Below are 115,343 nucleotides of genomic sequence, written 5' to 3' on the forward strand. Positions count from 1 at the left end.
CTTCTGTACAGCTAAATATTCAAGTACACGCTCTTTCACTTTTTCAAGACCGTAATGATCGTTATTTAAAATCTCTTCCGAATGAGCAAGATCAATTATATCTTCTGTTGCCTCTGTCCACGGAAGCGCTAATAACCAATCAATATAATTGCGAATAACACCACTCTCCGCAGAACTTGCTGGTAACTTTTCATAACGATCTAATTCTTTCAGCGCAGCCTTCATTGTTTCTTCCGGCATTCCTGACTGTTCAATTTTCTCACGAAGTTCTTCTACTTCTCCGCCCTTGCCTTCTTTGTCGCCAAGTTCAGTTTGAATCGCCTTCATTTGCTCACGTAAGAAATATTCTTTTTGCGTGCGCTCCATGGAACGTTTCACTTTTTGCCCAATTTTCTTTTCTAGGCTAAGTAACTCTTGTTCATCTTGAATAATTGAAATAAGTGTTTGTAATCGTTCTTTTACAGATACAATCTCTAGAATCTCTTGTTTCTGCTTCGTTTTAATCGGCAAGTGAGAAGCAATTAGATCAGCTAATCTCCCTGGTTCTTCCACATCAGCTACCGTTGCAAATGTTTCATTTGAAACTTTTTTCGAAACTTTAATATATTGTTCGAAATGCTCCAGTAACGTACGCATAAGAGCTTTCTCTTCTAAATCATTTTCTACTTCTTCAGTTACCGTTTTAATCGACACTTGTACTACATTTTCTTCTTCGATAAACTCTATTACTTCTGCTCTATGTAAACCTTCCACAAGGACACGAAGCGTACCGTTCGGCAATTTTAACATTTGCTTCACTTTCGCCACCGTACCTACACTATATATGTCATCTTCTTTCGGATCATCGATATTCATTTCTTTTTGCATTGCTAAAAAGATGATATTTTCATCCATTGCCGCCTGCTCTAGTGCTTGTATCGATTTATCACGTCCTACATCAAGATGCAAAACCATCGTTGGATATACGAGAACGCCTCTTAATGGTAGGAGGGGCACGATTCTTTCGTTCGTATTCATACTAGACATAGCACCTCCATAATAAATTAAACTCCTGTTCAACTATTTTATATTACAATACACCTAGATGCAATTGCTGAGATTCCGCGCAATTGTAAATAGCTTGTTTTTCTACCTCACGAAAAGAAAAAAGACTCCGATTAAGCATACAAACTTAAACGAAGTCTGGCAAATTTTATTATTGTTTATTTTTACATAGATTGTGCATCAGTTTCGTCTACCTTAGTATGTACATCTAGCTCTCTATGCATATTTTCTTGCATAAACGTTAACTCAAATACTTCTTTTAACTTACGGACAGGAATAATTTCAATTCCCTTGATCGTATACAAAAATGGTTGCATATTTTCAGCAGGAATAATGACTTTCTTAGCTCCCGCTTTTTTCGCAGCTTTTATTTTTGCGTATACGCCACCAATAGGCTTTACTTCTCCGTGTATACTTATTTCCCCTGTCATCGCTACTTCATTATTTACATATGTGCGGTGTACCGCAGAATATACACCTGTTGCCATAGCGATTCCTGCAGAAGGGCCATCAATCGGGATACCACCTGGAAAATTAATATGTATATCATATCCTTCTGGCAACACATCTAAAGAACGAAGTACTGTTAATACATTATCAACAGAGCCTTTCGCCATACTTTTACGACGAATCGATTTCGTTTGACTACCAATACTTTCTTCTTCCACAATTCCGGTAACATTTACCGATCCTTTATCTTTCGCCTTGATTGCTGTTACTTCAATTTCTAATAACGCACCTGTATTTGGTCCGTATACAGCAAGACCATTTACAAGACCAATCCTTGGAATCGGATAAATGCGCTTTTCATATTTCGGTGTAAGCTGACTTGAGTGAACAACCCACTCTATATCTTCATCCTTAATGAAAGAACGTTCTTCATTTATCGCCATACCAGCAGAGATTTGCACGAGATTAATCGCTTCTCGTCCATTCCTTGCATACATCCCGATCATTTCAATACCATTTTCACCTATTTGCATTTCCACTTTTTCCGCGGCATTTTTCGCTACTTTTTGAATTTCTTCCGTATCTAATTCACGGAAAAATACTTCTAAGCAACGTGACCGAATAGCAGGAGGAATTTCCTCTGGCGAACGTGTCGTTGCTCCAACTAAGCGAAAATCTGCCGGTAAGCCTTTTTGGAAAATATCATGTATATATGTTGGGATCATCGTATTTTCTTCACTATAGTACGCACTTTCTAAAAATACTTTTCGATCTTCTAACACCTTTAACATTTTGTTCATTTGAATCGGATGGAGCTCGCCAATCTCATCAATAAACAAAATACCACCATGTGCATCTGTTACAGCACCTTTTTTCGGTTGCGGAATACCTGCTTGCCCCATCGCCCCAGCACCTTGATAAATCGGATCATGCACCGAACCTATTAAAGGGTCTGCGATACCACGTTCATCAAACCGAGCTGTTGTCGCATCAAGTTCAATAAATGTTGCATTCGTACGAAATGGAGATTTAGGATTTCGTTTCGCTTCTTCTAATACAAGACGTGCTGCCGCTGTTTTCCCAACACCTGGCGGGCCATATATGATTACATGTTGCGGATTCGGACCACAAAGAGCCGCTTTTAACGACTTAATTCCGTCCTCTTGCCCTACAATATCTAAAAAGGTTGTAGGACGCACCTTTTCTGCTAGCGGCTCTGTTAAAGAAATCTCACGCATTTTACGAAGCTGTTCTAATTCTTTTTTCGATTCTCGATCAATTGAAACTTTTTGTGTTCGTTGATTTCGAAGTAAATGCCAGAAATACAATCCGACAATTACACCAAAAACAAGTTGAACAACTAAAAATATATTTGTCCAGCTCATTATTTATTTCCTCCCGCAATATTTTATCTCTTAGTATTTCCGCGGAGGAACGTAGCTAAACATAAAGAAAAACAGCAATTATAAAAATTGCTGTTTCCCTTTCGCATTATGCAGATGTTTTTGTATCAAGTACAGTACCGTCTTGTAACACCAATTTTGGCGGCTCATTATCAGCTACTGTTTCTTTTGTAAGAATACACTTCTCGATATCTTTACGAGATGGAAGTTCGAACATTACATCAAGCATTAAGCCTTCAATAATAGAACGAAGTCCACGAGCACCCGTTTTACGTTCAATTGCTTTTTTCGCAATTTCGATTAGTGCACCTTCTTCAAACTCTAACTCAACATCGTCAAGCTCCAATAATTTTTGGAATTGCTTAACAAGTGCATTTTTCGGTTTCGTTAAAATATCAACAAGAGCATCTTCATCAAGTGGCTCTAGGTTCGCAATAACTGGAAGACGACCGATAAACTCTGGAATTAAACCAAATCTTAAAAGATCCTCTGGTAATACGTGAGATAAAACATGCTTCTCATTCACATCAGCATTTTTCTTCTCAGAACCAAATCCAATTACTTTTTCACCAAGGCGACGTTTAATAATCGGCTCAATGCCATCAAACGCTCCACCACAAATGAATAAGATGTTCGTTGTATCAATTTGAATAAACTCTTGGTGCGGATGCTTACGACCACCTTGAGGTGGAACGCTTGCTACAGTACCTTCTAAAATTTTCAGAAGTGCCTGCTGCACACCTTCACCAGATACATCACGTGTAATTGATGGATTTTCGGACTTACGTGCCACTTTATCAATCTCATCAATATAAATAATTCCTTTTTCCGCTTTCTCTACATCATAATCAGCTGCTTGAATTAATTTTAGTAAGATATTTTCTACATCTTCCCCAACATATCCAGCTTCTGTTAAAGATGTTGCGTCCGCGATTGCAAATGGAACATTTAAAATACGCGCTAAAGTTTGTGCCAGTAATGTTTTACCACTACCTGTTGGCCCGATAAGTGCGATATTACTCTTCGCTAATTCTACATCATCAATTTTGCTGTTAGAATTAATGCGTTTGTAATGGTTATATACCGCTACCGCTAGTGCTTTTTTCGCGCTATCTTGCCCGATGACATACTCATCTAAGATTTCACGAATTTCTACCGGTTTCGGTACATCTTTGAATTCTACTTCTTCGTCCTTCGCAAGCTCCTCTTGTACAATTTCAGTACAAAGTTCGATACACTCGTCACAAATGTAAACACCTGGACCTGCCACTAACTTTCGAACTTGCGTTTGTGTTTTACCACAGAAAGAACATTTTAATTGCCCTTTTTCATCATTAAATTTAAACATATTTTCACACCCCTTACAAAGTGCTAACCTCTTGCCTTCGTATGTACACGATAAATGTATCGTATGTAAATACATATTATGTCACTACGTGGCGAGAAATACAAATAATATGACTAGTTATGTACAAATAAAAAATTTTTAAAACTTTTGAAATATGTATATTCGACTTGTAAAGGAACTTTTCCTTCTCCATCGAAAAGTTTTATAAATATATTTCTATATTTATAAAACAAGGCACGATTTTAATCGTGCCTTGTTATTTTATTATGCAGCGTTTTCTACTAAGAAGTCTACAGCTTTACGCACTTTAAGATCTTCAGCTAAAGCGTCTACGCTTCCAAGAGCTTGCTTGATAGCGTCTACTGGCATACCGTACATTTCAGCCATTTTTTCAACTTCTGCAGTTACTTCTTCTTCAGTAACTTCGATGTTTTCAGCTTCAATGATAGCTTCAAGAACAAGATTGATTCTTACACGTTTTTGTGCATCTTCTTTCATTTGCTCTTTTAATTTGTCAGCATCAGTACCTGTGAATTGGTAGTAAAGCTCAAGGTTCATACCTTGTTGGCTTAAACGTTGCTCGAATTCACGAACCATACGATCTAACTCAGTGTTGATCATAGCTTCTGGAATTTCGATTTCAGCGTTAGCAGCAGCTAATTCTACTACTTCGTCACGTACTTTGTGCTCAGCTTCGTGCTTTTTGCCTTCTTCTAAGTTTGTGCGAAGTTTTGCTTTTAATTCATCAAGAGTTGCAACCGCTTCGTCTGCTTCTTTAGCGAACTCGTCGTTTAACTCAGGAAGTTCTTTTGTTTTGATTTCGTGAATTGTTACTTTGAATGTTGCTGGTTTGCCAGCTAATTCAGCAGCATGGTACTCTTCTGGGAATGATACTTCAACGTCTTTAGACTCACCAGATTTAAGACCGATTACTTGCTCTTCGAAACCTGGGATGAATGTACCAGAACCGATTGCTAGAGAGTAGTTTTCGCCTTTTCCGCCTTCAAATGCTTCGCCATCAACGAAACCTTCGAAGTCGATTACAGCTGTATCACCGTTTTCAACAGTTCCTTCTTCTTTAACAACTAGTTCAGCTTGACGTTCTTGTAAAGATTTTAATTCGTTCTCTACATCTTCGTCAGTTACAGTTGTTTCAACTTTTTCTACTGCTAAACCTTTGTACTCACCTAATTTAACTTCAGGTTTCACTGTAACTTTTGCAGTGAAGATAAGGTTAGCATTTTTTTCGAACTTCTCGATGTCGATTTCAGGATGATCAACTGGGAAGATACCAGCTTCTTCAATCGCTTCACCGTATGCTTTTGGTAAAATGATATCTAAAGCATCTTGGTATAAAGATTCAATACCAAAGCGTTGTTCGAATAATGGACGAGGCATTTTTCCTTTACGGAAACCTGGTACGTTAATTGTTTTTACTACTTTTTTGAACGCAGCGTCGATAGAGTTGTTTACTTCTTTAGCATCAACTTCGATTGTTAAAACGCCAACGTTACCTTCTAATTTTTCCCATTTTGTAGACATTTATTCTTTCCCTCCAACTATAATAATGTATGCACATACCTCTATAGATTAAGATCTTCATTATCTCTTTTTTGAAATAACAAATACACAAATAATCCTCTAGCAAAAGCTTTCAGATATAATGTTCCAATCTACTAATTGCCCAGAAGACAACTACGGTATATTTTGTTCGAGAATAATATGAAACATATTAAGTAAGAGAATTACACTTCTCTTCTCTTACAAACAGGCAGTTTTCTGCCTTTTGCAACCCTTACATTATAACATAGAATATGCTCGTTTCAAGAACTGAACGATTCTTTTTCATAATTATACGGGCAAATATCCTTCTCTTTCAACACGTAATAACCATTGATAGGCAATATGAAACTCTTCCAATTCGATATTGTATGCTGCCATAAGCTCTTCTTCATCAATAGCCAATCCGAAACGCTTTCTTCCAATTCTCTCTAAAACAGCTGACCAAATCTCTTCTTTATCCATTAATAGAGCAAATGGGAAAACGCTAATTTGCAATTCTTTCCAATATGTAACCATTGCTTCAAATATATCGGGATAATTTTGCTCTAATCGACTTGATAATTTATGTATAATGTTATTGGATTGCTCCTCATTATGACCTGTAAATGCTGGAATTACCTTAATCGTATTCCCAAACTTTTCTACCTCTATTTCCTCTTCTACCTGACTTTCTATCATTTTATACAAAATAGAAGTTTTCAAATAGGGGTGTTGCTCTTCTTCTATTAAAAATTTCTTTAAAACAGGTAATGCAAGATCTAAGTCTTTTAACGAAAGTCGCTGAATCGCTCTTAGCTTCTGTCCAAAGTTTTCTCCAAAAATTTCATTAGTAAACTCATCCAACTCAAAATTTGAATCGACTAGCGATGCATCTCCCTCATTGAGCATACCTTCTGCAAATAAAGCAAGTTGCGCTAATTTTTCCTTTTGATCAGGCATTATATCTTTCGTTTGTAAAACCTTTTCAACAGTTTCAATAACACCTTCATAATCATTTGTTTGAACTAAAATAGTCACGTACGTTTCAAGAATATCACCAAATAAGACAACTCCTGTTTTAAGCAACTGTTCACATTTGTCTTTCGCTTCTTCCATACGTTTTAATTCGAGTAAACAAATAACTGAAGCTAATTCCGTTTGTTCCGTTTCCGCATTATACTGACGTAATATTTCAAAGCAGCGCAATGCATCTTCGAACTTCCGCTCTTTCAGCGCTAAAAAACCTTCATCAATATAGCGCTCTGATAGTTGTGGAAACAATACGACCGTATTTTCTTTTTTATCCATACGTCCGCCTCTTTTTCTTGATTTTAATTATGTTCAAAGTAAATATATCAAATGCGTAATGAGAACACAACATCCCAAAACTATTTGTTTGAAATATAAAAATATTTAATTTTTACATTCCAATACGAATAAATCTCTACTAAAAATTAAAATTGTACAAATAAAAATCCCCAGCAACAAGCGCAGAGGATTCATCATTAATGGAAAGCTTTTATAATTGTGGGGTATATTACAAGGGTAATAATTTGGAGAACAATAATTGCCATAACAATCATGCTAAAATAGAAGATTGGTTTACTTCGCTTCATTAAAAACATAATAATAAGCATCGTACAAGCAAACAAACTTAAGAAGAACAAACTTGTTGTCGAACTAAGTATACCACTTGGGACAAAGAACAATAACACTACACTACAAGTACCTATAATTCCAAATAACCATTCCATTCATTCACTCATTCCCTTTCCCTCTCATGGCTGTTTTCTCTAAGCAATCAAATGTTTCACAACATCAACTACATACGTTAATTTCTCATATGCTACAAATCCAAAAGCAACCGTTAAGCCCGTTACAACTAATCCTTTCATCATTTCTGCCTCCTCGTTTTATCGTTGTTATCTTCATTATAAAAGATTAGCAATTTGTTACCATCGAACTACCTTACAGTTACCTTACAGAATTGTAAGATTTCAAAAGAGGATAGAAAAACACCTCACATAGCTTGAGGTGCTTTCACGGAATTTCTCTATAATCACTTGCAAAATTAACTTTTTTCTCTTGGTTATTTTTCGGAGAATCTAATCTTAAACTAATAGATTTACTAAATAATTTAGGATCAAAATAATTATTCATTACTTTTCTTAACTTACCTTCAGATATTTTCGTATTACAAGAAAACAAAGGATGAAAATCATGTTAATATATTTTTATACAATTAAGAATTTAATTTACAAGGGGGATTATATATGTTTAAAAAAATGGCCGCAGATGTATTAGGACTAAGCGATGTAGGTTCTGTTATTACACCTAAAGACTATGATAAGGTCGATGCCGATGATTATGTAATGCATGAAGATGGAGAGAAAATTTACTTTCTAATTAAATCGAAATCCGATGAATATTGCTTCACAAACAAAGGGTTAATTCACTTAGACGGTACAAGCGCAACAAGTAAAAAACGTACACTACGCCGCTTTCGTTATAGTAAATATCAAATTAAAAACGTAGCACTCGAAACTGCAGGAACGATTGATTTAGATGTAGAAATTAAGTTTCAAATGGGCGATGAACATTACTCAATTGATGTTCATAAAAAACATATTGAAGAATTAAAAGATTTATATAAGGCTTTACTTAAAATCGAAGAAATTTCATACGACAACGATATTACATTACAATATGCACATAAAAGTTTAGATATGGCATCTAATGCCTTTAGCCGCATTTCAAACGCACAAGTAAATTTAGCAGAGCAATTTAAAGAAATGAACGAGATTGCCTTTAACTGGCTTGTTGATACGAAGAAACAATATAATGTGAAAGATTATGGTTTTGTATTTGAGAAGTTTATTAACAACTAATTTCAAATACACAAAAAACCTTGTTATCAAAAGATAACAAGGTTTTCTTAGCGTCCCAGGAGAGATTCGAACTCCCGCTCCGCCCATTTCCGTACTATTTTATATATTTTGATCGCAGTCTTAATATATCTTCTCCTTCGCGAATGCCTGCCGATCCCTTCCTCACATTTTTTACGACAGTCCAATTCGGGTTAGTTTCATCACCGATGTTCTGTACTGTAAAATTGCCATCACCATATTTTCGGTGGCCTTCTGCCAATTTCTCCGTTAAATCATTCTCATTTGATCTCGCCATCTTTGCGCCATCTCCCTTTTTTATACGACCTTCTTAAACCATCTAACCAATCACAGGTCCAGTCAATTGGAGATTCTCATTTTCCGCTTCTATTAATTGTAACACACTGCCGGGGATAAGTTCCGATAACTGCTGCTCAACCGTACTAGAATGGTAAAGAATTTTATAATATTGCAAGTAAACAATTAAGAGAATCTGGATATGGATTTGAGTTCCATCATAAACCTATTAATTCTTTAAATTAAATAAGATGAATAGGGCGCATAAATGGCGCTCTTTTTATTTAAGAAAAAAAGTACATATGCAACTGCTTAATATCAAAGGAAAGGTCGCAAATATTAAGCATGAACTACACTTATAACCCAAACATCAAATTTTAGACAAACAAAAAACCTTGTTATCTTTTGATAACAAGGTTTTTTTAGCGTCCCAGGAGAGATTCGAACTCCCGACCGTACGCTTAGAAGGCGTATGCTCTATCCGGCTGAGCTACTGGGACATGGAGCGGGTGAAGAGAATCGAACTCTCGACCAGAGCTTGGAAGGCTCTTGTTTTACCACTAAACTACACCCGCATATGTTACTTTCTTTTCTTCGTTAGCGCCGTTGCCCTATCGACAATATTTATTATATGTATAACCACACATAAAGTCAACACCTTTTTTAAAAGAGGATAAATTTTCTTATCCTCTTTTAAAAACTGCCTGTTCAACTAGTTGTCCGTCTAACGTTTCAAAACGAACTTCCATTTGATTTTCATCCATTTCTAATAAAGCAAATGTCTTTTCTACACGCTGACGTGGTAATAAAATACTGCCTGGATTAATAAATAAAACGCCCTCGATTAATTCCGCACCTAATACGTGAGAATGTCCGAAGCATGCAACTTGCGCTCCCACTTCTTCAGCATGGTACGCTAGCGTTTGTAATGTCATTTTTACATTATGTCGATGCCCATGTACAACTAAGAAGCGAATTCCATCTACATCAGTTACAATTTCATCTTGAAAGTTAGCATAATCACAATTTCCTTTTACAACATGGAAACCTTGCAGCTCTTCATGAGCAGGCGTTAGCTCTGAATCACCGCAATGAATCATGATATCTACTTTCCCTTCATACTTCTCTTTTAACTGCTGTAATTCCTTCACAGAGCTATGACTATCGCTTACGATTAAAGCTTTCATCAATCTCTCTCCCTTATTCTCCTAAAAACCATTCAGGGATTTTTTCTTCTAGCTTACGAAGAGCACGTCCGCGGTGACTAATAGCATTTTTTTCATCTGAACTTAATTCCGCCATTGCTTTTTTGTATTCTTCCACATAAAAGATCGGATCGTATCCAAAGCCATTTTCTCCGCGGCGTTGTTCTAAAATAAATCCTTCACATGTCCCGTTTACAATGACAGGCTTTTTATCACCTTCAGGGAAAGCTACTGCTAATGCACAGTAGAAGCGAGCTTTACGCTTATCAAACGGTATTTCATTTAATTCTTGTAAAACTTTATCAATATTCGCTTGATCATCTTTTGGCTCTCCAGCAAAACGAGCTGAATACACGCCTGGTTTCCCGTTTAACGCATCTACAATAAGACCTGAATCATCCGCAATTACAATTGCATTCAACTGTCTACTCAAACTATCCGCTTTTAAGATCGCATTTTCTTCAAATGTTTCACCAGTTTCTTCGACTTCTTCAATATGAGGAAAATCGTGTAATGATTTCACTTCTAAATCAAATCGCTCAAATAACTCAGCAAATTCACGTACTTTCCCCATATTTTTTGTCGCTACAACAACTTGTTTCATACTTTCCACCTCTACTCTATATGAGATACGATGTCACCTAACGCTTCTTTTTGCATATCAATCAGTTGGAAAATGCCTTGTTCTGCTGCATCAAGTAATTCATTTAACTGCGCTCTACTAAACGTCGCTTCTTCTCCAGTTCCTTGCACTTCAACAAACTGACCTTTTCCAGTCATAATTACATTCATATCAACGTCTGCTTTAGAATCTTCTGCATAGTTTAAATCTAAAACAACACCTTGCTCTTCAACAATTCCTACTGACGTTGCTGCTAAATAATCTTTTACTGGAATTTTAGATACTTTTTCTGCTTGTAATAAATTCTCAAACGCTAATACCATCGCTACGTATGCACCTGTAATAGAAGCTGTTCTCGTTCCACCATCTGCTTGGATGACATCACAGTCAATCCAAACTGTTCTCTCGCCAAGCGCTTCTAAATCAACTACCGCACGTAATGCTCGTCCAATTAAGCGCTGGATTTCCATTGTACGCCCTGTTACTTTCCCTTTGCTTGACTCCCTAATCGTACGTTGTTCTGTTGCACGCGGAATCATCGCGTATTCAGCTGTTACCCATCCTTTTCCTTCTCCACGCATAAACGGTGGTACACGCTCTTCAATTGTTGCTGAGCAAATCACCTTTGTATCCCCAACTTCAATTAATACAGATCCCTCTGGATGTTTTAAATAATTCGTATGAATATGTATATGGCGTAATTCTGTTTTCTCTCTACCATCTACTCGCATAAAAATAACCTCCTCTTAATTACTACTCATTAGTATAGCCAAATTTAAATGTATGATATGTATACAATAAAAGAAGGAGAACCCAAAAAGCAATTCTCCTTTCTTACTTAAGTATATCAAATTATTCAAGATTAAAAACTACCTGTATTCACGTTTTCTGGACGATCTACAGGTTTTATTAACTTTCCGCCCTTTTCATCTATAAGATTTGCTTTTCCATTCACTTCAATAGAAATATTTTTCACACCTTTCTTTTCTGTTAAAGATAAAACTAACGACTTCAATACGTAATTTGAGATCATATTTTTATCTGGGTTTACAAATATATTTTCATTAAAGTTTAATGTAAGATTTCCGTCTTGTAATTTCGGATTCGTAATAAGCTTAACGCCTGGATTAAAATCATTCAGGAGCGATTGATGGATCGGACCTTTTACAAGTTCATCTATAATTGCTGCATAGTCATTTTCTTTACCTTCCGCAACGCGGCGTGTGACTGGTACGTAGTATTGCTGTTTATTATTATTTTGCGCCATAAAATACAGTGTGACTGGTTTTGTATTTGTTACATCTGCTACTTGTTCATCATCGAAGTTAATACCATTTGCACGGCTCACTCCTTCACCAAGCGGTGTACCACCAACCGGCATCTTTGCCAATTTCTCACCATTTATTTGGAACTGCACTTGTTTTATCTCTGTAAATTGCGTCAACGTCCAAGCTATAGATTCAACGATTTGACGCTCTTCTTCTTTCGCATAGTTTTTCATTTCTTTAGAGAAATCAATAACTGCCGTTCCGTCCTTTTTCAAATCTAAAGTCATCGTTGTATTCGCCGGAATGACTGCACGAAACCCATTCGGTAATAAATTCGTTACCGGTCCATCTTTCACAAGGTATTCTAACGTTTGCTTCACAGTCTCATTTGCTTTCGGAGTAGGTATAGCTAACGTTTGTGGTACAACATAACCATTTTTATCAACAAGGTATAGTTCTCTGTTTACCATTTGCCCTTGCTTATCTTTTTTAGCTACTTCTTTCTTCCCACCCTCTGTATACGTAACTTGTTTTGGCGGATCAATTTGTTCAGTTGCTTTCTCTTGATTTATAAAGCCACACCCTGTTAGTAAAACAGCGCTCACAGTAGCACCAACAACCCATTTAAAAGTGGATTTAGGCATGCCATTCCCCCCTAAAATCTAAGTTTGTACTATTATGTATACGAGCTGTTTCACGTTTTAGAACAAGCTGCGCCTCTTATAAATTGAAACTTTAATCAGTAGGGGTCTTACTCCCCAGCAAATAGCAAGATAAAACAAAAACTCCTGATTTCTCAGGAGCTCACTTATATAAATTCTACTATTATTCTTTTTCTAAATGAATATGCTTCACATTTTCAATCGGTTGACCGAACCATTTTGATGCAATTTCTTTAAACAAGCCTATTTTTCCTGTTGTTAAGAAGAGATGATCGCTTTGTTCTTCTCCTTCATTCAACATTTTACTATGATATAAGATTGTACTTACTTCACGTGCTGTTTCATCACCAGAACTAATTAGTTGCACTTTATCTCCCATTACTTTTTTAATAACAGGTCCTAAAATCGGATAATGTGTACACCCTAATATAAGTGTATCAATATCGGTACTTTTCAGTGGTTGCAGCGTTTCTCTTACAACTTCATACGCCATTTCACTTTCGAAATTCCCACTCTCTACAAGTTCAACGAAAGGTGGACAAGCTAAACTTTCTACCATAACACGGTTATTAATAGACTTTAACGCCTCTTCGTATGCACCACTTTTCACCGTTCCAATCGTTCCAATAATCCCAACGTGATACGTGTTTGTCACTTTTAAAGCTGTACGTGATCCTGGGTGAATAACTCCTACTACTGGAATTGGTAATTGTTTTTGCATCTCTTCTAATACAACTGCAGTTGCTGTATTACACGCAATAACTAACATTTTAATATTTAAGTCTAGTAAATGCTCTGTCATTTCCCACGTAAATTGACGTACTTCTTCTCGAGAACGTGGACCATAAGGACAACGTGCTGTATCTCCTAAATATATGATACGCTCTTTCGGCAACTGACGAATTAATTCCTTCGCTACTGTTAAACCGCCAACTCCTGAATCGATAACACCGATTGCTCTATTCAACTTCATCACCCGTTTTCTCATTCATCATCTTTTATGTTTATCATTATATTTTACACACTTTAAGTTCGCTCACTTCAAATGCTTCTGTATGAAAATTTTCATTTTCCCATGTATAGACTAGGACCTTTTTTATTTTGCTCCTTTTTTTCGTAATTTGCAAGATAGAAAAAAAACCGACCTTCTATAAGAAAGTCGGTTTCTTCTATATAAAGTGCATATTCATTGCTCCATCTTTTTTTGAAAAGAAGACATTCCCATCAATAAGAAGAAATGAGCAGCAATTAAAATGACGATCAAAATAAAATTTAATCGATAACTATTTGTAGATTCCATAATTTTGCTCGCTACAGCTGGTCCAAATGCCATACCGAAAAAGTTAATTAAATTATATAAACCAAGACCGACTCCAACTTTAGCTGGATTTAATGTTTTCGGGATAAATGTGTTTAATGATACTTGAATTGCCGAATAACTCATAAATGTTAAAATAACCGCAAATAAAATAAAGAGTAAGTTCCCGTCCGGAATAATCCCTAAAATTAAAAAGCCAATGATCATAACTACAGAAGCTACATACATCATCTTCACATTCCCAAACGAAGGAATAATCTTTCCGGTAATAAAACTAGATACAATACCAAAGAGAGATGCAATAAACAATACAATTCCAATAACGAATGGAGACAATCCATGTCCTCTTCCTAACAGTAATGGTAATAATAATAAACTAGCACATAACGCCACATTAATGATAAATCCGACCGCTATTAAACGAAGTAATGGTTTATTTGTAAATAACTCAATATCAATAAACGGCGACTCCGTTCTCTTCATATGAGCCTTAAATAAAAATAGAAAAACAACAGATAACACAAAAAGCCAACTATTAATATTAACTCCTAATAAAATGGTCGTAATCAATACAAATAATAAAACTGCTCCAATGAAATCAAAGCGAAACACTTCATCTGTATGTCGCGCCTCTTCTGGCATAAATTTTACGAGTAAGAAAATACCAATCATTGAAATAACCATAAATAAAAATAAATACGGCCACCCTAACGTATTTGTAATTGCCCCACCTACTAAAGGTCCAATACCAACCGCTAATGCAATAGAAGAACTAATCATTGCTAACGCACCTGGTTTTTTAGCTGGAGCAACTAATTTCGCCACCGCAATCATACTAAGCGCAATAAACGCTGCTCCGCCGCTCGCCTGCACTAACCTTGCGAAAATGATAATTTCATAAGATTGCTTCACAAATCCAACAATAGAACCAGCTACAAATATGATAATAGAAATAATTAATAGTCTTTTTACACTGTAACGATCAGCCAGCTTTCCATATATTATCGAACCAATACCGACAACTAAGGAATACCCTACTACAACCCAGCTTACTTTCGATTGACTAATTGATAAATCATTGGCAATATCCTCTAGCGCTACATTAAATAACACAGCGTTCATCGGTCCTAACAAAACAATAAAACATAATGTAAAAACAAACCATTTCGAATGGTTTCTTATATCTTTCCCCATGTGTAACACTCTCCTGATTGCAATTTTAAAACTATCAAACTATAGATAAAAAAATGAACTTATTTAAATGTTGTATCACCACTAAACAACTTCATTAAATGTGTAAAAGTTGCTAATTTATCGCGCGATAAATTGAATTCGAAACGAAACACGTATGTTGTTCGATATTCATGGAACTATCATAGTTTCAGCATTACAGTTTGTCAACGGAAAATATACAAAGTAAACTAATTAAGTCTTTTTAGTTTACTTTGTTCAAAAGTTATTATACACTAATTTCGAAGCCGATATAAGGAGGACTGGCATGATTATTCAAATTTACATTTTTTAACTTAATAAAATGAAACGCATACTGAACTTTTATATAGAAGAGACATTATAGGAGGATTATGATGAAGAGAAAAATGTTAGTTGTATTAACAAGCGTAGAAAAATACCCAAATTTAAATAGGGCTACCGGACTTTGGCTTGGTGAAGCTGTACATTTCGTAAAAAAAGTTGAAGAAGCGGGTTACGAAGTTGATTACGTCAGTCCACAAGGCGGTTATACACCAATTGATCCACATAGTTTAGCAATGGCGGAGAGTATCGATTGGGAATGGTATCAAAAGAAAGAGTTTATGAATCGCCTCGGTTCTACAATGAAACCAAGTGAAGTGAATCCAGAAGACTACGCTGTTATTTATTACGCAGGTGGCCACGGGGTTATTTGGGACTTCCCAGAAAATAAAGAACTTCAAAATATTAGCCGCAATATTTATGAAAACGGCGGAATTGTTTCTTCGGTTTGTCATGGAGCTGCTGGTTTATTTCATATTACATTAAGCAATGGGGATCGTTTAATTAGCGGTAAGAAGGTAACAGGCTTTTCAAATGAAGAAGAAAAATTAGCTGAATTAGATCAATTCGTTCCATTTTTAACAGAAGATGAACTCATTAAAAATGGAGGACTTTACGAAAAAGCCGCGCAACCGTGGGAAGCTTATGCTCTAGAAGATAATCGTGTTATCACTGGTCAAAACCCAGCTTCAGGTGGTCTAGTAGCCGAATTAGTATTAAAACAGTTGCAAAAATAATATGTACTAAAAAAGCAGATTCTCCTCTATTAAGGGAGATCTGCTTTTTTACGAAATCATTTGCAAAATAGCAATAACTTCTTTTTCAATTTCAGAATCATCAATTGCTTCTATATACTCTGGTTTAAAAAGTTGATACTTCTTTAATTGATAAAAATCAAGTATCGCTTTCTTTAACGTAATATCGTACTGAATACAAAAAGAATGATCTATAATACGTCTTAACATCACATCATCTTGTACCATAAATAATTGTGCATTCATTTTATTAAAATAACCTTGTTCCATACCCGCTTCAAAAAACATTTGCAAATTATGGTTACGATTTTGTTGGGCAGCGACTAATTGATCCGACAAATGCGGATATGCTTCTTTCAAATCTTGCAAAAAAACATCCGAAATATATGTCACACATTTTAAAGAATGGATAAACGTCTTTTGGAAACGTTCTGTAAATGACATACTTTCATCTTGATTATCCGCATCACCTTCGAGTAGATAGTTCATGAAATCCTCTACTACCGCCTCAATAATTTCATCTTTCGAAGAAAAACGTTTATATAAAGTAGCTTTACTAATATCCATATATTTCGCAATTTCATCTATTTTCAATTGGCTAAAACTTGTCTTTCTAATAATGGGCTTTATTTTATTAATATAAGTATTTGCACATGCGACTTTTCTCATTTAAAAGAGCCTCCCCTTTTGTCCATACAAAATAGTATAGCAAATTCACGAATGATTATAAATGAAGTTATTATACTCACTATGCCTTTTTAGTTTATTACATTTTCATATACTATACATAAAAAACTATAATCAATTATTACCAACTGGACGGTTACAAACCAATTTCGAGGCGGGAATTTTAGAATACAGTGAAACTTTAATCAGTGGGGGGCTTTCATCCCCACTGATTATTAGCCCTCACCAATCGGGGGCCTACTGCCCGGCAAATAGAGGGATAAAAATACCCATTACCTTTATTAGTAGCGGGTACTTTTTCTATAATTTATTTACAGCCCTTTTTATAGCCTTACCTATTTCCACGCTAGACTGTGGATTTTGTCCTGTAATTAAATGACCATCTACTACTACATGCGGCGTAAAATTGGGGGCTACATAAAACAAAGCTCCTTCTTCTTTCAACTTACTTTCTAGCAAAAACGGAACGCGCTTTTCTAAATGTACAGCTCTTTCTTCATCGTTTGTATAACCTGTTATACGCTTACCCGCAACAAAAAACGAGCCATCCTTATTTTTCACACCGACTAAAGAGCTTACTCCGTGACAAACAGCCGCTACAATCCGGTTATTGTTATACATATTCTCAATCAAATTTGCTACATATGGATTACCTGGAAAATCTACAATCGCCCCGTGCCCACCACCAAATAAAACCGCATCATAATCCGAAAAATGAACATTTGAAATCGGCCTCGTATTTTGCAATAAAGAAGCTACATGCTTGAATTCGCGAGGTATACCATTCGGAATAGACACTCTATCTATAGGTACTCTCCCGCCTTTTATTGACACAATATCAACATCAAACTTAGCCTTTTTTAATACATGATAAGGAGCTGCGAGCTCTTCAAGCCACAAACCAGTCGGGTGTCCATTCATATCATGAGCACTTGTTGAAACTAACAGTATCCTTTTCAACATATCCCCTCCTTATTACCTATTTATGTATGAAACGTTTTTATCATTCATATAGCAAGTGAAGCAAACAAAAAAATAGCCGACTTTTATATAAAAGTCGGCTGCTTTCTTATAATTCGAGCTCTCCCATACGAAGAAGCTCCACAACTGCTTGTGAACGTCCTTTAACCCCTAGCTTTTGCATTGCGTTTGAGATGTGGTTGCGAACTGTCTTTTCACTTATAAAAAGTTCACCTGCAATTTCCTTCGTTGTTTTATCTTGAACCAGCAATTCAAATACTTCTCTCTCTCTCTTTGTGAGTAAAGGTTTAGATTGATACGCTTTTTCCTTCAACTGGTATAACCCTCCTTGCTTAAGCCAGAGCTGTGTATGTGTAAGTTGGGTGTTTATTTAGTCAAGATATTGTATGAACGAAATGTGCAGGTGGTGAATGAAAATGGGCTTTATTTCCTATGTTATTTTAGACTTTTATACAGTGCGTACACTCTTTTTATCCACTTACTTTCCAACGCGCCATATTTGTTCTAGCAATATACTTACAACCGTACCTACAAATAAGCCATTACCGAATATATATTGCATAACAGACGGCAAGGATTGGAGTGCTCCAGACGGTAAAAACATAACGCCGCTGCCAAATAATACTGCAACGCCTAAAATCGTTACATTCCTTTCACTCATCGGCACTTGTTTTATATTATTAAATCCAATTCCAATTAACTGTACGAACGAAGCCATTAAAACAGCCGATGCGACAGCTGATGGTAAAGATGCTAAGTAACGAATAATACTTGGAAAAAGAGACATTACGACTAGTAACGCACATGCCATTAAGAACGATCGGATATATTTTTGTTTTGTTAAACGTATAAATCCTGCCGTTGCTGGTAACGGAACGACACCTACAGTTGAAAATACAGAAGAGATGATATGCGAAATCCCCCCAACCCATGTTCCATCTTTCAACTGTTTTTGTTCAATAGTCGCTTTATGAATAGTTGCTTGATTAATTGCTATAATAGCTGCCACCGTATTCGAAACTAAAATACATACCATAACAAAACTTGATACAGCCATACCTGTATTCCATTTTGGAAGTCCCCAAGCAAATATATGTGGAAGTTGCACAAAATGAGTTACTTGAGATGGGATTGTCACTTTTCCTGCAATGAGAAAAATAATCCACCCACTAATTAATCCTATTAAAACTGCATAACTTTTGACAAAGCCTTTTCCAAAATTAGATAGTATAATAACGAACAGAAATATACTAAACGCGATCATTGCTGTAAATCCGTCGATTTGAGAAATAGTAGCTGTAATTCCTAACATTCCTTTTAAAAATACACCACTTAATTGTAAACATAATAAAAGTAAAAACGTCCCTGTCACAAGCGGCGTAAATAAAAATAAAATACGTAACTACTCAGCCACCTTTCGGTGTCTTTTTTAAATTTTACTAGTTTCATATGCCTCCCATTTGTAAATACTGAGTATATCAAACAGGGGAGGTGAATCTTATGGTCGATCGAAAAATTATTTTAGATACATATAAAAAAGGACCTGAAGCTGTTATTTCTTTATTTGAAGAAACATTTTCTAAGTTAGAAAAACGTATACAAGAACTAGAAAATGCTTCAAAAAAAAACTCCAAAAATAGTCATAAGCCACCTTCTACAGATGGTTTGGGTAAGCCCGTTACAAAAAGTTTGCGCAAACCGTCTCATCGTCAAACGGGTGGCCAGTTGGGCCACAAGGGACATACTCTTGGTTTGACAGCGACTCCAGATCATACGATTACACATTCTCCTACATATTGTACTTGTTGTCATACTTCCTTGAACCACGAGCCTGTAAAAGGGTATCGCATTCGCCAAGTGTATGACTTACCACCTATTCAGATCGAAGTGACAGAACATAAAGTAGAACAGAAAGAATGCCCACATTGCCATTCTATCCAAGAAGCCCAATTTCCTTCGACAGTATCTCGTCCTGTTCAATATGGTCCAAATATAAAAAGACTGATTCCCTATTTAACGCATTATCAATGCATTTCTTTGAAGCGAACAAAAGAATTCTTTCAGGATTGTTTTGGACATTCTATAAGCGAAGGAACCCTGGTAAATCATACACAGGCTTTCGCTTCTCAATTGCAGCCATTCATAAAAGAAGTAAAGGAAAAGATTCTGCAGTCTCCTGTTGTCCATTTTGATGAAACTGGTATGCGTGTAGAAAACAAAACACAATGGTTACATACTGCCAGTACACCGGAGGTGACATTGCAACATATTCATCAAAAACGTGGAAAAGAAGCAATGGATGCTGGAGAAATCTTGCCATCTTTTTCTGGAATTGCGATGCATGATGGTTGGAAATCGTATGATGCGTATACAGATTGTCGTCACGTTTTATGTAATGCCCATCTCTTACGAGATTTACAAGGAATTATAGATAGTACTGGAGAACAATGGGCACAACAGATGCAGAAATTTCTAACGCAAGCGTTGACGATGAAAAAGCAATCCGAAGGTACCATGCCAAAAGCGACGCAAAAGAATCTGTTTATTATGTATCAATCCATATTGAAAGAACAACAGATTCTTTCCACGAAACAAAAGAAGAAAGGAAAGCAGACGCCTTCTCAAAATTTATGGAATCGCTTCGTCAAGTATTCTGACAGAATTCTAGCGTTTTTAGAACATCCAGCCATTCCATTTGATAACAATCAAGCAGAACGGGATATTCGGATGACGAAAGTAAAACAGAAAGTGTCTGGGACTTTCCGAAGTAAGAAAGGCGCAGAATCTTTTTGTCAGATACGAAGCTTTATGAGTACCATGAAAAAACAAAAACAATCGGTCTTACAAGCGATAAACCAAGTCATAGAAACTAGAACGGTTCCTTGGAATAACACGACTTCATAAGAGAATTTCTCTATTTGGCATAGATTCTTTCTCTGATTGGAGTATTTTCTTTTCATGTTTTCGAATCGGAAACATGTATTTGGCCTGTTTTTTTATTTGAAGAAGCTGAGTAGTTACTAAAATACGTCCTATAAAACCAGTTACTCCTAATCCTATTAAAATAATACCGGAGATTATCATTCCTAATTCTAAAATTTGCAGTGTACTATGTAATTGATCTTGTCCGGCCGTTGCATAAGCAAGTACGGTAAATACACCAACCCAAGATCCAGCCGGCCCATCCGCAATTGGTAGTCTATGCCCAAGCCATCCTTGTAAAAAAGAAGATATACCAACTACAAAAAACGTACGCTGCATTAAATAAAATATTTCTTCCGTCGTAAGATGAAATAATCCGCCAACGACAATTGGTAGTGCGATTGAATTTGCTAATAAAAATATAAACCATTGCAAAGTTCCCATAATATGATTTTGGTTATGTTGATTGTCCAATTTTTTCATCCCTTCTAGCTTTCCTATAAAAATATATTGTAAGAATAAAAAAGAAGAGTTCTATACTCACCATTAGAACCCTCCTCAAAATATTTAAACGATTCTTCTACACAAGATTATTTAATTCCACCTCATTTAAACTTCCAACAACAATATTTCCTTTATACACGACTAAACGTTTTTCTGTTTGACGCGCTACTGCTTCAGCAGCGCATGTCGCATTCGTCAAAACAAAGCTCGCTTCATCCCCTACATTCGGCCATACTCGCTTCCCTTCCTTATTTAACGTTTCTTTTCCTCCTGTAATAAAGCGGAGTGCTTTTCCTAAAGACCTTTCGTCACTCCACCCAAAACGCTCTGCTAATCGATTCGCCTTTTGAAGCATATCACCTGTTCCAAACGGTGACCAATGATCTGTAATGCTATCATTGCCTAATGAAACCTTAACACCTTTTTTATCTAATAACGGAATTGGGATTACTTGTTTACCAATTGGCACTGTTGAAGTAATATCAATATTTACATTTGCGAGTCTTTCTGCCACTTCTTCAGCCTCTTTATCAGTAACACCACCAAGTCCAAGTGCATGACTAATCGTTACACGGCCTTGCCATCCTGCTTCTTCTGTTAAACTTGCCAATCTCTTCATCGTAAACGTTCCAAGATTATTCGCATCGTGCAAATGAATATCAACATCCGCATTAAATTCGACTGCGATATCCATAATTGTATGTAATGACTTTTCAATGTCATTATCCACTGTAGCTGGATCTACTCCTCCGACTAGATGGGCACCCATACGCATCGCATCTTTCACGAGTTGCACAGAATTACTGCGCAATAATCCATGTTGCGGAAACGCAACAATTCTACTAGATACTCGATTTTTATATGTTTCTAATGCCGCTAACGTCGCCTCCAAATTACCAAGCCCAATAATTGGATCAACATTACAATGCGTTCTAATATTCGTTGCACCATTTTGCAGTAGTAACTCTAGCATATTTTCCGCTCTATTTTGAGCAGTCGCTAATTGCTTCGGTAAAATTTTTTCTTCTTCATTAAAACGTGTAAAAATACTTTCTGCTGGCATACAAGCTTTCCATGGGCCACTATAATATGTTTTATCAATGTGAATGTGCATCTCTTTGAAAGCTGGCAACATTAATAAGTTCTTAGCATCAAAAGTTACTATATCTTCCTCTTGAACAATCCCTTTTATAATTTTTTTAATTCGACCATCTTCAATAAGTAAACTGCATAATTCTGTTTCTGTTTGTGAAATTCTCTCTTCTTCATATGTATACCCTGATTCAAGCATTACGTTAGTCAACCAATATACTGTCATCTCTATTTCCCCACCCTTTATTAAAAATCACCTCATAACTACAAGTTTAATATCCACTGAAAATTAAGACAATTAATACGATCGCTTCTCACAAAAAAAATGTAATACAACCCCATAGTCTTCTCATAAATTTCCATATAGAATAAAAGTATGCAGTTTGATATAAAAAGGAGGTGATTGGAATATGTCAAAAAAGTTATATAAATCCGAAACTGATAAAATGCTATTTGGTATATGTGGTGGTTTAGGAGAATATTTTGATATTAGCTCTACTCTTATTCGTATCATTTGGGTTATTGCTGTTTTATGTTTTGGGACAGGATTTTTAGTTTATTTCATTTGTTTATTACTTATGCCACGTTCGTACTAATGGCATCATTTCACATACTTAAGAAGAGCAAATCACCTATAGAATCCTATAGGTGATTTTTTCATGAAGAATATTTCATCGTTAAATGTAATACCGCCACTTCTTCTTCTTCATTTTTATAAATATGCTTCTTATTCGCTTCAAATTGAATGGAATCAAACTCATTTAATTCGTATACATCATTCTCCACTTGAATAGACACTTTCCCTTTCATTACCGTTACAAGCTCAATCGCACCTTCATGATGAGCTTCTGGCTCATATATACTATTTGATCGTAAACAAGCACGGTGCATTTCCATCCCTGTTTCTTTCGTATAACGGAACATCGTTTCTAAATGCCACGCTTGTCCTTCATCTACTGCAAATCCTTCTCCACAGCGCGCAACAGCTACAGGTTCTCCAGCAACCATTAATCTGGATAAAGGAATTGATAACCCTTTCGTTATTTTCCAAATGACAGCTAGTGTCGGATTTGTTTCCCCTCTTTCTATCTTTCCTAATGTTAATTTACTAACTCCTGTTTTATGGGCTAATTCTTCTAAACTTAATTTCTGTTCATTTCGAATTTGTCTCAATAACTGTCCAACTTGTTGAATGACTTCTTTCGTTTGCATATCTTCATTTTCTTTCATATATAAAACCACCTCAAAGTATAAAATAGTTTACTTTTAACAATTAAAAGTATATCATACTATACATAATTATTTATTTTCGAAAGGAGTGCTATACTTCATGCGCGCAATTTTATTAGGTCTTTTATCATCGGCCTTTTTTTCTGCAACCTTTATTATTAATAGAGCAATGAATGTATCTGGAACGAGCTGGGCTTGGACAGCTTCCTTCCGTTTTTTATTTGCTCTTCCTATTTTATTCCTTATCGTTTTATTTCGCAAAAACTTTAGGGGATTATGGGAAGAGTTAAAAAAACATCCATTGGCATGGATCGGATGGGGTTCTGTTGCCGGTATTGGTTTTTATTCTTTATTAAGTTTCTCAGCTGTCTTTTCTCCAGCTTGGCTCGTTGCTGGAACTTGGCAAGTTACGATTTTAGCTGGTTTACTACTATCACCACTATTTTTCGTAAAAATAGAAACAAAATCAGGTACGAAACTTGTACGCGGAAAAATTCCACTTCGTAGCTTATATGTTGCATTATTTATTTTACTTGGTGTAATTTGTATGCAAGCAACTGCCGCAGGCCATATTACAATGACTCAGTTCATTTCAGGTTTTTTACCTGTCGTATTAGCCGCTTTCTTATATCCGTTCGGTAACCGAAAAATGATGGAGCTTGTTGGTGGACGCCTTGATACGTTCCAACGTGTATTAGGAATGGCAATTGGAAGTCTTCCTATAACAATCTTGCTTGGTATATACGGATTTTCTACTACTGGCATTCCAACATCCAACCAAATGCTTCAAGGATTTTTGTTAGCATTATGTTCCGGCGTTATTGCAACGATGACATTTTTCTTTGCTACTGACTTAGCAAAAGATAACCTCGCTCTACTTGGAGCCGTTGAAGCAACACAAGCTGGAACGATGGTCTTTACCGTACTTGGAGAAATCATTTTCTTAAATGGTTCACTCCCTGGAGGACTTTCTCTCATCGGAATGATTATTATCATGTTAGGAATGGTTGCAAATAGTATTTTAAACCGTTCTGTTCCAGTCGTTAAACAGAAAAAATCGGCATAAAAAAAGGGTATGGTTCTATAGAGATGAACCATACTCTTTTTTATTGTCCCCCTATTTCGCCTTATCAGAATAGTATTTCATTGGCTGTTTATACTAAAACTTATGTTATAATACGTTTCATGCGCATTAATAGGAGGTAAATTATGTTAAAAAAAGCAATCGCTGAATTTATTGGTACATTTGTACTTGTATTATTCGGAACTGGAGTAGCTGTCACTGGCGGCGGAATTGAAGGAATTGGAACATTAGGAATCGCTATGGCTTTCGGCTTATCTATTGTAGCTATGGCATATAGCATCGGAACAATTTCTGGATGTCACATTAACCCAGCAGTATCAGTAGCTATGTTCATCAACAAACGAATGAACGCTATGGAACTTTGTTATTATGTATTAGCTCAAATTTTAGGTGGTTTATTAGGAACTGCAACGTTAGTAACAATTTTAAAATCTGCTAAAACACCTTTAGATAATTTAGGACAAAATGGTTTCGGAACTCTTGGTTTATCTGGAGCATTTTTAGTTGAGTTCATTTTAACTTTCGTATTTATTTTAGTTATCGTTGCTGTAACAGGTAAAAAAGGAAGTTCTTCTTTAGCTGGACTAGTAATTGGTTTCACATTAGTTTTAATTCACTTATTAGGAATTCCGTTAACTGGAACATCTGTTAACCCAGCTCGTAGTATCGCACCAGCTTTATTTGTTGGTGGAGAAGCACTTTCTCAACTATGGGTATTCATCGTAGCACCAATTCTTGGTGGTATCTTCGCAGCTATCGTAGGTAAATTCATTTTAAATACTGAAAAATAGAATTTTCAATATTTCTGAATAAAAAAATGCGAGCCCTCATTATGAGGAAGCTCGCTTTTTTTATTCTTTCATTTTAGACTTTAAATTTGTAACTAATTGATCTACCGTTACATTTGCAAGTACGTTTTCCATCGCTTCTTGCGCTTGCATTAAAATAATTTCTAATACTGATTGAATATTAGCTCCTACTGGACATTCAATGTTGGGATTTTCATGGAAGGAAAATAGTTGTCCTTCTTCTACAACTTCCACTGCTTTATATACATCAAGTAATGTAATTTCTTCTAAATCTCGAGCAAGTGTCGTACCACCTTTACCAGCTTGTACATCAACAAGTCCTGCTCTCTTCAACATTCCTGTAATGCGACGAATCACAACTGGATTTGTATTCACACTACCGGCAATCCATTCAGAGGTACAGCGAGAGTTTCGATCTATCGCAAGTAATGTCAGCATATGAACACCTACTGTAAAACGACTACTAATCCCCATCTGCACACCCTCCTTTTTATTCATTCTATTAAAAGACGACTCTTATTATTATATACTATTTTTAATTTATACATAAAGAAAAAGCATGATTTCAATAGGAAATCATGCTTTTCTCTCATTATTGACGCTTTATAAATTTCGCTAAATCTTTAAATTTCACTTTATCTGAGTAATTCATTACGCCGTTTACGTAAATGCGGCTTGTAACAGCATTTAATACTGCAATTGTCGCCAATAAGACTGCTAATGTTATCGTAATTTCTAGCATACCTGCTTCACCAGCTACAATACGTGAGAAGGTAACCATCGGTGTAAAAAATGGAACGTAAGAACTTACAACAACGATAGTACTATTCGGATCACTTAATGATTTAATACTAATAAAGAATGCAGCCATAATTAAAATCATTACCGGGAAAGATACAGCTTGTAAATCCTCCGTCTTAGATACGACAGCTCCAGCAGCAGCATACATCATCGCATAAAGTAAATATCCCGTAATGAAATAAACAAGAAACATGCTGATAACTTTTGCATCTAATTTCGTAAAGTCAATTGGAATACCAAATAGTGAGGCACTTTCTAAATCGACCCAACCTAACAAATATGGAATAAGATAACCACACGCCAATACGACAAGTTGCAATAACGCCGTTGAAACAACCGCTAAAATTTTCGCATACATCATCGTAAGAGGCTTCACTTTCGGAAGCATTACTTCCATTACACGTGACGCCTTTTCAGATGCAATATTCATTGCGATTGTATTTCCGAACGCTACAATAAACATATATAAAGCAAATGTAAAGAAATAGGCAATTCCGAAAGAAGATGTACGATCTTTTATCGCTTCTTGCTTTACTTGAATTTCTGTTTGTAATTGCTGTGCAATTTCTGGTGAAACATTATTTTTGGCAATCGTCACCATCGTATATTGTTGCTTTAAATATCCTGCCATAATTGCAGAAGTTGCTTGGCTTGGAAATCCATTATACATATATGTAATCGATGGAGCCCCACCCTTTTCCGTCACATGGAATAGACCATCTAAATCGCCTTCTTCTACTTGCTTATGCAGTTTATCAAAATCATCCTTTGAACCAATTGTTATTTTTGCTGATGGCAATAGCTTATTTAGCTCATCTTTTTGTACTTTATATGTGGAACTCTCTACTACAACTGCAATTTTATCTTTATCCTTATTTTTATCATCGCCTGAAGTAAAATGATTAAATGCAAAAATCCCAAACACAACTAAAAATAAAATCGCACTCGTAATTAATGATTTCTTAGATAAAAACGCTTCCCTAAAATAAAATGAAAATACGTGAGAAAATTTACGCATCGTTATTTCGCCCTCTCTACAAAGATTTCGTTTAACGTCGGCTCTAACATTTTGAATTGTCGTAAGCTAACACCTTGCTCTTGCAACTGTTGCAAAATCTTGAGAGCTTCCGCATCGTCTTGTACTTTCACATAAAGAAGGCCTTGTTGTTTTTCATACGATACATGTATAGCTTCTAATCCCTTTTCATTCTCTACTGTATCTTCAATCGTTAAATTACGGAAACCGTATTCTTTCTTAATATCACTTAGCTGTCCTTTTACGACTGCTTCACCTTTTTTCAAAATACATACATGTTGGCAAAAAGCCTCTACTTGTTCCATACGATGACTTGATAAAATAATCGTCTTTCCGCTCTGTACTTGTTCTTCAATAATACTAGCTAACATCCCAGCATTAACTGGATCAAGGCCGCTGAATGGTTCATCTAGAATGAGAAGTTCCGGATTATGAAGAAGAGCAGCAATTAATTGGATTTTTTGCTGATTCCCTTTTGAAAGCTCTCCAGCCGTTTTAAATTTATATTCTGGTATCGCTAAACGCTCTAACCAGTGATCAATAGCGTGATCCACTTCTTTCTTCGACATTCCTTCTAATCTACCAAAATATCGCAGCTGATCTATTACTCTACTTTTTGTATATAAACCTCTTTCTTCTGGTAAATACCCAATTGTTACACCACTATTTCCAAATGCTTTTCCATCCCATGTAATCGAACCTTCATTAGGCGTTAATAATCCGAGAAGCATTTTGATTGTTGTTGTTTTCCCTGCACCATTTCGTCCAAGTAACCCTAGTACTTCACCTTTTGGTAACGAAATTTGCAAACCGTTAACTGCTTTTGATTCCCCAAATTGTTTCGTTAAGTTTTGAATTTGTAAACTCAAGTATAAAGCCTCCCCTTTAGTATCATTCGTACTCTCTTTCAAAGACTATGTTTATTCAAGACAAAATATAGCACCACGCTTCATCCTCTTATATGTAAACATCGTCATGAATCCATCATTTGTTCTATTTAGTTAAAATTGTAAATAACAAAGTTCTTTTTGTCAATTATAATTGTCATTACGACAATAAAACTTGTCAAAACAGCTATTATTATTTTGCTCATCTTTCTAATATAGGACATACTACTATATATACAAAAGACAATATGCAAATGTTCATATAAAAATATTATATTTTAATATATAATATAAAATGATTTTCTAACATCAAGGAGGATACATATGAAAAGGAGGATACATATGAAGATGAAGAGGGGCATTACCACTTTATTATCTGTAGCGGTTCTATCTACATCACTTGTAGCATGTTCAGGAACACCAGAGAAAACAGTGGCGAAAGAAGAGAAAGTAAAATTAACAGAACAACAATTAATGGCTGATTTATGGTATCAAACAGCCGGTGAAACGAAAGCACTTTACTACCAAGGGTACAACATTGGTCAATTAAAGCTTGATGCAATTCTTGCAAAAGGGACAGAGAAAAAACCTGCTATCGTGCTTGATTTAGACGAAACTGTTTTAGATAACAGTCCTCATCAGGCAATGAGCGTAAAAACAGGCAAAGGCTATCCTTACAAATGGGATGATTGGATTAACAAAGCTGAGGCTGAAGCCCTTCCAGGCGCAATTGATTTCTTAAAATATACAGAGTCTAAAGGTGTAGATATTTACTACATCTCAAATCGTAAAACGAATCAACTAGATGCAACAATTAAAAATCTTGAGCGTGTAGGTGCTCCTCAAGCAACGAAAGAACATATATTACTACAAGATCCGAAAGAAAAAGGAAAAGAAAAACGCCGTGAACTCGTTTCTCAAACCCATGATATTGTCTTATTCTTCGGTGATAACTTATCTGATTTCACAGGTTTTGATGGAAAATCTGTAAAAGATCGTAACCAAACAGTAGCAGATTCAAAAGCACAATTTGGTGAGAAATTCATTATTTTCCCGAATCCAATGTATGGCGATTGGGAAGGCGCTTTATATGATTATGATTTCAAAAAATCAGATGCAGAAAAAGATAAAATCCGTCGCGACAACTTAAAATCATTTGATGTAAAATAAAAGAGGATGGCATTCGCCATCCTCTTTTCAGGCTGTGGAGAAAGTCTTCTCCACAGCCTGTTTTTGTGTCTGAACCTCTTTTTATGTGTCAACACTGATAAAAAAGAGGAAAAGGAGAGATTTTTTATGATGGGTGCTTTAAAAAATCATCGTGATGAGCGTGTATCTGTTTCTGTAGAAGAGTTGGTTCCACAAGATCATTTCCTTCGTGCAATTGAAGCGACAATTAGTTTTGATTTTATTGAAGAGAAGTTACGCCCTTATTACTGTGAAAACAATGGACGCCCGTCCATTCATCCTATTGTTTTATTTAAGATGATGTTTATTGGATATTTTTACGGTATTCGTTCTGAGCGTCAATTGGAAAAGGAAATTAAAACGAATATTGCCTACCGTTGGTTTTTAGGGTTTTCTCTATCGGATACTATTCCGGATCACTCTACAATCAGTTGGAATCGTCGTACTCGTTTTATTCATACAAATATTTTCGAAGAAATTTTTGATGAGATTGTGAGACAAGCGACGGAGCACCGGATGGTAGGAGGACGTGCACTGATGACAGATTCTACACATATTAAGGCCAATGCCAATAAAAATAAATTTGTACATAAATATAAAAAAGAAAAAGCAAAGTTTTATATAGACGAGCTAGAAGCTGCGGTAATCGAAGATCGTGAGGTACATGGAAAAAAGAATTAAAACCTAGAAAGGAAAGTGATACCCCTACCAAAAAAACTCGTATAAGTACAACGGATCCAGATAGTGGATTTTTAATGAGAGATGGAAAACCAAATGGTTTTCATTTCTTGGATCATCGTACGACTGATGCGAAGTACAATATTATTACAGATACCTATGTAACGGCTGGAAATATGGCAGATTCCGAGCCGTATTTAGCACGCCTCCAAGCTCAGATTGATAAATTCGACTTCAAAGTAGAAGCTGTTGCCCTTGATGCTGGCTATTTTACAGGATATATCTGTAAGAAACTATCAGAACGGAATATATTTATGGTGATGGGGTATCGCCGATTTGGAAAACGGAATAAAGAAGTACCGAAAAGCCAATTTAAATATGTAGAAGAAATGAATGTTTTCGCTTGTCCGATGGGATGTATTCTAGAATATGTAACAACTGATCGTGAAGGATACCGTCAATACAAATCGAATCCAGAAGACTGCGCTGTTTGTCCGTTACGTGAGGTGTGCTTTTCAAAGAAACAAAAACAAAAAGTTATCACTCATCATGTGTGGGAGAAATATAAGGATATTGCTAGAAAAAACAAGCTAACAGCTACAGGGAAAAGGTTGTATAAAGTACGCTGTTCCACTATAGAGCGAAGCTTTGCAGACGCCAAAGAACTACATGGCTACCGCTATGCCCGGTTTCGAGGGCTGAAGTCTGTCCAAATGCAAGCTTATCTCACCGCAGCTTGTCAAAACATGAAAAAAATAGCCCTCCACCTGACCAAAAAGGGTCAGGTGGAGGGCTATTTTTTAAAATTCTATTATTTTATGTTGTTTTTATTCGCTAAAATCAAAAAAGATTCCAGAGTGTTGGGAACCCTAAAGGGTTTCCCAACACTCTGAAAAGAGGATGGCATTCGCCATCCTCTTTTATTTTACTTTCTCTGTTAAAGGCAAGATAAATACTTCCACACGTCTATTCTTTGCCTTTCCTTCTTGTGTATCGTTTGGAGCAATTGAACGGTATTCTCCGTATCCAATCGCACTAAATTTTTCTGGTTGTAATTCTTTATTTTGCAGTAATACTTGCATAAAATTAACTGCCCGCTGCGTACTTAATTCCCAATTCGACGCAAACTGCGCATTGGCAATAGGGACATTATCCGTATGACCCGATACTGTAATTTCACGAGGTGACGCTGAAACAAGTAAGCTAGACATCTCTTTTGCAATCCCTAAAGATTCTAATTTCACATCTGCTTTCCCCGAATCAAACAGTATATTTTCTAATATTGTCACCATTAATCCCTTTTCAGTTAATTTAGTTTGAAAAGAAGAAGATAATTGTTTTTCATTAATATATTGATCAATCTTTTTTTGTAATGCTTTCAATTCATCCATCTCTTTTTTTTCTTTAGCTCTAGCTTCTTCTTGTTTTTTTGCTTGTTCTGCCTCAAGGCTACTTGCTGATAATTCTTTTTCATCATTTGGCTTTTGATCACTTAAAAATTCTTTGTTACCTGTTCCCCCAGCTAATTCACTTCGAAAAGCAACTGCCATCTGTTTAAACTTCGCAGCATCTATACTACTCATTGCGAATAAAACGATAAACAATGCAAATAACAACGTTAACATATCAGAATATGGGATTAACCACGTTTCATCGATATACTCATCATGTTTTTTCTTTTTGCCTCTTCTATTTTTCTTACTCCGCATTTTTTTCTGCTCCTTTTTCTAGCTTTTTACGCTCAGTTGCAGAAAGTGCACCTAAAATGCGGTTCTTCATAATAAACGGATATGTACCTTCTTGTAACATTAATAAACAATCAATGATTAAACGTTTTTTCTCAATTTCAGCTGAAGATTTTTGCTTTAACTTATTTGCAAATGGATGCCATAATACATAACCTGAAAAAATACCAAAAATCGTTGCAATAAACGCACCCGAAATAGCATGACCTAACTTTTCAATATCAGTTAAGTTACCAAGCGCAGCTACAAGACCGATAACAGCACCTAAAACTCCTAATGTCGGTGCATACGTACCAGCTTGTGAAAAAATAGCAGCTCCCTTTGCATGTCTTTCTTCAATTGCTTCTAATTCAGATTCCAAAATCTGCTCTAAATCTTCTGCGGATACGCCATCAATCACAAATTTCATACCGCGCAAAAGAAATTCATCTTGAATTTTGTCTAATTGTTGCTCTAAAGACAAAATACCGTATTTTCTACTTTCAGATGTCCAATGAACAAATAATTCTAGCAACTGTTCATAACTTAAATCCTTTTTATTTGAACCAAAAAGAACTTTAAATAGTTTTGGAACCCTTTTTAGTTGATTCATCGGAAATGCAATACATACTGCAGCAAATGTACCGATAAAAATAATTAATGCTGCGGCAGGATTTAATAAGGCTGTTACGTCAGCGCCCTTGACGACCATCCCTACTACCACTGCTACAAATCCTAAAATAAGTCCAATAATTGTTGCAAAATCCATTCCCATTCACTCCTAGTCTATACAAGAAGTTCTTTATTCTCGATAATCGCTACATCTTCTTATGTATATATATTACATAAAAAATGCAAATCATGAAAGATAAGAAATGAATTATATAAAAAAATACTACAAATTCACACATTTTCTGACATTTTCTTTGCATTTCTATTACGTTATGACTCTTATATTCCTTTTCCAACAAACTAGATTTATAATAAAAAAACAATACACATTTTATGAAGAAGGGACTGTGATTACAAGGCATCATGAAAAAGATAATAATTATTTCTGCCACTACTATTGTAATCGGGATCACATCTTTCGCTTACTTTGGTTCTAAAACACCACTACATAATGAAGCAAAAGCTGTCGAAAGTCAAAAGCATAATAACCATAAAAAAGAAGAGATTCCTGCTTTTCCAAAAGCTGATCATAATGCAAAGAAAATAGACAATGACTTTTCAGTTGTAACAAATCCAAAATCTAATCTTGTCTTAATTAATAAACATCGAAAACTACCAGATGGATACATTCCTGAAGACTTAACGAGACCAAATGTACCATTTATTAGTCCAAAAGATAAAGAAAAAACATTGCTGCGCAAAGATGCTGCCGAGGCACTTGAAAACATGTTCAAAGCTGCGAAAAAAGAAGGGCTTGATTTTACAGCTGTATCTGGTTATCGTTCATACAAACGCCAAAAATCGTTGCATGATACATACGTTAGACGTCAAGGAAAAGCCGAAGCTAATTCGGTAAGCGCAATTCCTGGTACAAGTGAACACCAAACGGGTTTAGCAATGGATATTAGTTCAAAATCAGCTAAATTTCAATTAGAGCCTATCTTCGGAGAGACAGCAGAAGGAAAATGGGTCGCGGAACATGCTCATGAATTCGGCTTTGTCATTCGTTACTTAGAAGATAAAACAGATACAACAGAATATGCCTATGAACCATGGCACTTACGCTACGTTGGTAATCCATACGCTACATACCTATATAAACATCACTTAACATTAGAAGAAGCGATGGAAGACAAAAAATAAGAGAGCAAATTGCTCTCTTATTTTTCTTTCACTCTATTATTGTAGTAATTTCTTCTTCCATTCTTCAGGCCATGGTTCGCCTCTTCCTGTTTTTTTCGAAGCTTGAACCATCATTCCGCGACCTACTAAACAAACCTCTCCTGCTGCATTTTTCACCATATAATGTAAATCTAAAGAAGAATTCCCGACCGATCCTGCCTTTACATACACCTTCAGCTGTTCATCAAAATATATTTGCTTAATAAAATTACATTGTAAATCCGCAACAACGATCATCGTTTCTGATGATGCATGTGTCCACTCTTGCATAAATCCAAGTTCTTTAAACAACGCAATACGAGCTTCTTCAAAATAAGTGAAAGCAACGACATTATTTACATGTCCAAACATATCTACTTCACCAAAACGAACCTTTACAGGGTTGTAAAACGAAAAACCACTTTCCCATTGCTCAAAGTCTTCAATATAAGAAATCCTCTTCATTGTTATCTCTCCTTTTCACCTTTAAATAAACAGAATAAACAGAAAAATACAGTTATAAATATTGCCTCTTCGATATGAAGAGGCAATATTTATTAATAGTTATTATCGCTACCAAAGAAATCTTTGAACGATTGAATTGTTGTATCACGGTTTAATGCCGCAATTGAAGTTGTTAAAGGAATACCCTTCGGACATGATTGCACACAGTTTTGAGAGTTACCACAGTTTGCTAGTCCTCCATCTCCCATAATTGCACGTAAGCGATCTGCTTTATGCATTTCACCCGTTGGATGTGAGTTGAATAAGCGAGCTTGTGATAACGGTGCTGGTCCAATAAAGTCAGACTTACTGTTTACGTTTGGACATGATTCTAAGCAAACACCACATGTCATACATTTTGAAAGCTCATAAGCCCATTGACGCTTTTTCTCAGGCATTCTTGGTCCTGGACCTAGGTCATACGTACCATCAATTGGAATCCACGCTTTAACGCGTTTTAGAGCATTAAACATGCGACTACGATCAACTTGTAAGTCACGTACAACCGGGAATGTCTTCATCGGTTTTAAGCGAATTGGTTGCTCTAATTGATCGATAAGTGCCGTACATGATTGACGTGGTTTTCCGTTAATCACCATCGAACATGCACCACATACTTCCTCTAAGCAGTTCATATCCCAGGCAATCGGAGTTGTTTGGTTCCCTTTTGAATCAACAGGATTACGACGGATTTCCATAAGTGCTGAGATAATATTCATATTCGGACGATATGGAATTTCAAACTCTTGGTCAAACGCTTGCGCATCTGGCCCGTCTTGTCTCGTAATGATGAGGCGGATTGTTTTCTCAGACATGTTGTTTATCCCCCTTCTCTTCACCCTTAGCAGCTACATCGTGTTTTGAAGAATAATCACGTTTACGCGGTTTAATTAACGAAATATCAACGTCCTCGTAATGGAATGCTGGTGCATTTCCTTCTCCCTCAAATTTTGCCATCGTAGTTTTTAAGAAGTTTGCATCATCACGATTTGGGAATTCAGGTTTGTAATGCGCCCCACGGCTCTCATTACGGTTATATGCGCCAATTGTAATAACACGTGCTAACTCAAACATATTTGCAAGTTGGCGTGTAAATGAAGCACCTTGGTTACTCCATCTTGCTGTATCGTTAATGTTAATACGTTTGTAACGAGCCATTAATTCTTCAATTTTCGCATCTGTTTCTAATAATTTTTTATTTTCACGAACTACTGTAACGTTATCTGTCATCCATTCTCCAAGCTCTTTATGAAGAACATACGCATTTTCGTTACCATCCATCGTTAAAATATTGTTAAATTTCTCTGTTTCGATTAATTCATTTTGCTCATATACAGTAGATGAAACAGCATCAGATGATTTAGAAAGACCTTTCATATACTCAATTGCGTTTGGTCCTGCTACCATACCACCATAAATTGCTGATAATAGTGAGTTCGCACCAAGACGGTTACCACCGTGCATAGAATAATCACACTCACCTGCTGCAAATAAACCTGGAATGTTTGTCATCTGTTTATAATCAACCCATAGTCCGCCCATTGAATAGTGAACAGCTGGGAAGATTTTCATCGGTAGTTTACGAGGATCATCCCCTGTAAATTTCTCATAGATTTCAATAATTCCACCTAGTTTAATATCTAGTTCTTTTGGATCTTTATGAGAAAGATCTAAGTAAACCATGTTTTCACCGTTAATACCTAGTTTTTGCTCTACGCAAACATCAAAGATTTCACGCGTTGCGATGTCACGAGGTACAAGGTTTCCGTAAGCCGGATATTTTTCTTCTAAGAAGTACCATGGTTTACCATCTTTATATGTCCAAACACGTCCACCTTCACCACGTGCAGATTCACTCATAAGACGTAATTTATCGTCTCCAGGAATTGCCGTTGGGTGAATTTGAATGAACTCACCGTTTGCATAATATGCGCCTTGTTGATATACAGCAGAAGCTGCTGTACCTGTATTGATAATGGAGTTTGTTGATTTTCCGAAAATGATACCAGGGCCCCCTGTTGCCATAATCACGGCATCTGCTCCGAAACTTCTAATCTCCATAGTTTGTAAGTCTTGTGCAACGATTCCTCGGCACACACCTTCATCATCAACAACAGCTCGTAAGAAATCCCAACCTTCATATTTCGTTACAAGTCCTGCTACTTCGTGACGACGTACTTGCTCATCTAATGCGTAAAGTAATTGCTGTCCAGTTGTTGCACCAGCAAATGCTGTACGGTGATGTTGCGTTCCACCAAATCGACGGAAATCAAGAAGTCCTTCTTCCGTACGGTTGAACATAACACCCATACGGTCCATTAAATGAATGATACCAGGTGCTGCTTCACACATTGCTTTAACTGGTGGTTGGTTCGCTAAGAAGTCCCCACCATAAATTGTATCGTCAAAGTGGATCCATGGAGAATCCCCTTCACCTTTCGTATTTACGGCACCGTTAATTCCGCCCTGAGCACATACAGAATGTGAACGTTTTACTGGTACTAAAGAAAACAGTTCAACATTTACTCCTGCTTCTGCCGCTTTAATCGTTGCCATTAAGCCAGCCAAGCCACCGCCGACTACTATAAGTTTCCCTTTCATGCTCTCCCACTCCTTACTGGTTTGCTAGCTGTGGATCGATGAACGCTAATAATGCACTCACACCTACATAAGATAAACCTAAGAAAATAGCTAATGTTACATAAGTAGAGATTCTTTGTGAACGTGGAGATACTGTAATTCCCCAGCTGATGCAGAATGTCCATAGTCCATTTGCAAAGTGGAAAATTGTTGAAACAACACCAACTAAGTAGAATGCAAACATAGCTGGATTGTTTAAAATATCTGCCATCATATCATAGTTTACCTCTTTACCTAACATTGCTTGAATACGAGTTTCCCAGACGTGCCAAGAAATGAAGATCAGCGTAACGATACCTGAAATTCTTTGGAAGACGAACATCCAGTTACGGAAATAACCGTAAGAAACCGCATTGTTCTTAGCTGTAAATGCAATATATAAGCCATATATTGCATGGTACAGTATCGGTAAAAAGATGATGAAAATTTCTAGCGCATACCGGAATGGAAGGAGCTCCATAAAGCCTGCAGCTTTGTTAAAAGCCTCTGCTCCTCGTGTTGCAAAGTTGTTTACAATTAAATGTTGCGTCAAAAAGACACCAACCGGGATGACCCCCATTAATGAGTGCCACTTACGAAACGTATACTCGCGGCCTTTCATGTCCCCATTACCCCCCTTGAATGTTTGACTGCTGTTTTCAGATTAGTTTATGACAATAATGTTTTTTCACTATTGGCATAAGAAAAACTGAAAAAATTATTCGAAATATTTCAGCATAATTTGATACCAAGTTCATTTTACTCCTATTTTTGTCGAAGCGTCAAGAAAACGTATACATAATTTGCATATAATTTGCCAATTCTTTTTTTCTTCTTATATATTCAGATTTTCCTAAAGAAAAATCTGTTTTTATAAATGTGAAATGTTATATAATAATCCCTATAGAAAGAGGGGAATATTGTGAGTAAAAATACAATCGATACAACATCTTTAGAAGATGTTTCATTGAACGCCTTCGCTTATGAATTGCTACGTGAAGAATTACTACCTGATTTAATCGGCAACGATTTAGATGGTATTTTATACTGGTCTGGTAGAAACCTTGCAAGAAAATATCCGCTAGAAACAATTGAAGAAGTCATTCAGTTCTTTGAAAAGGCTGGCTGGGGCACTTTAAGCATTGTTGAACATAAGCGTCGTGAAATGCAGTTCCAACTTAAAGGCACACTCATCGCAGAACGTCAAAAACAAAAACGACATTCTTCTTATCAACTAGAAGCCGGATTCATCGCTGAACAAATCCAAAAGCAACGGAACGTCGTTGCAGAGTCATACGAAGAAAAGAAAAAACGTTCTGACTCTATTACATTTCTTGTAAAATGGGATATAAAAGATCTCATTGAAGTGTAAGCATTACCTACAGTCAACTAGACATATCAGTTTAGTTGACTTTTTTGTATTTTCATTCAGATGAGTTTATTTTAAATCTTCAGAAATTATACCAAAAAACAGAAGACGTTGTAAACTACAACGTCTTCTTATCTGTTAAATACGTATAAATCGTCTCCGCGACATTTTTCGGCATACCCGCTTCGACAAATTCCTCTATAGAAGCTTCTTTCATCTTCTTTAATGAACCAAAATGTTTTAACAATACCTTTTTCCGTTTATCACCGATTCCTGGAATATCATCCAATGCTGATTGAATGACAGATTTCCCATGTAATTGACGATGGAATGTAATCGCAAATCGATGCACCTCATCTTGAATACGCTGCAATAAATAAAATTCTTGGCTATTTCTCTCAAGCATCACAGGTTCCGGTGGATCCCCAATAATTAAATGGGAGGTTTTATGTTTATCATCTTTTACAAGACCTGCCATCGGAATATATAATCCGAGCTCATTCTCTAAAATATCACTTGCAGCCGCTAGATGGCCTTTTCCTCCATCAATAATAATCAAATCAGGTAAAGGTGAATTTTCTTTAAGCGCCCTTGTATAACGGCGCCTCACAACTTCTCTCATAGACTCATAATCATCTGGCCCTTGAACCGTTTTAATTTTATATTTTCGATACTCTTTCTTCGCCGGTTTCCCATCGATAAAAGCAATCATTGCAGAAACGGGATTTGTTCCTTGAATATTTGAGTTATCAAACGCTTCAATACGATACGGCGTTTCAATCCCAAGCTGCTTCCCTAAATGATCTACCGCTTTAATCGTTCGTTCTTCATCACGTTCAATTAAGTAAAACTTCTCTTCAAGAGCAATCTTCGCATTTTTATTTGCCAATTCTACAAGGTCTTTTTTCTTACCACGTTTCGGCTGCGTCGCTTCCACTTCTAAAAAGCGCTCTACTAATTCCGAGTCTATACTTCCTGGAACGACAATTTCCTTCGGCTTAAAATGACTACTGTTTTCATAAAATTGGCCGATAAACGTTAAAAAACCCTCTTCTGGTTCATCGTAAATTGGAAACATAGAAACATCACGTTCAATTAGCTTTCCTTTTCGAACGAAGAAAACTTGAACACACATCCATCCTTTATCCACTGCATATCCAAACACATCACGATCCACTAAGTCACTCATAATCATCTTTTGTTTTTCCATAATCGCATCAATATGAGCAATTTGATCACGCAACTCTTTTGCACGTTCAAACTCTAGTTTCTCTGAGGCCTCATACATTTTTATTTCTAGTTCTGAACGAACTTCTTTATGTCCACCATTTAAAAACTTAATAATTTCATCTACGATTTCTTTATTTTGTTCTTCCGTCACTTCTTTCACACAAGGCGCTAAACATTGACCCATATGATAATACAAACAAACTTTATCTGGCATATTCGTGCATTTCCGAAGTGGATACATACGATCTAGCAGTTTTTTCGTTTCATGAGCAGATTGTGCATTTGGATAAGGACCAAAATATTTCCCTTTATCCTTTTTTACGTTTCGAGTAATGAGTAAGCGCGGTTGCTTCTCCGCCGTAATTTTAATAAAAGGATATGTTTTATCATCTTTTAATTGAATATTATATTTCGGATCATATTTTTTAATTAGATTTAACTCTAAAATAAGTGCTTCTAAATTCGAAGAGGTTACAATATATTCAAAATCAACAATTTCTCCTACAAGCCGCAGTGTTTTCCCATCATGTGAACCAGTAAAGTACGAGCGCACACGATTTTTAAGCACTTTTGCCTTTCCGACATATATAACCGTTCCTTGCTTATCTTTCATCAAATAACAACCAGGTTGATCTGGTAAAATAGCCAACTTCTCTTTCAAATGTTCGTGCACTCGTCTCCCTCCATTTCTACATACTTAGCATTTTTATTTTCCCTTGAAAACATACTATGCCCAAACACCCAACATACGTTCTTTTATTGTAACGGAAAGACTGTAAAAAAGAAAATAAAAAAAGCTACCAAATGGTAGCTTTTTTTCAGGCTGTGGAGAAAGTCTTCTCCACAGCCTGTTTTTGTGTCTGAACCTCTTTTTATGTGTCAACACTGATAAAAAAGAGGAAAAGGAGAGATTTTTTATGATGGGTGCTTTAAAAAATCATCGTGATGAGCGTGTATCTGTTTCTGTAGAAGAGTTGGTTCCACAAGATCATTTCCTTCGTGCAATTGAAGCGACAATTAGTTTTGATTTTATTGAAGAGAAGTTACGCCCTTATTACTGTGAAAACAATGGACGCCCGTCCATTCATCCTATTGTTTTATTTAAGATGATGTTTATTGGATATTTTTACGGTATTCGTTCTGAGCGTCAATTGGAAAAGGAAATTAAAACGAATATTGCCTACCGTTGGTTTTTAGGGTTTTCTCTATCGGATACTATTCCGGATCACTCTACAATCAGTTGGAATCGTCGTACTCGTTTTATTCATACAAATATTTTCGAAGAAATTTTTGATGAGATTGTGAGACAAGCGACGGAGCACCGGATGGTAGGAGGACGTGCACTGATGACAGATTCTACACATATTAAGGCCAATGCCAATAAAAATAAATTTGTACATAAATATAAAAAAGAAAAAGCAAAGTTTTATATAGACGAGCTAGAAGCTGCGGTAATCGAAGATCGTGAGGTACATGGAAAAAAGAATTAAAACCTAGAAAGGAAAGTGATACCCCTACCAAAAAAACTCGTATAAGTACAACGGATCCAGATAGTGGATTTTTAATGAGAGATGGAAAACCAAATGGTTTTCATTTCTTGGATCATCGTACGACTGATGCGAAGTACAATATTATTACAGATACCTATGTAACGGCTGGAAATATGGCAGATTCCGAGCCGTATTTAGCACGCCTCCAAGCTCAGATTGATAAATTCGACTTCAAAGTAGAAGCTGTTGCCCTTGATGCTGGCTATTTTACAGGATATATCTGTAAGAAACTATCAGAACGGAATATATTTATGGTGATGGGGTATCGCCGATTTGGAAAACGGAATAAAGAAGTACCGAAAAGCCAATTTAAATATGTAGAAGAAATGAATGTTTTCGCTTGTCCGATGGGATGTATTCTAGAATATGTAACAACTGATCGTGAAGGATACCGTCAATACAAATCGAATCCAGAAGACTGCGCTGTTTGTCCGTTACGTGAGGTGTGCTTTTCAAAGAAACAAAAACAAAAAGTTATCACTCATCATGTGTGGGAGAAATATAAGGATATTGCTAGAAAAAACAAGCTAACAGCTACAGGGAAAAGGTTGTATAAAGTACGCTGTTCCACTATAGAGCGAAGCTTTGCAGACGCCAAAGAACTACATGGCTACCGCTATGCCCGGTTTCGAGGGCTGAAGTCTGTCCAAATGCAAGCTTATCTCACCGCAGCTTGTCAAAACATGAAAAAAATAGCCCTCCACCTGACCAAAAAGGGTCAGGTGGAGGGCTATTTTTTAAAATTCTATTATTTTATGTTGTTTTTATTCGCTAAAATCAAAAAAGATTCCAGAGTGTTGGGAACCCTAAAGGGTTTCCCAACACTCTGAAAAAAAGCTACCAAATGGTAGCTTTTTTTATTTTAGAAGTGTTTAGAAACTAATTCTACTAACGCTTCTTTCGGTTTGTAACCTAACGCTTGATCAACTACTTTACCGTCTTTTAATACGAAAAGAGCTGGAATGCTCATTACTTCGAATTGACGAGCAGTTTCTTGGTTTTCATCAACGTCTACTTTTACTACTTTTACTTTTTCGCCTAGTTCTGCATCAATTTCCTCTAATACAGGAGCGATCATTTTACAAGGTCCACACCAAGGTGCCCAGAAATCTAATAATACAACACCTTCGCTAGTTTCTGCTGCGAAGCTTTGGTCATTTGCGTTTACAATTGCCATTTTATTTCCTCCTTCAAGTATATTCTACCAAGAGTATATCATTAACTTATATACGTGGCGAATAATATGTATCGTTATGTATTGTAACAAAAAAATGTTCCTTTATACTATATAAAAATACGGATTAAATACTAAAAAGATGAGAGACAGGGGATCTCTCACCTTTTTCTATATATAGGGGTACTTCACTTGGAACTCAAGGGTACTTAAATCATGAATGTACTTTTAACTTTTTAAACTCTTCTGTTAAAAGAGGTACAACTTCGAATAAGTCACCGACAATACCATAGTCAGCTACTTTAAAGATACTTGCTTCTGGATCTTTATTAATCGCAACGATTATTTTTGAGTTAGACATACCTGCTAAATGCTGAATCGCACCAGAAATACCACATGCAATGTATAAGTCTGGCGTAACAACTTTACCAGTTTGACCAATTTGTAATGAGTAATCACAGTATTCAGCGTCACAAGCACCACGAGATGCCCCAACAGCGCCGCCTAGTACGTCTGCTAACTCTTTTAATGGCTTAAAGCCTTCTTCACTCTTCACACCACGTCCGCCAGCGATAATAACTTTTGCTTCAGAAAGATCCACACCTTCTGCTGTTTTACGGACAACATCTTGAATGATTGTACGTAAATCTTTCACATCAACTGTAATAGAAGATACGTCACCGCTTCGAGACTCATCTTTTTCCAGAGTTGCAATGTTATTTGGACGCACTGTCGCAAATAAGATGCCGTCTGTTACAATCTTCTTCTCGAATGCTTTACCAGAGTAAATTGGACGAGTGAAGATAACATTTCCACCTTCAACCTCTAAAGCAGTTACGTCAGAAACTAAACCAGCTTCAAGCTTCGCTGCTAATTTTGGTGATAAATCTTTACCAAGTGCTGTATGTCCAAAAACGATACCTTCTGGATTTTCTTCAGCATGTACAGCTAAAAACGCTTGTGCATAACCATCAGATGTATATGATTTTAATTTATCATTTTCAACTGTCACAACGCGATTTGCACCGTAATGAATCAATTCATTTGCAAAAGAGGCAACGCTGTCTCCAATTAGAAGACCTACTACTTCACCGCCTTCTGCAATTGTTTTTGCTGCTGCTACCGCTTCAAAAGAAACGTTACGTAGCGATCCATCACGAACTTCACCCATTACTAATACTTTACGAGCCATAGATTTTCCCTCCTGCATATATAATTTCGTATTTTATTAGATTACTTTCGCTTCTGTATGGAGCAACGATACAAGTTCTTTTACTTGATCTTGCAGCTCGCCTTGTAACACTTTTCCTGCATCTTTCTTAGGAGGCAAATAGATTTCAATTGTTTTTGTCTTTGCTTCCACATCATCTTCTTCTAAATCTAAATCATCTAATTCTAATTCTTCTAGCGGCTTTTTCTTCGCTTTCATAATACCTGGAAGCGATGGATAACGCGGTTCATTTAAACCTTGCTGTGCTGTTACTAAAACTGGTAATGAAGTTGCAATCACTTCTGTATCACCTTCAACATCACGCTCAATCTTCACATTTGTACCGTCAATTTCAAGTTTTGTAATTGTCGTTACATATGGAATATTTAACGCTTCAGCTACGCGTGGCCCTACTTGTCCAGATGCACCATCAATTGCAACGTTTCCGCCTAAAATTAAATCTGCATCTTTATCTTTTAAATACTCAGCAAGTACTTTTGCTGTCGTGAACTGGTCACCATTTTCTACATCATCTTCAATATTAATTAATACCGCTTTATCACAGCCCATTGCTAATGCAGTACGAAGTTCTTTCTCACTATCTTCGCCACCGACTGTTACAACTGTAACTTCTCCACCTTGTGCGTCTCTTACTTGAATTGCTTCTTCAATTGCATATTCATCGTAAGGGTTGATGATGAATTCCGCTTCGCCATCGTAAATTGCACCGTTTTTAATTACGATTTTTTCTTCTGTATCAAATGTTCGTTTCATGAGTACGTAGATGTTCATTCCATTTACCCCCTTGTTTTTCAGAAAGATTCTATCAATTTTAATTTTCTGTTAATTTATATTAAAAAAATAATTGAACTACCTGCCACTAAATGAAGGTTTACGCTTTTCTAAAAATGCGGCTACACCTTCTCTTCCATCTTCACTCGTAAATACTTCACCAAAAATTTGTGATTCACGTTGTACACCTTCATAGTAATGAGACGATTTTGTCGTTTGCAATAACTCTAGTACAGCACGAGTTGTTGCTGGACTTTTTCCAGCAATTTGTTTTGCAACTTTAAGCGTATCATCTAAAAGAGATTCTTCAGAGAACAATCCGTTAACAAGTCCCCACTTTAATGCTTCTGCACCAGTAATTGGTGTACTTGTTAACATCATTTCACAAGCTTTCGCTTTCCCAACATAACGTGGTAAGCGCTGTGTACCAGCAAAGCCAGGAATTAATCCAAGTGTTAATTCAGGTAAACCAAGTTTTGCACTTTCAGTTGCAAAGCGCATGTGGCAAGACATAGCAAACTCAAGGCCGCCGCCCAGTGCCGCTCCATGAATTGCCGCAATAACTGGTTTTGAACATTTTTCAACACGCTCAAACGTAACTTGTCCAAGCTGTGCTAATTCTGTTGCTTGCTTCGCTTCAGTAACAGATGTAAATTCTTTAATATCTGCTCCTGCTGAGAAGAAACGTCCTTCACCGTGAATAACAACAACACGAATGTTATCATCCTTTTCCACTTGATCAATTAATTCAGTAACGTCATGCATAACTTGTGAAGACATCGCATTCGCTGGTGCGTGATTTAACGTCGCCACCGCGATATGATCTTCAACTCTTACAGATAGGAATTTCAACATGATCCCTCCCATTATTGACGATAACCACAAGCTGCAATAAGTAGCCCGTGTACCGTTTTTGAAAGTGCGACCAGATCATACTTATGATCGCTCATTACCCAATTGGTCACAACTTCATCTACTGTTCCAAAGATCATTTGTCTTGCCACGCGAACATTTAAATCTGCTTGAAATTCACCTTGTTTTATACCAGTCTCTAAAATCTCATCCATAACTTGTAAGTAGCCTTTTAATACTTCATTTATTTTAAGGCGCAAGTCTTGATTGGACTGCCTTAGCTCTAATTGCGTAACGATAGCAAGCGGATCATTTTGCGACAACAGCAAGAAGTGCGTTTCTACCAACATGAATAACTTCGATACAGCGCTTTCAATTCCTGCTGTTTTTTGACGAATTGTTTCGACAAATTCTCCCATCTTCTCTTGGAATAAGGATATTAATATATCTTCTTTATTTTTAAAATATAAATAAATCGTGCCATCAGCTACCCCAGCTTGCTTTGCGATTTTAGAAACTTGCGCTTGGTGGTACCCATTCTCCGCAATCACAATGACTGCCGCATCAATAATTTGATTGTATTTCGGTCTATTTTTCTTCACTTTACTGTCCCCTTCAAGAAGATGACTGAATGAATAGTCATTCATATTCTTATAATACTGACTATTTAGAAAAGTGTCAATCCTATTTTTTCAAAAAGAAAGGGCCTTAGCCCGTTTGCTCATCCTCATTCTTTCTCTTCTCTTCATCTATTAGAACACGGCGTAAAATTTTCCCTACTGTCGTTTTTGGCAATTCATCTCTAAACTCATATACTTTCGGCACTTTATAAGCCGCTAAATATTTACGTGCAAACTGATTTAATTCTTCCTCAGAGCACTCCGTACCTTCTTTTAACACAACAAATGCTTTAACTGTCTCTCCTCGGTACGGATCTGGAACTCCAATTGTCACTACTTCTTGCACTTTTTCATGCTCATATAATACTTCTTCAACTTCTCGAGGATACACATTAAATCCACTCGCGACAATCATATCTTTCTTGCGATCTTTTACATAGAAGAATCCATCTTCATCCATGTAGCCAACATCACCTGTATGGAGCCAGCCATCTTGCAATACAGCCGCTGTTTCCTCTGGCTTATTCCAATATCCTTTCATAATTTGAGGACCTTTCACTACAATTTCACCTATTTCTCCTGGCGGTAATGCCTCACCAGTTTCAAGCGACATAATGATTGCTTCTGTATCTGGCCACGGAACTCCGATGCTACCTGGCACTCGCTTTTCCCATAAAAAATTACTATGTGTAACCGGAGAGGATTCTGTTAAACCATATCCCTCTACTAGTTTACCACCTGTAACTTTTTCGAACTTTTCCTGTACTTCTACTGGCAGTGGTGCTGATCCACTAATACAAGCACGAATAGAAGAAATATCGTATTCTTTTAAAAGCGGACTATTTAAAAGAGCGATATAAATAGTTGGTGCCCCCGGAAACAATGTCACTTTATGCTTCTTAATCGCTTCAAAAACCATTTTCATATCAAACTTTGGAATAAGGACCATTTTGTATCCTTGCATAATACTTAAATTCATAACAGCTGTCATACCATAAACATGGAAAAATGGAAGAACCCCAAGAACGACTTCTTCTCCTTCTTTGCAATTATATAACCATTGAACTCCCATTAACGTGTTAGAGACGAGGTTTTTATGCGTTAACATAACTCCTTTCGGAAATCCGGTTGTTCCTCCTGTGTACTGTAAAAGAGCTAGATCATTTTCAGGATCACAAGGCACCTCAACATTCGTATTCACTTCTTTTTCTACTGAATTCCAAAGATGAATCGTTTCACTCTCTGATACTTTCACAACTAAATTCGACTGTTTTTTCTGCACAAATGGATACAATAGATTTTTAGGGAATGGTAAAAAGTCTGCAATACGAGTTACGATAATATGCTCAATTTTTGTAGCAGATTGAACATTCGTTACTCTTGGAAACACTAAATCGAGACAAAGAATTACTTTTGCTCCCGAGTCATGAAGCTGATATTCTAATTCCCTTTCTGTATACAGTGGATTGGTTTGTACTACGATACCTCCCGCAAGTAATGTACCGTAATAACCAATTACAGCTTGCGGACAATTCGGCAACATAATAGCAACTCGATCACCCTTTTCCACACCGAGCTTTTGAAGATAATTTGCAAACCGCTTCACCTTATCATGGAAGTCCGAAAACGTAATATCCTTCCCTAAAAAGTGAAGCGCTTTCTTTTCTGGGTAGCGAGAAGCCATCTGTTCTACATATCTATGAAGCGGCTGAATATCATAAGAAACCGTACTCGGAATTTCCTCTGGATAACTTTTCAACCATGGTTTTTCCACCTTCATTCCCCCTTCAAATACATAAAAAATAAATGAATGTTCATTCATGATGGTTATTTTCATTATATTATAGTCACCATAGCGTTACAATCATAATATTCTGACTTTTATATAACTATGCTTTACTTCATTAACTTCTTATTATATGTAGAAACTCTCTTAATCTTAAAAGAGTAAGAGAGTTTGTCATTAACTTAATCTTATAATTGTTAATACCGCTCCTGGGGTAGTTGTTGATAATGTCGCAACAGCTAACAAACCAAATAATTGCAAACTAATTGCACTCCCCGCCGCAAGAGTCGTAATAATTGTCGCACTAAATGATGTCGTTGCTAATGCAGGAGAATTAATAGTCCCAGCAAGCGGTGCCCCATTAATTGTAATTCGTGAACTAACTAATAATGCAGCCGTTATATTAATTGAATATGAAATATAATAATTCCCTGCATTTGCAGCCGTAAATACTGTGTTCCCCCCAGACACTGTAATACCTGGACCGATATTCTGATTGTTTGGAAGTGGGACATTTGTTCCACCTAGTAGTACCGATATTGCTGTACCCGACGTATTATTTGCAAATGCGTATGTTGCCGTTATACTTGTGCCTGTTGCTCCTGTTGGACCTGTATCGCCTGTTGCTCCTGTTGGGCCTGTCGCTCCCGTTGGACCCGTCGCTCCCGTTGGACCCGTTGCCCCTGTTGAACCTGTCGCTCCTGTTGGGCCTGTCGCTCCCGTTGGACCCGTTGCTCCCGTTGGACCCGTTGCTCCCGTTGCCCCTGTCGGACCAACCTTAGGAACTGTCCCATCGCAACTAAAACAGCATGAATCAACATGTACACCATTTTGATTATTACACCCACAATATCCATTTATGTTATTGCTCCATGAAGACATGTTGATCACTTCCTTTACATTCGATCTTTTTAGCGCAATCACCGACTTAAAAAACACCTATCTAAATAACAAAGAAATACTTTGCCTAGTTGGGGATAAAACACAGATTTCCTCCATACATTCTAGTAATTATTACATGCGATTCACTCTCCTTTTGCTTGTACTTTCGCCTTATCTCCACAGACTATTAACAATACACATTACACTATCGTACACAGCCACTTTTCCATTTAAACTTTCCACATTCGCCAATATTTTTAGTAAAGAGGCTTATTCTTCATAAATAGTGACTATAATATATAAAAATCCGTATAGTTCGTTATTTTTCGTCAAAATTTTAAAAATATATTGACACTTAAAATATCCTCATAGTATGATTTGGATGTTGTAATTGATAACCATTTTCACTTATGGTACTAGTTACAAAAAACACTTAATTTGGGGGCAGAAGATGAAGAAAATTCTCAGTATTTTCATAGTAGTTCTTCTATTCGCTGTTGGATGCGGACAGCAAAAAGAGGAGAAAAAAGAAACAAAAGCGGACAATAAAAATCAAGCTATAACAATTAAACACGCTGAAGGGGAAACGAAGTTAGATAAACCAGCAAAAAAAGTAGTTGTACTTGAGTGGGTATATTCTGAAGACTTATTAGCACTTGGTGTTCAGCCAGTAGGGATGGCAGACATTAAGAATTATAATAAATGGGTAAATACAAAAACAAAACCGAGTAAAGATGTTGTAGATGTAGGGACACGTCAACAACCAAACTTAGAAGAAATTAGCCGTTTAAAACCAGACTTAATTATTACAGCTTCATTCCGTGGTAAAGCAATTAAAAATGAATTAGAGCAAATTGCACCAACAGTTATGTTTGATCCATCAACAAGCAATAACGATCACTTTGCTGAAATGACAGAAACATTTAAACAAATTGCAAAAGCAGTTGGAAAAGAAGAAGAAGGTAAAAAAGTATTAGCTGATATGGATAAAGCATTCGCTGATGCAAAAGCAAAAATTGAGAAAGCAGACTTAAAAGATAAAAACATCGCAATGGCACAAGCATTTACTGCTAAAAACGTACCAACATTCCGTATCTTAACTGACAATTCTTTAGCTTTACAAGTTACAAAAAAATTAGGTCTAACAAATACTTTTGAAGCAGGAAAATCTGAGCCAGATGGTTTTAAACAAACAACTGTAGAATCATTACAAAGTGTACAAGATTCAAACTTCATTTACATTGTAGCGGATGAAGATAACATTTTTGACACGCAACTAAAAGGCAACCCTGCTTGGGAAGAATTAAAGTTCAAAAAAGAAAACAAAATGTATAAATTAAAAGGCGACACTTGGATTTTCGGTGGTCCTGAGTCTGCAACATCTTTAGCAACACAAGTAGCAGATGTAATGACAGCGAAGAAGTGATTACACAATGAATAGCTTACAACATACACTTCGAGCAAGTCTTGTATTCGGAGGAGGAGCAGCTCTCTTGCTCCTCCTTTTCTTTATTCATATCGGACAAGGTCAAGCAAACATTTCCTATAGTATGATTATTGATGCTCTTATCTCACCGAACCAATCGCTAGAACATCAAACTTTAATCATGCTTCGATTACCTAGAGCTGTAATTGCCATTTTAGCTGGAGGCGCTCTTGCTGCATCAGGGGTTATTTTACAAACGTTAACGAAAAATCCACTTGCTGAATCCAGTACAATGGGTATTCACTCTGGCGCATATTTCTTTCTAGTAGCGGCTACAATTTTCTTACCGAAAGATTTACAAATTAATTCTCTTCTGTTCACATTTATCGGTGGTGCTATTACTGCTTTATTTGTATACCGTATTTCTGGTGGAAAAAAGGGAACCCCACTTAGAATGGCATTAGCTGGTATGGTCGTTACATTAATGCTCTCTGCCTTTACCGGAACGATGCAGCTTTTCTATGAAAATGAAACAGCTGGTTTATTTTTATGGGGAGCTGGCTCTCTTATTCAAAATAACTGGGATGGCGTTCAATTTGCTTTTCCATTTATCATTATTTCTTTCCTAGTTTTACTATTTATGTCTCGTAAACTCAACATTCTCTTACTTGGTGATGATGTTGCTATTTCTCTTGGTGAAAAAACAGCAGTAACACGTCTTATCGCCTTCATTGCTGCAATCTTTTTAACAGCAGTAATTGTTACTGTTGTTGGACCAATTGGCTTTGTCGGCTTAGTTGCACCTCATTTAATGCGCCTTATCGGATACCGTCAACACTTTACTCTTCTTCTCTCTTCTTTCTTATGGGGGGCAGTATTATTGCTTGGAGCAGATGTTGTCGGTAGATTAATAGATCCAACCGGTGCAGAACTTCCTGTTGGGGCAGTCACAGCAATGATTGGATCTCCTTGGCTTATTTACTTAGTGTATCGAATGATGAAATCGAAACAATATATGAATGATAACGGTGCGAATGCAGCTGGAGCTAGTTCCCGCTATTACTCTTATAAAAAGGTAATCATTATATCTATCACACTTTGTATTGTGACGATTGCTCTTGGTGTTACAATCGGTAGTAACGCTTATATCGAAAGCATTACTAATGTTATATCAGGTCAATTAACACAATTTGACAAAAATATGATGATGAATCTTCGTTTACCAAGAATGCTCGTTGCTGCTATTGCTGGCGCATGCCTTGCAATAAGTGGGCTTGTTTTCCAAAGTATATTACGAAACCCACTTGCCGATCCTTCTATTATTGGTATTTCATCGGGAGCTGGTGTCGGTGCTTTAACGATTATGTATGTCTTCCCTGCACTTCCTGGTTTCTTCCTACCAATTGGTGCATTTATTGGCGGACTACTTGCAGTTGGAATTGTCCTCTTCTTCTCTTGGAAATCAGGATTTAGTCCAACAGCTCTCGCTTTAATAGGGATTGGTATTTCTGCGCTTGGCTCAGCAATTATTCAAATCTTTATCGTTAGAGCCAATTTGAATGTTGCCGCTGCTTTAACATGGTTATCTGGCAGTACGTATGCAAGAGGGTGGAATCACTTAGAAAATATCATTCTATATCCATCTCTAATTCTTGTATTCATTATCTTTTTCTTAATAAAACAACTTGACGTTCTCGTACTGGGAGACGATTTAGCAACTGGACTTGGGCAACCAGTAAATAAAACACGTCTTGCTCTAATTGTGCTAGCGACACTACTTGCATCAGTAAATATCGCTGCTGTCGGTACAATTGCCTTTTTAGGCCTTGTCGCACCTCACTTAGCAAGAATTGTTGTTGGTATGAACCATCAAAGACTATTCGTTTGCTCAGCACTGTTTGGAGCAATTCTTCTTTCCATTGCTGACTTACTCGGCCGAACAATTGCATATCCGAAAGAAATTCCTTCTGGTCTTGTCGTCGCTGTACTTGGAGCACCTTATTTCTTATGGTTGATGAGGAAGAGTGGGAAGAAAGTTAATTAAAAAGGAGGCTTCTTGTTAGAAGCCTCCTTTTTAATTAACTTTCTTTAGTGGGGGTTTTCTTCATCCCCGCTAATTATTAGCCCACACCAATCGGGCTTTTATGAGCAGTGAATCTCCCACCTAACTTCTTTGCTCCAGCCGAATCTTGAGGTGGAAGTTTTACTGTCCGACGAATAGCCGGATAAATTACTCTGATCTCACTAATTTCACAGATTCAGTACTCCCCATAAACTCATGATATACAGTTAATGTGTTCTCCTCAATTTTCAAATCAACCTTCTGTTTTCTTTCTCCCATTAAAAATACAAGCTCTATGGAAATAATCCCTTGGTCCACACTTAATATTCGAAAGTCTCCTATAGTAGTCCCTTTCCCAAAAATATTATGTTCCATAAATTCTCCGCCTGTTTTCTCACTATTAATAGATTCTATTTCCAACCCAACTGGCCTGTCTGTACTTTCTGATGACATCCAAGACCCTTTTAACTTTCCAATATCAGTCTCTTTTTTCTTTTCATTTTTTAACTCTTCCTCTTTTTTCTTAACTTCTGCTTGTTGAGTTAGTAAGCCATCGATTTGCTTATTCAGCTCTTCGGCCCGTTGTTTTTCCGAAATAAATTGTTGATTTTGGCCAGTATCGTTAACAATTTTATTTACTATCCCTTTAGCCTCTTCATACTTTTTATCATTCTTTAACTTCTCTGCCTTTTCCAATTGACCTATATATTGACCTTTTAACTCTTTATGCTCTATGAGCGAATCTTTTTGTTCTTTCGCTTGACTTTGAAGGATTGCGGAACCATCTTTCATCTTTTCTACTTCTTGAAACAAACCTATTGCTTGTTCTATATTTCCACTCGATTTCTCTTTTATCGAACTTATCATCTTAGTAGTTTGGTCTTTTAATACCTTTGCTTCTTTATCATCCTTTTTCTCTTCTAATGCTAGCTCAAATGATGCTACTGCCGTGTCATATTCTTTACTCGCTAACGCCAATTTCCCTTGATCCATTGCTTTTTTATAAGTTTCGTTGCTACATCCTACCATTAAAAATAAAATTATGATTCCTAAAATCAATCTTTTCATAATATCCCCCTAAATTAATATAATTCTATATACACTCAATAGTATCATAAAATTTATATATAAAATTTTAAACAGCATCATTAAAACATAAAGGGAACTTGTCATTTCTTCTCGAACTTAATCTATGAACATAAGTAGAGGGGGATAACAATAATGTACCAAACGATTGAAGGCTTTTTACAATCATGGACATACGAAGCAGAGTCTACTCAGAAAATGCTTGATTCATTAACCGATGCATCTTTATCACAAGAAATTGCACCTGGACATTGGACGTTAGGAAGAGTCGCTTGGCATATCGTGACGGCAATTCCTGTTATACTATCTGGCACAGGGCTAAAGTTTGAAGGCGAAACGAAAGATTATCCTGTTCCTACTTCTGCAAAAACAATTGCAGATGAGTACCGTAAAGTGAACGCGGCTTTTGTTGAAGCACTTCAAAGCGAATGGACTGATAAAGATTTAGCAACTATTAATGACTTCTTTGGTCGCCCTATGCCGAATTCTATATTTTTAATGACACTTATTAATCATCAAAATCATCACCGCGGGCAAATGACGGTTTTAATGCGACAAGCCGGCTTAACAGTTCCTGGCGTATATGGTCCCGCAAAAGAAGAATGGGCTACGGCTGGAATGGAAGCTCCTAAAATGTAACAACAGAAAAAGACAAGGTGTTTACACATCTTGTCTTTTTCTGTAACTTGTTTCATGTGAAACTTTATATTGCATCTTCCCTCTCAATATTTTTAATTCCATAATAAGCAATCGCCACACCAATCACTGCAAATGCGAATTGAAGAGGAAGAAAGGTCGCTATAGGAAATATTGGTGGGTTATTAATTGCGATTAGCACAACGATAATAGACGAAACAATAGTAGTTGGCACTGAACGTTTACGCATTCCGAAGTATAGAGGAATTAAGCTTATTCCCGCAGTGGCAATGGCTAAAGGAACGAGATTTATCCCTTCTTGAATCAATTGATCTACTGCGAATGAATTAGGAAGAATCGAAAAATAACTATCTATTCCAATGAAAATCCCCACTACAAAAATATTAGATAAAATAACTGTTATGAATGTTAATATTGCTGTAATAGCCAACTTACTAATCATTATTTTCTTTCGATTAATTGGATAAGAAAACATCAATAATATTGTTTTGTTTTTATATTCATCAATTATTAACTTAGCTATTAGTACAGCACCAAAAATAATAAATGTTGCTCTCACTATTGAACTAGCCATTAACAAAATGGCCTGCGGATCTCTTATTTCTGGATCTCCCCCTATTTGAGAAACGATGCTAACAAAAATCAATAATGCCAGTATAGCAAGATTTGCAATTACTGCTCTCTTCACGTACCAGCCAAGTTTAATTTTCTTCAGTTCTAGCTTCATAAGACGTAGCATGATAGTCCTCCCTCCTCCTAAGACTTAATCAATATAAATGACCCCTGTCTTACTTAAAATCTCCACTTTGTTTTTTGCATCACCAATCGTTCCTACTTTTATTTTTTCTGTACTTTTATCTTTCTTAAGTCCTTTTAAATCTACTATTACGTCAGCCGAATTACTTTTAGCCATAAGCTTCAATGATGCCGGGACACCTTTATACCGTACGCCAATATCCCCTGATTTTGTTTCTATAAATAATGATTTTCCTTCTATCATATCTTTCAGCAATACTTCCCCAGATGTTGAAGTGATGTTCATATTTGAGTTACTTACATTTGTGATATAGTTATCACCAGTCGTAGACTTTATATTTAATTCTTGTACTGAACTATCTTTTACAACTAACTCTCCACTTTGCGATATGAATTCACCTTTCTCGGCTGTTAGTCCTACAATCATTCCATCCCCAGATTTGCCTTTCGTCACGATACTTTTTACTACTATATCTCTTATTTTCACATCACCTGATTTATTATTTAATACAATTTTATCTATTTCTTTCTTCGGAATAGCTATACATATACTATCCTTCTTCCTAAACGTAAAACCATTAAAAAATTTGTTCGCCTCTTGTTTTTGCTTAACCATAATTTTATTTTCATCATTTTCTATTTTGACAGGATCTATCTCTTTATCTGCTTGTTCACCTTGAGCAGAAATTACTATTTTATTAGCGTCTGTACTTTTAAACTCAAGATTCCAATTTTCATTGTCTACTTCTATTGCTTTTATATTATTTATATCAAAAGACTTTTCTTTCTTAAAATCTTTCCCCTGAAATACCTTAATACCAAAAACTACACTAGCAATTGTAATGAATAATATTGCAATTACTATCATTTTTTTCACTATTCATACCCCAGTTCGTTTTTGTTTTAAGCTTGCTTCACGCCACATCTATCTTGTCAATTTTACGAAACGATAGATAGCTAATGAAAATTCCTAATAAACAGAGCACGATTGGGATAGCTATAAAATCAAACATACTTACTTGACCATTTCCAGGACCAACGTTACTGTTCATCATCATCCCAATTATTACTGCAGAAGTAATCGTTGTCGGTGTTGATTTCTTTCTCATTCCAAAAAATAAAGGAATTAAACTAATACCAGATATCATAAATGCACTTATAATAGTAGCTGGAACGATAGCTATTATTTCCCCCATCGTAACAGGCGTTTCAAGTAGTCCCATTATTGGATTCATACAGAATATGAGCAAACTAATAATGAAAGTAGCGATAATCGTGCTCACAAAACAAAAACAAAAAACAAAAAACAATTGTTAATTTCGCACTCATTAGCATTTTCCTTTGCAGTGGATACATAAATAGTAGCTGTATTGTTTTGTTCTTGTATTCATCGATCACTAAACGTGATAAAATAACCGATGCAAAAATAATAAATGTAATTCTAATAAGAATATTTGCTAAAGACATGTATTCCATATAGCTAGAGAACATCAAATCATCCTCTACCTTAGATCCCCACGCCATAAGGCTTACTGCAGCGAAAATTGCTATAATACAAATTGCTACCCCTTTAAAGTAACTAGATAATTTATGTTTCTTCCATTCGAGCTTCATTAATTTAAACATATAAATTACGCCTCCATTCTTTATATACCTGTCTCTACGCTGCTAACATTCTAATTCCAGCAGTAACGAAGCTTAGCATTACGATAAATCCACTTACCAGGTTCAGCCACAGTCCATTAAGCATGAATACCTTCTCCATCCATTACATTTAAGAAATATTGTAACTACTCAGCCACCTTTCGGTGTCTTTTTTAAATTTTACTAGTTTCATATGCCTCCCATTTGTAAATACTGAGTATATCAAACAGGGGAGGTGAATCTTATGGTCGATCGAAAAATTATTTTAGATACATATAAAAAAGGACCTGAAGCTGTTATTTCTTTATTTGAAGAAACATTTTCTAAGTTAGAAAAACGTATACAAGAACTAGAAAATGCTTCAAAAAAAAACTCCAAAAATAGTCATAAGCCACCTTCTACAGATGGTTTGGGTAAGCCCGTTACAAAAAGTTTGCGCAAACCGTCTCATCGTCAAACGGGTGGCCAGTTGGGCCACAAGGGACATACTCTTGGTTTGACAGCGACTCCAGATCATACGATTACACATTCTCCTACATATTGTACTTGTTGTCATACTTCCTTGAACCACGAGCCTGTAAAAGGGTATCGCATTCGCCAAGTGTATGACTTACCACCTATTCAGATCGAAGTGACAGAACATAAAGTAGAACAGAAAGAATGCCCACATTGCCATTCTATCCAAGAAGCCCAATTTCCTTCGACAGTATCTCGTCCTGTTCAATATGGTCCAAATATAAAAAGACTGATTCCCTATTTAACGCATTATCAATGCATTTCTTTGAAGCGAACAAAAGAATTCTTTCAGGATTGTTTTGGACATTCTATAAGCGAAGGAACCCTGGTAAATCATACACAGGCTTTCGCTTCTCAATTGCAGCCATTCATAAAAGAAGTAAAGGAAAAGATTCTGCAGTCTCCTGTTGTCCATTTTGATGAAACTGGTATGCGTGTAGAAAACAAAACACAATGGTTACATACTGCCAGTACACCGGAGGTGACATTGCAACATATTCATCAAAAACGTGGAAAAGAAGCAATGGATGCTGGAGAAATCTTGCCATCTTTTTCTGGAATTGCGATGCATGATGGTTGGAAATCGTATGATGCGTATACAGATTGTCGTCACGTTTTATGTAATGCCCATCTCTTACGAGATTTACAAGGAATTATAGATAGTACTGGAGAACAATGGGCACAACAGATGCAGAAATTTCTAACGCAAGCGTTGACGATGAAAAAGCAATCCGAAGGTACCATGCCAAAAGCGACGCAAAAGAATCTGTTTATTATGTATCAATCCATATTGAAAGAACAACAGATTCTTTCCACGAAACAAAAGAAGAAAGGAAAGCAGACGCCTTCTCAAAATTTATGGAATCGCTTCGTCAAGTATTCTGACAGAATTCTAGCGTTTTTAGAACATCCAGCCATTCCATTTGATAACAATCAAGCAGAACGGGATATTCGGATGACGAAAGTAAAACAGAAAGTGTCTGGGACTTTCCGAAGTAAGAAAGGCGCAGAATCTTTTTGTCAGATACGAAGCTTTATGAGTACCATGAAAAAACAAAAACAATCGGTCTTACAAGCGATAAACCAAGTCATAGAAACTAGAACGGTTCCTTGGAATAACACGACTTCATAAGAGAATTTCTCTATTTGGCATAGATTCTTTCTCTGATTGGAGTATTTTCTTTTCATGTTTTCGAATCGGAAACATGTATTTGGCCTGTTTTTTTATTTGAAGAAGCTGAGTAGTTACGAAATATTCTTCTAAGGAACTATGTTTCTTATTAATACTTTCAATTTCCACATCGTTCATAATAAGTGCTTTTGAAATGGCCTGCTGAGACGCTAACGTATCATAAACCCGAATCATGTTTCCACTCATTATTTTGTAGTTTTTTATACCAAGTTTATCTTCTAAAATATAAGTTGCACGTTTCACATCAGGAACAGTGATTTCAATATACTCTGTTTGTTTTCCGTTAATACTCTTCATTGAAACTTCTTTTATTAGTTTTCCATTTTGAATCACACCAATTGTATCCGCCATTAGTTCCATCTCACCTAAAATATGACTAGAAACTAATAATGTAATGCCATATTCTTTGCAGAGCATTTTAAATAAGTCTCGTAACTCTTTAATACCAATTGGATCTAAACCGTTAATGGGTTCATCTAAAATGAGCAATTCTGGCTTTGTCACGATTGCTCTTGCAATACCGAGTCGTTGTTTCATTCCTAATGAAAAATCTTTTACTTTTTTATTATCTATCCCTTGTAGTTTCACTAAATGTAAAGCATGGTCAATTGCATTTTTATCGTAGTAGCCCATATATTCACAATGTAGGTCTAAGTTTTCTTTCGCCGTTAATTTATCATAAAAGATTGGGTATTCAATAATTGTCCCCATTCTTTTTAATACTTCATAAGATGTATCTGTTAATTTCTCACCGAAGATTTCAATATCACCACTCGTCGGTTTTATTAAATTTGTAATCATTTTCATAATCGTTGTTTTACCAGCACCGTTTGGTCCTAAAAAACCGTAAATTTCTCCTTTTTTCACATGCATGTTAACACCGGAAATAACTTCTTTCCCTTTAAACACTTTCGTTAACTGATTTGTTTTTAATATATATGTCATGTTACTTTCCCCTTTCGCAATACTCTATATTTCTATAATAGACAACGGAAATCTCTTTTTTCTTACCCGTTTCTTACAAATTCCTTACGCTGAAAAAAAGCTTGTAGAATCTACTGCTCTACAAGCTAAAACTGTATCTTTGTTAATACAATTGTAAAAATTGTTTTTTCATACGGTTTACTAGAAAGATGGATTTTCCCGTCCATCGCTTCCACAAGCCGTTTCGTAATCGTTAATCCGAGACCACTTCCTTGGTACAATCTATTTCTTGAATCTTCAAGTGTGTACATACGCTCAAACACTTTATCAATATGAGATTCATCAATCCCTTTTCCTTTATCCCATACATCTATATACACGCCCGTGTCATCATCTCTTAACGTCATACCGAGTGCCTTTCCATCGTCTCCATATGTAATTGCATTTGATATTAAATTATTCAATACCCTACCTAATACTTCTACATTTCCAAGTGCGTATATATTTCTTTCTGGTATATCAATATGAACCTGAAAACCTTTCGTCGTCACTAAATCATAAAATGATAAAATCTTCTCGCGGCATACTTCATTCATATTTACTTTTGTCATTTCAATTGCTTTGTCACCAGATTCTAATTTTGCCAAGTCAAAAAACTTATGAATTAACTCCATCACTTCTAGTGTTTTCGTATGCACTTTTTCAAGTAATATTTGTTGTTCTTCTTTATTTATCGTTTTATCCTTATTTAACATTTCTGTATATCCAAGAATGACTGTTAGTGGTGTTTTCAAGTCATGCGAAATATTTGAAAGCATTTTTCTCATCGAAATTTCTACTTTTGCATGATCTGCATTCGTTTTCTGTTTTGCATCTAATAATTGATTAATTGCCACTAATAATTTTTGCAATTCTAGATCATCTGTCATAACGAGTAACGTCTCGCCTGTTTTGTCATTTACAATACTTTCTAACTTTTCATATGTGTATCGTAAATTTTCACTACTATTTTTTCTCATTCTATATTGCATATAAATAACACATAACAATATAAAAATAATACCTATTAACAAATTGACCATATTACATCACTTCCAACTTATAGCCGATGCCCCATAACGTTTTAATATATTCTGGATTAGATGGATCACTTTCGATTTTCTCACGCAATCTTCTCATATGAACATTAATAACGTTATCGTCACCGTAATACTCTTCATTCCAAACTAACGTATATATTTGAGCTTTCGTAAATACACGATTTTGGTTCTTTACGAATAGCTTTAAAATCTCAAATTCTTTTAAAGTAAGTTTGAGAGACTTCCCGTTTTTTTCAACTGTAAAATTAATTGGATCAATTGTTAAATCACCAATTTGAATCATCTTTTCTGTTGTTTCTGTAGCCGAATATTTCGTAGACCTCCGAATACCCGCTTTTACACGTGCAGCTAATTCAATCATAGAAAACGGCTTACAAATGTAATCATCTGCTCCAAGTCCTAATCCAACAGCTTTATCAACATCTGTATCTTTTGCCGACATCATTAAAATCGGAACAGCACTTTTTTCTCGAATGATTCGTACAACTTCTAAGCCATCTAGCTTTGGCATCATAATGTCAAGGATAATCAAATCAAATGAACCTTTTAAATATGTGTTCACGCCTTCCTCTCCATCAGACGCAATTGTTACTTGAAAACCCCCTTTTATTAAATACTTTTCCACCATCTCTTGAATTGAGATATCATCTTCAACTAATAAAATATGATGTGACATATGTCTATCCCCTTTTTACAAACGTTAACAATCCAATTGTATCGTAACTACTACAGACTGGAAACAATTATATGAATTTTCAAACCAACTTCCCTTCCTTCCTTAACAATGATATGATGAAATTCACTACGATTGTTCATAATTAACTTTATATAAAGGAGACTTATCATGTCAGAAAACAAAAAAGTAAGCTTAGCTGATTTAATGCGCGAACAACTTGCTAAGAAAAAGCAAGGAAATGGAAATGGTCAAAATACAAAAAATCAAAGCCAAGAAACGAAAAAATTACAAAACCAACAAACAAAGAAAACAAACAACCAACGTAGACGTACAGGTGTGTAAATGAACGGACAAAAACGTTCTAATATCGCGCCCGGTCTTGAAGTTGATATTGTATTAAAACAAGATCAACGAACAGGCAAATTAACACGTGGAATTGTAAAAGATATTTTAACAAACTCCCCTTCCCATCCGCATGGCATTAAAGTGCGATTGCAGGACGGACAAGTCGGTAGAGTACAAAATATCGTTCAATAAGAAAAGGAGCTCAAGTAAACTCGAGCTCCTTTTCTTTATTAACCTTTAATTTTCTCGATGAAAACTACTTTTAAGTAGTCTCCTTCTTTAAATTGATCAATGGTACGGAAATCTTCTGGTAAAGAATGTTCTTCTAATATTTTATATTTGCCATTCATTTCTTTAAAGGCTGTATCGATAAAGCCTTTAAACTTTTTCATATCGAATGCGCTACAATTTGTAGAAGCAACGATAATACCGTTATTTTCTGTAATAGCAATTGTTTCTTTTAATAAATTTTTATAATCTTTTGCTGCACTAAATGTATATTTTTTTGAGCGGGCGAAGCTTGGAGGATCAAGTACGACCATATCAAATTTCATCTTTTTCTTAGCTGCATATTTGAAGTAAAGAAATACATCTTCTACAATAATATCTTGTGCTTCATAATCAACTTCATTTACACTAAACTGCTCAATCGTTTTACTTAAACTACGATTTGCAAGATCAACACTCGTCGTTTTACTTGCTCCGCCAAGCGCTGCAAATACAGAGAAAGCACCTGTATAAGAGAACATATTTAACACTGTTCTTCCCTTTGCATATTTATCACGAATTTGTTTTCGAACGTTACGTTGATCTAAAAATACACCAACCATTGCCCCATCATTTAAATAAACCGCAAAGTTCACACCGTTCTCTTTTACGATAAGTGGGAACTCGCCGCGCTCTCCTGCTACGAAATCATCACCCTCAATATATTTCCCTTTCGTATCAAAACGCTTTTTCTCATAAATACCTTTAAAGTTTGCTACTTTTTGAAGAGCGGCTATAATCTCATCTCTGAAAGTGTAAATCCCTTCACTATACCAACTTACTACGTAGTAGCCATCATAATAATCGATAATTAATCCTCCAAGACCATCACCTTCACCATTCACCACACGGAATGCTGTCGTATCACTTGATTTATAAAATTGCTTTCGTTTATGTAGGGCAGATTTGATTTTACTTTCAAAGAAAGATTGATTAATTTGTTCACTCTCTTTTCTCGTTAAAATCCAGCCGTATCCTTTATTTTGCTTTCCATAATAACCTTTTCCGACAAAGTTGTTCTTCTCATCTACTACTTTGATGATTGTTCCTTCTTCACGAACATCATTTAAATTTTGAATCGCATCTTTTAAAATAAGCGGATATCCACTTTTAATTTCTTTTATAAATTTCGGTTTTATTTTTACAGTTACTTCTAATCGCATATAATAACTTCCTTTCCATTTGCATGCTTTCTCTACAGGAAGCATTTGAAAAACGAGACTGAAAAAACAGCCTCGTTTCACTATACCATATTATTGCTTTGCTAGTACAACTAGCTCATTCTCGCACTTAACCGCCACATATTTACTACGTTTTGAAATGAACATCTCACTGTCCAAAATAATAGAAAAAAACTTATATATTTCACATTTACCATTGACAATGATAATGATTTTCATTATCATTTGATGTATATGAGTTCTTGAAAATATAGCTACATTTATAGGAGGAATAAACATGATTATTGTTACAAATACAGCTAAAATTACAAAGGGAAATGGGCATAAATTAATTGAGCGTTTTAATAAAGTAGGTAAAGTTGAAACGATGCCAGGCTTTTTAGGTCTAGAAGTTCTTTTAACACAAAATACAGTTGATTATGATGAAGTAACAATTAGCACTCGCTGGAATGCAAAAGAAGATTTCCAAGGTTGGACAAAGAGCGCTGCATTTAAAGATGCTCACTCACATCAAGGCGGAATGCCAGAATATATTCTTGATAATAAAATTGCTTACTATGATGTAAAAGTTGTACGTATGCCAATGGCTGCAGCACAGTAAGAACAGTCCTTTTTTAAAGTATAGAATATGAGAAGCGTTATCTATCACTTCTCATATTCTATACTTTTTTCTTTAATTTCTTTTTACTAATTTTGCGTGTACAACTAGCCTTCCAGCCTCTGGATCAAGAGCATAATCACAAGTAGAAAGTGTTACGATTTCATCATTAGCCATCAATTCCGTATCCGTTTTGTACAGTGATTTTTCTTGAATTTCCTTTAAGAACGATGCATATGCTGCATCATTTCCAAAATCCGTTTCAATGTAATAAAAGTCCGTTGTTGTCGTGTATACTGAAAAAACTTCAACGTCGTATCCTTCAAATAATGTATCGTAATATAATTTACGATGAGACATAAAAAAGTCTTCATCCAACATTTTTTTTAAACTACCAAACATAGAACCATCTTTCATACGATGGCCATATAAAATCGTATTTCGATTTTGAGATTTCACATCATTACGATGGTCCATAAAAATGCTTCCCGCTCTCATATCTTCACCTTTATAATTACGAAATAAATAGTAATCATTATCTTTTGCTTGAACGATTGGATAATTAATTTGTGTATCATCCATCGTAATCCATCCGACTATCTCTGGATTAATTTTCTGGAGATCCTGAAACTGTTTACGTACCTCTCCATTTTCTGATTTTTCTTCCATTGGACTTCTTTTATAAATATGTTGTGCCTCAGCCATTACTTTACGATTTTCATAATAATCCATGAAAATCCCGCCCAACTCATACATTGAATAGAAAAAGATTCCTAAAAACACAATTGTAAGTATGCGTTGAAAAAAAGAATTCTTTTTCCGTCCTTTCTTACTATTCAAATTATCACCTCAAAACGGATTATGCTCAGCCTTTAGATTCCCATAGGTACCATGTACAATCCGGTATCTTCATCCTGCTTTACAATGACATCTACACCATATATTGCTTTAACCATTTCTTCTGTTATTACATCATTAGGAATACCTTTCGTAATAATTTCTCCATCTTTCATAACGATAATATGGTCGCTATAACGAATGGCTTGATTAATATCATGTAATACCATTACAATCGTTAGTCCATGCACTTCATTTAACTCTTTCACTAACTCTAATATTTCTAACTGATAGTAAATATCTAAATATGTGGTCGGCTCATCTAAGAAGAGCATTGGTGTATTTTGAGCTAATGTCATCGCGATCCAAACTCGCTGCCTCTCTCCACCAGATAAAGCATAAATTGGCTTATCACGCTTACTTTGTAAATTCGTACATACTAGTGCACGCTCAATCGCTTCTCTATCTTCATCTGTTTGCGGAGAGAATATATTTTTATATGGCATACGCCCGAAGCTTATTAGCTTTTCCACTGTAATATCTGCTGGAGCCTCATTTTGTTGATGGACAACTGCTAGCTTTCTAGCAAACTCTTTCAGTTTATATTCACCAATCGCTTTCCCATCAAGTATTACTTCTCCACTGCTAGGAGCGTGGTTTCTAGACATGACACTAAGTAATGTTGATTTCCCACATCCATTCGGTCCAATGATTGTTGTAATTTTCCCAATTTCTATTTCACTACTAACAGACTTTAAACGATTTGTTACGTTATCGTATGAAAAGGTTACATTTTTAATTTCCATGAACTTTATCACTCTTTCTAAGCAAAAATATTAAGAATGGACCACCAATAACCGCCATAATTGTTGCTGCTGGAATTTCGTTAGGTGGCACAATTAACCTTCCAATTGTATCTGCCGTCAAAATTAATAACGCCCCTGCAAGCGCAGAAAATGGAATTAATACTTTATGGTCTGAACCGACTAATTGTCTTGAAATATGCGGAACTAGTAATCCTACAAAAGCAATAACACCTGCAATCGCTGTTGATACTGCCGCTAAGAGTACTGCAATGGCAGAAATAATAAGACGAACTCTCGTCACGTGCAAGCCTAAATTTTTCGCAGTCTTATCTTGTAGCGATAATAAGTTACACCAAGCTCCTACGAACAGAGCAAGAATAAGACCAATCGTTCCATAAGTCACCATTATTTCTACATCGCCCCACGTCTTCATTGTTATATTAGAAGTCGTCGTTTGCTTAATACTCTTAATAAAATACCCACAAATCGTAACGAATGATTCATTTAATCCAGTAAACATTGCATTAATGGCAATACCAATTAAAATAATGCGAAGCGGGCTTAATCCTGATTTCCATGAAAACGAATAAACGAGATAACATGCAAGCGCACCACCTAAAAAGGCGAATACGGGTGTCCAGAAAAAGAATTGCGGAAACAACGTAATAATAACGAGTGTCATAAAACTTGCTCCTGAAGATATACCGATTACCCCAGCATCGGCGAGTGGATTTTTCATAACGGCTTGAAAAAGCACACCTGAAACAGCGAGAGCCGCTCCAGTGAACAACGCAATAATAATACGCGGGAAACGTAAATCTTTAATGACTTCAACATCTTCATTTCCACCTGTAAATATCCCTTGTACAAGTTCAACAATACCTACTTCTAAACTCCCTTTCATCGCTGACAATGATGTCATAACAATAAGCAATACAGTAACAATGAGGAAACTCCAAGTTTTTTTATTCATTCTACTCTTCCTTTATATTAAAATGCATCACGGATACATCATTTTTTTCAATTCATCTAACGCTTCAATTGCTGCTAAATTGCCTGTCGTTCCAAATAAACGCTCTTCTAAATCGTAAACACGGTTATTTTTAACCGCAGCAAAGTGTTTCCAAATATCATTTGTTTTAAATTCTTTATCAAACATTTTTACAACTTCATCAGGCATACCATGAGCTGCTCGTAAAATAATATCTGGATCAGCTTTCTTTAAATACTCTGTATTAGAAGCTAAATATTCTACTTGTTCACCTTGCACAATATTTTTACCACCTAGTTGTTTCACTAAATCTCCAATATAAGAATGCTCTGTTGCTACTAAATAACTTCCCGGCACACCTAATAAAATAAGCACTGTCGGTTCTTTCTTTCCTTTTACTTCTTTTTGAATGCTAGCAACCTTTTTATCTAATTTAGTTACTACTGCTTCGGCCTGTTTTTTACGCCCATATTTCTTACCTAAATCGCTAATAGAACTTTGCATATTTTTCAAACTCGTTAAATCTAAAAAGTTTGCTTTCATACCCACACCATCAAAAACTGGCTTTAATTCATATTCAAGTGTTGTCACAGATAACACTTCTGAAGGCTTTAATGACTTTACCTTTTCCATATCTGGACTCATTGGATTCCCAACTTCAGGTAAACCTTTATATCGCTTCGGTAAAGTTTTAGAGCTTGTTGGAACGCCAACTAAATCTACTTCTAACGCATCCATAATTTCAGTAACAGCCACTGTTGTTGCAACAACGCGCTCTTTACTCTCACTCTTTACCTGCTTTGCTGTTTCTTTTTTTGGTGATGAGCACCCAGCTATACTCATTAACAAAATGATAGCCATTAGTACACTTGCAATTTTCTTCACTCTCAATCACCACTCCTTTCCATACAATATGAAACAAGTCTTGATGCACGCGAATATGCATCAAGACTCCAAAAATTACAATCTACCTGCTCTATATTTACGAACTAGTAAAGCAAGTGAACCTAGCAGTAACACCATATATAAACCAAGTTGTGCTGTATCTGCAGTTTTTGAGTTTTTCTCTTTTTTCGAATCATTTTTTGTATCTTCTTTTTTCTTCTGACCATCTGCATTTCGGTTAAAATCAGGAGTACCTACTGTTTTTACATTATCTACTTTCGGTGTAATCACTGGATTTTTCGGTTCATTTTTCGGTTCCTCTTTAAGAGTTCCTAACGCGCCGATATTATTTGTATCAAATTGAATTTGCACATCGTAGAAATGATGGTAGTTCATCTCATCGATGTCTACCTTTACTTTTGCGTTTAATTTTTTAAATAGATTTTCTACTTCAAACTGTACTACTCGCGTATTTACATTTTTATCTTCGCTTACTACTTTCGCATCAGCGAATAGTTCATTGTTTTCCGTTTGGAATTTCGTAATCCACGCACTATTTTTCAGCGTCATCTCAATATATTTTTTACCATCTTTTACGATTAATTTCGCTGGATTTACAACATAGTCATTCATCTTTGAAATCTCATCTGTTTTATCTTTTAATACTTTAAATGTAATATCATATTGGCCATCTACTAAATTTTTCGGATCAACTATTACTTTCGGGTTATTATTTCCACCTTGGTTGTTGTTTCCGCCTTGGTTGTCGTTTCCGCCTTGGTTGTCGTTTCCGCCTTGGTTGTCGTTTCCGCCTTGGTTCCCTAAGGCTTTAATACTGTCTTGATCAAATACAAATTGAACATCATAGAAATGGTGATAATTCATTGAATCAATATCTACTTTTACTTTTGCATTTAATTTTTTAGACAAATCGTTTACTTCTACTTCTACTTCTACTACTCTTGTATTTTGTTCTTTATTTTCACTTAACACTTTTGCATTAACGAAAGAACCATTTTTCTTAAATTCAAATTTCGTAATCCATGTACTATTTGTTAATGTAAACGATACGTATTTCTTACCATCTTTTACTTTTAATACACCTGGGCTTTTTGTGTATGTGTTCATCATTGAGATTTCATCTGTTTGATCTTTTAACACTTTAAAGCCAATTCTGTATTCACCATCTTTAAGAGCTTTTGGATCAATTGTTGTGTTATTATCTTGGTTATCATTTCCACCTTGGTTGTTGTTTCCACCTTGGTTGTTGTTTCCACCTTGGTTGTTGTTTTCACCTTGGTTGTTGTTTCCACCTTGGTTGTTGTTTCCACCTTGGTTGTTGTTTTCACCTTGGTTGTTGTTTTCACCTTGGTTGTTGTTTTCACCTTGGTTATCTAACGACTTAATGCTACCTTTATCAAATGCAAATTGAATATCGTAAAAATGGTGATAATTCATTGAATCGATATCTACTTTTACTTTTGCATTTAACTTTTTCGATAAATCTGGTACTTCTACTTCCACTACGCGTGTATCATTTTTTTTATCTTCACTTATTACATTTGCATCAACAAACGAACTATTTTTCTCAAATTCAAATTTTGTAATCCAAGAACTGTTCGTTAACGTAAATGATACATACTTCTTACCATCTTTTACTTTTAGCACACCTGGACTTTTTGTATATGTGTTCATCATTGAAATTTCGTCTGTTTGATCTTTTAATGCCTTAAAATTGATGCTGTATTCACCATCTTTAATTGTTTCAGCATCTGGTTTTTTATTTTCATCTGGTTTTTCTACTTCTGGTTTTTCTGCTTCCGGTTTTTCTGCTTCCGGTTTTTCTGCTTCCGGTTTTTCTGCTTCCGGTTTTTCTGCTTCCGGTTTTTCTGCTTCCGGTTTTTCTGCTTCCGGTTTTTCTACTTCTGGTTTTTTCTCTTCATTTTTAATTTGTTCAAGTTTATCTTGTTCAAATAAAAGTTGTACATCATGCATTTGCTTATAATTTCTTGATGCCATTTCGATAAATACTTTTGTATTTAGTTTTTTAGATAAATCGTTTACTTCAAACTCTACTACTCTTGTATCTTTTTCCTTATCCTCACTCACTACTTTTGCATCAACAAATGCGCCATCTTTTTCCGTTTGGAAATTTTTAATTAATGAGCTACTTTTTAGTGTTACAATTGCTTTTTTCTTACCGTTTTCTACTTTTAATACTCCTGGATTTACCATGTAACTATTCATCTTAGATTCTTCATCTGTTTGATCTTTTAACACTTTAAATGGAATGCTGTACGCACCATCTGTAATTGTGTTAGAATTTGGTTGTTGATCTGGGTCAGGCTTTTGGTCGGGCTTCTGACCTGGATCGGTAGTTTCATTTGGATCTGGCTTATTAGCTGGGTCCTCTTTTTCATTTGGTTTTTCTACATGAATTGGTGTAATGCTATTTTGATCAAATGCAATACGAACGTCGTACTCATGATGATAATTTAAAAAATCAATATCTACTTTTACTTTTGCATTTAATACCTTCTCTACATCTTCTACATCAAATTCTACTACTCTTGTATCTTTTTCTTTATCTTCACTAATTACATTTGTCGCAACTAGCTTACCTGCTTTTTCTGTTTCAAATTTCGTAATCCATGAACTATTTGTTAATGTAAAGGATATTTTCTTTTTCCCATCCTTCACTTTTAAAGTTCCCGGACTTACTGAATATTGATTCATCATCGATTCTTCATCTGATGTATCTTTTAAAACTTTGAAGCCAATTGAATATTCACCGTCAGCCAACTTGGTAGCTGCTTGAACTGCAAGTGGTTGTAATGTTGATACGAATGTAAATATCATTAAAAACATAGCAACAATAATTTTTGTATACCTGTTCAATGGAACGACTCTCCCTTTTGAAAATTATTTAATACTGTTCCCATCAAATACAAAGCGAATATCATACGAAGCATTATAATTAATAATTGGAATATTAATTTTCACCTTGCCATTTAGTTTTTTTGACAAGTCAGCAACTTCAAATTCTACAACTCTAGTATTATCTTTTTTGTTTTCACTTAACACGGTTGTTTCTACAAATTGACCATCTTTTTCTACTTGGAAACTTTTAATAGAAGCACTATCTTTCACTTTAAATGAAACATATTGTTTTCCATTTTTAACTGTTAATGTTGCTGGGCTTTCAAAATAACTATTCATTCTAGACGATTCATCTTTATCGCCTTTCCATACAGTAAAAGCAATATTATATTTTCCATCAGCTAGTTTTGTAGCAGCCTTTGCATCTTGTAAACCTAGTGTTGCGATAAATGTAAATAAAACAGCAAATACGGCAATAATCATTTTAAATTGTTTAAACATATATTCATCACCCTTCAAAAGATTTATTTACTCAATTTCACTTTACGAATTAAGAAAGCACCTGAAATAAGAATTAACACTGCAAACAATCCAATACGTGCTTCATCGCCTGTTTTTGGGTTATCTGTTTTTTCAGCTTTTCCATTTTCATTTTTTGTTTCTTTATTCACTTCTTTAGCTGTTTCCTTACTCTCTACTTTTGTTTTCTCTTCTTTTACTTGTGTATCTGTTTTCGCTTGATCATTATTTTTTGTTGTAGCAGCTACGCCATTATCGCCACCTACAGCTTTTACATTTGCATCAAAAGCAAAACGAATTGTGTAGTGGTGGTCATAGTTTGCACTTGGTACAACAACATGAATTTTTACAGCTGCCGGTTTGGATAAATCATCTACTTTAAACTCTACTGTTCTTTTATCTGCCGATTCATCTTTATTAACAACTTTCGCATCAACAAAATTTCCGTTCTCTGGTGCTTTAAATTCTGTAATCCAAGCACTATGATTCATCGGAACTTGTACTCTCATCTCACCGTTTTCCACTATTAATTTTGCCGGCTTTTCAAAATAGTCATTTGCCATTGAAGCTGAATCATTTTCCGCTTTTTGAATTACGTAATTAATATCGTAAGTACCATCAGCTAGTTTTGCTGAAGCATTCCCGTATGGCATTACAAGAAAAGCTAGCATACATACGAACGTTATAATAAAAGCGGGTAATACAGAAACCTTTTTCATTTTTTTTGTTTCCTCCTTGGTTATCTTTCATTTCACTTTTTCCGAAAATGATAATTATTCTCAATTGATAAAAAAAATAATCTCTTCTACCTATTATTTAATTAGCATTCTTTTATGTAACATAAGCATTATTGATTATCATTCTCATTTAATATTAAAAATAATATCTCACCCTATTCCTTATACGAAGGCATAGAAACTGAGAAAAAATTATAAAACGCATTTATTGATTATCATTCTCAATGTAAGTCAAAAAAAATAAACTTTCTCTTCTCCTCTTCTTTCACCTCTTCCCATAACAACACTATAGTTATAGAAACCCCGTTTCCCTCACTTCCCTTCCAATATTTCCACAACTAAGTCAATCTTAGCCTACTCATAAATTTTTTGTCAACTATATTACGTATAAAATTTTTAATATCTAAATTTCTCTATATGCGGCTTTTTTTACAAAAAAAGAGACTTTCTATTATAGAAAGCCTCTTTTCTCTATTTTTCTACAGCAATTTCCTGCTTTTGAAACTTAGAAACTATATAACCAAATCCTATACCGATTATGCCTGGAACTAACCAACCAATTCCTACACTATATAATGGAATCTTATCTAAAATAGGTGCTAGCGCTGCAATTTGAAGGTTTGCATTGTGTAACCCATCAAAGAAACTTATTGCAAATGCTCCTACAATCCCGCCCACATACATCGCTAATGGAAGACGAACGTAGTTTTCAACAAGTGATAATACGATAAGTACGATTCCAATTGGATAAATTGCGATTAAGATTGGTAATGCTAATGCATTTAACTGAGTTAACCCAAGGTTTGCTACCATAAATGCTAATACACAGAAAATGAAAACGACTTTTTGATAAGAAAGCTTTGGTAATAAAGAAGAGAAGTAATCACCACAAGCTGCAACAATACCTACAGAAGTTGTTAAACATGCTGCTGTAATTGCGATCCCTAGTAATAAAGTTCCGTAGCTACCAAATAAATGATTCACGACATTTGTTAAAATAATTCCTCCGTTTGCGCCCATTCCAAGTGACACACTAGAAGCTCCAAGATAAGCAAGTGCTAAATACACAAGTAGTAGACCAAGCGCTGCAATAAATCCTGCAAAGATTGTTACTTTTGCAATACTGTTTTTATTTGTAATGCCTTTTTCTTTTAACGCATGAATTACAACATTTCCGAATACCAGTGCTGCAAGTCCATCTAAAGTTAAATATCCATCAATAAATCCTTTAAAGAGAGGAGCACTATACGCTTCTGTCGGTGCACCAAATTCTCCAATTGGTGTAATAAGTGCTTTACCTACGATAATTGCAATAACAGCTAATAGTATTGGAGTTAGCACTTTACCAATACGACCCACTAATTTCGAAGGATTTAAAGCTAAATAGAAAGTGACTGCAAAGAAAATAAATGTAAAGATAACAAGTGGATATGACTGACCAGCTATCTCACTTGGTAAAAACGGTGCAACACTCATCTCATAAGCTACTGTTCCTGTACGCGGCACACTTACGAATACGCCTAAACATAAATAAATTGCAGTGATAAAAACAAGTGCAAATATAGGATGTACACGTCCTGCTAGCTCATTAATATCTCCCTTTAAAGCTATAACAATTACTCCTAATAAAGGTAGTCCAACGCCTGTTACGATAAAACCAAACAGCGCGATCCATACGTCCGTTCCAGCGCCTTGTCCTAACGCTGGTGGAAAAATCATATTACCTGCACCGAAAAATAGTGCAAATAACATTAAACTTATTGCAAACATCTCTGAAAACTTTAAAGATGATTTCATTTCTACTAACCTCCTAAAATAATAAATTAACAAAATATTCTGAACTAAAATCCGTCACATATCCTCTTTCAAGCATACTTCCCCGTAAAAGAACGCAAAAAACACCCGTCCCTAACAAAGGGACGAGTGTTGAAATCGTGGTTCCACCCTTATTCTAATAAAATGAATTTATAACGAAATAAGCTCATTTTATAGCTCGTGTAAATTGATAACGGTTTTATCCGCCAAGAATTACAATGCATCATGTATGCAGTTCACTCTTGAAGTTTAGAGGTGGTAAGCTTGTCTTTTCGTATTAGGAAGCTCACAGCCTAAGGCTTCCCTCTCTGAGAATCGTAAAATACAACTCATGTCCTCATCATTACTTTTATAAAATATCTTGTCGAAACTTGTTGTTTTTTATTATATGGGCTATTTTTTAAAAAATCAATAGTTTTATTTTTTCTGACAAAAAAATATAGGGAGAAAATTTTCCCTCCCTATAACTGCCCTATTAAAATTTCTAACTCTTCAGCTGTAACGCTCCGCCACTTTCCAACTTCAAGCTCATTTAGCTCTATATTCATAATGCGTACTCGCTTTAGCTTTATTACAGTAAATCCGAAAGCTCGACTCATTCTACGAATTTGCCTGTTCATTCCTTGCGTTAAAACGATACGAAATGTTGATTGATCGACTCTTGTCACTTTGCACGGCTTCGTCATTCCATCTTTAATCTTTACACCGCGGGACATCTCATCAATAAACCAGTCCGTAAAAGGTTTATCGACTGTGACAACATATTCTTTCTCGTGCTCATGATCACCGTGTAAAATTTGATTCGCAATGCCGCCGTCATTCGTTAATAAGATAAGTCCTTCCGATGCTTTATCTAATCGCCCAATTGGAAAAATTCGCTCTGGGTAATTGATATAATCAATAATATTATCTTCAATATGATCGGCTGCTGTACAAGTAATTCCGACTGGTTTATGAAATGCGATATACACTTTTTCTTTCTCTTCTTTTACAATAACTTGCCCATCAATCGTTACCCTATCACCATCGCTTACGAGTGCACCGTGCGTACATATTTCGCCGTTAATAGCCACGCGTCCAGCTTTAATAAGGCGGTCTGTTTCACGTCTTGAGCATGATTTTGCTTCGCTTATGTATTGGTTGATTTTCATGTTCTATTCCTTTTCACATATATTAAAAGCGTCAATCTATGGCAATATCATTCTGCCACGATTGACGCTTTTTCACTTCGCAAAAACAACTAAATAAATAACCCCAATCACCAAAAATATTCCACAACAAGCTAACAATACTTTTGCAAGTTTGTCCATAAACATATAATGGTTTCCCCTTTGTTTCGTTGTTTTCTATTTTAATTCGACAACTGTTACGCCTAGGCCTCCCTCGCCCATGTCACCGTAACGGAAGGTTTTTACACCGCGATGCTTCTTCAAGTAATCTTGTACACCTTGGCGAAGTGCTCCTGTCCCTTTACCGTGAATGATTGATACGCGAGGATAGCTTGCAAGCTGGGCATCGTCTAAGTATTTCTCAACGCGCGCCATTGCATTTTCAAATCGTTCACCACGAAGGTCAAGTTCTAATGAAACATGATAGTCTCTACCTTTTACCGTTGCAACTGCTTTTTTCTCTGTTTGCTTCGGTGTGTTAATGTATTCCATATTAGATTCTTTCACTTTCATCTTCAGAATACCGATTTGTACGCTCCACTCTGTATCGCTCACTTTTTCAAGTAGTTGACCTTTTTGACCGAACGTTAATACTTTCACTTCATCACCTGCACGTAACTGTTGTTTCGGTGCAGTGTTTTTCACATTTACTTTTTGTTTCTTAACAAGCTCTGGCGCTGCGCCTTCTAGACGACTCTTCGCTTCAATTAGCTCGTGGTCTTTCACATTTGCAAGCTGTGCTTTACGCAATTGACGAAGTTCTTGAATAATACCTTCTGCTTCTTTCTTCGCAGCTTCGACTTTTTCTTCCCCTTCTTTTTGCGCTTTTAATAATCGTTCGTCGCGATCTTCGTTAAATTCAATAATTTGACGTTGCAACTCACGATGAAGTTTCTCAGATTGTTTGCGAAGCGCTTCTGCTTCGTTCCAGTCACGCTCTGCGTTCTTCTGGCTTTCTTCTAACTTCGCAATCATATTTTCAATTTTATTCGTATCTGTACTAATGTGGTTACGTGCTTGGTCAATGACGCGATCAGATAATCCAAGACGTTTCGAAATTTCAAAGGCATTACTACGTCCTGGTACACCGATTAATAATTTATACGTTGGGCTTAACGTGTTCACATCAAACTCAACACTCGCATTAATAACTTGTTCACGGTTATATCCGTATGCTTTTAATTCTGGATAATGCGTCGTTGCAACAACGCGAGCACCGCGATTACATACTTCATCTAAAATTGAAATGGCAAGTGCAGCCCCTTCTTGCGGGTCTGTTCCAGCACCTAATTCATCGAATAAAACTAAACTTTCAAAATCAGCTTTTTCTAAAATATCAACGATGTTCACCATATGTGAGGAGAACGTACTTAAACTCTGTTCAATCGATTGCTCATCACCGATATCAGCAAAGATATTTTTGAATACACAAATCTCTGACTCATCCATTACTGGAATGTGAAGGCCAGATTGCGCCATTAACACACAAATACCAACTGTTTTCAGCGTAACTGTTTTACCACCTGTATTCGGTCCTGTAATAACAATTGTCGTGAAATCTTTCCCTAACATAATGTTATTTGGCACGATTATTTCTGGATCGATTAGCGGATGTCGAGCTTGTCTTAAATCCATATAACGCTCGTTATTTACGATTGGTTTCGTTGCTTTAATTCGCTTCGCATAAAAAGCTTTCGCAAAGATGAAATCAAGATTTGCAACTACTTCTACGTTTGATAAAACGATATCCGCTTCTACTGCCACTTCTTCTGTTAACATTAATAAGATGCGTTCGATTTCTTGTTTTTCTTTCACACGTGCTTCTTGCAGTGCATTATTTAATTCTACAATGACTTGTGGCTCAATAAATAACGTTTGTCCAGAAGCCGATTGATCGTGAACAATACCACCATATACGCCGCGATATTCTTGTTTTACTGGGATTACGTAACGTTCGTTACGAATCGTTACAATCGAATCAGACAGCATCTTTTGCGCGTTTGAAGAGCGCGTCATATTTTCTAACTTTTCACGAATACGACTTTCCGCAGTACGAATTTGAGTACGAATACCACGCAATTTATCACTTGCGCTATCGACTACTTCACCGCCGTCACCGATGCAATTTGTAATTTTCTTTTCTAAATCATATAAAGATACAATTTGAGCGACGTGAGTTTCTAAAATCGGAAGCTCGACACCGTTATCAGCCATATCTTCAATGAAGCGTTTCATATTACGACTACCATACATCGTATTTGCAATATCAAGTAATTCATTTGGACTTAACATACTCCCAATTTTTGCACGCTTCACATTTGAGCGAATATCCGTAATACCACCTAATGGTGCACTACCTTTTAAACGAATAACTTTCGCTGCTTCATCCGTTGTATCTTGCATTTCTACAATTTCTTCAAAATCAGTGCTCGGCACTAAATGCTTCACTTTGTCACGACCAAGTGAAGATGCTGTATGTTCAAGTAATTGTTCTTTTACTTTATTGTATTCTAATACACGCAACGTTCTTTCTAACATGTTGCAGGTCCCCCTTGTATTACTTATTACGTTTAATATAGTCTAATAAACGTTCAATATCCCACGTGTTAATCACGTTATCTTTTTGAATCCAACCTTTACGTGCTGCTGCTACACCTGTTTCCATATCTTCTAACATTTCAAGCGTATGAGCATCCGTATTAATCGCTACTTTCACACCAGCATCTTGTGCTTGTTTTAATAATTTCGCGCTTAAATCTAGACGGTTCGGATTCGCATTTAATTCTAAAACTGTATTTGTCTCTTTTGCTAGTTCAATTAATAAATCTGTATCTACATCATAACCCTCACGACGCCCGAGAAGACGTCCTGTAGGATGGGCAATCATTGTGACATGTTTATTCTCAAGTGCAGTACGTAGACGCTTCATAATCGTTTCACGGTCTTGTGAGAAGCTAGAGTGAATCGCTCCAATGACATAATCTAATTCTGCTAATACTTCATCATCAAAATCAAGCGAGGCATCTGGTAAAATGTCCATTTCAATTCCGCGTAAAATTGTAATGTCTGGATACTTTTCATTCATACGTTCAATTTCTTTCGCTTGCTCACGAAGACGCTCTTTCGTTAAACCGTTCGCCACTTTTAAGTATTGCGAGTGATCAGTAATCGCCATAAACTTATATCCACGAGCACGGCACGCTTGTACCATTTCTTCAATAGAAAAAGCACCGTCACTCCAAGTTGTATGCATATGTAAATCACCTTGTATATCGGAAAACTGAATTAAGTTCGGATACTCTTTAATTAATTCAATTTCTTTTCCATCTTCACGCACTTCTGGCGGAATAAATGGCAAACCGAAATGAGCAAAGAAGTCTTCTTCAGTCTCAAATGTTTTCACTTCACCTGTTTCCAAGTTCTCTACACCGTACTCACTAATTTTCTCGCCTTTATCTTTTGCGATTTGACGCATTTTTACGTTATGATCTTTTGATCCTGTGAAATGGTGAAGAGTTGTAATAAACTCTTCTGGTTTTACTAAACGGAAATCAATTGAAATATCATATTCATATTGAAGACGGACAGAAACTTTCGTATCTCCACTTGCTATTACTTCAATCATATTATCAAATTGTAGTAAATGCTCACGTACCGCTGCTGGTTCTGTCGTTGCAATGATAAAATCTAAATCTTTCACTGTTTCACGAACACGGCGCAAACTACCAGCGCGAGAGAAACGAATTACTTCAGCAATATTCGACAATTTCTCCTCTATTTCCCCGGCAATAGGCAATACCATCGCAATTGGTAAACGCTCTGGACGAGAGCCTACTTGATCGATTGCTTCTAATATTTTCTCTTCTGTCTTCTTACCGAAACCAGCTAAAGCTTGTACTTTATTTTCCTCACAAGCAGCTTTTAACGTCTCCATATCAATAACGCCTAGCTCTTTATATAACTTAGCCACCTTTTTACCACCAAGACCTGGTAATTTTAATAACGGCAATAAGCTACTTGGTACTTCTTTTTCAAGTTCTTGTAATACTTCAGATGTTCCCGATTCTATATATTCTTGTATAACGGCTGCTGTTCCTTTTCCGATTCCTGGAATCTTTGTGAAATCTTCAATTTCAGAAAGACTACGATCGTCACTTTCTAATGCTGCTGCCGCTTTACGAAATGCAGATATTTTAAATGGATTCGCGCCCTTTAATTCCATAAAAAGCCCGATTGTCTCTAATAATTTGATCACTTGTTTTTTATTTACTTTCATCATTGCCCCGCCTTTCTTTCATAGAAAAAAACTTCTCTTTCCGAAAAAAGAGAAGTTATACTCTGCTACCTGTCTGCCATAGTTCCTTCACCTTTTCAGATAGAATCGGTGTATCGTCTACAATTATTTTGCTAATTGATGATTTTTGTAATGGTGTTTGTACTTGTTCAATCGGAAGAATGTTTCCAATGATAATTAAGACAAACAAAATAATATATACTTCTAAAAATCCGAGGATTGCCCCCGCAAACGCATTTACTTGCTTTAAAACCGGTATTTCTGCAAACATATTTAACAAATTACCAAGTAATGAAAGTGCAATTTTAGTGATAATAAACAATATGATAAACGCAAGCGCTTGATAAAATACTGTCTCAATATTATTTGCATCAATCCATTCTGGAACAGATACGTTTTTATCAAATGGATACGGAATAAATTTCGCAAGTGCTGGCGCTAAATCTTTACAGTACCAGTATGCAACAAGGTATGCGATAATAAAGCTTGTTAACTTTACAAGTTGCAGAATAAACCCTCTGCGTAAGCCGAGGAAAAATCCCATAACAAGCAGTAAAATGATAATAATATCAATCATGTTATTCCATTCCTTTTTTTGTCATACTTTCTTTCAATTTCTCATGTTCTTCTTTTAATTTTATGTAATCGTGTATGACGTTTACCGCCGTCAATACCGCTAGTCTACTCGTGTCAAGCGAAGGATTCTTGGCATTGAGTTCGCGCATTTTATCATCCACAATCGCTGCTACCATGCGGATATGACTTGTACTTTCATCGCCAACAACTGAATATTGCTGACCATAGATTTCTACATTAATTCGACTTTTCTTTCCCTTTTGTTGTGACAACTCACCGGCCTCCAATCACGTACAGAATCCTAAAGTTTATCATACCATGAACCTTCATAATATGGAAACAGAAAGAACAATCCGATATGATAAAAATAACAATATAAAAAAAGGGGCGACCATTATGTCAAATTCTATCGTAATTCAAACAAATTCTACAGTAATTGAAGACATGAAACAACAATATAAACATTCGCTTAGCCCGAAAACTCCGCAAGGCGGGATCTTCATGGCAAAGGTACCATCTTGCACGATTACAGCGTATAAATCTGGAAAAGTAATGTTCCAAGGAGGCCGCGCTGAAGCAGAAGCTGCCCGTTGGCAAACTGTCTTCCAAACTCCAAAAACAGCTGTAAAAAAATCTGTCGATTCACACCGTTATGCACCGCCTGCTTCCATCGGTACAATGTCTATCGTAGGGTCAGATGAAGTGGGTACTGGTGATTTCTTCGGGCCGATGACAGTCGTTGCTGTATATGTGGATGCGAAGCAAATTCCACTACTAAAAGAACTTGGTGTAAAAGACTCTAAAAACTTAAATGACGAACAAATTACTGCCATTGCGAAACAACTTCTACACGTTGTTCCTTATAGCTCTCTTGTCCTTCATAACGAAAAATATAACGAGCTATTTGATAAAGGAAACAACCAAGGTAAGTTAAAAGCTTTACTACACAATAAAGCTATTACAAACTTATTAGCTAAAATGGCACCTACAAAACCTGAAGGCGTCTTAATCGATCAATTCACACAACCTGATACATACTATAAATATTTAGCAAAACAAAAACAGGTACAGCGTGAAAATGTTTACTTCGCTACGAAAGGTGAAAGTGTTCATTTAGCTGTTGCCGCCGCTTCCATTTTAGCTCGCTACTCATTCGTAAAACAGTTTGACGAACTAAGTAAAAAAGCTGGTATGCCACTTCCAAAAGGTGCTGGTAAACAAGTTGATATCGCTGCTGCTAAATTAATTCAAAAGCTTGGTAAAGAACGATTACCTGAGTTTGTGAAACTGCATTTCGCTAATACGGAGAAGGCGCTTCGCTTATTAAAATAGTATCGACAAAAACAGGAGCCTACAAACTCCTGTTTTTTGTTTCACCCTACTATTGTCCTTATAGTTTTGTTACAATTATAATATACAGATTATTCTAACATAGGAGGGGATCCCCATTGCTACTTCTACAAATGATTCTAAATATTTTACTAGGCGATCCACACGAAAGACAGTTTGAAATTAGGGAAAACATTCAGCTACTAAGTGAACAACGAGCGTTCAACGATTTAATAGAGCGTTATGGTCGCTCTTTCTTATTAAACTTTCGGATTCGAAGATTTATCGGGAAACACGATGCTCGCTCGTTAATACATAATCCAGCAAAACTACAACACTTCTGTGAGGAACTTGAATGTATGATTAGAAAAAGGAGGTTTTTCATATGAACGCTGTAAAAGTTAAAAAGCTATTATATGTTTTCGTACACCTCGTAGGCCCACTTTCTTACTTCACTATTTCTACCATTTGAGGAGCTTTTTTCACTACTAAATCCACATTCGAAAATATATCTGATAATCTTGGCGTGATGACCATCTATTACGTGTTCATGAGTTTACTGTGGTTTTTCTATTTAGATCGATTAGGCAAAGACATAAATAAGATTACAAAAGAAATTAACGATAAGAAGATGTAATACATGAAAAAAGGAGAGTCGCCAAGACTCTCCTTTTTTATGTTAGCTTCGTTTCTGCTTCTTATTTGATGAAGGTACTTTATGTGAACCTGTTTCATGTGTCGTCGTTCCTTGTCCTTCTACTTCTGGAGAACCAAGGCTTGACCTTGAATGATCTTTTTTCACTTTTTTACTCATTTATATTCACCCCTTCGCGTTACTTTTTGCTACAGGAGAATAAACTATACAAAATAAAAAGCGAGAGGAAATCCTCTCGCTTTTTTCATATTTTAGAATTCAGAAGAACCTGGAGTTCTTGGGAATGGAATTACGTCACGGATGTTAGCCATGCCAGTGATGTACATTAGGAAGCGCTCGAAACCTAGACCGAATCCAGCGTGTTTTGTACCGCCGTATTTTCTAAGTTCTAAGTACCACCAGTAGTCCTCTTCGTTCATACCTAATTCTTTAATTCTGTCTACTAAAACGTCCATTCTTTCTTCACGTTGACTTCCGCCGATTAATTCGCCGATGCCAGGAACTAGAAGGTCAGTAGCAGCTACTGTTTTACCGTCTTCATTCAAACGCATGTAGAATGCTTTAATGTCTTTCGGATAGTCAGTTACGAATACAGGGCGTTTGAAGATTTCTTCTGATAAGTATCTTTCGTGCTCTGTTTGTAAGTCAATTCCCCATTCTACTGGGTATTTGAAGTCAGCACCTGATTCTTGAAGTACTTTAATTGCTTCTGTATAAGTGATGCGACCGAAGTCTGAGTTAATTACGTTGTTCATGCGCTCAAGAACTGTTTTATCAACGAAGCTGTTGAAGAATTCCATTTCTTCTGGTGCATGCTCTAATACGTATTTCATTGCATATTTCAGCATATCTTCTGTAAGGTTCATTACATCCCCTAGTTCCGCGAATGCAATCTCAGGCTCAACCATCCAGAACTCAGCAGCGTGGCGAGTTGTGTTTGAGTTTTCTGCACGGAATGTAGGTCCGAATGTGTATACATCACGGAATGCTAATGCATAAGCTTCAGCGTTCAGCTGTCCACTTACTGTTAAGTTTGTTTCTTTACCGAAGAAGTCTTTTGACTCATCAACTTTTCCGTCTTCACCTTTTGGTAGGTTATTTAAATCTTGCGTTGTTACGCGGAACATTTCGCCAGCACCTTCTGTATCACTACCAGTGATGATTGGTGTGTGAACATGTACGAATCCACGCTCTTGGAAGAATTGGTGAATCGCAAATGCTGCGATAGAACGTACGCGGAACGTTGCAGAGAATGCATTTGTTCTTGGACGTAAGTGAGCGATTGTACGTAAATATTCAAACGTATGACGTTTCTTTTGAAGTGGGTAATCAGAATCTGATAAGCCCTCGATATCAATTTTTTCTGCTTTAATTTCAAATGGTTGCTTCGCTCCAGGCGTTGCAATTACTTTACCTTCTACTTTAACTGAAGAGCTAAGTGGAAGTTTTGCAATTTCTTTAAAGTTCTCTAATTCTGTATCGAAAACGATTTGAACGCTTTTGAAGAAGCTACCGTCATTTAATTCGATGAAACCAAATGCTTTTGAATCACGTAAGTTACGAATCCACCCTGATACTTGTACTGTTTGATCTGCATACTTTTCTGTATCTCTATACAGACTTTTTACTAATGTGTTTTCCATAGTGAAATTCTCCTTTGCTCATATATTTAAATACAAAAAAACCTTTCATCCATAAAGGGACGAAAGGTTAAACTTCGCGGTACCACCCAATTTGTCATAAAGACCAACTTTAACTCGTATGTAATACATACTTCCCGGTTTGTAACAGGCCGGATTCCCGTCTAAGTCTACTCTTGAATACAAGATTCAATTTCGGTTAGCAACTCCAAGGTGTTCTTCACATATACCGCCTCATCAGGCTCTCACCGTCCCTGACTCGCTTTGGATTATAGTATATACTACTTTTCCTTATCATCGTCTTTCATTTTGTTAAACTAAAATTAATGTACTACATTCGAGAGAAAGATGCAAGGTGTCGGAAAATATATGAGCGATTTTTGTAATATATCGACTTACCGACAGTGTCCGACAACTAACCCAATAAAAAAATTGCCGGAATATATCCGGCAATTTTCTAATTACTTACGTAACTCCGCACCGAATTTCTCTTCTACCGTTGTTAGTACACGGTTATGTGCTTCTGTTACTTCTTCGTCTGTTAATGTACGTTCTGCATCGAAGTAAGTCATAGAGAATGCAAGTGATTTCTTGCCTTCTTCCATTTTTTCACCTTCGTATAAGTCGAATAGTGTTACGTCTTTCAGAAGTTCTCCGCCAGCTTCAGCAATGACTTGCTTCATTTCACCAGCTTTTGTTTCTTTTGTTACTACAACAGCCATGTCACGTGTCATAGATGGGAAACGTGGAATTGCTGCGTAGTAAGTTTCTTCAGCGTCTGCACCGAATACTTTTACAAGAGATAATTCAAATACGAATGTATTTTTCACATCTAATTGTTTTTCTGCTTCTGGGTGCAATTGACCGATGAAACCAATTACTTCGCCATCTAATACGATGTCAGCTGTACGGCCTGGGTGCATACCTTCACGTTTTGCTGGTGCATATGTGATTTGGTTTGCAACGCCAAGTACGTCGAATAGTCCTTCTAGTACACCTTTCACAACGAAGAAGTCCACTACTTTCTTCTCACCTTGCCATGCATGGTGAAGAGCAAGACCTGTCATAACACCTGCAAGATGTTGTTCTTCTTTCGGAAGTTCTCCTTCTTCTGTCGGTAAGAAGATAGAACCTACTTCGTATAAAGCAACGCTGTCATTTTTACGAGCGACATTGTATGAAACTGCTTCTAGTAATTGCGGTACTAAGCTTAAACGAAGTTGGCTACGTTCTTCACTCATTGGAAGTGCAAGACCTACAGGCGCCTTTTCGTTTGGCTCAACCATATATTGTTTCGCTTTATCAGCGCTTGTTAATGAATATGTGATTGCTTCATATAAACCAGCACCCTCTAAGAAGCGGCGTACTTTACGACGTTTCGTTTGTGCTGATGTTAATTTACCACGAGTCATCGTTCCAGAAGGTAATGTAACTGGAATGTGGTCATAACCGTATAGACGGCCTACTTCTTCTACTAAGTCTTCTGAAATTGTAATATCAGGACGACGTGCTGGTACATTTACATGGAATGTTCCTTCTACTTCTGTGAATGGGAATTTCAAGTTTGTGAACATTGTACCCATTTCACTCGCAGAAATATTTGTACCTAATACACGGTTTACTTTTTCAGCAGTAACAGATACTGTACGCTCTTGTACTTGTAAGTTGTCAGCTTCTACTACACCTTCAAGTGCTTCACCGCCAGCATATTTCGCCATTAAAGCAGCTGCGTGTTGAATTGCTTCAAATGTACGTGTTGGGTCGATTCCTTTTTCGAAACGTGCACTTGATTCACTACGAAGACCTAAGTCTTTTGATGTACGACGTACTGTTTGACCTGCAAAGTATGCAGACTCAATTAGAACGTTTACTGTCTCATTTGTAACTTCAGAATCCGCCCCGCCCATTACACCAGCAACAGCTAAAGCTTTCGTGCCGTTTGTAATTACAAGGTGGTGGCTTTGTAATGTACGCTCTTGATCATCTAACGTTTCAATTTTTTCGCCTTCTTTTGCAAGACGAACAACGATTTCTTTTGAACCTAATTTATCGTAATCGAATGCATGTAACGGTTGACCGTATTCCATTAAAATGTAGTTTGTAATATCAACTACGTTGCTAATTGGACGAATGCCAGCTGCCATAAGACGAGTTTGCATCCACATTGGTGATGGACCAATCTTTACGTTTTTAACCATTTTTGCAATGTATAATGGGTTTTCTTCTTTCGCTTCTACACTTACAGAAATATAATCAGAAGTTTTTTCTGCTGTTTCTTGTAAGTCGATAGCTGGAAGTTTTACTTCGCGGCCATAAATAGCAGCTACTTCGTAAGCAACACCTAACATGTTTAAGCAATCTGCACGGTTTGGTGTTAAGCCAAGCTCAAGTACTTCATCGTGTAAGTTTAAAATTTCAAGTGCATCTGCACCAACTTCAGCGTCACTTGGGAAGATGAAGATACCATCTGCGTATTCTTTTGAAACTAACTTTCCATCAATACCAAGCTCTTGAAGAGCACAAACCATACCGTGAGAAGCTTCACCGCGTAGTTTTGCTTTTTTGATTTTGAAGTTACCAGGAAGTACAGCTCCAACTTTTGCAACTGGTACTTTTAAACCTTTTGCAATGTTAGCAGCTCCACAAATAATTTGAACTGGCTCTTCTTCACCGATATCGATTAAGCATTTGCTTAATTTATCAGCTTCTGGGTGTTTTTCACATTCTAATACGTGACCAACTACAACACCTTTTACACCTTTATTTAATACTTCAACGCCTTCTACTTCAATACCACTTTTCGTGATTTTGTCTGCTAGTTCTTGTGCTGTTACATCTTTAATATCTACATACTCTTGTAACCAACGATATGATACGAACATACTTATCCTCTCCTTCCCTTACGCTCGTTTGAATTGTTGTAAGAAACGTACATCATTTGTATAGAAATGACGAATGTCATCTACTCCGTATTTCAACATTGCGATACGCTCTGCGCCCATACCGAATGCGAAACCTTGATATTCTTTTGAATCATAACCAGCCATTTCAAGTACGTTCGGGTGAACCATACCTGCGCCTAGAATTTCAATCCAGCCAGTTCCTTTACAAGTGCCGCAGCCTTTGCCATGACACATCATACAAGAAATATCCATCTCTACAGATGGCTCTGTGAATGGGAAGAAACTTGGACGAAGACGGATTTCACGATCTTCACCGAACATCTTTTTCACGAATACTTGCAGTGTACCTTTTAAGTCACTCATACGAATGTTTTTATCAATTACAAGACCTTCAATTTGCATGAACTGATGTGAATGCGTCGCATCGTCGTCATCACGGCGATACACTTTACCAGGACAAATAATTTTAATTGGGCCTTTTTCTTTATTATTTTCCATCGTACGTGCTTGCACAGAAGATGTATGTGTACGTAGTAACGTTTCTTCTGTGATGTAGAATGTATCTTGCATATCACGCGCTGGATGATCTTTCGGTAAGTTTAGTGCTTCGAAGTTGTAGTAGTCTTTTTCTACTTCTGTTCCTTCAGCTACTTCATAACCCATACCGATGAATACATCTTCAATTTGCTCAACAACAGCCGTTAACGGATGGTGACAACCTGTTTCAACAGGACGACCTGGCAATGTAACATCAATTGTTTCAGTAGCTAATTTCGCTTCAATTACTGCTTTTTCTAAGTTACTAATTTTGTCGTCTAGACGCGTTTGAATCGCTTCACGTACTTCATTTACTAATGCTCCCATACGTGGACGCTCTTCTGCTGATAATTTTCCCATGCCGCGTAATACTTCTGTAATTGGACCTTTTTTTCCTAAATACGCTACGCGTACGTCGTTTAAGCCTTTCAGCTCTTTCGCTTCTTCAATAAGCTCTAACGCTTTTTGCTTTAGCTCTTTTAAACGTGCTTCCATTTTGGAACCCTCCTAATTTTAAAAATAAAAAAACCTCGCTCCCAAAAAGGGACGAGGTAAATTCGCGGTACCACCCTAAATTGACAGAACATGTCTGCCCACTCATTAGTTATAACGATCAATTCTGACCGGAACGCCTTTACATATACATGGTCCTGGCGTCAACTCCAGAGGTGAATTCACTTTCGTCTACCATAAGAATGCTTTCAGTCTACGACATTCTCTCCCTATATGGCGATTTTGTAAGCTACTCTTCTCTATCAACGTTTTTCGTTATTTAACTTTTAATATAATGTACTTCAACTTATTATAAGAAGTTTTTTATTTGTTCGCAACCGGGCTTTGCAAATAATACGTTAAAATCCCTGCTGCAACCGCAACATTTAATGATTCTGCCCCGCCGTAAATCGGAATATACAAGTTTTGATCCGTTTTTGCAAGAATTTCTTGGCGTACGCCATTTCCTTCATTTCCTACAATTAATGCAAAACTGCCAGCCGGCGTTACTTCACCATACGGAACTCCATTTTCAAGAGCTGTTCCATATACAGGAACGTTATTTTCTTTTAACTTGTCTACCCATTCTTCTAAGTTCCCTTTTACAATTGGTAAGTGGAAAATAGAGCCTTGTGTAGAGCGGAGTACTTTACTATTGTAAACATCAACACAACCTTCTCCAAGCACAACGGCGTGAATACCAGCTGCATCAGCTGTACGAATAATTGTTCCTAAATTACCTGGGTCTTGCAGGCCATCTAATAAAAGGAATTTCCCATCAGTAAGAGCTACTTCTTTCTCATGCTTCTCACAAACAGCAAATACACCTTGCGTCGTTTCTGTTTCACGAAGTATTTTTACAATCGCCTCAGGTACGATGTACATTTCCACATCATTAACTGTCCAATCTTTCGGAAGGTCTGTCTGATCTGAAACGATAAGTTCTGTTACAATTCCTGTCTTCAAAGCTTCCTCGACTAAGTGGAATCCTTCTACAAAAAATAAACCTTTTTTATCGCGTTCTTTTTTCGTTTGCAGCTTTTTCCACTGCTTTACACGCGGATTTTGTACTGAATCAATGTTTTTCATAATATGTATTTCCCTCTCTTCTTGTCTTATCATTATAGCCTATTTTTCATACATATTTACATAAAAAAGAACAAAAACTAACGTCAGTTTCAATTCTGAAGAAGAGGTGAAAGCAATGAGTTTTAATTTACGTGGTGCCGTATTAGCGAATGTATCTGGAAATTCACAAGATCAATTACAAGAAACAATCGTCGATGCAATTCAAAGCGGTGAAGAAAAAATGCTTCCAGGTCTTGGCGTTTTATTTGAAGTCATTTGGAAAAACGCTGATGAAAATGAAAAGCACGAAATGTTAGAAACACTAGAGCAAGGATTAAAAAAATAAGCAATTTGAAAATCACCTTTGCATAAGCTAAGGTGATTTTTTTGCAGAAAAATTTTTTCTTCTCCTAAACATTTCTACTTTACTAACGAACTATGATGGAGTACAATGTTCAAAATACATTTAAACCGATCGATTTTTCTTCATATACACCATAAGATAAAAGGAGTGAATGTTTTATGCACCGTATTACGCTTGAACAAATTTTTAAACACCACATTACACAAAAATACGTAAACCGTTCTGGAATGGTCCACGCGATCGCTGTCGCTTACCATGCGTTTCACCTAGCCAAAAAGCATCACGCCTCAGTCGATGCTGCCACAAAAGCTGGCTTCCTTCATGATATCGGACATCATACGTGGTACACAGGCGGCGAATGGGATTATGACTTATATAAAAAGAATGATATCCATGCAATTAAAGGCGCTGAAAGAGCACATAAATTACTTATTAGATTAGGAGAACATCCAAAACTAGCAAAAGAAATTTCTATTGCAATTCTTCTTCATACAGATTCTTTCTTAGTGGAACAAGAAATTGAAAGAACATCTCTTCAAAATATTATTAAATGGGCAGACGAAGCAGATGAAGAACCGGGCGGAGCGCATCATTATCGAACAATTTCTTATGAAAAAGCACTTAAAGCAATTCAGCAATTAGATCGATTGGTAGAGCGTGAATTGCAAATAGAGCAAGCAAAATTGAATAACAAGACAGAACATAGTTATCAATGAGAAAGAGGCATCACTACAGGGTGATACCTCTTTTATTATTTTATGGAAAATACACCTTTATATGTAATATTTAAATATTACGCCTGAAAACAAAATCCATTATTCCAGCTATGTTATTTCATATTATCAATAATATGTTAGCATTCTTAGGATAAAGAGAGGTATCATGATGATACCTCTCTTTACTCTTTTTATAACAACTTCTTTATACTAATTTTAATTTCTTTAATTGTCTTATTAGCGAGGATAAATGGATTACAAGCACAATGTAAAAGTATACACAACATAGGATTTATTATTTTTATTGCGGGACTACTGGGGGTTATTTTCTGGGTTCTCATGTCTGCAGGTGATTCATTCTATATCTAATTGAATCCTTGTATAAGAAAACAAAAAAGCAGGGAAATTAATTCCCTGCTTTTCTCAGGCTGTGGAGAAAGTCTTCTCCACAGCCTGTTTTTGTGTCTGAACCTCTTTTTATGTGTCAACACTGATAAAAAAGAGGAAAAGGAGAGATTTTTTATGATGGGTGCTTTAAAAAATCATCGTGATGAGCGTGTATCTGTTTCTGTAGAAGAGTTGGTTCCACAAGATCATTTCCTTCGTGCAATTGAAGCGACAATTAGTTTTGATTTTATTGAAGAGAAGTTACGCCCTTATTACTGTGAAAACAATGGACGCCCGTCCATTCATCCTATTGTTTTATTTAAGATGATGTTTATTGGATATTTTTACGGTATTCGTTCTGAGCGTCAATTGGAAAAGGAAATTAAAACGAATATTGCCTACCGTTGGTTTTTAGGGTTTTCTCTATCGGATACTATTCCGGATCACTCTACAATCAGTTGGAATCGTCGTACTCGTTTTATTCATACAAATATTTTCGAAGAAATTTTTGATGAGATTGTGAGACAAGCGACGGAGCACCGGATGGTAGGAGGACGTGCACTGATGACAGATTCTACACATATTAAGGCCAATGCCAATAAAAATAAATTTGTACATAAATATAAAAAAGAAAAAGCAAAGTTTTATATAGACGAGCTAGAAGCTGCGGTAATCGAAGATCGTGAGGTACATGGAAAAAAGAATTAAAACCTAGAAAGGAAAGTGATACCCCTACCAAAAAAACTCGTATAAGTACAACGGATCCAGATAGTGGATTTTTAATGAGAGATGGAAAACCAAATGGTTTTCATTTCTTGGATCATCGTACGACTGATGCGAAGTACAATATTATTACAGATACCTATGTAACGGCTGGAAATATGGCAGATTCCGAGCCGTATTTAGCACGCCTCCAAGCTCAGATTGATAAATTCGACTTCAAAGTAGAAGCTGTTGCCCTTGATGCTGGCTATTTTACAGGATATATCTGTAAGAAACTATCAGAACGGAATATATTTATGGTGATGGGGTATCGCCGATTTGGAAAACGGAATAAAGAAGTACCGAAAAGCCAATTTAAATATGTAGAAGAAATGAATGTTTTCGCTTGTCCGATGGGATGTATTCTAGAATATGTAACAACTGATCGTGAAGGATACCGTCAATACAAATCGAATCCAGAAGACTGCGCTGTTTGTCCGTTACGTGAGGTGTGCTTTTCAAAGAAACAAAAACAAAAAGTTATCACTCATCATGTGTGGGAGAAATATAAGGATATTGCTAGAAAAAACAAGCTAACAGCTACAGGGAAAAGGTTGTATAAAGTACGCTGTTCCACTATAGAGCGAAGCTTTGCAGACGCCAAAGAACTACATGGCTACCGCTATGCCCGGTTTCGAGGGCTGAAGTCTGTCCAAATGCAAGCTTATCTCACCGCAGCTTGTCAAAACATGAAAAAAATAGCCCTCCACCTGACCAAAAAGGGTCAGGTGGAGGGCTATTTTTTAAAATTCTATTATTTTATGTTGTTTTTATTCGCTAAAATCAAAAAAGATTCCAGAGTGTTGGGAACCCTAAAAGGTTTCCCAACACTCTGAAAAAAGCAGGGAAATTAATTCCCTGCTTTTCTATTTGGTTTATTGCCTGATTGTAAGAAGAACGATAACACCCAAGCGATACCTGCTAGTATCGTTGCGATTAAGAAGGCATCGTTAATACCGTTAATTGCAGATAGCTTTGAAATTTGTCCATATAATAGTTGTGTGCTCATCGCGTCTCCTGCTTGAGCTGATCCAGCTAAGGCCGCTAAGCTTTGACCCATGCCGTGTACTTTATCAACTAAAATTGGGTTTGATGTTGTTAACATGTTGCCGTAATCTGCTACGTGGGCAGTTGTTTGTTGCGTCATAAGTGTAATTAAAATCGCTGTTCCAATTGAACCAGCTACTTGTCTTGACGTATTTTGCGTTGCTGTACCGTGAGAAATTAATTTCATCGGCAGCGCGTTCATACCAGCTGTCATAATTGGCATCATAATGAATGACATACCAATTGAACGTATAATATAATCCGTCATAATAACGCTATACGGTGTATCCATCGATAATTTTGTAAATTCATATGTCGCATACGTCGTAATTGCCAATCCAATTATCGCTAATGGACGAATACCATATTTATCGAATAATTTACCCGCTACTGGTCCCATGATCCCCATAATTAATGATCCTGGAAGAAGTAGTAAACCAGATTCAATTGGCGTAAAGCCACGAATGTTTTGCAGATATACTGGAAGCAATAACATACCTCCGAATAATGCCATCGTAACGATTGCATTAATTACTAAAGTAAAAGTAAATACTGGATATTTAAATACTTGTAAATCAAGCATTTTATTGTCCGTTGTTAACTCTCTCCAAATAAATAACGCTAAACCAATTACACCGATAACAAGTGAAATAATGACTTCTGCACTAGTCCAACTATTATTTCCTGCTTCACTAAATCCGTACAATAAGCTTCCTAGTCCAATACTTGAACTAACCACACCGAATATATCTAATTTCGTTTTAGACACCGGCTGAGCTAGTGTAAAGAATTTTAAAGATAGGAACGTAATAATTAAACCAATAATAAACATCGCATAGAACATTAAGTTCCAGCTATAGTTTTCAATCACCCAACCTGTTACAGTTGGTCCGATAGCTGGTGCTAAAATCATCGCTACACCTAGTAATCCCATCGCCGCTCCGCGTTTATGAGGCGGGAATAACGTCATGAAGATATTCATACCAACCGGCATTAAAATACCCGCACCAACTGCTTGAATTACGCGACCTGTCATCATCATTGTAAAGTTTCCTGAAGTAGCACAAATGATAGATCCTACCGTGAAGAATAACATTGCTGCTACGAATAATTTACGATACGTAAATCGTGAAACTAAAAAGGCACTAATCGGTACTAAAATACCATTTACAAGCATGAAGCCTGTAATTAACCATTGTGCTGTTGAAGTTGATACATTAAATTCATTCATTAACGGAGGTAATGCAACATTAATGATTGTTTGGTTTAAAATAGAAACGAACATGCCTAGAATTAATACAGCTACAACTGCTTTTACGTTCACATTCTCTACAGGCATAGACATTTGTTTTTTCGGCACTTCTTTTTCTTGTTTTACTTCTTCTTGCTTTCCTGTTTCTAACTCAACTACATTAGAAATTTCCGATTCTTGCTTTCGTTCAATTTCTTTCTCTTCTGTTTCAACTTTACTTACTTCTATTTTACTTACGGCTGGGACTTGTTCTTCTCCCATTTTCGTTTTTTTCTTTCGTAAAAGACGATTTACAAGGAAGAAGACGATTATACAAAATAGTGCATATCCTGCAATTACAATTGAGGACATCTCATCTCCCCCTTACTTATGAATACGAACTGTCACATTCATGCCAGGAACAATATTTACTGATTTGCTATGATCTAAAGAAATTTTAACTGGTACTACTTGTGTTACTTTCGTATAGTTCGCTGTTGCGTTGCTTGATGGCAACATAGAGAATGTATTCGCTGTTGTTAAGCCAACTTGTTCTACTTTTCCTGTTAACGTTGTATCTGGGTATGCATCTACATACACATCTACATCTTGACCTTTTTGAACATCATCAACATCTGTTTCTTCAATGTTTGCTGTTACCCATAAATTGTTCATATCAAATGCATAAGCAATCGGGCTACCCGCTCCAACGAAAGCATTTGTTGTCGCGTTTGATTGTACAACTGTTGCATTTTGTGGAATTGTTACATCTACTGTTTGTTCTCCATTAGCTGCCGCTACAGTAACAGTACCTAATTTATCGTTCTCATTATAATTTTTTCCTACTTCAGCTTTCCAGTCAGTTAGTTTACCTGCTACTGGTGAAGCAACCGGAATTACCTTTCCATCAATCTTTGCATTGTCTGTTTTTAAGTAATTTTCCGTTTGATTGTAATAGTAATAACCGCCAATACCGCCGCCAACTAGTACAATTAATGTGATAATGTTGATAATTACCATTCTTCGAAACTGATTCATTGCATTCCTCTCCTTATATCGCATATAATTTTTTTCTAAACTATTTATGTCCTTATTGTTTAGATTGTTTAATTGTTAATTATATTAACCTTTTAACAAAAAAATCACACCATCTGCAGCGTAAATCGAAATTTATCTACCTGCGAGCGGTGCTGATTTCTGAAGGACTATCGTTTATAATTATAAATAATTATTTTGAATCTACAACCGACAATTTACGTATGAAATGTTGCTTAAACAACAATATAATACCAATATGTTGTTTAAGTATAGAAAATTAAACGAGGAGAAGGAAAATGTCTATTAAAAATACAAATGATCCACGTGTAAAGCGAACGAGACAACTCATTCAGGATGCTTTTGTCGCTTTAGTAGGCGAAAAAGGCTTTGAAAATGTAACTGTGCAACATATCGCAGAACGCGCTCCTGTAAACCGCGCTACATTTTATAGCCATTACCATGATAAATATGACCTATTAGACAAAAGCATTGAAGAAATGTTAGAGAAGCTAGCAGAAGTAATTAAACCGAAAAATAGAAATAAAGAAGATTTTCAACTTACATTTGATTCACCTCATCCTACATTTTTGGCTTTATTCGAACATATCGCAGAAAATGTAAACTTTTATAACGTTATGCTTGGGGATAAAGCTGCCGGAAACTACTCTTATAAAATGATGAAAACAATACAAGTGCATTTAACATTAAGCTTGTCTATTTCACAACCAGATGATGAAGATCTTATGGTTCCTCGTGATATTTTGATTAGTTATGTGACAGGGGCTCACATCGGAATGATTATGTCATGGTTAAAAAGAGGAATGATATATACCCCGCATTTTATGGCGATGCAATTAACTCGTTTAATTATTTTAGGGGCTCATACTGCTGCAGGATTAGAAAGGCCTTTTTAAAACATAAAAAAGCGAAGGAGAAGCTCCTTCGCTTTTTCTATTAATTAAATGTAATGTTATGTACAGCCTCTTTATCAAGACGTTTAATAACTTCTACAATTAACTTCACTGCATTTTCATAATCATCACGATGTAACATTGCCGCATGAGAATGGATATAGCGCGTTGCAATTGTAATTGCCATAGAAGGAATACCATTTACAGCAATGTGAATCGCACCCGCATCCGTTCCTCCGCCTGCTACTGAATCATATTGATACGGGATTTGTAATTCATCAGCAACATCAACTACGAAATCACGTAAACCTGTATGTCCAATAACAGAAGCATCATATAAAATGATTTGTGGTCCATCGCCCATTTTACTTTGTGCTTCTTTTGACGTTACACCCGGTGTATCTCCAGCGATACCAACATCTACTGCGAACGCGATATCTGGTTTAATATAATTCGCAGATGTTTTTGCGCCACGAAGACCAACTTCTTCTTGTACAGTTCCAACGCCATATACAACGTTTGGATGCTTTTCATCTTTTAATTGTTTTAATACGTCAATTGCAATTGCACAACCGATTCGGTTATCCCATGCTTTTGCAAGTAACATTTTTTCATTCTTCATCACTTGGAATTCAAAGTAAGGTACAACTTGATCTCCTGGTCGTACGCCCCACTCCATCGCTTCTTCTTGGCTAGAAGCACCGATATCGATGAACATGTCTTTAATTTCAACTGGCTTTTTACGAGCTTCTGGAGGTAAAATGTGCGGTGGTTTTGAACCAATTACACCTGTTACATCTCCTTTACGCGTTACAATCGTCACGCGTTGCGCAAGCATAACTTGTGACCACCAGCCACCAACCGTTTGGAAGCGAAGGAAACCTTTGTCATCGATTTGTGTAATCATAAATCCAACTTCATCTAAATGACCTGCAACCATAATTTTCGGGCCGTTTTCTTCCCCTACTTTTTTCGCAACTAAACTCCCTAAATTATCAGTAGAAAGTTCGTCCGCAAACGGCTCAATATATTTCTTCATTACTTCACGTGGTTCACGCTCATTACCAGCAATACCACGTGCATCTGTTAATTCTTTTAGCATTGTCAATGTCGCGTCTAATTTTGTCATTGCCAACACCCTCCTTTTTCTTCAGTCAATTCATTATACAATAATTAAATTGAAATATTCAAAAATTAAATTAGTATCCTTGTGTTTGACGCTGATGATTTACTTCATTTTTATCTAAATATGCTTTTTCAATCTCTTCTTGTTCAAATTCAAGTGCTTGTCCAAGTCGAAGATAGCTCGTAAATAATTCAATATAGTTTGTAATAGATGGTTGATCTGTAAAACGAATTACTTTCGCATATGTGTCTAAGAAAATTTCCACTTGTGTTTTATTCGTCTGTGCACATTTATAGAATAGGAAGTTTTTATCAATACCTAAATCAATTCCGATTGATAAAATAAAATGCAAACCATCTACGTATTCTTCTAATATTACTTCACGTTCTGATGCTGGTTTGTTGCTCCAATATTTAAAACAACGTGTTTCATTTGCAAGTTCTCCAATTTCTACAAGAAGAGCTAACATTTTTTCTTTTAACAATTTTTTCGGTTGTAAGTCATGTTCTTTTGCAATACGGTCATCTAATTCTTTTTGTAATTTAAATAGTTGTAGTAAGTCCATTCTATTGTCCTCCTCCAACATCGCATTTTACGCAACAATGTTGTTTCATCTCAAAGTTCATTATTATGTTTCAGTTCTTATGAATAAGTCAGCTATCTAACTCTTTATAAAATAGCTTGTCCTTAATTTACAAATACGTTTCAGTCATCGCTCTTAAATTGTTCATCTGATGAAAGTTCCATATCATCTTTCCATTATAGCAGTGTCGTTTCAGCTAGGAAAGATACTCTTCTTTCCAAACGAGCAGAATTGAAAAAAGCCAGGAGTATTCTCCTGACTTCATATGTATATTCTTCTATACTGCTATAACTTTTATATTGATTTTGTCATATTGATAACAACATAGCCGTTAATCTTTAGAATTTCTTTCACTTCTAACTTCTATTTGAATACAAATAAAAAAACCTTAGAAGAAAATTCTTCTAAGGTTTCAACTAATTAATTAGTTAATGTTGTTTTTTGCAACTGTTGCTAATTCAGCGAAAGCTTTTTCGTCATGAACAGCTAAGTCAGCAAGCATCTTGCGGTTAACTTCGATGCCAGCATTTTTAAGACCGTGCATTAAGCGGCTGTAAGAAAGACCATTCATACGAGCTGCTGCGTTGATACGTGTAATCCATAATTTACGGAAGTCACGTTTCTTTTGACGGCGGTCACGGAATGCATACATTAGAGATTTCATAACCTGTTGGTTAGCAACCTTGAATAATGTATTTTTTGAACCGTAGTAACCTTTTGCTAATTTAATTACTTTTTTACGACGTTGACGAGTAACTGTACCACCTTTTACTCTTGGCATAATATTACCTCCTAATTGTTCTATATATCAGCCGAACTTATTTTAAGTTGTCAAGCATTTGACGAATGCGTTTGAAGTCACCAGCGCTTACTACACCAGCTTTACGTAGTTTACGTTTAGCTTTTGTAGATTTGTTAGCGAATAAATGGCTTGTGTAAGCGTGAGAACGTTTCAGTTTACCTGATCCAGTCTTTTTGAAACGCTTTGCAGCGCCGCGATGAGTTTTTTGTTTAGGCATAGGTATTTCCTCCTCTATCTATTACTTATCGTTTTTCGGTGCTAAAACTAAGAACATACTGCGTCCTTCCATTTTAGGCTTAGATTCAACTGTGCTAACTTCAGCACAAGCTTCTGAGAAGCGATCTAAAACACGTTGACCGATTTCTTTATGAGTAATGGCACGTCCTTTAAAGCGAATTGATGCTTTAACCTTGTCGCCTTTCTCTAAAAACTTGATAGCATTACGAAGTTTTGTGTTAAAGTCGTGTTCATCAATTGTTGGACTTAAACGAACTTCTTTCATGCTAATTACTTTTTGATTTTTGCGCTGCTCTTTTTCTTTCTTCTGTTGCTCAAAGCGGAATTTACCGTAGTCCATAATGCGGCATACTGGCGGTTTCGCATTTGGAGCAACTAATACTAAATCAAGATTAAGATTTGCAGCTAAGTCTAAAGCGTCATTACGAGACTTGATTCCAAGTTGATCGCCATTTGCGCCAACTAAACGTACTTCACGTGCACGAATTTGCTCGTTAATCATCATATCCTTGCTAATAGTAAGCCACCTCCAAGGTTTTCTCAGAACATATTTTGTAGTCATAGAACCCGAACAAAAAAAGTGCGGGCATACGACACCCACACTTGTAAAATCTTAAGTAAGAAATACATTTACCTGTTAACTGCGAATGCGTCCATCAGGTGAGAAGCGGGTGCTTCTACTTGTTCCACAAAACAATATTCTATTATCCTTGATGAGTTTATCATAGGACATGACGTCTGTCAAGAAGACGCGATGTGTTTTACTAACAACAAGAAATATTGTAACAAACAACTAACATACTTGCAATACTTTTTTATGATAAGTGTTACATGGTTATTTTTTCTAATTTTTCTCAAGTATATTACATAAAAAAGCCGCGGTATACCGCGGCTTTTTCTTATCGTTTTCCTTCTACTTTAATCATGTCAACAAAAGCATCTAATGCGATTGTTTCTGATTTTTGTTCACCATATTTACGTACGTTTACGCCGTTTTCAGTTACTTCATTGTCACCTACTACAAGCATGTACGGAATTTTTTGCATTTGTGCTTCACGGATTTTGTAACCGATCTTCTCTTCACGAGTGTCTAATTCAACACGGATACCAGCACGACGCAATTCGTCTTGTACTTTCTTCGCATAGTCTAAATGTACTTGCGGAGAAACTGGAATTACTTGTACTTGAACTGGAGCTAACCATGTTGGGAATGCACCTTTGTATTCTTCAATTAAGAAGGCTACAAAACGTTCCATAGTTGATACAACACCACGGTGAATTACAACTGGACGATGTTGTTTACCGTCTTCACCAACGTATGATAATTCAAAGCGTTCTGGAAGCAAGAAGTCTAATTGTACAGTTGAAAGTGTTTCGTCTTTTCCAAGAGCAGTACGAACTTGAACGTCAAGTTTTGGACCGTAGAATGCCGCTTCACCTTCAGCTTCATAGTAATCAAGACCCATTTCATCCATAGCTTCTTTTAACATACCTTGTGCTTTTTCCCACATCTCATCATCCGCATAATACTTTTTAGTATCTGCTGGGTCGCGGTAAGATAGACGGAATGAGTAGTTCTCTAAACCGAAATCTTTGTACACTTCTAGAGTTAAGTTTACAACACGTTTTAACTCTTCTTTAATTTGATCTGGACGAACGAAAATATGCGCATCGTTTAAAGTCATTCCGCGTACACGTTGTAATCCAGATAACGCACCTGACATTTCATAACGGTGCATTGTTCCAAGTTCCGCAATACGGATTGGTAATTCACGGTAGCTGTGAATATCATTTTTATAAACCATCATATGATGAGGACAGTTCATTGGACGAAGAACTAATTCTTCGTTATCCATTTCCATTGATGGGAACATGCCATCACGGTAGTGGTTCCAGTGACCAGAAGTTTCATAAAGCTCTCTGCTTCCTAGTACTGGAGTATATACGTGATCATAGCCTAAGCTTGCTTCTTTATCAACGATATAACGCTCGATAATACGACGAATTGTTGCACCCTTTGGTAACCAAAGTGGTAAACCTTGTCCTACTTTTTGGCTATTAGTAAATAGTTTTAATTCTTTACCTAATTTACGGTGATCGCGCTCTTTCGCTTCTTCAAGCATACGTAAGTGCTCATCTAATTCCGCTTTTTTAACGAATGCAGTACCGTAAATACGTTGTAGCATTTTATTATTGCTATCGCCGCGCCAGTAAGCACCTGCAACGCTTAATAATTTAAACACTTTAATTTTCCCTGTAGATGGAAGGTGAACACCACGACAAAGGTCGAAGAATTCGCCTTGCTCATAGATTGAAATAACTGCATCTTCTGGAAGATCGTTAATTAAATCTAATTTTAACTCATCGCCGATTTCTTCAAAGCGACGAATTGCTTCTGCACGTGGTACTTCATGACGAACGATTTCTAAGTTCTCGTTCACGATTTTTTGCATTTCTTTTTCGATTTTCTTGAAGTCTTCAACTGTAATTGCTTCTTCCATATCAATATCGTAGTAGAAGCCATTTTCAATTACTGGACCAATGCCGAGCTCAACCTTAACATCTTTATATAAACGTTTTAACGCTTGTGCTAAAAGGTGGGCTGTTGAATGGCGTAAAATATATAGGCCATCTTCAGAATCTAATGTAATGATAGAAACTGCACCATCTTCTTCGATTGGTGTAACAAGATCGATCATCTCATCGTTTAATTTTCCAGCTACAGCTTTTTTCTTTAAGCCTGGGCTAATAGAAGCTGCGATTTCTTCAGTTGTTACGCCTTTTGGAAACTCCTTCACAGCTCCATCAGGGAAAGTAATTTTAACTACATCTGCCATCACTGGTCACTCCTCTTTTTCTCAAAATAAAAAACACTCATCCCGTAAAAAGGGACGAGTGTTGAATTCGTGGTTCCACCCTTGTTCCAATTAACATAATTGTTAATTGCTCAAGTTCAACATAACGGTGTTGTCCGTTAGCAATTACTAGAAAAACCGTTCACTGCTAAAGTTTAGAGGTGGTAAGTAATAATCCCGTACTAGGAAGCTCGCACCCTAAGGCTTCCCTCTCTGAAAATCGTAGAAAACTACTCATGTCCTCATCATGACATTTCAATATATTTCATTTATGTAGGTAATTATATGCTCAAAAACTTAGAAAATCAAGGGCGTTACCTTTATTTTTTAAATTTTTCACATTGCGCTCAAAATCATGTAATCCATGTAATTGGACCCGTTCTTGGAACACATTTCGCAAAGTAATAATCATATTATGGTCTTGTTCTTTCGTATATAAATAAATCTTTTTAGGCGAAATAGAAAGAAGCGGCGCAATTACTTTCGTATCAATATATACATCATTTTGCTTTAATAATTCCTCATCTATATATTGGACCAACTTCTCCTGTTTTAAACGTCTACCTTTATCATCATAAAAGATAAAGCTTTCATCAAAAATAAGATGCACGCAAGACAAACGTGATTTACGGCTACTTACTTGTTGCCGAAGCGTCTCAATGAACATTTGGTATTCTTGCTCCATCTTATATTCATCAATTGCCACTTCCGCAAGTTTAGCCACCATTTCCCTATATGTACGAAGACGAAAACGGATATATGATGAAAACGAGAATGAGAGCGGATCACAAAGCCAATTATTTAAAGAAGACTTAATATATGACTCAAATGCGTTACGCGTTAAATCCTGAGCTACACCTTTTCTTCTTCCCTTTAAAATCTCATGTGCCATGTGCAATATTTGATGACACTCTTCTTGTTCTTCATAAAAAAACTTTTCTTTTAAAATCGTATAAATCCACTCATTTTGTTTCACATTCACAATGAAATACACCATTACTGGCAATAAGATTTTTTCAATATAATTCGATTCACGTACTGGTATGTGAATCACCACTTTTTGTTCCTGTAAATACACACTCGTTTCCTTATATAACACTTCCGCTCTTTTCAGCAATTGTCTATATACGTGCATAGCATCATTTTTTTCTTCGAAGCAAATTTCAATCACTTTTGTCCCCCCTTTTATCCCCGCTCTAAAGGACTGTATCTATACGTTACAAATCCTATAAGAGTCCGTCCCGCGTGAATTTCACTCTTAGTAGAATCACATTTCCTATCGTTAGAAAATCCACTCAATATGGCTTGCTAATTTTATATATATTAAGGGAGGGAGAAAAAAATGATACAAGCTACTATGAATTTTTATTGTATACTTTACTTATCAATAAAAGGGGGTATCTGAATGTTTGAATATAAATTCGTAAAAGTCGAATTACATTGGGGGTTCACTCGCTCAAAACCAGCTGAAGACTACCAAGAAATTATTCAAGAACATGCTAGAGATGGCTGGAGGTTCGTACAGATTGTTGCCCCTACGTTTGGCAGTTCTGGACAACCTGAATATTTCGACCTCATATTTGAAAAGAAAATATCACTATAATACAAAAGAGCAAGCTTCTCAGCTTGCTCTTTTACTTATGACGACGGTTTTTCCCACCAATCGGAATTGGTTTCGCTAAATATTTAATTCGTTCCATAATACGTGCTGCCTTCATTTCTTCAGCCTCGCCACGCTGCGTATACGTTAAATGGTGTTCCAGTTGTTTAAAATCAAAATTAGACGTAAAGAACGTCGGTAAGTTTTCTAACATACGGAATTGTAAGATTGCACCGAGTACATCGTCACGGACAAAGCTTGACATCGCTTCTGCCCCGATATCATCTAACATTAAAACTTGTACGCGTTTAACCGCATCAATCTTCTCACCAATCGAATTATCTTGAATTGAACTTTTAATTTCACGTAAAAATTCCGGGAAGTATACGAGCATCGAACTTATTTTCTTTCGAGCAAGCTCGTTCGCTATTGCTCCTAACAAATACGTTTTTCCTACACCAAATTTACCGTACAAATATAAACCTTGTGCTTTTTTACCTGGTTCATATGTACTTAAAAATTCATTCGCTGCACCAATCGCATCGATACGTGCATTTAAATCAGAAGGATCTAAGTTTTCCATAGTTGCCTGTAAAATATCCGTTGGCATATATACACTTTGAACAAGTTTTTCATATTTCTTTCTCTCGTCATGCGCTACTTTTCTAACGCAGCGATCGTATTGAATATCAATCATCTTCCCTTGAATAACAAGCTTTGGCTCGTACCCTTGTAGCATATTTTTACATGAGCCTAAATCCGGACAATCCACGCAACCTACACTTTGTCCAATATATTCATATAACTTCACAAGACTGCGCTCAATCATAGAAGTCGTTACTTCACCCTTATGTTCATCTATAAATTCTTTCACACGCGGATGCGCCATTACTTCTGCCTTTAATACTTCATATCTATTTTTAAAGTTTTCATTTTCCATTAATTTTGCAAATGAATTTTGAATATGCTCCATTTTCTCACCTCAAAGAGCGTTCATTCTCTTCTATTAATCACGCTTATATTTTTTTAACACTTCTTCTAGTCGTTTTCGTTCATCTTCTAGCGTACTTGCATCTTTTTCTACACTTACATCTTTCTTCACTGTTTCTTTCTCTTGTTCTTTCGGCTCTTCTTCCTTAAGCCAATCTGGCACCATTTCTTTCCGCACCGTTTTCTTCGCCGTACGGCCTTTTTTCTTCGTCTCAGCCCACTCTTGATATTGACGGTTCTCTTCTTTCGCTAACGCCATCGCGTCCGCTACTGTACCGACCTTTTTACGTGCCCAATGCCCAGCAATCTTCTCGACATACGTTTTCGCAAGTTTCATATCTGAGCGTAGCATAACGTAATAAATAAGTACATTCACAACTCCTGGTGTCAATTTTTGATTAATCATGACATCTTCAACGATCTGCAAGTCCGCTTTCGTTGCCTCTGCACCACCAGAAATCTCTTTCAATAGTTGTTTTGGTGAGATTTCCTCTAGCTGCTTTATTAGCATCTCCTCTTGCGATGAAGGCTCTTTCTCTTTCATCGTACGTGCAGCATGAGGCTGTACTCTTTCACTTAATACCGGTAATGCTTGACCATTTTCAAATTGATACCAATCGCGCGCTCCTTTTCTAAGCCTTTCCATATCAATTGTTTGCATCTCTGTCACTGCACCAAGAACGATATTTTGCATCGATAACACATCTACACCATACACGTAAGCAAGTGTTATAACGCAGTCTCTCACTTGATCTGTAATCGCCTTTTTAGGAACAAGAGCGGACAATCCATCTACAAATAAAGAGAAATCAAAGAAATCATTCCAAACTTTCGGAGCGTCTCCCTTCTCGTTACTTGGCATAGTTGTCGTTTTTGGAATACGAAGGTCTTCTTGCGCATGCTCAAGTTGTCCTGGATTAAACGAACCAAACACATCATTGAAAGAACGCGTAACATTTTCATAAGAAGCAAAATCAAATTCTTCTTCTAAGAAATATTGCTTTACTTGATTATATTTTGTCCTGCTCAATCGATTGTATAAAAAGATACTTAAAACAATATCATCAAAAAACTGCTTCGGAGATAAAGGTGGTTGCAACTCATATATGAACATTCGAATATCTTTTTCTTTCTTAATATATACCTTCAAAAGCCCAATTGCCTCTAACTTTACTCGTTCCTCATATACTTCAGGAAGTTGCATTTGCATAGTCACCATAAGGGAATGATGCGTATTCTCTTTTCCAAATACACGATCTTGCTCAAGCTCTCCCCATAGTGTCATGTATAAGCTAAAAGCTCTACTACCTATTAACGGCTGATACAACATCGTTAACACTTTTCGGTCGTAATTGTGCAGTAGTCCTTTCGCACTTACTTTATAACGATCAATCGGCAATAGCTCCATCCATGACTGTTTTTCCATTCTTGCTTTTCCTTTCTCTCATCCAATCTATCCTCTACTTCATTCGTTCTATCTTCATTATATAAATTCTTAGTGAAAAAGAGCTATTAGCTTGCGCTTCTAGCTCTCTTATCCTATTACTTACGGTATGTAAAGAGAATAAAATACAACTTCTACTCTCTTTCTTTTTGCAGTATATCTTTTAATTCTTCAATAAATACATTTAAATCTTTAAATTGACGATATACAGAAGCAAAACGTACGTAAGCAACATCATCAATATCGCGAAGTTCTTCCATAACAATTTCACCAATCATATCACTTTTCACTTCTGATATACCTAAATTACGCAGTTCACGTTCCACGCTTTGTGTTACTTCTTCTAATTGTCTTAAAGATACTGGTCTTTTTTCACACGCTTTAATTAAACCGCGTAAAATCTTTTCTTTATTAAACTCTTCTCGTGTGCCTTCTTTTTTTACAACGATAAGAGGTGACTCTTCTACCCTTTCAAAGGTCGTAAAGCGACTTAAGCAGCTTTCACACTCTCTCCTTCTTCGAATAGAGCGCCCCTCGTCTACCGGACGCGAATCTAACACTCTTGTACCATTATGAGAACAGGATGGACAACGCAATTCATTCACTCCTTTACACTATACTCTTTATTTTTCTCTACTCACTTCACCTAAAATATATATACAATATTATATAACTCATTCTAACTCTCTTACCACTTTAAGTTCCAGCGCATCACTTTATCATCTCATCCTTAAAAATAAGATGGTATATAGGGCACTACCTCATTTGCAAGAATCCAATTTATTCAACTAACGAGTACGTTATATTTTCCCTTTTTTATAAACTAAAAAAGAGGTGCATTATACACCTCTTTACATTTTAAATCAATTATGTTCTTTTTTAAAGAGCTTTTGTTTCTCTCTGCTTAATTTCGAAGCTACCAGTGCCTCGAGGAAGCTCGATGCTCTCACGCGTTTTCGCGTTTAAACCTTCTGCAATATATTCTGCAGCAACATTTGGATCAATACGATCCCCACAAGTATAAACATCAATACTTGCGTAACCGTGCTCCGGAAAGCTATGAATTGTTAAATGTGATTCTGAGATAATTACTACTCCACTTACACCTTGTGGTGCAAATTTATGGAAAGCAACCTCACGCACTTCAGCACCAGCTCTTAGTGCTGCATCCACAAATAATTGTTCAATATACGGCATGTCATTAAGCTTGTCGAAATCGCAATCCCAAAGTTCAGCGATCACGTGACGACCCATCGTATCCATAGTATCCATTCTACAGTTCCCCCTTGTAAATTTATTCTAACTGTTCGAATTGAAAACTAATTTGCAATTTGGCTTGCTCCACTACCACGGGGGAAAGTTAGTCCAGAGAGGTCCTAACCCTTTAAGTAGTGACTACGTACCTCAGCTCTTAAGTTTACGAGTGTTAGTATACTTTGTTTATTTTCATTTTGCAACAACAGTTTTTTCGATTTTCTGTCATATTTTCCTCTTTACTTTTCCCTAAAAAAATAAACGATTCACAAATGCAGTAATCACAACGTTTCGTGGTATGTCCACTTTTTAAAATATACTTATATAATTTTTTTCCTTTTCAGAAAAAATTAAAAAAAGAGGGCAAATATCGCCTTGCCCTCTCCTCCCTTATTCACTTAAATGTGTTGCACATTTTCTTGTTTCGCTAACTCTTCAACAACTAACGTTACAAGATCTACAACACGACGAGAGTAACCCCACTCGTTATCATACCAAGCAAGTACTTTCACTTTACGATCACCCATTACCATTGTAGATAAACCATCGATAATAGCTGAGTGTGTATTTGTATTAAAGTCGATAGATACTAAAGGCTCTTCGCTGAATTCTACAATACCTTTTAACGCACCGTTTGCAACAGTTTTGAATGCATCGTTAATAGCTTCAACTGTCACATCGCGTTTTACATCTACTACTAAATCAACAAGAGACACGTTTGGTGTTGGTACACGAAGTGCCATACCATGAAGTTTTCCGTTTAAATGTGGAAGAACTTTTGCTAGCGCTTTCGCAGCACCTGTCGTTGTCGGAATGATTGATTGTCCGCAAGCACGTGCTCTTCTTAAATCTTTATGTGGGTTATCAATATTTTTTTGGTCATTTGTATAAGCGTGAACTGTCGTCATTAAACCGTTTTCAATTCCAAACTGCTCATCTAACACCTTCACAACAGGCGCTAAACAATTTGTTGTACAAGATGCATTTGAAATAACAGTATGTTTTGTAATATCTAATTGGTCTTCGTTCACACCAACTACAATTGTTACATCTTCATTTTTACCAGGCGCTGTTAAAATAACTTTTTTCGCTCCAGCTTCAACGTGAAGAATTGCTTTTTCTTTCGAATTAAATTTACCAGTTGCTTCAATTACAACTTCAACACCTAAATCTGTCCAAGGCAATTCCTTTGGATCGCGGTTGTTTAAAAGGCGAATCATTTTTCCATCAACTAATAAGTGATCTTCAAATGCTTCTACTGTTCCGTCAAACTTGCCATGAACTGTATCATATTTAATTAAGTGTGCTAACGTTTCAGATGGATAGCTTGCATTGATTGCTACAATTTCGAATGCGCTTTCTTTTATTGCTTGACGAAATACCATTCTCCCAATACGTCCAAATCCATTAATTGCCACACGAGTCATAATATGTTATCCCCCTTGAATGCGTTATACTATTTATCTCCAATCCCAATAATAGTATAACACAAAAAGGGGATATGTCACTAAGCATTTTCATTAATTTCACAATTTTTTAGTCAATAATGTTCCACTTTTTTAAAATTACCTGCAATTGTGTTTTCGTTCCCATAATTGTGCCATCATTATTTATCACTTCATCTGCATTTTTCACTTTTTCTTCTAACGGCATTTGAGATTGAATACGAGCTGTTGCTTCTTCTTCTAAAAAGTTATTTCGTTTCATTAAACGTTCTAATTGCGTATGCGGCTTAACCGCTACAACTAAAATGCGGTCAACGAGACTTGTTAATTTGCTTTCAAATAAGAGAGGAATATCTAACACAACCGCTTGCATACCTTCTTTTATGTACATTTCCTTTTGCCTATTCATTTCCTCACGCACTGCAGGATGAACAATTTTATTTAACTGCAATCGTTTTTCTTCATTATAGAAAACGACACTTCCTAGTTTTGGACGATCTAGTTCTCCATCCTCTTGTAACACTTCCGTTCCAAATACTTCTACTATTTTGTTATATGCTGGTTTTCCTCGCTCTACAACTTCTCTTGCGATAATATCTGCATCAATAACTGGTATGCTCAGTTCACGAAACATTTGAGACACTGTACTTTTTCCGCTTGCAATGCCTCCCGTTAATCCAATTACTACTGTCATAATAATCCTCCTCATAATAAAAGGCGCGAAACTAATGTTCCACGCCCATACTTACATTTTCCAAATTCCAATAATGATGAGTAATACTCCAGGCAGGAATGTAAATTTTTGTAACCACTTCATATTTGATAAAACCGTTCCAAGTTTCATTCCAATAAATAAAAACAAAGAACTCATAACTGCAACTAATATCGCCATCATAGCGGGTGCATACCCTAATAAAGATGCACCAATTCCGGCACCAAATGAATCTACAGAAAGAGCTATACCAAGAAGTAATGCTTCTCCTGCAGAAATGGTGCCTGATTTATCAAAATCTGCAACAGTCGGTTTCCGTAAAATTTGAATCACTAGGCCTAGCGAGGCAATCTCTAATTTCCAGACCTTCTCCTCTTGCTTCGGTTCTTCTTTTCTCTCACTTCGAAAAAATTGATATAATACCCAAATCCCTATTCCAATAAGAACAAGCCCACCGATACGCGTTACGATAACAGGTGAAAATACTTTCGCGATCATATGTCCAATTCCCATTGAAACAAGCATAACAGCCGCTGAACACATTCCGATAATTATAATTGATCTTAGTGGAATTCTTACGCTTCTTAAACCATATGTTAGCCCTACACTACAGCTATCTAAGCTTAATGTAAAAGCTAATAAAATAAGAGATAAATAAAGGTACATCGGTAAGCTCCTCCCTTATACATAGCTCTGCTGTATGTATATGACAAATGCCTATCCGATGTTATCTCTTTTCTATATTCTAGGCTGACAAATTGGGCAGTAATGCGTTCCTCGCCCGCCAACAACTGTTTTTTCTAATATCGTACCACAAGTTACGCACGGCTCTCCTTTTTTCCCATATACATTTAGGAGTTCTTGGAACGAACCAATTTGCCCTTGTGAGTTGATATACGTCCGAATTGTACTTCCGCCACGCTTTACTGCTTCGCCTAGCGTTGTAACGGTAGCCTCATAAATTCGCTCAATTTCTTCTACTGTTAAAGACGAAGCTTCTCGTTCTGGATGGATTTGAGAACGGAATAAAACTTCATCTACATATATATTTCCAAGCCCTACTAAAAGACGCTGGTCCAGTAGCACAACTTTTATTTTACGATTTGTCTTTTGTAATCTTTCTTGTAAATACTGCGGTGTCATTTCAGCATCAAATGGCTCCGGACCTAAGTCAGCAAGAGGCATTTGGTTCATTTCTTCACCTTTCTTAAAGAGATGCATCGTACCAAACTTTCTCACATCTTTATAATGTAATTCCGTTCCATCTGTAAATAAGAAACGGACGTGCGTATGTTTATCAATCGGCTCATCCTCTTGATGTAATAAAAACTTACCTTCCATACGCAAATGTGAAACAATGACATAATTCGTTACATATAAAAGCAAAAACTTTCCTCTTCGCTTTATATTTTCAATCTTCTCGCCTTTTAGCATTTCTTTAAAGATTTCTGCATCATCCGGTCGTTTCACTATTTTTGGATAAGTAACAATAACATCTTCAATCGTTTTTCCTGTTACAAGATTTTCAAGTGTCCGTCTGACGTTTTCAACCTCTGGTAATTCAGGCATTTCATCACTTCCTTATTTTGCGTCGTACCAAGTTGGACCGTAAGAATAATCAACTTTCAGCGGAACTGCAAGTTCAATCGCATGTTCCATTACTTCAGGTACAAGCTGCTCTAATTTTTCGATTTCTTCTTTTGGTGCTTCAAATATTAATTCATCGTGTACTTGCAGAAGAAGACGCGCTTGTAATCCTTCTTCTTCTAAACGATCTGCCATAATAATCATCGCTTTTTTAATAATATCTGCTGCAGTACCTTGAATTGGTGTATTCATCGCTGTACGCTCAGCGAAGCTACGCAAGTTAAAATTACGACTCGTAATTTCTGGAATATAACGGCGACGATTTAATAATGTAGCTACATATCCTTTTTGTTTCGCATCTTTTACGATGTCCTCCATGTATTCTTGTACACCAGGGAAACTTTCTAAATACTTTTCAATAAATTCCGCTGCTGCTTTTCTTGTAATTCCTAAGTTTTGTGAAAGACCATAATCACTAATACCATACACAATTCCGAAGTTAACAGCTTTCGCTTGTCGTCTCATATTTGAAGTTACTTCATCTTTTTCAACGCCAAATACATCCATAGCTGTTTTCGTATGAATATCCATGTCATGTTGGAACGCTTCAACTAGCCCTTTATCATTTGCAATATGAGCTAATACACGCAGTTCGATTTGTGAATAATCAGCCGCATACATAATCCATCCTTCTTCTGATGGAACAAATGCCTGACGAATCTTTCTTCCTTCTTCTAATCGAATCGGGATATTTTGCAAGTTCGGATCCGTTGAACTTAATCGACCTGTTTGCGTTAACACTTGATTAAAGCGAGTATGAATTTTAGATGAATCTTCATGTACAACTTTCAGTAAACCTTCAATGTAAGTTGAATTTAGTTTCCCTAATTGACGATAATGTAAAATATTTGGAATAATTTCATGGTGATTCATAAGCTTATCTAGTACATCAGCTGACGTAGAATAACCTGTTTTCGTCTTTTTAATAACCGGTAAGTTTAAGTTCTCAAACAGAATAACACCAAGCTGCTTCGGTGAATTAATATTAAACTCTGTTCCCGCAAGCTTATAGATTTCCTGTTCCATTTCCTTTAATCTACCCGCAAGTTCTTCTCCCATATTACGAAGACGCTCTGTATCAACTTTTACACCCTTTACTTCCATATCAGCTAATACACGTGCAAGCGGCAATTCTAACTCTGTAAACAGTTCATATTGCTCATTCTTCTTTAACTCTTCAACGAATGTTTGCTTTACATCATATAATACATGCACTTTACGAGCCACATGCTCCGCGACTACCTTTAACTCTGGAACAGCACGTTTCGCACCTTTTCCGTAAACTTCTTCATCTGATTTCACAGCATGCGTTTCTTTCATTTTCGCTACAGTACGGAAATCTTTATCTGTATCAGCCGGGTCAAGTAAATAAGCAGCGATTAATAGATCAAAGTCAATCCCTTGCATATCTATCCCATTCCATTTCAGTGCAACGATTGCACGCTTCGCATCAAATGTATGCTTTCTCATCTCTCCATCTGCAAGCCACTCTTTAAAAGCATCTGACTTAAGAGCAATGTCTGTCTGAATAAAGTAACATCCATTTTCATTTTGAATACCGAAACCTTGAATGTCTGCTTTATGATAGTTATCTTCTTGTACTTCAACGATAAGCGCACTATCTTGCTGAAGCATTTCTTCTGTAACTTCTTCCACAATATCAAATGTAATATCATCTAATTCAGCTGGAGCTGTTTCTTCTGGCGTAACGCCTAATTTATTTAAAAGAGATGTAAATCCTAAACTCTCGAACATTGGAATGACATCACTTGCTTCATATCCTTTATACGCCATATCATCCACATGAACTGTAATCGGCGCATCTGTAATAATAGTTGCAAGATCCTTACTCATAAGAGCTTGTTCTTTATTTTCTTCCAGTTTTTCTTTTAATTTCTTCCCACTTACTTGATCTAGATTTTCATACACTTCTTCAACCGTTCCAAACTGTGTTAACAATTTAATCGCCGTTTTTTCACCAACTCCTGGTACACCCGGAATATTATCTGATTGGTCTCCCATTAAACCTTTCATATCGATAATTTGCTTTGGTGATAAGCTGTATTTTTCAAATAAAGCTTCTTTCGTATATTCATCCACTTCTGTAATCCCTTTTCGCGGAATACATACAAGCGTGTTATCAGAAACAAGTTGAAGTAAATCTTTATCTCCTGAAATAACTTTTACACTCGCCCCTTGCTCACTCGCTTCTTTCGCTAACGTTCCCATGATGTCATCCGCTTCATAATTTTCTAATTCATAACGCGGTACATTGAACGCATCCAGCATCTCACGAATAAACGGGAACTGCTCTGATAATTCAGGTGGAGTCTTTTGACGTCCTCCTTTATACTCACTATACGTTTTATGACGGAACGTTGTTTTGCCTGCATCAAACGCCACTAACATATGAGTTGGCTTTTCTTCCTCTAATATTCTCATTAACATCATTGTAAAACCGTAAATTGCGTTCGTATGTATACCTTTGTCGTTATTTAAAAGCGGTAGTGCAAAGAAAGCACGATACGCGATATTATTACCATCTACTAATACGACCTTTTTTTCCAAAATTGAAACCTCCCCATACAAATTTGAAATGATTTTTTTCACAGAAAAAAACCGTTCCTTTCCTCTCTCTATATTAACATGACTAATAGAGAGAAGAAAAATAACGGCTATTTTCTTTCATATATAAAACAGACTTATATTGGCATAAAGGGAAGTGACGAGAACAGCTTAACTATTCTCGTCCAAAATTACTCCTTGGATGAAGGGGTTTTCATGTATTATATTAACAGAGCTTTATTAATATTTAATTAAGCCATTGTTAATATATTGTAAACATCCTTCATCCTATTTTTCAGTTGCTGATTTCGGTAAAACAACTGTAAACGTTGTCCCTTCTCCAACTTCACTATCTACTGTAATCGTACCTTGATGCGCCTCAACTAAATGCTTTACGATCGACAATCCAAGGCCGGTACCACCAGTATTTCTACTTCTTGCTTTATCCACCCGGTAGAAACGTTCAAAAATACGCGGAATTTCCTCTTTACTAATACCAATTCCAGTATCCGATACTTTTATATAAGCATTATATTTATCTTCCGCTAACTCTACTGAAACAACGCCTCCAGCCGGTGTATATACGATTGCGTTATTAATTAAATTAATAAAGATTTGTTTCAAACGACTCGGATCTCCAATAACAGAGGCACGTTTTAATACATTAACTTGTAAAGAGATTTCTTTTTCTCCTGCTTTATTATCAAGTACCATATGAATATCTTCAAGCAGCCCCTTCATATCAACGGTTCCCATATTTAATTTAAATCCTTGTTGTTCGATCTTCGACAAATCTAATAAATCTTCAATTAATCCTTGCATGCGCTCACTTTCTTTTAAAATAATGTGCAAGAAATGTTCGCAGAATTTTTTATTATCCATCGCTCCGTCTAAGAGTGTTTCTGAAAAACCTTTAATAGAAGTAATCGGTGTCTTTAATTCATGAGAAACATTCGCTAAAAAGTCTTTTCTCATTTGTTCTAATTTCTTTAACTCTGTTATGTCATGGAATACGAGAACAATCCCTTTCCATTCATGGTTTGTCCCGATAATCGGCGCTCCATATACTTCGAAATGCTTCCGTTCAATTCCAAGTGGCAATAACATTTGTTTACGCACTTTCACTTCTGTCATAAAGATTTCTTCTACAAGCTCAATAATTTCTGTATGATGAAACGATTCATAATATAAGCGATCTAAATATTCTTCATCTGTTACGTGGAAAGTTTCCTTATAAGAGCGGTTTACAAGGTTTATATATCCTCGGCTATCAATTAAAATCATTCCGCTTCCCATATTTTCAATTAACGTATGCAGACGATCTTGCTGCATTTCTTGTTCAAGTGTCATCTCTTGTAAATTTCGAGCTAAAATATTAATCGCTTTACTCAGCATTCCAGTTTCATCCGAATGACTTTCGTATGCACGTGCTTTATAATTGCCCTTTGCCAATTCAATTGCAACTTTCGTAACCGATTCAATTGGCCTAATATATTGCCCTGTAATTTTCATACCTAAAAATACAACTACGAGACAAGCAATGACAAATCCGATAATTAATAATCCCCACGTTTTTTGATGTACGTCTCTTAAAGGATCAATTATACTTTTCACCAAAATGTATCCTTGTTTTCCTTCTACATCTTGAACGAACACCGCATGATAAAATTCATTCTTTCGATCCGTTTCTTTCGTAATCACTTTACTTCGTTGTTTTGCCACTTCCGAAGAAAGTTCTTTAATCGTCTCTGGACTAAATGCCAATTCTTGTCCTTTTCTATATTGAACTTTCTTTTTTTCATCCAAAAATACGATAGAAGCTGGTATTTTTTCTTCTAACTTTTCAAATATGTATGGGTTTTTTAAGACATTATCAAAACCTTGCTCTTCTGCTAACGTCGCAACATACTCTGTCTCTTTTACCATTCTCTCTTTAGCATGATCTATATAGTAGTTTTCAAACACAGTTTCTAGTAATAAACCTAGTCCAACTAAAATAAATACAATAAGAGAAACAAATGTAAAAAGAAGCCTGGAACGAAATTTATTCATTCCCTTTTGGCTCCTCTAATTTATATCCTAAACCACGTATCGTTTTAATGTACGTCGGTTTTTTCGTATTTTGTTCAATTTTATCGCGCAAATGGCTAATATGAACATCAACAATTCGTGTATCACCAGCAAAATCGTAATTCCATACAGCACTTAGTAATTGATCACGTGTCAACACGCGACTTTTATTTTTCGCAAGATACACAAGTAGTTCAAATTCTTTTGGTGTTAATTCAAGCTTTCTTCCTTGGAAATAAGCCTCATAAAATTCCGGTAAAATTTTAAGTTCTGCAATTGTGATGCTATCTTCATCTGGCGCTTCTGCAACTTGTTCTTCTTGTTGTAATTTCGTACGACGCAAAATCGCCTTCACACGAGCAACAACTTCTCTTGGACTAAATGGCTTTGTCATATAATCATCCGCCCCAAGTTCAAGGCCTAGCACCTTATCAAACTCATCATCTTTTGCCGTTAACATTAAAATTGGCGTCATAACGCGCTGCAATCGTAATTCTTTACACACTTCCATACCATCCATTTTCGGAAGCATTAAATCTAATATAATTAAATCTGGGCGTTCTGTTGTCGCTTTTTGAAGCGCCATTTCTCCATCCATCGCTGTTATAACTTCAAACCCAGCTTGTTGTAAATTAAATTCGATTAAAGTTAAGATAAATTCCTCATCATCAACTACTAAAATACGATTGTTCATTCTTTTCCTCCAAGTTATAGACTTGAAACCTTCTTCATCCTAGTATTTTCCCCGTTATTCTCATCATACTAGAAAACAAGGTCCCTCTCAATATAATTGTCTATTCATGGATATCGTTTGTGTAGAATTGAGAAAATAGAAGTAATTACGATTCACCTGCAACTACACAGGATTTTGCCAAACTTTATAGATTGCTCTCTCTTCTTTAAAGCTCACTTCCGTATGAACTATAAAATCTTGATTTTGTGCTAGGAAAAACGAAAGAGCATACGCTATTTTATAATCTGGTGTTTCATATCCATCAAATACTCTCCCGTACATTTCATTCGCAACCCCGTCTGCCCACACTTCAGCTTCTCTTACCGTTTCAAAGATCACGTCTTCTCTTTTCCACCTCACCTAAAAAACCACTCCTTTAATTGACTTCAATTACCGATAATTATATTATTAATCTTAATATATAAATTAATAATATAAAGAGGTCTATTATGCGACTAATACTATCCATTCTATCTTTAGCAGTCACATGTATCCTTGCTTTTAACGCTCCGAGCTGGGATACGATTAAAACGGGGTGCTCAGAATTTGCTGAAGGGTTCAAAGAAGGGTTCTTCAACTAAAAATAGCGCTAGCATCCTTATTAAAGGTATGCTAGCGCTATTCATATTTTCATCTTTTTAAAAATTATCTAATGCTTTTTCCATAATAGAAACTGATTTAAAAGGTGGCGTTACTGTTAATGAACCTTTCACAACAGTTTCTCCTTTTTCATCATGAGCAGATACAAGCATATCAATTGTATGTTCCTCCTCAGAAACAGCCACAACTTCAAAGTGGATTTGTAACGTTTCATAATGGTGAACATGTTTCACGAATGTAAGGTCCTTTCTCGTAATATGACTTCCTGGACCCGGTAAATATTTCGTAACCGCCGTTGTAATCATTCCCGTTAGCATAATGCTTGGTACAATCGGCTTTTCATACGGAGTTTGGGATGCGTAATCATGCTGAATATATAATGGATTGGCATCATTCGTTAACCCTAAGTACAATAACAAATCTTTATCCTCAATTTTTTCAGTGATAGATAATTTCTCTCCTACTGTAATTTCATCCATTTTACGACCAATTTGAACTTTTTTCTTTAACATGTTACAACCCCCTCCGATTTTTTCACCTTATTATCCTACTAAAAGCGATACCTTATCCGAAATTTACTATGATGAGGGCAATGTATAGTATAAATCTACAGTTTCATTATAGGATATTACAAATGATAGCGTTTTCATATTATTTCAAAAAAACAATTCGGTAAATAGTAGAAAAAGATTCGGAATCCCGAATCTTTTTCACTACTATTCAATTATTAAACAAGAACTTTCATTACATTACGTACAGATTCTACAGAGCGATCTAACGCTTCTTTTTCATCTGCAAGAAGTTCTAATTCAATAATTTTTTCAATTCCGTTACCACCTAGAATTACTGGTACCCCTAAGTAAAGGTCACTATAACCATACTCACCTTCAAGGTACGCAATAGCTGGTAATATACGGCGTTGATCTTTTAAGATTGCTTCTGTCATTTCAACTAAAGAAGCTGCTGGTGCGTAATATGCACTACCGTTTCCTAATAAGCCTATAATCTCACCGCCACCTTTACGTGTACGTTCTACGATTGCTTCTAAACGCTCTTTCGGAATTAACGTTTCTAACGGAATACCGCCTGCATAAGAATAACGCACAAGAGGTACCATGTCGTCACCGTGTCCGCCAAGAACAAATCCTGTAATGTCTTTTACAGAAAGATTTAATTCTTGTGCGATGAATGTACGGAAACGAGCTGTATCTAATACACCCGATTGGCCGATTACACGCTCTTTCGGGAATCCTGCTTCTTTAAATACAGAATATGTCATTGCATC

At 36.2% G+C, this 115,343-nt stretch carries 105 protein-coding genes, 2 tRNA genes, 11 pseudogenes and 5 other annotated features (2 of these 123 cut by a window edge); of the genes and pseudogenes, 30 read left to right on the plus strand and 88 right to left on the minus strand.

Annotated features, from left to right (window positions below; translation table 11 throughout):
* From lon to AC3WVZ_RS21245, 6 genes are all read right to left on the minus strand, one after another.
* Window positions 1-1,026, minus strand: the beginning of a protein-coding gene (gene lon, locus AC3WVZ_RS21220) for an endopeptidase La (RefSeq protein ID WP_233935366.1). Its footprint begins 1,305 nt before the window's first position; the window shows 1,026 of its 2,331 coding nt (coding positions 1-1,026); it begins with the start codon at window positions 1,024-1,026; the stop codon falls past the left edge of the window.
* Between the two features lie 182 nt (window positions 1,027-1,208).
* Window positions 1,209-2,879 (minus strand): ATP-dependent protease LonB, encoded by a 1,671-nt coding sequence (gene lonB, locus AC3WVZ_RS21225; RefSeq protein WP_000119176.1) that lies wholly within the window; start codon window positions 2,877-2,879, stop codon window positions 1,209-1,211.
* A gap of 106 nt (window positions 2,880-2,985) precedes the next feature.
* Window positions 2,986-4,245 (minus strand): ATP-dependent protease ATP-binding subunit ClpX, encoded by a 1,260-nt coding sequence (clpX, locus tag AC3WVZ_RS21230; RefSeq protein WP_000472289.1) that lies wholly within the window; start codon window positions 4,243-4,245, stop codon window positions 2,986-2,988.
* Window positions 4,246-4,509: 264 nt separating this feature from the next.
* Window positions 4,510-5,787 carry a trigger factor gene (gene tig, locus AC3WVZ_RS21235; protein ID WP_000105215.1) on the minus strand — a complete coding sequence of 426 codons (1,278 nt, stop codon included), beginning with the start codon at window positions 5,785-5,787 and terminating at the stop codon, window positions 4,510-4,512.
* A gap of 309 nt (window positions 5,788-6,096) precedes the next feature.
* Entirely contained in the window at window positions 6,097-7,095 is a 999-nt protein-coding gene (locus AC3WVZ_RS21240) for a hypothetical protein (RefSeq protein WP_000358277.1), read from the minus strand.
* A gap of 197 nt (window positions 7,096-7,292) precedes the next feature.
* On the minus strand, window positions 7,293-7,541 hold the full coding sequence (locus AC3WVZ_RS21245) for a hypothetical protein (RefSeq protein ID WP_001983650.1): 249 nt from the start codon (window positions 7,539-7,541) through the stop codon (window positions 7,293-7,295).
* 519 nt (window positions 7,542-8,060) lie between these two features.
* Here AC3WVZ_RS21245 and AC3WVZ_RS21250 point away from each other — a divergent pair.
* The gene (locus AC3WVZ_RS21250; protein ID WP_000473863.1) at window positions 8,061-8,675 is read left to right on the plus strand and encodes a PH domain-containing protein; all 615 of its coding nucleotides are present in this window, start codon (window positions 8,061-8,063) and stop codon (window positions 8,673-8,675) included.
* A gap of 94 nt (window positions 8,676-8,769) precedes the next feature.
* Here AC3WVZ_RS21250 and AC3WVZ_RS21255 read toward each other — a convergent pair whose 3' ends face one another.
* Window positions 8,770-8,970 (minus strand): hypothetical protein, encoded by a 201-nt coding sequence (locus tag AC3WVZ_RS21255; protein ID WP_000124460.1) that lies wholly within the window; start codon window positions 8,968-8,970, stop codon window positions 8,770-8,772.
* A gap of 152 nt (window positions 8,971-9,122) precedes the next feature.
* On the opposite strand from AC3WVZ_RS21255, the pseudogene AC3WVZ_RS21260 reads away from it, so the two are divergent.
* Window positions 9,123-9,215: pseudogene (locus AC3WVZ_RS21260) on the plus strand (DUF6572 domain-containing protein); the annotation flags it as partial.
* Between the two features lie 180 nt (window positions 9,216-9,395).
* Here AC3WVZ_RS21260 and AC3WVZ_RS21265 read toward each other — a convergent pair.
* From AC3WVZ_RS21265 to AC3WVZ_RS21300, 8 genes are all read right to left on the minus strand, one after another.
* Window positions 9,396-9,469, minus strand: a tRNA-Arg gene (locus AC3WVZ_RS21265).
* A 1-nt stretch (window position 9,470) separates the two neighbouring features.
* Window positions 9,471-9,544: transfer RNA gene (locus AC3WVZ_RS21270), tRNA-Gly, on the minus strand.
* Window positions 9,545-9,652: 108 nt separating this feature from the next.
* Window positions 9,653-10,156 (minus strand): metallophosphoesterase, encoded by a 504-nt coding sequence (locus tag AC3WVZ_RS21275; RefSeq protein WP_000645488.1) that lies wholly within the window; start codon window positions 10,154-10,156, stop codon window positions 9,653-9,655.
* Window positions 10,157-10,169: 13 nt separating this feature from the next.
* Window positions 10,170-10,778, minus strand: a complete 609-nt coding sequence (locus AC3WVZ_RS21280; RefSeq protein WP_000815939.1) for an XTP/dITP diphosphatase — start codon at window positions 10,776-10,778, stop codon at window positions 10,170-10,172.
* A gap of 11 nt (window positions 10,779-10,789) precedes the next feature.
* A complete protein-coding gene (gene rph / locus AC3WVZ_RS21285; RefSeq protein ID WP_233935367.1) occupies window positions 10,790-11,527 on the minus strand; it encodes a ribonuclease PH in 738 nt (245 codons plus the stop codon).
* A 131-nt stretch (window positions 11,528-11,658) separates the two neighbouring features.
* Window positions 11,659-12,708: a spore germination protein GerM gene (gerM, locus tag AC3WVZ_RS21290; RefSeq protein ID WP_001126746.1), complete on the minus strand. Its 1,050-nt coding sequence runs from the start codon at window positions 12,706-12,708 to the stop codon at window positions 11,659-11,661.
* Between the two features lie 181 nt (window positions 12,709-12,889).
* Window positions 12,890-13,699 (minus strand): glutamate racemase, encoded by an 810-nt coding sequence (racE, locus tag AC3WVZ_RS21295; RefSeq protein WP_000774005.1) that lies wholly within the window; start codon window positions 13,697-13,699, stop codon window positions 12,890-12,892.
* Window positions 13,700-13,912: 213 nt separating this feature from the next.
* A complete protein-coding gene (locus AC3WVZ_RS21300; protein WP_233935369.1) occupies window positions 13,913-15,238 on the minus strand; it encodes an MFS transporter in 1,326 nt (441 codons plus the stop codon).
* A 392-nt stretch (window positions 15,239-15,630) separates the two neighbouring features.
* On the opposite strand from AC3WVZ_RS21300, the gene AC3WVZ_RS21305 reads away from it, so the two are divergent.
* A complete protein-coding gene (locus AC3WVZ_RS21305) occupies window positions 15,631-16,314 on the plus strand; it encodes a type 1 glutamine amidotransferase domain-containing protein (RefSeq protein ID WP_000823847.1) in 684 nt (227 codons plus the stop codon).
* A gap of 48 nt (window positions 16,315-16,362) precedes the next feature.
* Here AC3WVZ_RS21305 and AC3WVZ_RS21310 read toward each other — a convergent pair whose 3' ends face one another.
* The 4 genes and pseudogenes from AC3WVZ_RS21310 to AC3WVZ_RS21325 form a co-directional block, all read right to left on the minus strand.
* Entirely contained in the window at window positions 16,363-17,001 is a 639-nt protein-coding gene (locus AC3WVZ_RS21310; RefSeq protein WP_001233006.1) for a TetR/AcrR family transcriptional regulator, read from the minus strand.
* A gap of 318 nt (window positions 17,002-17,319) precedes the next feature.
* A complete protein-coding gene (locus AC3WVZ_RS21315; protein ID WP_000919610.1) occupies window positions 17,320-17,982 on the minus strand; it encodes a type 1 glutamine amidotransferase domain-containing protein in 663 nt (220 codons plus the stop codon).
* 106 nt (window positions 17,983-18,088) lie between these two features.
* Entirely contained in the window at window positions 18,089-18,313 is a 225-nt protein-coding gene (gerE, locus tag AC3WVZ_RS21320) for a spore germination transcription factor GerE (protein WP_000659484.1), read from the minus strand.
* A 165-nt stretch (window positions 18,314-18,478) separates the two neighbouring features.
* Window positions 18,479-19,399, minus strand: a pseudogene (locus AC3WVZ_RS21325) (purine/pyrimidine permease); the annotation flags it as partial.
* 101 nt (window positions 19,400-19,500) lie between these two features.
* Between AC3WVZ_RS21325 and tnpC (AC3WVZ_RS21330) the strand changes: the two are divergent.
* Window positions 19,501-20,904, plus strand: a complete 1,404-nt coding sequence (gene tnpC, locus AC3WVZ_RS21330; RefSeq protein ID WP_100910632.1) for an IS66 family transposase — start codon at window positions 19,501-19,503, stop codon at window positions 20,902-20,904.
* A 117-nt stretch (window positions 20,905-21,021) separates the two neighbouring features.
* On the opposite strand, the pseudogene AC3WVZ_RS21335 reads toward tnpC (AC3WVZ_RS21330), so the two are convergent.
* Together AC3WVZ_RS21335 and AC3WVZ_RS21340 are read right to left on the minus strand one after the other, a co-directional pair.
* A pseudogene (locus AC3WVZ_RS21335) lies at window positions 21,022-21,405 on the minus strand (purine/pyrimidine permease); the annotation flags it as partial.
* A 97-nt stretch (window positions 21,406-21,502) separates the two neighbouring features.
* A complete protein-coding gene (locus AC3WVZ_RS21340; RefSeq protein ID WP_000219564.1) occupies window positions 21,503-22,744 on the minus strand; it encodes an amidohydrolase family protein in 1,242 nt (413 codons plus the stop codon).
* A gap of 184 nt (window positions 22,745-22,928) precedes the next feature.
* Between AC3WVZ_RS21340 and AC3WVZ_RS21345 the strand changes: the two genes are divergently transcribed.
* Entirely contained in the window at window positions 22,929-23,114 is a 186-nt protein-coding gene (locus AC3WVZ_RS21345; protein ID WP_098536680.1) for a PspC domain-containing protein, read from the plus strand.
* 61 nt (window positions 23,115-23,175) lie between these two features.
* On the opposite strand, the gene AC3WVZ_RS21350 is transcribed toward AC3WVZ_RS21345, so the two are convergent.
* Window positions 23,176-23,748 (minus strand): helix-turn-helix domain-containing protein, encoded by a 573-nt coding sequence (locus AC3WVZ_RS21350; protein ID WP_000661920.1) that lies wholly within the window; start codon window positions 23,746-23,748, stop codon window positions 23,176-23,178.
* A gap of 100 nt (window positions 23,749-23,848) precedes the next feature.
* Here AC3WVZ_RS21350 and AC3WVZ_RS21355 point away from each other — a divergent pair, with 100 nt between their 5' ends.
* Both AC3WVZ_RS21355 and AC3WVZ_RS21360 read left to right on the plus strand, forming a co-directional pair.
* Window positions 23,849-24,814, plus strand: coding sequence for a DMT family transporter (locus AC3WVZ_RS21355; protein ID WP_001201636.1), 966 nt, complete (start codon window positions 23,849-23,851; stop codon window positions 24,812-24,814).
* A 143-nt stretch (window positions 24,815-24,957) separates the two neighbouring features.
* Window positions 24,958-25,623 carry an aquaporin gene (locus AC3WVZ_RS21360; RefSeq protein WP_000913213.1) on the plus strand — a complete coding sequence of 222 codons (666 nt, stop codon included), beginning with the start codon at window positions 24,958-24,960 and terminating at the stop codon, window positions 25,621-25,623.
* Between the two features lie 60 nt (window positions 25,624-25,683).
* Here the strand turns inward: AC3WVZ_RS21360 and AC3WVZ_RS21365 are convergent, their stop codons facing one another.
* The 3 genes from AC3WVZ_RS21365 to AC3WVZ_RS21375 all read right to left on the minus strand — a co-directional run bounded on the left by AC3WVZ_RS21365 (window position 25,684) and on the right by AC3WVZ_RS21375 (window position 28,347).
* Window positions 25,684-26,115, minus strand: a complete 432-nt coding sequence (locus AC3WVZ_RS21365; RefSeq protein ID WP_000512998.1) for an Rrf2 family transcriptional regulator — start codon at window positions 26,113-26,115, stop codon at window positions 25,684-25,686.
* A gap of 118 nt (window positions 26,116-26,233) precedes the next feature.
* A complete protein-coding gene (locus tag AC3WVZ_RS21370) occupies window positions 26,234-27,460 on the minus strand; it encodes an ABC transporter permease (protein WP_001224982.1) in 1,227 nt (408 codons plus the stop codon).
* A 2-nt stretch (window positions 27,461-27,462) separates the two neighbouring features.
* Window positions 27,463-28,347 (minus strand): ABC transporter ATP-binding protein, encoded by an 885-nt coding sequence (locus AC3WVZ_RS21375; protein WP_000058117.1) that lies wholly within the window; start codon window positions 28,345-28,347, stop codon window positions 27,463-27,465.
* Between the two features lie 360 nt (window positions 28,348-28,707).
* On the opposite strand from AC3WVZ_RS21375, the gene AC3WVZ_RS21380 reads away from it, so the two are divergent.
* Window positions 28,708-29,535, plus strand: a complete 828-nt coding sequence (locus tag AC3WVZ_RS21380; RefSeq protein WP_000782767.1) for a 5'-nucleotidase, lipoprotein e(P4) family — start codon at window positions 28,708-28,710, stop codon at window positions 29,533-29,535.
* A gap of 126 nt (window positions 29,536-29,661) precedes the next feature.
* A pseudogene (locus tag AC3WVZ_RS21385) lies at window positions 29,662-31,031 on the plus strand (IS1182-like element ISBth7 family transposase); the annotation flags it as partial.
* 120 nt (window positions 31,032-31,151) lie between these two features.
* Here AC3WVZ_RS21385 and motB read toward each other — a convergent pair.
* Entirely contained in the window at window positions 31,152-31,940 is a 789-nt protein-coding gene (gene motB, locus AC3WVZ_RS21390; RefSeq protein ID WP_233935371.1) for a flagellar motor protein MotB, read from the minus strand.
* Window positions 31,930-32,724 carry a flagellar motor stator protein MotA gene (gene motA, locus AC3WVZ_RS21395; protein WP_000344859.1) on the minus strand — a complete coding sequence of 265 codons (795 nt, stop codon included), beginning with the start codon at window positions 32,722-32,724 and terminating at the stop codon, window positions 31,930-31,932. Before motA ends, motB begins: the two co-directional genes overlap by 11 nt.
* A 266-nt stretch (window positions 32,725-32,990) precedes the next feature.
* Between motA and AC3WVZ_RS21400 the strand changes: the two genes are divergently transcribed.
* Entirely contained in the window at window positions 32,991-33,770 is a 780-nt protein-coding gene (locus tag AC3WVZ_RS21400; protein ID WP_233935372.1) for a M15 family metallopeptidase, read from the plus strand.
* 36 nt (window positions 33,771-33,806) lie between these two features.
* Here the strand turns inward: AC3WVZ_RS21400 and AC3WVZ_RS21405 are convergent, their stop codons facing one another.
* The 4 genes from AC3WVZ_RS21405 to sdhC all read right to left on the minus strand — a co-directional run bounded on the left by AC3WVZ_RS21405 (window position 33,807) and on the right by sdhC (window position 37,533).
* Window positions 33,807-34,253, minus strand: coding sequence for an acyl-CoA thioesterase (locus AC3WVZ_RS21405; RefSeq protein WP_000822734.1), 447 nt, complete (start codon window positions 34,251-34,253; stop codon window positions 33,807-33,809).
* Window positions 34,254-34,345: 92 nt separating this feature from the next.
* Window positions 34,346-35,107 (minus strand): succinate dehydrogenase iron-sulfur subunit, encoded by a 762-nt coding sequence (gene sdhB / locus AC3WVZ_RS21410; protein WP_001291827.1) that lies wholly within the window; start codon window positions 35,105-35,107, stop codon window positions 34,346-34,348.
* The gene (gene sdhA, locus AC3WVZ_RS21415) at window positions 35,100-36,893 is read right to left on the minus strand and encodes a succinate dehydrogenase flavoprotein subunit (RefSeq protein WP_000676750.1); all 1,794 of its coding nucleotides are present in this window, start codon (window positions 36,891-36,893) and stop codon (window positions 35,100-35,102) included. Before sdhA ends, sdhB begins: the two co-directional genes overlap by 8 nt.
* A 13-nt stretch (window positions 36,894-36,906) precedes the next feature.
* Window positions 36,907-37,533, minus strand: coding sequence for a succinate dehydrogenase cytochrome B558 (gene sdhC, locus AC3WVZ_RS21420; protein ID WP_000678354.1), 627 nt, complete (start codon window positions 37,531-37,533; stop codon window positions 36,907-36,909).
* A gap of 300 nt (window positions 37,534-37,833) precedes the next feature.
* On the opposite strand from sdhC, the gene AC3WVZ_RS21425 reads away from it, so the two are divergent.
* Entirely contained in the window at window positions 37,834-38,283 is a 450-nt protein-coding gene (locus AC3WVZ_RS21425) for a YslB family protein (protein ID WP_000042226.1), read from the plus strand.
* 115 nt (window positions 38,284-38,398) lie between these two features.
* Here AC3WVZ_RS21425 and uvrC read toward each other — a convergent pair whose 3' ends face one another.
* Entirely contained in the window at window positions 38,399-40,183 is a 1,785-nt protein-coding gene (uvrC, locus tag AC3WVZ_RS21430) for an excinuclease ABC subunit C (protein WP_000544296.1), read from the minus strand.
* 244 nt (window positions 40,184-40,427) lie between these two features.
* On the opposite strand from uvrC, the pseudogene AC3WVZ_RS21435 reads away from it, so the two are divergent.
* Window positions 40,428-41,797: pseudogene (locus AC3WVZ_RS21435) on the plus strand (IS1182-like element ISBth7 family transposase); the annotation flags it as partial.
* A 125-nt stretch (window positions 41,798-41,922) separates the two neighbouring features.
* Here AC3WVZ_RS21435 and trxA read toward each other — a convergent pair.
* From trxA to AC3WVZ_RS21470, 7 genes are all read right to left on the minus strand, one after another.
* On the minus strand, window positions 41,923-42,237 hold the full coding sequence (gene trxA / locus AC3WVZ_RS21440; RefSeq protein WP_001018943.1) for a thioredoxin: 315 nt from the start codon (window positions 42,235-42,237) through the stop codon (window positions 41,923-41,925).
* 211 nt (window positions 42,238-42,448) lie between these two features.
* The gene (etfA, locus tag AC3WVZ_RS21445; RefSeq protein ID WP_233935374.1) at window positions 42,449-43,426 is read right to left on the minus strand and encodes an electron transfer flavoprotein subunit alpha; all 978 of its coding nucleotides are present in this window, start codon (window positions 43,424-43,426) and stop codon (window positions 42,449-42,451) included.
* Window positions 43,427-43,462: 36 nt separating this feature from the next.
* The gene (gene etfB / locus AC3WVZ_RS21450; RefSeq protein ID WP_001029028.1) at window positions 43,463-44,236 is read right to left on the minus strand and encodes an electron transfer flavoprotein subunit beta; all 774 of its coding nucleotides are present in this window, start codon (window positions 44,234-44,236) and stop codon (window positions 43,463-43,465) included.
* A gap of 78 nt (window positions 44,237-44,314) precedes the next feature.
* Entirely contained in the window at window positions 44,315-45,091 is a 777-nt protein-coding gene (locus AC3WVZ_RS21455; RefSeq protein ID WP_000911292.1) for an enoyl-CoA hydratase, read from the minus strand.
* An 11-nt stretch (window positions 45,092-45,102) separates the two neighbouring features.
* Complete coding sequence (gene fadR, locus AC3WVZ_RS21460) at window positions 45,103-45,690, minus strand: fatty acid metabolism transcriptional regulator FadR (RefSeq protein WP_000742223.1); 588 nt, start codon at window positions 45,688-45,690, stop codon at window positions 45,103-45,105.
* 106 nt (window positions 45,691-45,796) lie between these two features.
* The gene (locus AC3WVZ_RS21465; protein WP_000414746.1) at window positions 45,797-47,482 is read right to left on the minus strand and encodes a long-chain-fatty-acid--CoA ligase; all 1,686 of its coding nucleotides are present in this window, start codon (window positions 47,480-47,482) and stop codon (window positions 45,797-45,799) included.
* A gap of 189 nt (window positions 47,483-47,671) precedes the next feature.
* Window positions 47,672-48,376: a BclA C-terminal domain-containing protein gene (locus AC3WVZ_RS21470; RefSeq protein WP_233935375.1), complete on the minus strand. Its 705-nt coding sequence runs from the start codon at window positions 48,374-48,376 to the stop codon at window positions 47,672-47,674.
* Between the two features lie 451 nt (window positions 48,377-48,827).
* Here AC3WVZ_RS21470 and AC3WVZ_RS21475 point away from each other — a divergent pair, with 451 nt between their 5' ends.
* Window positions 48,828-49,802 (plus strand): ABC transporter substrate-binding protein, encoded by a 975-nt coding sequence (locus tag AC3WVZ_RS21475; protein WP_000722821.1) that lies wholly within the window; start codon window positions 48,828-48,830, stop codon window positions 49,800-49,802.
* 7 nt (window positions 49,803-49,809) lie between these two features.
* Window positions 49,810-51,846, plus strand: coding sequence for a Fe(3+)-hydroxamate ABC transporter permease FhuB (gene fhuB / locus AC3WVZ_RS21480; protein WP_001087088.1), 2,037 nt, complete (start codon window positions 49,810-49,812; stop codon window positions 51,844-51,846).
* Between the two features lie 186 nt (window positions 51,847-52,032).
* Here fhuB and AC3WVZ_RS21485 read toward each other — a convergent pair whose 3' ends face one another.
* A complete protein-coding gene (locus AC3WVZ_RS21485; protein ID WP_074047977.1) occupies window positions 52,033-52,932 on the minus strand; it encodes a tetratricopeptide repeat protein in 900 nt (299 codons plus the stop codon).
* Between the two features lie 153 nt (window positions 52,933-53,085).
* Here AC3WVZ_RS21485 and AC3WVZ_RS21490 point away from each other — a divergent pair, with 153 nt between their 5' ends.
* Window positions 53,086-53,589 (plus strand): DinB family protein, encoded by a 504-nt coding sequence (locus AC3WVZ_RS21490; RefSeq protein WP_100650968.1) that lies wholly within the window; start codon window positions 53,086-53,088, stop codon window positions 53,587-53,589.
* Between the two features lie 64 nt (window positions 53,590-53,653).
* Here the strand turns inward: AC3WVZ_RS21490 and AC3WVZ_RS21495 are convergent, their stop codons facing one another.
* From AC3WVZ_RS21495 to AC3WVZ_RS21505, 3 genes and pseudogenes are all read right to left on the minus strand, one after another.
* Window positions 53,654-54,346 (minus strand): ABC transporter permease, encoded by a 693-nt coding sequence (locus AC3WVZ_RS21495; protein ID WP_233935377.1) that lies wholly within the window; start codon window positions 54,344-54,346, stop codon window positions 53,654-53,656.
* Window positions 54,347-54,370: 24 nt separating this feature from the next.
* On the minus strand, window positions 54,371-55,240 hold the full coding sequence (locus AC3WVZ_RS21500) for a DUF4097 family beta strand repeat-containing protein (protein WP_100650970.1): 870 nt from the start codon (window positions 55,238-55,240) through the stop codon (window positions 54,371-54,373).
* Window positions 55,241-55,277: 37 nt separating this feature from the next.
* A pseudogene (locus tag AC3WVZ_RS21505) lies at window positions 55,278-55,989 on the minus strand (ABC transporter permease).
* Between the two features lie 262 nt (window positions 55,990-56,251).
* Between AC3WVZ_RS21505 and tnpC (AC3WVZ_RS21510) the strand changes: the two are divergent.
* The gene (tnpC, locus tag AC3WVZ_RS21510; RefSeq protein WP_100910632.1) at window positions 56,252-57,655 is read left to right on the plus strand and encodes an IS66 family transposase; all 1,404 of its coding nucleotides are present in this window, start codon (window positions 56,252-56,254) and stop codon (window positions 57,653-57,655) included.
* Window positions 57,656-57,769: 114 nt separating this feature from the next.
* Here the strand turns inward: tnpC (AC3WVZ_RS21510) and AC3WVZ_RS21515 are convergent.
* The 3 genes and pseudogenes from AC3WVZ_RS21515 to AC3WVZ_RS21525 form a co-directional block, all read right to left on the minus strand.
* Window positions 57,770-58,660: pseudogene (locus tag AC3WVZ_RS21515) on the minus strand (ABC transporter ATP-binding protein); the annotation flags it as partial.
* Window positions 58,661-58,785: 125 nt separating this feature from the next.
* Window positions 58,786-59,721, minus strand: a complete 936-nt coding sequence (locus AC3WVZ_RS21520) for a HAMP domain-containing histidine kinase (protein ID WP_000247675.1) — start codon at window positions 59,719-59,721, stop codon at window positions 58,786-58,788.
* A gap of 1 nt (window position 59,722) precedes the next feature.
* Window positions 59,723-60,415: a response regulator transcription factor gene (locus AC3WVZ_RS21525; RefSeq protein ID WP_233935378.1), complete on the minus strand. Its 693-nt coding sequence runs from the start codon at window positions 60,413-60,415 to the stop codon at window positions 59,723-59,725.
* A gap of 168 nt (window positions 60,416-60,583) precedes the next feature.
* On the opposite strand from AC3WVZ_RS21525, the gene AC3WVZ_RS21530 reads away from it, so the two are divergent.
* Together AC3WVZ_RS21530 and AC3WVZ_RS21535 are read left to right on the plus strand one after the other, a co-directional pair.
* Complete coding sequence (locus AC3WVZ_RS21530) at window positions 60,584-60,757, plus strand: hypothetical protein (RefSeq protein WP_001293581.1); 174 nt, start codon at window positions 60,584-60,586, stop codon at window positions 60,755-60,757.
* Window positions 60,758-60,952 carry a YwbE family protein gene (locus tag AC3WVZ_RS21535; protein ID WP_001014310.1) on the plus strand — a complete coding sequence of 65 codons (195 nt, stop codon included), beginning with the start codon at window positions 60,758-60,760 and terminating at the stop codon, window positions 60,950-60,952.
* 38 nt (window positions 60,953-60,990) lie between these two features.
* Here the strand turns inward: AC3WVZ_RS21535 and AC3WVZ_RS21540 are convergent, their stop codons facing one another.
* The gene (locus AC3WVZ_RS21540) at window positions 60,991-62,190 is read right to left on the minus strand and encodes a class I SAM-dependent rRNA methyltransferase (protein WP_001235507.1); all 1,200 of its coding nucleotides are present in this window, start codon (window positions 62,188-62,190) and stop codon (window positions 60,991-60,993) included.
* 295 nt (window positions 62,191-62,485) lie between these two features.
* Between AC3WVZ_RS21540 and isdG the strand changes: the two genes are divergently transcribed.
* Window positions 62,486-62,809 (plus strand): heme oxygenase, encoded by a 324-nt coding sequence (gene isdG, locus AC3WVZ_RS21545; protein ID WP_000587818.1) that lies wholly within the window; start codon window positions 62,486-62,488, stop codon window positions 62,807-62,809.
* Window positions 62,810-62,881: 72 nt separating this feature from the next.
* Here isdG and srtB read toward each other — a convergent pair whose 3' ends face one another.
* The 13 genes from srtB to zapA form a co-directional block, all read right to left on the minus strand.
* Window positions 62,882-63,646, minus strand: coding sequence for a class B sortase (gene srtB, locus AC3WVZ_RS21550; protein WP_233935380.1), 765 nt, complete (start codon window positions 63,644-63,646; stop codon window positions 62,882-62,884).
* 32 nt (window positions 63,647-63,678) lie between these two features.
* The gene (locus AC3WVZ_RS21555; protein ID WP_233935381.1) at window positions 63,679-64,449 is read right to left on the minus strand and encodes an ABC transporter ATP-binding protein; all 771 of its coding nucleotides are present in this window, start codon (window positions 64,447-64,449) and stop codon (window positions 63,679-63,681) included.
* Window positions 64,439-65,422: a FecCD family ABC transporter permease gene (locus AC3WVZ_RS21560; protein ID WP_088053822.1), complete on the minus strand. Its 984-nt coding sequence runs from the start codon at window positions 65,420-65,422 to the stop codon at window positions 64,439-64,441. The genes AC3WVZ_RS21555 and AC3WVZ_RS21560 overlap by 11 nt, the downstream gene beginning before the upstream one ends.
* Window positions 65,423-65,449: 27 nt before the next feature.
* Complete coding sequence (gene isdE / locus AC3WVZ_RS21565; RefSeq protein WP_233935383.1) at window positions 65,450-66,331, minus strand: heme ABC transporter substrate-binding protein IsdE; 882 nt, start codon at window positions 66,329-66,331, stop codon at window positions 65,450-65,452.
* Between the two features lie 69 nt (window positions 66,332-66,400).
* Window positions 66,401-69,223 (minus strand): NEAT domain-containing hemophore IsdX2, encoded by a 2,823-nt coding sequence (gene isdX2 / locus AC3WVZ_RS21570; RefSeq protein WP_233935385.1) that lies wholly within the window; start codon window positions 69,221-69,223, stop codon window positions 66,401-66,403.
* Window positions 69,224-69,247: 24 nt separating this feature from the next.
* On the minus strand, window positions 69,248-69,706 hold the full coding sequence (isdX1, locus tag AC3WVZ_RS21575) for an NEAT domain-containing hemophore IsdX1 (RefSeq protein ID WP_000476164.1): 459 nt from the start codon (window positions 69,704-69,706) through the stop codon (window positions 69,248-69,250).
* A gap of 23 nt (window positions 69,707-69,729) precedes the next feature.
* Window positions 69,730-70,443: a heme uptake protein IsdC gene (gene isdC / locus AC3WVZ_RS21580; RefSeq protein WP_233935387.1), complete on the minus strand. Its 714-nt coding sequence runs from the start codon at window positions 70,441-70,443 to the stop codon at window positions 69,730-69,732.
* Between the two features lie 489 nt (window positions 70,444-70,932).
* Window positions 70,933-72,258 carry a branched-chain amino acid transport system II carrier protein BrnQ6 gene (gene brnQ6, locus AC3WVZ_RS21585; protein ID WP_000842640.1) on the minus strand — a complete coding sequence of 442 codons (1,326 nt, stop codon included), beginning with the start codon at window positions 72,256-72,258 and terminating at the stop codon, window positions 70,933-70,935.
* A 115-nt stretch (window positions 72,259-72,373) separates the two neighbouring features.
* Window positions 72,374-72,629: a binding site (T-box leader), on the minus strand.
* 108 nt (window positions 72,630-72,737) lie between these two features.
* Window positions 72,738-73,427 carry a 23S rRNA pseudouridine(2604) synthase RluF gene (locus tag AC3WVZ_RS21590; RefSeq protein ID WP_103622283.1) on the minus strand — a complete coding sequence of 230 codons (690 nt, stop codon included), beginning with the start codon at window positions 73,425-73,427 and terminating at the stop codon, window positions 72,738-72,740.
* Window positions 73,428-73,622: 195 nt separating this feature from the next.
* Window positions 73,623-75,983, minus strand: a complete 2,361-nt coding sequence (locus tag AC3WVZ_RS21595; protein ID WP_000893713.1) for an endonuclease MutS2 — start codon at window positions 75,981-75,983, stop codon at window positions 73,623-73,625.
* Window positions 75,984-76,002: 19 nt separating this feature from the next.
* The gene (gene polX / locus AC3WVZ_RS21600; protein ID WP_000867515.1) at window positions 76,003-77,721 is read right to left on the minus strand and encodes a DNA polymerase/3'-5' exonuclease PolX; all 1,719 of its coding nucleotides are present in this window, start codon (window positions 77,719-77,721) and stop codon (window positions 76,003-76,005) included.
* 55 nt (window positions 77,722-77,776) lie between these two features.
* Complete coding sequence (locus AC3WVZ_RS21605; protein WP_000565409.1) at window positions 77,777-78,316, minus strand: CvpA family protein; 540 nt, start codon at window positions 78,314-78,316, stop codon at window positions 77,777-77,779.
* A 1-nt stretch (window position 78,317) separates the two neighbouring features.
* Complete coding sequence (gene zapA / locus AC3WVZ_RS21610; RefSeq protein ID WP_000082701.1) at window positions 78,318-78,587, minus strand: cell division protein ZapA; 270 nt, start codon at window positions 78,585-78,587, stop codon at window positions 78,318-78,320.
* Window positions 78,588-78,711: 124 nt separating this feature from the next.
* Here zapA and rnhC point away from each other — a divergent pair, with 124 nt between their 5' ends.
* The 3 genes and pseudogenes from rnhC to AC3WVZ_RS21625 all read left to right on the plus strand — a co-directional run bounded on the left by rnhC (window position 78,712) and on the right by AC3WVZ_RS21625 (window position 80,281).
* Window positions 78,712-79,647 (plus strand): ribonuclease HIII, encoded by a 936-nt coding sequence (gene rnhC / locus AC3WVZ_RS21615; protein ID WP_000071576.1) that lies wholly within the window; start codon window positions 78,712-78,714, stop codon window positions 79,645-79,647.
* Window positions 79,648-79,763: 116 nt separating this feature from the next.
* Window positions 79,764-80,033: a hypothetical protein gene (locus tag AC3WVZ_RS21620; RefSeq protein WP_000925539.1), complete on the plus strand. Its 270-nt coding sequence runs from the start codon at window positions 79,764-79,766 to the stop codon at window positions 80,031-80,033.
* Window positions 80,030-80,281, plus strand: a pseudogene (locus AC3WVZ_RS21625) (hypothetical protein). Before AC3WVZ_RS21620 ends, AC3WVZ_RS21625 begins: the two are co-directional and overlap by 4 nt.
* 42 nt (window positions 80,282-80,323) lie before the next feature.
* On the opposite strand, the gene AC3WVZ_RS21630 reads toward AC3WVZ_RS21625, so the two are convergent.
* The 5 genes from AC3WVZ_RS21630 to AC3WVZ_RS21650 form a co-directional block, all read right to left on the minus strand.
* Window positions 80,324-80,458: a YuzL family protein gene (locus AC3WVZ_RS21630; protein WP_000039592.1), complete on the minus strand. Its 135-nt coding sequence runs from the start codon at window positions 80,456-80,458 to the stop codon at window positions 80,324-80,326.
* 92 nt (window positions 80,459-80,550) lie between these two features.
* Window positions 80,551-81,942 carry an asparagine--tRNA ligase gene (asnS, locus tag AC3WVZ_RS21635; protein WP_000432177.1) on the minus strand — a complete coding sequence of 464 codons (1,392 nt, stop codon included), beginning with the start codon at window positions 81,940-81,942 and terminating at the stop codon, window positions 80,551-80,553.
* A gap of 52 nt (window positions 81,943-81,994) precedes the next feature.
* Window positions 81,995-82,246, minus strand: a binding site (T-box leader).
* A gap of 154 nt (window positions 82,247-82,400) precedes the next feature.
* Window positions 82,401-84,821, minus strand: a complete 2,421-nt coding sequence (gene pheT, locus AC3WVZ_RS21640) for a phenylalanine--tRNA ligase subunit beta (RefSeq protein ID WP_000498186.1) — start codon at window positions 84,819-84,821, stop codon at window positions 82,401-82,403.
* Window positions 84,822-84,839: 18 nt separating this feature from the next.
* Window positions 84,840-85,874, minus strand: coding sequence for a phenylalanine--tRNA ligase subunit alpha (pheS, locus tag AC3WVZ_RS21645; protein ID WP_000388219.1), 1,035 nt, complete (start codon window positions 85,872-85,874; stop codon window positions 84,840-84,842).
* A 44-nt stretch (window positions 85,875-85,918) separates the two neighbouring features.
* Window positions 85,919-86,147: a binding site (T-box leader), on the minus strand.
* Between the two features lie 48 nt (window positions 86,148-86,195).
* Entirely contained in the window at window positions 86,196-86,993 is a 798-nt protein-coding gene (locus tag AC3WVZ_RS21650) for a TrmH family RNA methyltransferase (RefSeq protein WP_002026395.1), read from the minus strand.
* A gap of 82 nt (window positions 86,994-87,075) precedes the next feature.
* Here AC3WVZ_RS21650 and sspI point away from each other — a divergent pair, with 82 nt between their 5' ends.
* The 5 genes and pseudogenes from sspI to AC3WVZ_RS21675 form a co-directional block, all read left to right on the plus strand.
* Window positions 87,076-87,285, plus strand: a complete 210-nt coding sequence (gene sspI / locus AC3WVZ_RS21655) for a small acid-soluble spore protein SspI (protein WP_000009509.1) — start codon at window positions 87,076-87,078, stop codon at window positions 87,283-87,285.
* A gap of 176 nt (window positions 87,286-87,461) precedes the next feature.
* Entirely contained in the window at window positions 87,462-88,019 is a 558-nt protein-coding gene (locus tag AC3WVZ_RS21660) for an HD domain-containing protein (protein WP_000554786.1), read from the plus strand.
* A gap of 74 nt (window positions 88,020-88,093) precedes the next feature.
* A pseudogene (locus tag AC3WVZ_RS21665) lies at window positions 88,094-88,174 on the plus strand (CPBP family intramembrane glutamic endopeptidase); the annotation flags it as partial.
* Between the two features lie 58 nt (window positions 88,175-88,232).
* Window positions 88,233-88,388 (plus strand): annotated as a pseudogene (locus AC3WVZ_RS21670) (DNA-binding protein); the annotation flags it as partial.
* Window positions 88,389-88,541: 153 nt separating this feature from the next.
* Window positions 88,542-89,911 (plus strand): annotated as a pseudogene (locus AC3WVZ_RS21675) (IS1182-like element ISBth7 family transposase); the annotation flags it as partial.
* A 107-nt stretch (window positions 89,912-90,018) separates the two neighbouring features.
* Here AC3WVZ_RS21675 and AC3WVZ_RS21680 read toward each other — a convergent pair.
* Both AC3WVZ_RS21680 and AC3WVZ_RS21685 read right to left on the minus strand, forming a co-directional pair.
* Window positions 90,019-91,818, minus strand: coding sequence for a DHA2 family efflux MFS transporter permease subunit (locus tag AC3WVZ_RS21680; RefSeq protein WP_000095295.1), 1,800 nt, complete (start codon window positions 91,816-91,818; stop codon window positions 90,019-90,021).
* A gap of 12 nt (window positions 91,819-91,830) precedes the next feature.
* Window positions 91,831-92,484 carry an HlyD family secretion protein gene (locus AC3WVZ_RS21685; RefSeq protein ID WP_001071419.1) on the minus strand — a complete coding sequence of 218 codons (654 nt, stop codon included), beginning with the start codon at window positions 92,482-92,484 and terminating at the stop codon, window positions 91,831-91,833.
* A gap of 296 nt (window positions 92,485-92,780) precedes the next feature.
* Here AC3WVZ_RS21685 and AC3WVZ_RS21690 point away from each other — a divergent pair, with 296 nt between their 5' ends.
* On the plus strand, window positions 92,781-93,398 hold the full coding sequence (locus AC3WVZ_RS21690) for a TetR/AcrR family transcriptional regulator (RefSeq protein ID WP_000023661.1): 618 nt from the start codon (window positions 92,781-92,783) through the stop codon (window positions 93,396-93,398).
* Between the two features lie 40 nt (window positions 93,399-93,438).
* On the opposite strand, the gene AC3WVZ_RS21695 is transcribed toward AC3WVZ_RS21690, so the two are convergent.
* From AC3WVZ_RS21695 to ytxC, 7 genes are all read right to left on the minus strand, one after another.
* On the minus strand, window positions 93,439-94,524 hold the full coding sequence (locus tag AC3WVZ_RS21695; RefSeq protein WP_000163555.1) for a M42 family metallopeptidase: 1,086 nt from the start codon (window positions 94,522-94,524) through the stop codon (window positions 93,439-93,441).
* A gap of 70 nt (window positions 94,525-94,594) precedes the next feature.
* Complete coding sequence (locus AC3WVZ_RS21700) at window positions 94,595-95,086, minus strand: dUTP diphosphatase (RefSeq protein ID WP_000365050.1); 492 nt, start codon at window positions 95,084-95,086, stop codon at window positions 94,595-94,597.
* Between the two features lie 442 nt (window positions 95,087-95,528).
* Window positions 95,529-95,885 (minus strand): 50S ribosomal protein L20, encoded by a 357-nt coding sequence (gene rplT / locus AC3WVZ_RS21705; protein WP_001138362.1) that lies wholly within the window; start codon window positions 95,883-95,885, stop codon window positions 95,529-95,531.
* 37 nt (window positions 95,886-95,922) lie between these two features.
* The gene (rpmI, locus tag AC3WVZ_RS21710; RefSeq protein WP_001125945.1) at window positions 95,923-96,123 is read right to left on the minus strand and encodes a 50S ribosomal protein L35; all 201 of its coding nucleotides are present in this window, start codon (window positions 96,121-96,123) and stop codon (window positions 95,923-95,925) included.
* A gap of 21 nt (window positions 96,124-96,144) precedes the next feature.
* The gene (gene infC, locus AC3WVZ_RS21715) at window positions 96,145-96,648 is read right to left on the minus strand and encodes a translation initiation factor IF-3 (protein WP_000973215.1); all 504 of its coding nucleotides are present in this window, start codon (window positions 96,646-96,648) and stop codon (window positions 96,145-96,147) included.
* Window positions 96,649-96,711: 63 nt separating this feature from the next.
* Window positions 96,712-96,832 (minus strand) — a sequence feature (ribosomal protein L20 leader region).
* Window positions 96,833-97,042: 210 nt separating this feature from the next.
* A complete protein-coding gene (gene thrS, locus AC3WVZ_RS21720) occupies window positions 97,043-98,980 on the minus strand; it encodes a threonine--tRNA ligase (protein ID WP_000786083.1) in 1,938 nt (645 codons plus the stop codon).
* 47 nt (window positions 98,981-99,027) lie between these two features.
* Window positions 99,028-99,256, minus strand: a binding site (T-box leader).
* Between the two features lie 31 nt (window positions 99,257-99,287).
* Entirely contained in the window at window positions 99,288-100,169 is an 882-nt protein-coding gene (gene ytxC, locus AC3WVZ_RS21725) for a putative sporulation protein YtxC (RefSeq protein ID WP_000569629.1), read from the minus strand.
* A gap of 234 nt (window positions 100,170-100,403) precedes the next feature.
* Here ytxC and AC3WVZ_RS21730 point away from each other — a divergent pair, with 234 nt between their 5' ends.
* Window positions 100,404-100,601, plus strand: coding sequence for a DUF4177 domain-containing protein (locus tag AC3WVZ_RS21730; protein ID WP_000464456.1), 198 nt, complete (start codon window positions 100,404-100,406; stop codon window positions 100,599-100,601).
* A 31-nt stretch (window positions 100,602-100,632) separates the two neighbouring features.
* Here the strand turns inward: AC3WVZ_RS21730 and dnaI are convergent, their stop codons facing one another.
* From dnaI to AC3WVZ_RS21790, 12 genes are all read right to left on the minus strand, one after another.
* Window positions 100,633-101,571, minus strand: a complete 939-nt coding sequence (gene dnaI, locus AC3WVZ_RS21735; protein WP_000400104.1) for a primosomal protein DnaI — start codon at window positions 101,569-101,571, stop codon at window positions 100,633-100,635.
* Between the two features lie 33 nt (window positions 101,572-101,604).
* On the minus strand, window positions 101,605-103,014 hold the full coding sequence (locus AC3WVZ_RS21740; RefSeq protein ID WP_000415049.1) for a replication initiation and membrane attachment family protein: 1,410 nt from the start codon (window positions 103,012-103,014) through the stop codon (window positions 101,605-101,607).
* Window positions 103,015-103,166: 152 nt separating this feature from the next.
* The gene (gene nrdR / locus AC3WVZ_RS21745; RefSeq protein ID WP_001203687.1) at window positions 103,167-103,628 is read right to left on the minus strand and encodes a transcriptional regulator NrdR; all 462 of its coding nucleotides are present in this window, start codon (window positions 103,626-103,628) and stop codon (window positions 103,167-103,169) included.
* Between the two features lie 283 nt (window positions 103,629-103,911).
* Complete coding sequence (speD, locus tag AC3WVZ_RS21750; protein ID WP_002003660.1) at window positions 103,912-104,295, minus strand: adenosylmethionine decarboxylase; 384 nt, start codon at window positions 104,293-104,295, stop codon at window positions 103,912-103,914.
* A gap of 389 nt (window positions 104,296-104,684) precedes the next feature.
* Window positions 104,685-105,713, minus strand: a complete 1,029-nt coding sequence (locus AC3WVZ_RS21755) for a glyceraldehyde-3-phosphate dehydrogenase (protein ID WP_000198974.1) — start codon at window positions 105,711-105,713, stop codon at window positions 104,685-104,687.
* A 109-nt stretch (window positions 105,714-105,822) separates the two neighbouring features.
* Window positions 105,823-106,425 (minus strand): dephospho-CoA kinase, encoded by a 603-nt coding sequence (gene coaE / locus AC3WVZ_RS21760; protein WP_000219314.1) that lies wholly within the window; start codon window positions 106,423-106,425, stop codon window positions 105,823-105,825.
* Between the two features lie 51 nt (window positions 106,426-106,476).
* Window positions 106,477-107,109: a sporulation membrane protein YtaF gene (gene ytaF, locus AC3WVZ_RS21765; protein WP_233935388.1), complete on the minus strand. Its 633-nt coding sequence runs from the start codon at window positions 107,107-107,109 to the stop codon at window positions 106,477-106,479.
* 72 nt (window positions 107,110-107,181) lie between these two features.
* Window positions 107,182-108,012, minus strand: a complete 831-nt coding sequence (mutM, locus tag AC3WVZ_RS21770) for a DNA-formamidopyrimidine glycosylase (RefSeq protein WP_001114478.1) — start codon at window positions 108,010-108,012, stop codon at window positions 107,182-107,184.
* A 12-nt stretch (window positions 108,013-108,024) separates the two neighbouring features.
* The gene (gene polA / locus AC3WVZ_RS21775; protein WP_000412825.1) at window positions 108,025-110,658 is read right to left on the minus strand and encodes a DNA polymerase I; all 2,634 of its coding nucleotides are present in this window, start codon (window positions 110,656-110,658) and stop codon (window positions 108,025-108,027) included.
* A gap of 285 nt (window positions 110,659-110,943) precedes the next feature.
* Entirely contained in the window at window positions 110,944-112,707 is a 1,764-nt protein-coding gene (gene phoR, locus AC3WVZ_RS21780; protein WP_001032102.1) for a sensory box histidine kinase PhoR, read from the minus strand.
* Entirely contained in the window at window positions 112,700-113,419 is a 720-nt protein-coding gene (phoP, locus tag AC3WVZ_RS21785) for a two-component system response regulator PhoP (protein ID WP_001065220.1), read from the minus strand. The genes phoR and phoP overlap by 8 nt, the downstream gene beginning before the upstream one ends.
* A gap of 162 nt (window positions 113,420-113,581) precedes the next feature.
* Entirely contained in the window at window positions 113,582-113,818 is a 237-nt protein-coding gene (locus AC3WVZ_RS21790) for a hypothetical protein (RefSeq protein ID WP_001267383.1), read from the minus strand.
* Window positions 113,819-113,907: 89 nt separating this feature from the next.
* Between AC3WVZ_RS21790 and AC3WVZ_RS21795 the strand changes: the two genes are divergently transcribed.
* Window positions 113,908-114,039, plus strand: coding sequence for a hypothetical protein (locus AC3WVZ_RS21795; protein WP_001237022.1), 132 nt, complete (start codon window positions 113,908-113,910; stop codon window positions 114,037-114,039).
* Window positions 114,040-114,096: 57 nt separating this feature from the next.
* On the opposite strand, the gene AC3WVZ_RS21800 is transcribed toward AC3WVZ_RS21795, so the two are convergent.
* Window positions 114,097-114,570, minus strand: coding sequence for a MaoC family dehydratase (locus AC3WVZ_RS21800; protein ID WP_000914180.1), 474 nt, complete (start codon window positions 114,568-114,570; stop codon window positions 114,097-114,099).
* A 215-nt stretch (window positions 114,571-114,785) separates the two neighbouring features.
* Window positions 114,786-115,343, minus strand: the 3' portion of a protein-coding gene (gene mdh / locus AC3WVZ_RS21805; protein ID WP_233935390.1) for a malate dehydrogenase. The gene runs 381 nt beyond the window's last position; only the last 558 of its 939 coding nucleotides appear in the window; the start codon falls outside the window, past its right edge; its stop codon occupies window positions 114,786-114,788.

It is taken from the genome of Bacillus sp. CPT56D-587-MTF, assembly GCF_058792335.1.

Excerpts from the sequence above, each read along its gene's own strand:
- AC3WVZ_RS21560 (WP_088053822.1), bottom strand. The coding sequence starts at position 65,422 with ATGAATAAAAAAACTTGGAGTTTCCTCATTGTTACTGTATTGCTTATT.
- rpmI (WP_001125945.1), bottom strand. The coding sequence starts at position 96,123 with ATGCCTAAACAAAAAACTCATCGCGGCGCTGCAAAGCGTTTCAAAAAG.
- rph (WP_233935367.1), bottom strand. The coding sequence starts at position 11,527 with ATGCGAGTAGATGGTAGAGAGAAAACAGAATTACGCCATATACATATT.
- AC3WVZ_RS21605 (WP_000565409.1), bottom strand. The coding sequence starts at position 78,316 with ATGATTGATATTATTATCATTTTACTGCTTGTTATGGGATTTTTCCTC.
- AC3WVZ_RS21650 (WP_002026395.1), bottom strand. The coding sequence starts at position 86,993 with ATGATAAGACAAGAAGAGAGGGAAATACATATTATGAAAAACATTGAT.
- sspI (WP_000009509.1), top strand. The coding sequence starts at position 87,076 with ATGAGTTTTAATTTACGTGGTGCCGTATTAGCGAATGTATCTGGAAAT.
- AC3WVZ_RS21535 (WP_001014310.1), top strand. The coding sequence starts at position 60,758 with ATGAACGGACAAAAACGTTCTAATATCGCGCCCGGTCTTGAAGTTGAT.
- AC3WVZ_RS21630 (WP_000039592.1), bottom strand. The coding sequence starts at position 80,458 with ATGAGTAAAAAAGTGAAAAAAGATCATTCAAGGTCAAGCCTTGGTTCT.
- AC3WVZ_RS21540 (WP_001235507.1), bottom strand. The coding sequence starts at position 62,190 with ATGCGATTAGAAGTAACTGTAAAAATAAAACCGAAATTTATAAAAGAA.
- AC3WVZ_RS21360 (WP_000913213.1), top strand. The coding sequence starts at position 24,958 with ATGTTAAAAAAAGCAATCGCTGAATTTATTGGTACATTTGTACTTGTA.
- AC3WVZ_RS21355 (WP_001201636.1), top strand. The coding sequence starts at position 23,849 with ATGCGCGCAATTTTATTAGGTCTTTTATCATCGGCCTTTTTTTCTGCA.
- motB (WP_233935371.1), bottom strand. The coding sequence starts at position 31,940 with ATGCGGAGTAAGAAAAATAGAAGAGGCAAAAAGAAAAAACATGATGAG.
- AC3WVZ_RS21490 (WP_100650968.1), top strand. The coding sequence starts at position 53,086 with ATGTACCAAACGATTGAAGGCTTTTTACAATCATGGACATACGAAGCA.
- AC3WVZ_RS21685 (WP_001071419.1), bottom strand. The coding sequence starts at position 92,484 with ATGAATCAGTTTCGAAGAATGGTAATTATCAACATTATCACATTAATT.
- etfA (WP_233935374.1), bottom strand. The coding sequence starts at position 43,426 with ATGGCTCGTAAAGTATTAGTAATGGGTGAAGTTCGTGATGGATCGCTA.
- AC3WVZ_RS21690 (WP_000023661.1), top strand. The coding sequence starts at position 92,781 with ATGTCTATTAAAAATACAAATGATCCACGTGTAAAGCGAACGAGACAA.
- AC3WVZ_RS21495 (WP_233935377.1), bottom strand. The coding sequence starts at position 54,346 with ATGCTACGTCTTATGAAGCTAGAACTGAAGAAAATTAAACTTGGCTGG.
- AC3WVZ_RS21800 (WP_000914180.1), bottom strand. The coding sequence starts at position 114,570 with ATGTTAAAGAAAAAAGTTCAAATTGGTCGTAAAATGGATGAAATTACA.
- AC3WVZ_RS21245 (WP_001983650.1), bottom strand. The coding sequence starts at position 7,541 with ATGGAATGGTTATTTGGAATTATAGGTACTTGTAGTGTAGTGTTATTG.
- infC (WP_000973215.1), bottom strand. The coding sequence starts at position 96,648 with ATGATGATTAACGAGCAAATTCGTGCACGTGAAGTACGTTTAGTTGGC.
- AC3WVZ_RS21310 (WP_001233006.1), bottom strand. The coding sequence starts at position 17,001 with ATGAGAAAAGTCGCATGTGCAAATACTTATATTAATAAAATAAAGCCC.
- thrS (WP_000786083.1), bottom strand. The coding sequence starts at position 98,980 with ATGGCAGATGTAGTTAAAATTACTTTCCCTGATGGAGCTGTGAAGGAG.
- AC3WVZ_RS21305 (WP_000823847.1), top strand. The coding sequence starts at position 15,631 with ATGAAGAGAAAAATGTTAGTTGTATTAACAAGCGTAGAAAAATACCCA.
- AC3WVZ_RS21405 (WP_000822734.1), bottom strand. The coding sequence starts at position 34,253 with ATGAAGAGGATTTCTTATATTGAAGACTTTGAGCAATGGGAAAGTGGT.
- gerM (WP_001126746.1), bottom strand. The coding sequence starts at position 12,708 with ATGCCTAAATCCACTTTTAAATGGGTTGTTGGTGCTACTGTGAGCGCT.
- AC3WVZ_RS21795 (WP_001237022.1), top strand. The coding sequence starts at position 113,908 with ATGCGACTAATACTATCCATTCTATCTTTAGCAGTCACATGTATCCTT.
- AC3WVZ_RS21365 (WP_000512998.1), bottom strand. The coding sequence starts at position 26,115 with ATGGGGATTAGTAGTCGTTTTACAGTAGGTGTTCATATGCTGACATTA.
- isdX1 (WP_000476164.1), bottom strand. The coding sequence starts at position 69,706 with ATGTTTAAACAATTTAAAATGATTATTGCCGTATTTGCTGTTTTATTT.
- AC3WVZ_RS21755 (WP_000198974.1), bottom strand. The coding sequence starts at position 105,713 with ATGACTCGTGTGGCAATTAATGGATTTGGACGTATTGGGAGAATGGTA.
- pheT (WP_000498186.1), bottom strand. The coding sequence starts at position 84,821 with ATGTTCGTATCATATCGTTGGTTACAAGAGTATGTAGATATTAAAGAT.
- mutM (WP_001114478.1), bottom strand. The coding sequence starts at position 108,012 with ATGCCTGAATTACCAGAGGTTGAAAACGTCAGACGGACACTTGAAAAT.
- AC3WVZ_RS21380 (WP_000782767.1), top strand. The coding sequence starts at position 28,708 with ATGAAGATGAAGAGGGGCATTACCACTTTATTATCTGTAGCGGTTCTA.
- isdG (WP_000587818.1), top strand. The coding sequence starts at position 62,486 with ATGATTATTGTTACAAATACAGCTAAAATTACAAAGGGAAATGGGCAT.
- brnQ6 (WP_000842640.1), bottom strand. The coding sequence starts at position 72,258 with ATGAAATCATCTTTAAAGTTTTCAGAGATGTTTGCAATAAGTTTAATG.
- coaE (WP_000219314.1), bottom strand. The coding sequence starts at position 106,425 with ATGACAGTAGTAATTGGATTAACGGGAGGCATTGCAAGCGGAAAAAGT.
- sdhC (WP_000678354.1), bottom strand. The coding sequence starts at position 37,533 with ATGAAAGGCCGCGAGTATACGTTTCGTAAGTGGCACTCATTAATGGGG.
- sdhB (WP_001291827.1), bottom strand. The coding sequence starts at position 35,107 with ATGTCTGAGAAAACAATCCGCCTCATCATTACGAGACAAGACGGGCCA.
- AC3WVZ_RS21300 (WP_233935369.1), bottom strand. The coding sequence starts at position 15,238 with ATGGGGAAAGATATAAGAAACCATTCGAAATGGTTTGTTTTTACATTA.
- AC3WVZ_RS21475 (WP_000722821.1), top strand. The coding sequence starts at position 48,828 with ATGAAGAAAATTCTCAGTATTTTCATAGTAGTTCTTCTATTCGCTGTT.
- AC3WVZ_RS21275 (WP_000645488.1), bottom strand. The coding sequence starts at position 10,156 with ATGAAAGCTTTAATCGTAAGCGATAGTCATAGCTCTGTGAAGGAATTA.
- tig (WP_000105215.1), bottom strand. The coding sequence starts at position 5,787 with ATGTCTACAAAATGGGAAAAATTAGAAGGTAACGTTGGCGTTTTAACA.
- AC3WVZ_RS21730 (WP_000464456.1), top strand. The coding sequence starts at position 100,404 with ATGTTTGAATATAAATTCGTAAAAGTCGAATTACATTGGGGGTTCACT.
- lonB (WP_000119176.1), bottom strand. The coding sequence starts at position 2,879 with ATGAGCTGGACAAATATATTTTTAGTTGTTCAACTTGTTTTTGGTGTA.
- AC3WVZ_RS21400 (WP_233935372.1), top strand. The coding sequence starts at position 32,991 with ATGAAAAAGATAATAATTATTTCTGCCACTACTATTGTAATCGGGATC.
- AC3WVZ_RS21555 (WP_233935381.1), bottom strand. The coding sequence starts at position 64,449 with ATGGAAATTAAAAATGTAACCTTTTCATACGATAACGTAACAAATCGT.
- tnpC (WP_100910632.1), top strand. The coding sequence starts at position 56,252 with ATGGTCGATCGAAAAATTATTTTAGATACATATAAAAAAGGACCTGAA.
- etfB (WP_001029028.1), bottom strand. The coding sequence starts at position 44,236 with ATGAACATCTACGTACTCATGAAACGAACATTTGATACAGAAGAAAAA.
- AC3WVZ_RS21345 (WP_098536680.1), top strand. The coding sequence starts at position 22,929 with ATGTCAAAAAAGTTATATAAATCCGAAACTGATAAAATGCTATTTGGT.
- AC3WVZ_RS21315 (WP_000919610.1), bottom strand. The coding sequence starts at position 17,982 with ATGTTGAAAAGGATACTGTTAGTTTCAACAAGTGCTCATGATATGAAT.
- asnS (WP_000432177.1), bottom strand. The coding sequence starts at position 81,942 with ATGGAAAACACATTAGTAAAAAGTCTGTATAGAGATACAGAAAAGTAT.
- AC3WVZ_RS21470 (WP_233935375.1), bottom strand. The coding sequence starts at position 48,376 with ATGTCTTCATGGAGCAATAACATAAATGGATATTGTGGGTGTAATAAT.
- ytaF (WP_233935388.1), bottom strand. The coding sequence starts at position 107,109 with ATGTACCTTTATTTATCTCTTATTTTATTAGCTTTTACATTAAGCTTA.
- AC3WVZ_RS21520 (WP_000247675.1), bottom strand. The coding sequence starts at position 59,721 with ATGGTCAATTTGTTAATAGGTATTATTTTTATATTGTTATGTGTTATT.
- AC3WVZ_RS21680 (WP_000095295.1), bottom strand. The coding sequence starts at position 91,818 with ATGTCCTCAATTGTAATTGCAGGATATGCACTATTTTGTATAATCGTC.
- isdC (WP_233935387.1), bottom strand. The coding sequence starts at position 70,443 with ATGAAAAAGGTTTCTGTATTACCCGCTTTTATTATAACGTTCGTATGT.
- AC3WVZ_RS21485 (WP_074047977.1), bottom strand. The coding sequence starts at position 52,932 with ATGAAAAGATTGATTTTAGGAATCATAATTTTATTTTTAATGGTAGGA.
- AC3WVZ_RS21695 (WP_000163555.1), bottom strand. The coding sequence starts at position 94,524 with ATGACAAAATTAGACGCGACATTGACAATGCTAAAAGAATTAACAGAT.
- sdhA (WP_000676750.1), bottom strand. The coding sequence starts at position 36,893 with ATGAAAGGGAAACTTATAGTAGTCGGCGGTGGCTTGGCTGGCTTAATG.
- dnaI (WP_000400104.1), bottom strand. The coding sequence starts at position 101,571 with ATGGAGCATATTCAAAATTCATTTGCAAAATTAATGGAAAATGAAAAC.
- AC3WVZ_RS21660 (WP_000554786.1), top strand. The coding sequence starts at position 87,462 with ATGCACCGTATTACGCTTGAACAAATTTTTAAACACCACATTACACAA.
- AC3WVZ_RS21740 (WP_000415049.1), bottom strand. The coding sequence starts at position 103,014 with ATGGAAAAACAGTCATGGATGGAGCTATTGCCGATTGATCGTTATAAA.
- rnhC (WP_000071576.1), top strand. The coding sequence starts at position 78,712 with ATGTCAAATTCTATCGTAATTCAAACAAATTCTACAGTAATTGAAGAC.
- polX (WP_000867515.1), bottom strand. The coding sequence starts at position 77,721 with ATGAAAGTAAATAAAAAACAAGTGATCAAATTATTAGAGACAATCGGG.
- AC3WVZ_RS21700 (WP_000365050.1), bottom strand. The coding sequence starts at position 95,086 with ATGGACTTACTACAACTATTTAAATTACAAAAAGAATTAGATGACCGT.
- speD (WP_002003660.1), bottom strand. The coding sequence starts at position 104,295 with ATGGATACGATGGGTCGTCACGTGATCGCTGAACTTTGGGATTGCGAT.
- AC3WVZ_RS21250 (WP_000473863.1), top strand. The coding sequence starts at position 8,061 with ATGTTTAAAAAAATGGCCGCAGATGTATTAGGACTAAGCGATGTAGGT.
- rplT (WP_001138362.1), bottom strand. The coding sequence starts at position 95,885 with ATGCCAAGAGTAAAAGGTGGTACAGTTACTCGTCAACGTCGTAAAAAA.
- AC3WVZ_RS21525 (WP_233935378.1), bottom strand. The coding sequence starts at position 60,415 with ATGTCACATCATATTTTATTAGTTGAAGATGATATCTCAATTCAAGAG.
- clpX (WP_000472289.1), bottom strand. The coding sequence starts at position 4,245 with ATGTTTAAATTTAATGATGAAAAAGGGCAATTAAAATGTTCTTTCTGT.
- AC3WVZ_RS21350 (WP_000661920.1), bottom strand. The coding sequence starts at position 23,748 with ATGAAAGAAAATGAAGATATGCAAACGAAAGAAGTCATTCAACAAGTT.
- AC3WVZ_RS21240 (WP_000358277.1), bottom strand. The coding sequence starts at position 7,095 with ATGGATAAAAAAGAAAATACGGTCGTATTGTTTCCACAACTATCAGAG.
- trxA (WP_001018943.1), bottom strand. The coding sequence starts at position 42,237 with ATGGCAATTGTAAACGCAAATGACCAAAGCTTCGCAGCAGAAACTAGC.
- AC3WVZ_RS21590 (WP_103622283.1), bottom strand. The coding sequence starts at position 73,427 with ATGAAAATCAACCAATACATAAGCGAAGCAAAATCATGCTCAAGACGT.
- AC3WVZ_RS21340 (WP_000219564.1), bottom strand. The coding sequence starts at position 22,744 with ATGACAGTATATTGGTTGACTAACGTAATGCTTGAATCAGGGTATACA.
- racE (WP_000774005.1), bottom strand. The coding sequence starts at position 13,699 with ATGAAGTTGAATAGAGCAATCGGTGTTATCGATTCAGGAGTTGGCGGT.
- AC3WVZ_RS21455 (WP_000911292.1), bottom strand. The coding sequence starts at position 45,091 with ATGTTGAAATTCCTATCTGTAAGAGTTGAAGATCATATCGCGGTGGCG.
- AC3WVZ_RS21530 (WP_001293581.1), top strand. The coding sequence starts at position 60,584 with ATGTCAGAAAACAAAAAAGTAAGCTTAGCTGATTTAATGCGCGAACAA.
- tnpC (WP_100910632.1), top strand. The coding sequence starts at position 19,501 with ATGGTCGATCGAAAAATTATTTTAGATACATATAAAAAAGGACCTGAA.
- motA (WP_000344859.1), bottom strand. The coding sequence starts at position 32,724 with ATGGATTTTGCAACAATTATTGGACTTATTTTAGGATTTGTAGCAGTG.
- AC3WVZ_RS21595 (WP_000893713.1), bottom strand. The coding sequence starts at position 75,983 with ATGTTAGAAAGAACGTTGCGTGTATTAGAATACAATAAAGTAAAAGAA.
- AC3WVZ_RS21255 (WP_000124460.1), bottom strand. The coding sequence starts at position 8,970 with ATGGCGAGATCAAATGAGAATGATTTAACGGAGAAATTGGCAGAAGGC.
- pheS (WP_000388219.1), bottom strand. The coding sequence starts at position 85,874 with ATGGAAGCACGTTTAAAAGAGCTAAAGCAAAAAGCGTTAGAGCTTATT.
- fhuB (WP_001087088.1), top strand. The coding sequence starts at position 49,810 with ATGAATAGCTTACAACATACACTTCGAGCAAGTCTTGTATTCGGAGGA.
- phoP (WP_001065220.1), bottom strand. The coding sequence starts at position 113,419 with ATGAACAATCGTATTTTAGTAGTTGATGATGAGGAATTTATCTTAACT.
- AC3WVZ_RS21370 (WP_001224982.1), bottom strand. The coding sequence starts at position 27,460 with ATGCGTAAATTTTCTCACGTATTTTCATTTTATTTTAGGGAAGCGTTT.
- AC3WVZ_RS21280 (WP_000815939.1), bottom strand. The coding sequence starts at position 10,778 with ATGAAACAAGTTGTTGTAGCGACAAAAAATATGGGGAAAGTACGTGAA.
- phoR (WP_001032102.1), bottom strand. The coding sequence starts at position 112,707 with ATGAATAAATTTCGTTCCAGGCTTCTTTTTACATTTGTTTCTCTTATT.